Consider the following 82,500-nt stretch of genomic DNA (forward strand, 5'->3'; position numbering starts at 1 on the left):
GGCCGGACGGTTCACGCGCGAGATCGTCCCCGTCGGCGGCCGGACGGACGACCAGCGCCCGCGCGTGCTGCGGCCGCAGTCGCTGGCCCGGCTGCCCGCCGCGTTCGTGCCGGGGGGTACGGTGACGGCCGGCAACTCCTCCCCGGTGAGCGACGGCGCCGCCGCCGTCGCGGTCGTGCCCGAGCGGCTGCGCGCGGCGGCCGGGCTGCCCGGTCTGCGCCTGCTGGCCGGCGCCGTCGCCGGCTGCGACCCCGCGCTTCCCGGGTGGGGGCCGGTGCCCGCCGTACGGCGTGTGCTGCGGCGGACCGGAGCGGATCTGGAGAAGGTGGCGGCGGTGGAGATCGTGGAGGCGTTCGCGGCGCAGGTGCTCGCGGTCACCGACGCGCTCGGCCTCGATCCCCTCGGCGCGGACGCCGGCCGCGTGTGCGCGGACGGCGGCGCGCTCGCCCTCGGCCATCCCTGGGGTGCGAGCGGAGCGGTGGTGGTGACTCGCCTGTTCAGCCGGCTCCTCGGGGCGCCTTCCGGGACGCTGGGCCTGGCGGCGGTCGCGGTCGGCGGCGGTCTCGGGATCGCCGCCCTGTTCGAGGTGGTGTGAGTGATCCGGCTGGAGGACGTCCATGTGCGGCTCGGGCAGCGGGAGGTGCTGCGCGGCGTCACGGCCTCGCTGACCGAGCGCCGCGTGGGCGTGGTCGGGGCCAACGGCTCGGGCAAGAGCACGCTTGCCCGCCTCGTCAACGGCCTGGTCCTGCCGTCCTCGGGCACGGTGACGGTGTCCGGGCTCGACACCCGCCGCCACGCGGCCCGCATCAGGCGCGGCGTGGGGTTCCTGTTCACCGACCCGGACGCGCAGATCGTGATGCCCACGGTGGCCGAGGACGTGGCGTTCTCGCTGCGCCGCAAGGGGCTGGCGCGCGAGGAGGTCGAGCGCCGGGTGCGGGAGGTCCTGGAGAGGTACGGCCTGGGGGAGCACGCCGACCACCCCGCGCATCACCTGTCCGGCGGTCAGAAGCAACTGCTCGCCCTCTGCTCGGTCCTGGTGCTCGAACCGGAGATCCTGGTCATGGACGAGCCGACCACGCTGCTCGACCTTCGCCACTCCCGGCAGGTCGCCGCGCTGCTCCGGACGCTTCCGCAGCAGGTGGTCGTGGTCACCCACGATCTCCCGCTGCTGGAGGACTTCGACCGCGTGCTCGTGATCGACGAGGGGCGGATCGTCGCCGACGCCGAGCCCGCCGCCGCGATCGGCCACTACAGGAAGATGATGGCGTGAGCGGGCTCACCGGCGCCTACGTGCCCGGCGGTTCGCTCCTGCACCGGCTGCCCGCCGGGGCCAAGCTCGCCGGGCTCGCCGTGTCCTGCACTGCGCTCCTGCTGCTGCGCTCGCCCGCGGCGCTGACGGGCGCCGCGGCCGCCGTGGTGCTGCTGTACGCCGTCTCCGGGGTCGGGCTCGCCGCCGCCTGGGCGCAGGTGCGGCCCGTCCGCTGGTTCGCCGTGGCCCTGTTCGGCGTGCAATTGGTGTTCGCGGACCTGCCCACGGCGGCGTCCTCCACGCTCCGGGTCGTGCTCGCCGTCGCCCTGGCCGGGCTGGTCACCCTCACGACCCGCACCAGCGCCCTCATGGCCTGCCTGGAGCGCTGCCTCGCCCCCGCCAGGTTCGCCGGCCTCGATCCGTTCCGCCTGTCGCTGCTGCTGTCCCTCACGCTGCGCAGCGTGCCGGTGATCGCGGATCTGGTCACCCGGGTGCGGGAGGCGCAGCGCGCCAGAGGGGTCGAGCGGAGCCCGCGCGCCTTCGCCGTCCCGCTGGTCGTGGGCGCCCTGCGGCACGCCGACGCGCTGGGCGAGGCGCTCGCCGCGCGCGGCCTCGACGACTGACCCCGGGTCTGCGGCGAGTCAGAGCGGCGGCAGGGCGGGCGCCAGGCGGCGGGCCTCGGCGACCAGGTCGAGCAGATCCCCGACCAGGGCGGGCGGCGCGGCGACGAAGCTGCGGTCCTCGGGCCGGCCCTCGGCGGACGCCTCGAACGGGCCGCCGTCGAGCCCGCGGATCTCCACCCCCGCCTCCCGGGCGATCAGGGCCCCGGCGGGCAGGTCGAGCCCCTCCGCGCGGTAGCCGATCATGCCGTCGATGTCGCCGCGCGCGAGCATCGCCCAGCACAGCAGCGGAGCCCAGAGCTGGAGCACCCGCCGGGCGCGGGCGTCCATCGTCATCTTCAGCGACCGTGCCGCCGGGTCGCTCCGCGAGACCCCGTGGCCCTGCGTCCAGGCCAGCACCGGCCCGTGCCGGAGGTCGCGGCGCGGCGGCCCGGTCAGCGGCCCCGCCGGCCCGCGGGCCCCGGCCCCGCTGACGGCCGACCAGGTGCGGCCGGAGAGCGGCTCGTGGACCACCCCGAGCACCGGGCGGGCGTCCGCGCACAGTGCCAGGCCCACGACGTACGCGGGAAGGCCGATCGCCACGTTGTTCGTCCCGTCGAGGGGGTCGACCAGCCAGGTCCATCCGCCGTCCGCACGGTCGCCGCCGTGGACGCCCGACTCCTCGGCCACGATCCGGTGGGAGGGGAACTCGGCCCGGATGCGGTCGAGGATCAGCTTCTCCGCGGCCAGGTCGAGGTCGGTCACGACGTCGCCCGACCCGCCCTTGTGGTGGACGGCGACCGCTCCCGGCGCGCTCTCGCGCAGCACGGCCCCGGCGGCCAGGGCGGCCTCGACGGCTACCCGCCTGGCGTGTTCGAGGTCCACAGGCTCCTCCTGGCCAGCTCGGCGGCACGTGCGGTCTCGGCGACGTCGAGGCGTTCCCGCCTGACGTGGTGGAGGGGCGTGGCGAGCGGCCCGAGCGACAGGTCGCCCAGGCCCGGCCGGCCGCGGCCGAGCGCCACCGTGGCGGCCTCGCCGTCCTCGGGGATGACGCTGCTGTGGAAGGCGCCCGCGACCAGCGTGTAGGTGTCCCCGGCGCCGAACAGCTCGGCGCGTCCCGGGGCGTACGTCACGGTCCTCGGGGTGGGGCGGATCACGTCGCCCGACGGGGTGCTGACCACCTCGAAGACGCGGTGGGTGGGGGACCGGGTGGTGTCGGTCACCACGGCGTGGACGTTGCGCACCTGGCCGTACAGGACGTGGCTGACCAGGTCCCAGCTGTGGCAGTGGACCTGGGAGGTGGTGCTGCGGGCGCGCCGGGCGCCGGCGGTCCACACGTGCACGCACACCCCGAGGTCTCCCTCGCGGACCAGCGGCAGGCAGAGGAACCCCAGCGGATGCCGCACGCCCCGCACGCCCGTGCCGCGCGAGCCGCCCTCTGCGATCTCGCCGAGCACGCCGAGGGCCCACTCGCGGGCGCTCCCACCGGCGAGCACGTCGGACACGTCCCCGTACCTCATGGCGCGTACGGATCCTTGGCGCGCAGCGCCTTGCGGGTGACCTCGACCACGTCGCGGTCGGTGAACGACTTGGGCAGGGGGAGGTCGACGCGGTCGAACAGCCTGCGGACCTCCTCGACGGTCGGCTCGTCGCTCAGCGGCACCGACCGGTAGCGGTCGATCGCCACGCGGCGGGCCTGCTCGAAGCTCGTGCGCAGCTCGGTGCCGCAGCTCTCGTAGAAGAACGAGCCGCTGAAGGCGATGATGGCCCGGTTGGGGTCCTCGGACGTCATGATCAGGGAGCGGCCGGACATGTCCCAGCGGAAGGTCGTCATGACCGGCGAGAGCCCCACCGCGATGTCGAGCAGGCCGTACCGCTGGCGATACCAGAACGCGGCCAGGACGCTCGCGTACGACTCCTTCCTGGCCCGGTCGGTCGTCCACAGCTCACCGGTGCCGTCCGGGCGGTCCGACAGCGACCTGCGGTAGTGCGCGTAGCTCTCGCACACCGCCTCGTCCGTCGGGTCGATGATCTCCAGGCGTACCGTGAGGTGCCGCTTCTCGCGCCGCGCGGCGGCCACGCACTCGGGCAGCGTGACGGCGCGCATGTAGGTGCCGGTGCCGCCCTTGAACGTCCAGCGGTCGGTGCCCCTCCTGGCGTCCGCGTGCGCCTGCGCGATCTCGTGCTGGCTGCCCAGGATGCGGATGACCGCCATGTCCTCCAGGGCGCGACGGGTGCCGGCGACCAGGTCCTCCAGCTCGTCGAGGCGGTCCAGGCGCTCGGGCAGCCGCGCGAGGACGCCGGAGGTGGCGTGCATGGCCTCCTCGACGGGCTCCTGCCGGACCCGGTCGCGCAGCAGCGCGGTCGCGACCAGGGCCAGGACGACCAGCGTGGTGCCGCTGACCAGCTGCGACTTCACCTCGTCGGAGATCACGTCGTCCGGCAGCACGCCGAGCACGCCCACCGCCACGGCCAGCACGAGGGCGATGGCCCCGTCGACGTTCTTGGCCGCCCACGCGAGCGACTGGCCGACGGCACTCCGCAACCCCGCCATAGGTCAGCCCCGCCATCCCGTCAGTGTCGGCCCCCGACTCGATCGTAACGACAGGGTCATGGTCCGGCAAAGGGTTCGCCGACCAGGGCGCGGCGGCCGGGAAGCGATGAACGGAGCGGGCATCGGGGCCGGAATTGTCGGTCGCCGCGCGTAGGTTATGGAGGTGAACCGGAGCGGGCGCGCGTCTGTGCGGCCGCCCGCGCCGGTGGACGGGGCGAGTGAGGAGCTGAGCGGCCGATGACATCCATGACGGACCTGAAGCGGAAGGTCGCGCCCTTCCAGGTCGTCACCGACATGACGCCGTCCGGCGACCAGCCCACGGCGATCGCGGAGCTGGAGCGCCGGGTCAGGGCCGGGGAGAAGGACACGGTCCTGCTCGGCGCGACCGGCACCGGCAAGACCGCGACGGTGGCGTGGCTCATCGAGCGGGTGCAACGCCCGACGCTGGTGATGCAGCCGAACAAGACGCTCGCCGCCCAGTTCGCCAACGAACTGCGCGAGATGCTGCCGAACAACGCGGTCGAATACTTCGTGTCGTACTACGACTACTACCAGCCCGAGGCGTACGTCCCGCAGAGCGACACCTACATCGAGAAGGACTCCTCGATCAACGAGGAGGTCGAGCGGCTGCGCCACTCGGCGACCTGGTCGCTGGTGTCGCGCCGCGACGTGGTGGTGGTCGCCTCCGTCTCCTGCATCTACGGCCTGGGCACCCCGCAGGAGTACGTCGACCGGATGGTCGGGCTCAAGGTCGGCCAGCAGATCGAGCGCGACCAGTTGCTGCGGCGGCTGGTCGACATGCAGTACACCCGCAACGACCTGTCCTTCACCCGGGGCACGTTCCGGGTGCGCGGCGACACGGTCGAGGTCATCCCGGTCTACCAGGAGCTGGCCGTCCGCATCGAGATGTTCGGCGATGAGATCGAGAAGCTGGCGACGCTGCACCCGCTGACCGGCGAGGTCGTCGGCGAGGACGACGAGCTGCACATCTTCCCCGCCTCCCACTACGTGGCCGGTCCCGAGCGGATGGAGCGGGCCATCGCCGGCATCGAGGCGGAGCTCGCCGAGCGGCTCGCCGACCTGGAGCGGCAGGGCAAGCTGCTGGAGGCCCAGCGGCTGCGCATGCGCACCACCTACGACATCGAGATGATGCGCCAGGTCGGCACCTGCGCCGGGATCGAGAACTACTCGCGGCACATCGACGGCCGCGAGGCGGGCAGCCCGCCGCACACGCTGCTCGACTTCTTCCCCGACGACTTCCTGCTCGTGCTGGACGAGTCGCACCAGACCGTCCCCCAGATCGGCGCGATGTACGAGGGCGACGCCTCGCGCAAGCGGACGCTGGTCGACCACGGGTTCCGCCTGCCGTCGGCGATGGACAACCGCCCGCTCAAGTGGGAGGAGTTCCTGGAGCGCATCGGGCAGACCGTCTACCTGTCCGCCACGCCGGGGCCGTACGAGCTGGGCCGCAGCAAGGGCGAGGTGGTGGAGCAGGTCATCCGCCCCACCGGCCTGGTGGACCCCGAGGTGATCATCAAGCCCACCAAGGGCCAGATCGACGACCTCATGGAGGAGATCCGGGCCCGGGCGGAGCGGGACGAGCGGGTCCTGGTCACCACGCTGACCAAGAAGATGGCCGAGGACCTCACCGACTACCTGCTCGACAACGGCATCCGGGTCCGCTACCTGCACAGCGAGGTCGACACGCTGCGCCGCATCGAGCTGCTGCGCGAGCTGCGCATGGGCGAGTTCGATGTGCTCGTCGGCATCAACCTGCTGCGTGAGGGCCTCGACCTGCCCGAGGTGTCGCTGGTGTCGATCCTCGACGCCGACAAGGAGGGCTTCCTGCGCTCGGAGACCTCGCTCATCCAGACGATCGGCCGCGCGGCCCGCAACGTGTCCGGCCAGGTCCACATGTACGCCGACAAGATCACGCCCAGCATGGAGCGGGCGATCGAGGAGACCAACCGGCGCCGGGCCAAGCAGATCGCCTACAACGAGGCGCACGGCATCGACCCGCAGCCGCTGCGCAAGAAGATCGCCGACATCCTGGACAGCCTCGTCCGCGAGGACGCCGACACCGCGCAGCTTCTCGGCGGCGCCGGGCGGCAGCAGTCGCGCGGCAAGGCGCCGGTGCCGGGCCTCGCGTCCCGCGGCGCGGGTCAGCACGCGAAGGCCATCGCGGGGGAGATGCCGCGTGCCCAGCTGGAGTCGCTGATCGAGTCGCTGACCGAGCAGATGCACAACGCCGCCGCCGACCTGCAGTTCGAGGTGGCGGCCCGGTTGCGCGACGAGATCAAGGAGCTCAAGCGGGAGGTCCGCGACATGCGCGAGGCCGGCGTGAAGTGACGGCGCGGCGACCGTGCGACGACGGCGCGGTGACCGGTGACCTGTGCTACGCCGTAACGGCCGGGGACGATACTGACGGCCCGGGGCGAGCCGCACGGGCGGCATCGCCATGGGCGGCGCCCCCCTGCGGCAGAACCGCGCCGCAGGATTTCGAATTCGGCGGGTTCCGGTGAAATTGTGCGCGAGAACCGCTGGTGGGTGAAATGCGGAAATCGGTGTGATTTTCGCGGTATTACCCCTTCGGAAACGCCGATGGCTGTGCGGAAATGAGCGGGGTTCGGGCTTCGAGCGCGGTTGACCTGGTCTGATGTGGGGAAGGCATTCGTCGGCGCATGGATTCACGTTCACGCGTCAGGGGAGCCGCTTATTCGAGCGGCTCCCGCCGGGCGAATCCGTCTCTGGCAATCGGGGAAACAATGCGTACGACGACCATCGCGTTCAGCCCTTACGCTCGCCTCGTGCTCGCCGCCGGGTCGGTGACCGCGCTCCTCGCCGGTTGCGGCGAGGCTCCGGCCCGGTCGTTCGCCGCGGTGCCGGTGAGCCGGTCGGTCACGCTCGCCCCGGTCTCGCCCAGTCCGTCCGCGACGCCCACGCCGGCGCCGGTGCCCAGCCCGTCGGCGACGCCGACCGACCTCGCCGGGTGCCGGGACGGCGACTGCGAGGCGCGGGTGCGTGAGGGGGACGCCATCCCGATCGACCCGAGGCTGGGCGTGGACGAGATCACCGTGGTGGGCCTGCGGGGAGACGCCGTCAGGCTCGCCTTCACCGGCACCTCGACGGTCGTCGACGGCGTGAACATCAGCATCAGCCGGAGCTGTTACAACGACCGCTGCCGGGTCAGGGGAGCGGTGACGATCAGCACGAGCAGGCCGGGCCGCATCGGCGACGTCGACCTGCGGCTCGCACAGGTCGCGGGTGACGCCGCCGTGCTGGTGCTCAAGCCCGCCACCCGTCAAGGCGGCTGACCCGCGCTCCGGCCCGAGAGCCGGCCGGAGCCGGCCCCCGCGCGCGTCCTCACGCCGCTCACAAGGGCTCCGCGCCCGTGGAGCCGGGACTTCCGGCCGCGCTCGTCGGCCGCTACGCCCTCACCCGGTTCCCTCCCACACGGCTGATCGCACTGCGGCGGCACCACTTCTGACCAGGCAAAACGGTTCCCGGCCCGAATCCTGGATGTGTAGTATCCAGGTTATGCGGATGAGCGAGGGCGTCGAGTGGGCGATGCACTGTTGCCTGACGCTGGCATGGCTCGGCAACGAGGTGCCGGTTTCGACGGCGAAGCTCGCCGCCGGGTTCGAGCTGCCGCCCGCATACCTCAACAAGCAGCTTCAGGCGCTGGCCAAGGCGGGGATCATGACATCCACTCCGGGGGTGAGGGGCGGGTTCCGGCTGGCCCGGCCCTTGGAGGAGATCACGGTCATGGACGTCGTGACGGCGATCGAAGGACCTGCCGAGGCGTTCCAGTGCACGGAGATCCGACGGCGCGGGGCCGGGGCGGCGAGGCCGGAGTGGCAGTTCCGCACCCCGTGCGCGGTCTCGACCGCGATGCGCAAGGCCGAGATGGCATGGCGGCGGGCGCTGGCCGCGCAGACTCTGGCCGACGTGCGGGCGGCGGCGGACCGTCGTGCGCCGCAGGCGGGCGAGGCGATCCGGCGCTGGTACGCGCGGAACTGATCGTCCCGAAGCAGAAACCGTCCGCCGCTATGAGGGAGGGGAAACCGGATGTGAACCCGCACTCCATAAAAGCGCGCTCCACGATCGCCGCGGCAGGGCTCTTGCTGATTGCCCTGGTCGTGGGAGGCGTCGGCCTCGACCTGGCGATCCGCTACAGAATCCAGAACGACGTCTTCTTCTCGGCCGAGCAGGTCGCCGCACGGTGGAGCGCGGCGGCGCGCAATGGCGCCGTGCCCCGTCCGATCCCCACATTCACCGACATCACCCTCGTCCAGCTCGTGGATGCCCGCGGGAGGGTCGTCGACTCCAGCCTGCAGGCCGCGGGCATGGGGCCGCTCAGCACGCTGCGGCCTCCAGCCGACGATCGCCTTCAAGAGCGCACGGAGTGCTCCGCGCAGGACCGGTGTGTCATGCTCATGGCCAATCGGGTCTCTCCCGCGGCGGACTCGCCGGTCGTCTACGCCGGCACGGCACAGCCGTCCCTCCTGACCACGCACAATCTGGAGTACGTCATCGCCGCGGGCGGTGTCCTGATCTTGGTTTCGGTGGCCTGGATGACGTGGTGGGCCGTGGGCCGGACCCTTCGCCCGGTCGAGCGGGAGCGCCAGTTCGCCTCCACCACCTCCCACGAGCTCAGGACGCCGATCGCCGGCCTGCGGGCACGACTGGAGGAGGCTCTCCTCTATCCCGACGACGTCGACCCGCGCGACACCATCCAGGGAGCCTTGCGGGCCACCGGCCGGCTCGAGGCGATCGTCGACGACCTGTTGCTGCTGACCAGGCTGCGCGGCGCCGACGCGGCGGCGCCGGAGTCGATAGAGCTCGGCGCGCTGGTGACGGAGGAGGTGTCGGCCCTGGGCCCCGGGGTGCCGGTGCGCGTTCGGGTGGCTGGCGACGTGCGAGTCCGCGGCTCCCGGATCCAACTGGCCCGAGTGGTCGGCAACCTCTTGAGCAACGCGCGGCGGCATGCGGTCAGCGCCGTCACGGTAACGGTCGACTCCGTGGGCGGCCAGGCTCTCGTGGCGGTTACCGACGACGGGGCGGGCATCGCCCCTGCGGACCGCGAGCGGGTCTTCGAGCGTTTTGTTCGTCTGGACGAGGCGCGTCGCCGGGATTCCGGCGGCAGCGGACTCGGCCTCGCCATCTCCCGCGACATCGCCCGCGCCCACAAGGGCACCCTGCGGATCGAGGACTCGCCGGTAGGCGCCCGTTTCGTTCTGACGCTGCCGCTGGCGGGAACGGCGGGAGCCGCGGCGGAGCGGACCGCCGCGCCCCGGGAAACCGCCGTCAAGCTCAGGAGGAACACCTGGTTCGCGCGCCGGCCGCCCGCCAATACCGGCCCATGAGCGGCGCGCGGGGGCGTCCGCAGGAGGTGATCATGCGACCTGCGGTGGGCGAGCCGCTGCGGCGGTGCCCGTCCTGCGGCGGCCGGCAGTACGGCGGTGCCCCCGATTGCCCCCGGTGTGCGGAGCTGGTCGACGCCATCGTGGAAGAGGGCTGGCGGGACTTCCTCCTGAGCGTGTTCGGCGACCGTGTCGCGCCCGCCGACGAGCGGGCGATCGCCGAGATGGTGGCCGACGAGCCGGACCGGCATGACTGGCGCGTGGTCGACGCCGCACTCGACCGCCTGACCTGCGCGGAGTGCGGCGGCCCGCTGGGCCGTCGGGCGGGGTGCCCGCGCTGCGACGTGGCACACGGCATGCGTTACGCCGCCAGGGAGACCGACCGGCCCGGGGTGCCGCCGGGCAACGAGCACGCCATCCGGGTGAACGTCTCGGTGGTCCGGCGGCCCGAGGGCATCTCCGCCCCCGAGGTGCTCGCCAGACGGCTGCTTCTGCCCGCGTTGCTGACCGGCTTCCTCCCCACCAGAGAGCAGGCGCAGCGCCTTGGCGCGCTGGTGAAGCACGGCGCCCGCGCCGAGGACCTCGCCGCGGCGATCGACGGACTCGCCTCCGCGACAGGCTGACGGCGCCTCCGGGCACCGATCGGACGGCCGGCAGAGCGGCCACACCGAGCCGTCGGCCCGGTTGCCGCGCCCGGCTCATGCCGCGAGGTGTCGCAAGCCCGATTCGCGGTAGTAACCGGGGACACGGCGCCGGGGCCGTCCGTTGACGGAAAGGCGGGATCGTCCCGCGGCCGGAGGAGGTTGCTCATGTTCGCGGCGCTCACCGGACTCGGACTGTCGACCGCGGCCGGGCTCAACGCGTACATCCCGTTGCTGCTCGTCGGCGTGCTCGCGCGGCTCACCGACGCCGTGCGGCTGCCGGCCGAGTACGCCTGGCTGTCCGACACCTGGGTCCTCGCGATCGTCGCCGTGCTGCTGGTCGCCGAGTTCGTCCTCGACAAGGTGCCCGTGGTCGACCACGTCAACGACATGATCCAGACGGCGGTGCGGCCCGCGTCGGGCGGCGTGGTCTTCAGCGCCACGGCGGCCGCGGCGAAGATCGACAACTCGGCGTGGATGGCCGAGCACCCGGCGGTCGGCTGGCTGCTCGGAATCGCCGTCGCCCTCGCCGTACACGTGATCAAGGCCACGGCACGGCCGGTGGTGAACGCCACCACGGCGGGCGTGGGCGCGCCGGTCGTCAGCACGGTCGAGGACGTGGGCTCGCTCGGCATGAGCCTGATCGCGATCTTCCTGCCCGTCCTGGTGGTGGCGGCGCTGGCCGTGCTGGCGTTCGTGGCCTGGCGGCTCATCCGCAGAGTGCGGCGCTACCGGGCGGCCCGCCGCGCCCGGGTCGCAGCCCCGCCCGGGTGACCCCGAGAGGGTGGATCAGCCGATGAACGGGCTCAGGTCCAGGTCGATGTCCACGTCGAAGCCGACGTAGGTCGTGAGGCGCTTGCGGTGGATCCCGGTCGGCACGTACGCCTTCACGCTCGGCTCCAGCTCGAACGTGTACGCGACCGGCTCCTGGTCCTCCAGCTCGACGCGCCAGAGATATCTGATCCCGGCGTCGGAGTATTTGATCGGCTTGGTCGTGCGGTCCCGCTCCTCCGAGTCGGGAGACACCACTTCGACGACGAGGTGGACCTCCTCGGCACGGTAGGAGGTTCTCCGTAGATCGGAAAGCGCTTCCTTCTTGACGACGAGGACGTCGGGTTCCGGCCGCTGCCGCAGGCCGAGAGTTATCGACATCTCCCTGGCGACCGCGAGATGACTTGGCGGCCGAATGCCGCGGTCGCGGTCGACCAGCAGGTTGACCATCAACATATGAAAGTTCGTCTGGGGAGACCTCATGATGAGGGACCCATCGATCAACTCGACGTGCGCGGGGGCGTCAGGGGGAAGATGGTCGAGCATGCCGGCGGTCCATCCGCCCGGCGGACCGGGATAGAACCAGTCAGGGAAAGCCGCGGTCATCCGTGTCCTCCTCTCCCTCGGGTGATTACTCGACATGACAATCCTGCCACCAACCGTAGTCATGGGCGACTCGTTCCGGGAGAGGTCGTCGGCTCAGGCCGTACGTGACTCGTGCTCGGTCCGGGTGCGGGGGTCGGTGGGCAGGGGAGAGGTGCGGCGGGCGGCCGAGGGGCTGTGCCAGCCGAGGTCGGGGGAGTGGCGCCGGACGATCTTGGCGGGGACGCCGGCGATGACCGAGTGGTCGGGGAACTCCCCGCGCACCACGGCGCCGCCGGCGACCACCGACTGGCGGCCGATGCGCGTCCCCGGCAGGATGATCGCGCCCGTCCCGATCCAGGATCCCGAGCCGATGGAGACCGGCTTGTTGCGCGGCCACTGCCGCCCGATGGGCGTCTCGGGGTCGTCGTACACGTGGTTCTGGTCGGTGATGTAGACGTAGGGCCCGGTGAAGACGTCGTCCCCGATGTCGATGGACTGGTGGCCGACGATGTGGCTGCCCCTGCCGATCGAGCAGCCCCGGCCGATCCGCACGATCGAGTCGGGCCCGAGGTCGACGCCGGGGCCCATGCCTGCGGAGATCGACACCCGCTCGCCGACCAGCGTGTGCGGGCCGATCTCGATCCACTGCTCGCCGAAGATCGCGCCTTGGGGAAAGGAGATGCACGCCCCCTCGCCGAGGGCGCGGAACCGGTAGCCCGCCGGTGCGGCCGGGCTCACCGCCGCCGCCTCCCGCACGTAGGCCCAGCCCCGGTGGACCAGACGGCCGACGGCGCGCTTCACGAACGACATAACGCGACAAGTTACCGTTAGGTCGGCTTGTCCGCTATGGCGGGTTAGTGCACGTGGCAAGCCCAATGTTGCCCAGCGTTTGATATTCTGAGAGCCCGTGGGCATCGCGGCGTCCAAACCGGACGGCCGGATCGACATCGACCACGGGAGCTCTTCTTGCGCAGCGCCGCACAAACCAAGCATCTGTTCGTCACCGGCGGCGTCGCCTCCAGTCTCGGCAAGGGACTCACGGCCTCCAGCCTCGGTCGCCTCCTCAAGCTTCGCGGCCTCCGCGTCACCATGCAGAAGCTCGACCCCTACCTGAACGTCGACCCCGGCACGATGAACCCCTTCCAGCACGGCGAGGTGTTCGTCACCGACGACGGGGCCGAGACGGACCTCGACATCGGCCACTATGAGCGCTTCCTCGACACCGAGCTGCACGGCTCCGCCAACGTCACCACCGGCCAGGTCTACTCGAACGTGATCGCCAAGGAGCGGCGGGGCGAGTACCTGGGCGACACCGTCCAGGTCATCCCGCACATCACCAACGAGATCAAGGACCGCATCCGCGGCATGGCGGGCCCCGATGTCGACGTGGTCATCACCGAGGTCGGCGGCACCGTCGGCGACATCGAGTCGCTGCCGTTCCTGGAGGCCGTCCGGCAGGTCCGCCACGAGGTCGGCCGCGACAACGTCTTCTTCCTGCACGTCTCCCTGCTCCCGTACATCGGCCCGAGCGGGGAGCTGAAGACCAAGCCCACGCAGCACTCGGTCGCCGCGCTGCGCAGCATCGGCATCCAGCCCGACGCGATCGTCTGCCGCTCTGACCGGCCGATCACCACCTCGCTCAAGCGCAAGATCAGCCTGATGTGCGACGTGGACGAGGACGCCGTGGTCTCCGCCGTCGACGCGGCCTCGATCTACGACATCCCGAAGGTCCTGCACGCCGAGGGGCTCGACGCGTACGTGGTGCGCCGGCTCGGCCTGCCGTTCCGCGACGTGGACTGGACCGAGTGGGACCAGCTCCTGCGCCGGGTCCACCGCCCGGCCAAGGAGGTCACGATCGCGCTGGTCGGCAAGTACATCGACCTGCCCGACGCGTACCTGTCGGTCACCGAGGCGCTGCGCGCCGGCGGCTTCGCCAACGACGCGCGGGTCAACATCCGCTGGGTCAAGAGCGACGACTGCGAGACCCCCGAGGGCGCGGCCCGCGAGCTGGACGGCGTCGACGGCGTGCTGATCCCCGGCGGCTTCGGCGTGCGCGGCATCGAGGGCAAGGTCGGCGCCGTACGGCACGCGCGCGAACAGCGCGTTCCCCTGCTCGGCATCTGCCTCGGCATGCAGTGCATGGTCATCGACGCGGCCCGCAACCTGGCCGGGATCGAGGACGCCGACAGCACCGAGTTCGACCCCGAGACCATCAACCCGGTCATCTCCACGATGGCCGACCAGAAGGACGTCGTCGCCGGTGAACGCGACATGGGCGGCACCATGCGGCTCGGCCTCTACCCGGCCAGGCTCGTGGAGGGCTCGCTGGCCCGCCGCCTGTACGGCAAGGCCAAGGTGGAGGAGCGCCACCGGCACCGCTACGAGGTGAACAACTCCTACCGGGAGCGGCTGGAGAAGGTCGGCATGGTGTTCTCCGGCCTGTCGCCCGACGGCCGCCTCGTCGAGTACGCCGAGCTGGCCACCGACCAGCACCCGTTCTTCATCGGCACGCAGGCCCACCCCGAGTTCCGCTCCCGCCCGACCAGGTCGCACCCGCTGTTCAAGGGGCTGGTGCAGGCCGCGCTCGAGTACGCCGGCCGGCGGGAGAACGTGGCGAAGGCGGGGCGGGCCAAGTGACGGCCGAGAACACGGTGAAGGTGGAGGACGCCGAGGAGTCCTGGAAGGTCGTCGCCTCGGCCGAGCGCTTCGCCGGGCGGATCATCACGGTGCGCACCGACACCGTGGAGATGCCCGGCGGGGTGACCGCCGACCGCGACTACGTCGTCCACCCCGGCTCGGTCGCGGTGCTCGCCCTCGACGACGAGGACCGCGTGCTGCTGATCCGCCAGTACCGGCATCCGGCGCGGCGCCTGCTGTGGGAGCTGCCGGCCGGCATCCGCGACGTGCCCGGCGAGCCGCTGGTGGAGTGCGCGGCGCGCGAGCTCGCCGAGGAGGCCGCCTACCGGGCGCGCACGTGGCACACGCTGGTCGACCTGCGCACCTCCCCGGGCATGTCGGACGAGCGGATCCGGGTCTTCCTGGCGCGCGACGTGGAGCCGATCCCCGACGAGGAGAACACGTACGTGCGCCATCACGAGGAGACCGACATGCCGGCGGTCTGGATTCCCCTGGGCGCGGCGGTCGACAAGGTGCTGAGCGGAATGATCCACAATTCTCCTGCCGTCGCCGGTATCCTCGCCGCATACGCTGCTTCCGCCGACGGATTCAAGGGCCTTCGTCCCGCCGACGCGCCGGAGGCATGAGTCCGTAGGGAGACGTCCTGAGCGAGCCCGAGGCGGTGCTGTCCAGCTACCTCGCCCACCTGGCGGTGGAGCGGGGGCTGTCTGCCAACACGCTCGCCTCATACCGGCGTGACCTGCGCCGATACGTCCAGCATCTCCGGGCGCGCGGGCTCGAGACGTTCGCGCAGGTCGCCGAGTCGGACGTGGTCGCCTTCCTCGCCGCGCTGCGGGAGGGCGACGAGGACCACCCGGCGCTGGTCGCCAGCTCGGCCGCCCGCGCCGTGTCGGCCGTACGCGGGCTGCACCGATTCGCCCTGCGCGAGGGCGTGGCCGGCCACGACCCCGCGCACGAGGTGCGCCCGCCGCGCCAGCTCCGGCGGCTCCCCAAGGCGATCACCGTCGCGGAGGTCGAGCGGCTCATCGCCGCCTGCGGCCCGGAGGACTCGCCGCTCGCCCTGCGCAACCGCGCGCTGCTGGAGGTCCTGTACGGCACGGGCGCCCGGATCTCCGAGGCCGTCGGGCTGGCGGTGGATGACGTGCCCACGGGTCCGGTCCACGACGAGGAGCCCGACCAGGACCAGGTGCGGCTGCGGGGCAAGGGCGGGCGGGCCAGGATCGTGCCCCTCGGCCGCTTCGCCCGCCAGGCGCTCGACGCGTACCTGGTCAGGGCGAGGCCCCGGCTGGCGGCGCACGGCCGTGGGACGCCGGCGCTGTTCCTCAACGCGCGGGGCGGGCGGCTCACGCGGCAGGGCGCCTGGGAGGTGCTGCAGGCGGCGGCGGAACGAGCCGGACTTTCCGGTGTATCGCCGCACATGTTGCGCCATTCGTTTGCAACCCACCTCCTGGACGGGGGCGCCGACGTTAGGGTTGTCCAGGAGTTGCTCGGCCACGCCTCGGTGACCACCACGCAGGTGTACACCCTGGTGACGGTCGACAAGCTCCGGGAGGTCTACGCGGCGGCGCATCCCCGTGCGTTGCATTAGAAGGCGCATCTCACGGGCCTTGTGGCGCGCCGCCTTGCCGACCACGTGCCTACCCTTTAGATTCGATCAGGTTCGAGGGCCGTCAGGGAGGACCAACAGGTGACTGCGACCACAGAGGGGACGTGGGTGGGGGCTCCCGGCGCGATCGGGCCTACCGGCCGTCCCCGTCCGGTGTTCCCCGAGCCGACCCCGCCGGAGTCGCACGGGCCCGCGCGCATCGTCGCGATGGTGAACCAGAAGGGCGGCGTCGGCAAGACGACGACCACGATCAACCTGGGCGCCGCGCTCGCCGAGGTCGGTCAGCGGGTCCTGCTCGTCGACTTCGACCCGCAGGGCGCGCTGTCGGTCGGTCTGGGCATCGACCCCCGGCCGCTCGAGGCGACGGTCTACGACCTCATCATGGAGGAGCCCGACGTCACGGTCGAGGACGTGCTGCTCGACACCACCGTCGAGGGCATGCAGCTCCTGCCGAGCAACATCTTCCTGTCCGGCGCGGAGATCCGGCTCGTCAACGAGGTGGCCAGGGAGTACGCACTCCAGCGGGCGCTGGAGCCCCTGCTGCCGCACTACGACATCTGCCTGATCGACTGCCAGCCGTCCCTCGGCCTGCTGACGGTCAACGCGCTGACCTGCGCGCACAGCGTGATCATCCCGCTGGAGTGCGAGTTCTTCGCGCTGCGCGGCGTCGCGCTGCTCATGGAGTCGATCGGCAAGGTCCAGGAGCGGCTCAACAAGAGCCTGGAGATCGACGGCCTGCTCGCCACGATGTACGACCCCCGCACGCTGCACGCCCGCGAGGTGCTGCAGACGATCATGCAGGGCTTCGGCGACAAGGTGTTCCACACGGTCATCAACCGGACGGTTCGCTTCCCCGACGCCACCCTGGCGGGGGAGCCGATCACGCAGTTCGACCCCGGCTCGATGGGCGCCACCGCCTACCGTGAGCTGGCCCGCGAGCTGCTGGCCAGGTGGCCCGCCCGCGTCTGACAGCGATGTCGTCGTAGGTGCCGCGCGATCAGGCCGGTAGGGGACAATGGCAGGTGTGACGACCGGCCAGGAGACCGACCAGGGGACCGAGGAGAGCGCCCCGAGCGGCTTCCAGGTGCACCTGGACGTCTTCGAAGGGCCGTTCGACCTGCTGCTCGGGCTGATCTCCAAGCACAAGCTGGACATCACCGAGGTGTCCCTGCACAAGGTCACCGACGAGTTCATCGCGTACATCCGGTCGCGGGGCCCGGAGTGGGACCTCGACCAGACGAGCCACTTCCTGCTCGTCGCGGCGACCCTGCTCGATCTCAAGGCGGCCCGGCTGCTGCCCACCGGAGAGGTGGAGGACGAGGAGGACCTCGCCCTGCTGGAGGCCCGCGACCTGCTGTTCGCGCGGCTGCTGCAGTATCGGGCGTACAAGGAGGTCGCGAAGATCTTCTCCGGCCGGATGGCCGAGGAGGCGCTGCGCTTCCCGCGCGCCGTGCCGATGGAGAAGCGGTTCGCCGACCTGCTGCCGGAACTCGTGCTCGGCATCGGGCCCGAGCAGCTCGCCAAGATCGCGGCACGGGCCTTCACCCCCAAGGCCCCGCCGTCGGTGTCGGTCTCGCACATCTACCAACCGCTGGCCAGCGTCAGGGAGCAAGCCGCTATTCTTGTCGAGCGGCTGAGGCGGCTGCACACGGCGACCTTCCGGGCGCTGACCGCCGACTGCGCGGGGACGTTCGAGGTCGTCGCCCGCTTCCTGGCCGTCCTTGAGCTGTTCCGGGAGGCCGCGGTCTCCTTCGAACAGGTCGAACCCCTCGGCGACCTGTACGTCACCTGGACGGGAACCGCCGACGGCGACGTCACGGTGGGCGACGACTACGACGAGGGCCGGCGCGAGGAGCGGCCCGCCGAGGCGGGGCCGCAGGGGACGGAGTGAGGCGGGCCACCCGGCCGCGTCGAGGCCGCGCCGAACCGAGGACGCGAACGAACCGGGCGGCGGAGACGTGACCCGCAGGACGAGCGAGGAGCGATGGAAGCGAGCGACACCCCCGGTTCAGGCGACGACCTCGCCGGCTCCGCCGGCGATGTGACGGGGCGGGACGGCGGCGCGCTCGCGTCATCCGGCCCCGGATCACCGGATCCGGCCTCCGTGGCCCGGGAGTCCGAGGTGGAGCCGGTGGAGGGCCCCACGCTCACCGCGGCCCTCGAAGCGATCCTGATGGTGGTGGACGAGCCGGTCGCCGAGGTGACCCTCGCGCAGGTGCTCGAACGCCCGACGGCGGAGGTCGCCGCCGCGCTCCGCGCGCTGTCGGAGGAATACACGGCCTCCGGACGGGGTTTCGACCTGCGGGAGGTGGCCGGAGGCTGGCGCTTCTACACCAGGGCGGAGTGTGCCGCGCTGGTGGAGAGGTTCGTCAGGGACGGCCAGCAGGCGCGGCTGACGCAGGCCGCGCTGGAGACCCTCGCCGTGGTCGCCTACCGGCAGCCGGTCAGCCGGGCCCGGGTGGCGGCGGTGCGCGGCGTGAGCAGCGACGGCGTCATGCGGACGCTGGTCGCACGCGGCCTCGTGGAAGAGGCCGGAACCGACCCGGAGAGCCAGGCAGTGCTCTACCGGACGACGAGTTACTTCCTGGAGAGACTGGGGCTGCGGAGGCCTCGACGAGCTTCCCGAGCTCGCCCCGTTCCTCCCCGGACGACGTGGAAATTCTTGAGGAGCAGAAGTAGTGAACAACAGGCGTGGCACCCCGTCCGGTGAGGGACGCGGTCGGAGCCGGAGCACCGGTCAGCAGGGCGCGAGCCCGCGTGGATCCCGCGGCGGATCCGGCGGCTTCCGCCCCCAGGGCGACCGGCGCGGCGGTTCCCGCGTCCCTGGTTCCCGGTCCGGGTACGGTTTCGACTCCAGGTCCGACTTCCGGCCCGACAGGCCGGACTCCAGGCGGCCCCGCGACGAGGAGGCCCCGCGCGGCGACCGGTACGGCGAGCGCCGTACCGGCGACGCCCGCGACGACCGCTCCCGCGGCCGTTACGGCGACACCGGTCGTTACGGTGACACGGGTCGTTATGGCGACACCGGTCGCCGCGACGCGCGTTCCGGCGGCGAGCGGTATCGCGACGACGACCGGACCTCCTTCCGCGCGGAGCGGGGCGGTTCTCGCGGCAGGTACGGCAGGCCCGAGGGCGGCCGTACCGGCGACCGCGACGGCGGCCGTGGCTTCGACCGCGGTTCCGACCGCGGGTTCGACCGTGGCTCCGACCGCGGCGGCCGCGGCTACGAGCGTGACTTCGACCGTGATCGCGGTTCCGGCCGGGATCGCGGTGCCCGGGACGCCTCCTCCGCTGGCCGTCCCTCGTTCCGTACCGAGGGAACCGGCTCGCGCGGCAGGTACGGCAGGCCGGAGGGCGGCCGGGACCGGCAGCGTGACCGCGACGGCGGTTACGAGACGGCCCAGGAGACGAGGCGGGCGGCCTTCCGTGACGAGGAGCGCGGCGACCGCGACGGCCGGAGCCGGCGCGGCGACCGTGAGGAGCGGAGCGAGCGCGGCGACTTCCGCGCGGCGCGCGGCGGTGGCAGGGGCCGTACGAGCCGTGACGACGTGCAGACGATCGGCCGCCAGGGCGGCGGTCGCGGCCGGTTCGGCGGCGCCGGAGCGAGCGCGGGCTCGCGCGGCGCGGCGCGGCCCGCGGGAGGTTCCAGGGGTCCCGGCGCGCGCCCGGCGGGCAACCCGTTCAAGACGTCCAGGCAGCCGCTGCGCGACCCGGACTTCTACGACGAGGACTACACCGACGAGCGCGACACGACCGAGGTGCCGGGCGGTGAGCGTCTGCAGAAGGTGCTCGCCCAGGCCGGGGTGGCCAGCCGGCGGGCGTGCGAGGAGATGATCGGCGACGGCCGGGTGACGGTGGACGGGCAGACGGTGCGCCGCTTCGGCGCCCGCGTCGATCCCGCCAAGCAGGTCATCCGGGTCGACGGCAAGCGGATCCCGACGTCCTCGGACACCGTCTACTACGCGCTCAACAAGCCGATCGGCGTGGTGAGCACGATGGACGACCCCGAGGGCCGGCCGTGCCTGAACGACTACGTACAGGACCTCGCGCCCCGGCTGTTCCACGTGGGGCGTCTCGACACCGAGACCGAGGGCCTGCTGCTGCTGACCAACGACGGCGAGCTCGCCCACCGGCTGACCCACCCGAGCTACGGCGTGCAGAAGAAGTACTGGGCCAAGGTGCCCGGTCCCGTCCCGCGCGACCTGCACAAGGTGCTGCGCAAGGGCGTGGAGCTGGACGACGGCCTGGCCAAGGTGGACGAGTTCCGGGTCGTGCAGGAGCACGGCCAGCAGGCGCTGGTCGAGGTCGTCCTGCACGAGGGCCGCAAGCACATCGTCCGGCGGCTGCTGGAGACGGTCGGGCACCGGGTGATCGACCTGGCCCGCATCGAGTTCGGCCCGGTCAAGCTCGGCCGGCTCAAGCCGGGAACCGTACGGGCGCTCACCGTGCAGGAGATCGGTGAGCTGTACGCGGCGGTCGGCCTGTAGCCTTTCCGCGCGGCGAACGAAAGCCGCAAGCCGGGCATATTGCTGAAAGCCACGTAGATGGGCCGGGCTCGTCTCCGCGAGGAGACCATGCCCGGCCCAGCGAGAGGGGAACGACATGGTGCGGGCGATTCGCGGAGCCGTCCAGGTCGACGGCAACGATCGTGACGCGATACTCGCCGGGACGACCGAGCTGGTGACCGAGGTGATGGGGCGCAACAACCTCACGACCGACGACGTCATCAGCGTGATCTTCACGTGCACGCCCGACCTCACCGCAGAGTTCCCCGCGCTGGCCGCGCGCAAGCTCGGGTTCCACGACGTGCCCCTGCTGTGCGCGACCGAGATCGACGTGCCGGGCGCGCTTCCGCGCGTGGTGCGGCTGATGGCCCACGTGCAGACCGACCGTCCCCGGCAGGAGATCCAGCATGTGTACCTGCGCGGCGCCGCGGCGCTGCGCGTGGACATCGCCCAGTAGGCGACACCCGGAAGGACCACGCCGGGGCGGCACGGCCGGCGAACCATCACCATCCACCCCACGAGACATCCGTCGCGGGACAGCGCACCCGGGGACGGCGACGGCAGGAAGAGCACGATGACTCCCATCGAGGACGCCGAGATCGGCAGTGTGGTCGTTGTCGGGACGGGCCTCATCGGCACGTCGATCGCACTGGCGCTGCGGCAGCGGGACGTGCGGGTCTTCCTGGCCGACCGGGACGCGGGAGCCGTACGGCTCGCGCGTGAGCTGGGCGCGGGGGAGGACTGGACCGGCGAGCAGCGGGTGGATCTCGCGGTCATCGCCGTGCCGCCCCAGTTCGTCGCCCAGCAACTGCTCGACCTGCAAAAGCGTGACAGCGCCCGCTTCTACACCGACGTGGCGAGCGTGAAGGCGCTCCCGCTGGCCCAGGCCGCCCAGCTCGGCTGCGACCTGTCGGCGTACATCGCGGGGCACCCGCTCGCGGGCCGGGAGCGGTCGGGCCCGGCGGCGGCCCGCGCGGACCTGTTCCTCGGCCGTCCGTGGGCGTACTGCCCCACGGACGAGGCGTCCCCGCGGGCGGTGGCCGCGGTGGAGCGGCTGATCTCGCTGTGCGGCGGCAACGCCGTCCGGGTGGACGCGGACGAGCACGACCGCGCCGTCGCGGTGGTCTCCCACGCCCCGCACGTGACGGCCGCCGCGGTGGCGGCCCGGCTGGCGGAGGCGTCGGAGACGGCGCTCGGGCTGTCGGGGCAGGGCGTGCGCGACGTGACCCGCATCGCGGCCAGCGACCCCGCGCTGTGGACCGGCATCCTCGAGGGCAACGCGCTGCCCGTCGCCGAGGTGCTGGAGGCGCTCGTGGCCGACCTGAGCGCCGCCGCCCGGTCGCTGCGCGCGCTGGCGGGCGACGGCGCGGCGATGGAGCAGGTCACCGATCTCCTGTCGCGCGGCGTGCGGGGGACCGGCAGGATCCCCGGCAAGCACGGCGGCCCGGCGCGGACGTACGCGGTGGTCCAGGTGCTCATCGGCGACCGTCCCGGCGAGCTGGCCCGCCTGGTCCAGGCCGCGGGCGAGACGGGAGTCAACATCGAGGACATCCGCCTGGAGCACGCCACCGGGCTGGAGCTCGGCGCGGCCGAGCTTTACGTCCAGCCGGAGGCGGCGGGAGTGCTCACCGACGGCCTGCGCGAGCGCGGCTGGCAGGTGCCGGGCTGATCCGGTCTCCCGGTGCGGCCGGTGGTGTCCGGGTGACCGCCGGTTCCGGGGCGAGAGCGGGAGCGGTGTAGCGGCGCAGGTCGGGGATCGCCCAGGCGATCGCCGTCACGGCGGCCACGGTGAGCAGTCCGCCCGCGCAGATCACGATGCGCGGGCCGTACGCCGCGCCGGCAACACCATGCAGCAGGTTCGCGATCTGTGGCCCTCCGACCAGCACGACGGTGAGCGCGCCCTGGACACGCCCGCGTACGGCGTCGCCGGTGCGCGCCTGCGTGATCGTGGTGCGGAAGGTGCTCAGCACGAAGTTGACCGCGCCGCCGAGCGCGAGCGCCCCCAGCGCGATCCACAGCTCGGCGGCCAGGCCGGCGAGCACGACGGCGATCCCCCACGCGATGGCGACACCCGCCACGAGGGCGCCGTGGCGCCGGGCGCGGGTGAACGTGCCCGACAGCAGCCCGGCCGCGAAGACCCCGGCGGGGTAGGCCGCGTAGAGCAGCCCCGTCTCCGGGCCGCCCCCGGCCGTGCCGCCGAAGGCGTGGCGGGCCAGCGCGGACCAGCGAGCTGAGGCCGTTGGCCGCTGGCAACAGCTCGGCCGGGACGAGGCGGGGCACGGTGGCCCCCGTCGTCGTCATGACCGTCCCGTAGGTCAGCCCCTGGAAGGCCACCGCCACCAGCAGGACGGGGACGGAGCGGCCGCCCAGGACCGCCTGGATCCACAGGGCCGCGTACGTCAGGGCCAGGCCGAGATGGGCGGCCAGCAGCATCGTCCGCCGGTCCATGACGTCGGCGAGGGCGCCGCTCCACACCGCCGCCACGATCAGCGCGGCGAGCGACACCCCAGCGGCGGCTCCCACGGCCGCCGACGAGCCGGTGACCGTGAACAGCTGCGTCGGCACCGCGACCACGCTGAAGGACCCGCCCACGGCACAGACCACCGAGGCGGCCCACATCCGCCGGAACGCCGGGACGGCCAGCGGCCGGCAGTCGACGGCGAAGGACCGGGCGGAGGCCGGCCTGGAGGAACAGGTGGAAGAACGGGGCGGCCGCGCCGTCGCGGCACTCATCGCGCGACCCCGTCGTCGCCGGTGGCCGTACTTCCCTCCGCCGCCACCGCGTCGGCCACCGGGCCGGCCACCGGGTCAGCCGGAGCGTCGGCCACCACATCGGCGACCACACAGGCGACGTTGTCGGGGGCGCCGGCGGCGTACGCCAGGTCGATCAGCTCGTCGACGACCTGCCGCGGACCGCCGGGACCGGCGAGCGTCTGGCGCAGTACGCCGGCCGGCACGACACCCGGCAGCCCGTCCGAGCAGAGCAGGTAACGGTCACCGGGGACGGCCTCGTGCATCGACAGGTCGGGCAGGGAGGACCCGGCGCCGGTCAGCGCGCGCACCAGGAGCGAGCGCCGCGGGTGGGAGACGGCCTCCTCCGGGGTGAGCCGCCCCTCGTCGATCAACGACTGCACGTACGAGTGGTCGTGGGTGATCTGGAACAGCCCCCCGTCGCGGAACAGGTACGCCCGGCTGTCGCCGATGTGCACCAGCGCCAGCCGCGACCCGGACCACACGAGCGCGGTCAGCGTGGTGACCGCCTCCCCCGACGGTGTCGAGGCGGCGATGTCCCGGATCGCCCGCTCCGCGTCGCCGACGGCGTCGGCGAGCGCGCCGAGCAGGTCCTCGGCGGGCGCGGGCAGGGTCCGCAGGCGCGTGAGCGCGTCGACGGCCGCCGCTGCGGTGCGGTCGCCGCCCGGGCCGCGCATTCCGTCGGCCACCGCGAGCAACCGCTCGCCGGCGTACGCGACGTCCTCGTTGCTCGTTCGCACCGGCCCGGGCTCCGACCGGGCGGCGTAGCGGATCCCCAGCCTGGTCGTGGTGTCCTTCACGGCGCTGCCCCTTCCCGACAGGTGGTCGACGAGGAAGGCGGCGAGGCGGCCGCGGGCCTCGGTCTCGGCCGTGACGTGCCGCCAGTAGGCGGCCACCTCCTCGGCCGCGTCCGGCGAGGGCAGGTCGCACACCTGACGGACGCGCGCCAGCGGCATGCCGAGCCGCCGCAACCCGGCGATCAGGCGGGCCCGTTCCAGCTGGGCCGGGTCGTAGTAGCGGTATCCCGACTCGGCCGTCCACGGCGGCCGGCCGCAGCAGCCCGAGCTCGTCGTACAGCCGCAGCGCCTTGGGCGACAGCCGGGCGGCCCGGGCGAACGTCCCGATGGTCAGCAGCTCCCGCACCACTCCTCCTCGTCCCGGCCGCCACGGCCGGGTGCCGACGATGCTGGGGCTTCACCCAGGGGCAAGGTCAACACGCGCACGGTCAAGAGGCGGAGGATCAGCGGTCCTGCGCCTCATGCCCGAGCCGGGCCTGGATGCCGTCGAGGATGAGGTCCAGCCCTCGCTGGAACTGGCCGTCGAAGTCGTCGTCGGCGAGCTGGGCGTGCCGGGTCAGGGTGGGATACAGCTCCGCCCGCTGGTCGAGGTACTCCTGGGCCTGACGGCGTAGTTCGGTCTCCTCCGCGGAGTCGCGGACCGAGCCGCGCCAGGTGATCTCCGCCGCGGTGTACCCCTGGACGTAGTACGTCAGAGTGCCGACGGCGGCGAGCAGTTCGGGGCCGCGCAGCCCGGCCCGCGCGAGCGTGGCGTAGAACAGCTCGGAGCGGGCGAGGAAGTGCGGGCCCAGCAGGGGACGGACCGCCATCAGCGACGGCAGCCAGGAGTGGCGTTTCATCACGCGGCGACTCTGGTGGAGCTGCCGGGTCAGGACCTGGCGCCAGGGCGTGATGCCGGTGTCGTCGAGTTCGATCTCCGCGAAGACCTGGTCCATGGCCAGGTCGAGCACGTCCTCCTTGCCGCGGACGTACTCGTAGGCCGACATCACCCCCGCGTCGAGCCGGGCGGCGAGGCGGCGCATGGAAAAGCCCGTCACTCCCTCGGCGTCGAGCAGGGCGACGGCGGCCCGCGCGATGCGTTCGCGGGACAGCCGGGGCTTGCGCGGCTGTTCCTCCGTGAACCAGACGGCGGGCGGTCGCTGCCGGGACATCCGCTCCTCCTTCCGTACGACGTACGGCCAACCGTACAGCTAGCTTCGGCACCGCGGTCGTGTCATGGAAGGGAGAGATGTCGTATGACCCCCCAGGAGTGGCTGCGCGCGTACGCGTTGCTGGCACTGCGCGTCAACAGGCAGGTGACCGGGGACGGTGGGGCGACCATGCTCGTCTACCGCGGGCCGCAGGAGTGGAGCGAACAGGTCGAACGGGAGGATCCGCCTCCACCGGGACGGCTGGCCGACGACGCCGAGGCCCTGCTGGACCGGCCGCCGTTCGAACCGGGGCGGGTCCGGTATCTGACGGCGCAGGTGCGGGCGCTGCGCGCGGTCGCCCGGCGCCTCGGCGGGGAGGAACTGCCACTGCCGGAGTACGCCCGCCGGTGCCTGGGTGTCGAGGTGCCCTGGCTGCCGCCGGAGGTGTTCGAGGAGGCGCACGCCCAGCTCGACCGGGCCCTGCCCCGTGCCGGAGGAGGGCCCGGCTCGCTGGCCGAGCGGCTGCGGGCCTGGCAGGCGGCCCACACCCTGCCGGTGGAACGGCTCGGCCGGCTGCCCGCCCTCGTGGAACGGGCCGTGGCCGAGACGCGCCGGCGTACGAACGCGCTGGTGCCGCTGCCGGACGACGAGGTGGTGGAGTGCCGGCTGCAGCGCGGCGCGCATTACCTGGCGGCCGGTCACTACGCGGGCGGACTGCGCTCGACGATCTTCATCAACGCCGATCTGCCGTTCAACCTGGCCGACCTGCTGTACGTGGTGGCGCACGAGGGCCATCCCGGGCACATCGCCGAGTCCATGCTCAAGGAGCTGGTGCTGATCGAGGAGCAGGGCCGGCTCGACCAGTGGGTGAGGTTCATGCTCGGGCCGTCGTTCGTGATCAGCGAAGGGCTCGGGCTGCACGCGCAGGACATCGTCTTCGAGGATGACGAGGCCCAGGCATGGCTGACCGCCAACGTCCTGGCCGAGGAGGGAATCGACCCCGACGGCAGCGACTTCGCCGCCATCCACCGGGCCCGCACCGCGTTGTTCGGCGTCTGGGCCAACGCGGCGTTCCTGGTCGCCGAGGGGCGGCCGGACCACGAGGTCGCGGGCTACCTGTCGCGCTGGGCCCTGCTCTCCGACGCCGAGGCCGCCGCGGTGCTGGGCTCACTGCGCACGGCGGGGATGGGGATCTACACGCTCGGCTACTACCACGGATGGCGGCTGCTGAACTCCTGGCTCGACCACCCCGACCGCACCGTCCGCGTACGGCGCCTGCTCACCGAGCAGTTGCTGCCGGCGGATCTGGAGTCCTGAGGGCGCCCACCAGGCGCGCTCCCCGAGCAGCCGCATGGTGGCCGGCACCAGCAGGCAGCGCACGATCGTCGCGTCCACGGCGACCGCGATCACCAGGCCGACGCCGACCATCTTCATGATCGTCACGCTGGAGAAGGCGAAACCGGCGACGGACACGGCGACGAGGAGGGCGGCGCTGGTGACGACCCCGGCCGTCCGGGCCAGGCCGCGCGCCATCGCCTCCGCGGGATCGGCCCCGCGCTCGCGCTCCTCGCGTACGCGCGACAGGAGGAACATCTCGTAGTCCATCGCCAGCCCGAAGGCGATCGCGACGATCAGCACGGGGAAGTTCACGTCGACGGCTCCGACCGGCTCGAAGCCGAGCAGCCCGGCCAGGCGGCCGTCCTGGAAGATCAGCTTGATGGCGCCGAAGGACGCCGACAGCGACAACAGGTTCAGCAGCACCGACTTGATCGGCAGGATCACCGAGCCGAACGCCAGGAACATCAGGGCGATCGACACCACGGCCACGAACAGCACCATCCACGGCAGGCGGGAGACGACCATGTCCACGATGTCCACCCGCGAGGCGGGCATCCCGGTGAACGACGTGACGGCCCCGGCCGGAGGCGGCACGGCCCGCAGGTCCTCGACCATCCGCACGGCCTCGCGAGACATGGGGTCCATCGCGTAGCCGAGGGTGATCCTGGCGAGAGCGCCGGAGGTCCCGGTGACGGACGCGCCCTCCACACCGGGCACGGCGTCCAGACGGGCGGCGTAACCGTCCAGCGCGGCCCGGTCCAGGGCGCGTGGCGACTCGACGACGGCCGTCACGACCTTGGCGGGGTCGGCGGTGAAGCGCTCGTCCAGTTCCCGGGTCACGGCGCGCGCGTCGGCGCCCGCGGGCAGCACCCAGTCGCCGGGCCTGGCCCAGTTCACACCGAGGAACGGCAGGCCGAGCGCCACGAGCACCGCGACGGCGGCGAGCGCGCTCGCGAGGGGCCGCCGCATGACGGCGTGGGCCAGTCGATGCCACCGCTCGCCGGAGGCGGCGGGCCGGGCGCGGCCGGTTCGCCGCCCTATCACCGCCAGCAGCGCGGGCAGCACGGTGAGGGAGGTCAGCACGGCCAGGACGACCGTGGCGGCGCCCGCGTACGCCATCGACAGCAGGAACCGCGAGGGGAACACCGCGAGCCCCGCGAACGACAGCGCCACGACCGCGCCGGAGAACGCGATCGTCCGGCCCGCGGTGGCCGTCGTCCGCTCCACCGCCGTCTCGACGGACGCGCCCCTGCCGAGCTCCTCCCTGAACCGGGTGACCGCGAGCAGCGCGTAGTCGATCGCCAGGCCGAGGCCGAGCACCGTGACGACCTGGATGGCGAACGTCGAGACGTCGGCGACCAGCGTGACCAGGCGCAGGACCGCCATCGTGCCGAGCGCGGCGACCACGCCGACGGCCAGGGGAAGCGCGGCCGCCAGGAGGCTGCGGAAGACCACCGCCAGCAGGAGCAGCAGGATCGGAACCGAGATCGCCTCGGCCAGGCCGATGTCACGCCCGATCATGCTGTTGACCTGGTCGGTCATGGCCGTGATCCCGCCGAACCGCACGGTCAGGCCCTCGACGTCGAACCTGTCCCGGATGCCGCGCAGGGCCCGCACGCGCTCCTGGTCGTCGGGGGAGCGGAACTGCACGGTGACGTACGTCGCGTGCCGGTCCTCCGACACGAAGCCGGGTGAGCCGGTCGACCAGTACGACTCCAGCCGTACGACGTCCTGGCGGGGGACCGCGTCGAGGGCCCGGCGTACGGGGCAGGCGAAGGCGGGGTCGTCCACGGTGAGGCGGTCGCTTTCGTACAGCACGACGACGTCGGCCGTGTGGCGGCCCAGCGGTCCGGCGAGCAGACGGTCGGCGTGCGAGGACGGGCTGCCGGGGTCGTCGAAGCCCGCGCCGCCGCCGAGGCGGCCGAAGACGCCGACGCCCCAGACGCCCGCGACCACGGTGAACAGCAGCGCGCCCAGCAGGATCAGGCGACGGCGACGGACCGCTAAGCGGCCGAGAGCGCCGAACATGCGCTTCCCCCATTCCGATAGTAGAGAGTGTCACTATCCATAATTGATCGATAGCGACGCTATCCATATCTGCGGGTGGGAGCAAGCCCCGGGCCTATCCTTGGAGGGTGCGGCGAGGGAGAGGGACATGCGGATCGCGGAGCTGAGCAGGCGGACCGGGGTCCCGATCCCCACCATCAAGTACTACATGCGGGAGGGGCTGGTCCCGCCGGGAGAGCGGACCGGCCCCAACCAGGCGCGGTACGGCGAGGAGCACGTCAGGCGGCTGCGGCTGGCCCGGGCGCTGGTCGAGGTCGGCGGGCTGCCGGTGGCCTCGGCCCGTCAGGCGCTCGCGCTGATCTTCTCCTCCGGCATCTCCGAGTTCGACGTGCTCGGCAAGGCGCAGTACGCGCTGACCCCACCCAGGGAGCACGCCGAGGACGACGCCTGGGACGAGGCCGCCGCGCAGGTCGACGACCTGATCGCCCGGCGGGGCTGGCAGGTCAAGCCGGGCAACCCGGCCAGGCGGACGCTGGCGGACGCGCTGGCGACCCTGCGCCGCCTCGGTCAGGACGACTACCTGGACCTGCTGGAGACCTACGCCGAGACCGCCCGAGACCCTGGCGGACACGGAGGTGCGGGCGATCGGCCGGCGCGGCGACCTGCACGCCATGGCCGAGGCGATCGTGATCTGGACGGCTCTCGGCGACCCTGTGCTCGCCTCCCTGCGCCGCCTGGCCCAGGAGGCGCGGGCGGCCCGGGTGCTGGGCGGGACCGCCGAGGAGACCGCCTGAGAGCCGTCGCGCGGGAGGCCCCGTCCCGCCGCCGATGCATGCTTTCCGGCGGTATCCCGGTAGCCTCGGGGACGACGATTCGAAGGGGAGAAGGAGAGCCGGTGTCGGGTCTGGTCGTCGCCATGGACGGTCCCTCGGGATCGGGCAAGTCGAGTGCCTCGAAGGGCGTCGCGCGGGCGCTGGGCCTGCGATACCTCGACACGGGCGCCATGTACCGCGCGGTCACCTGGTGGATGCTCCAGCGGGGCGTGAACCTGGAGGACGCCGCCGAGATCGCCGCGAGGTCCGCCGAGCCCGCACTGGTGATGAGCACCGACCCCGACGCGCCGGGCGTCACCGTGGACGGCGTCGACGTCAACGGGCCGATCCGCGGCCCCGAGGTGACCGGCGCGGTGTCGGCCGTCAGCGCCGTGCCCGAGGTGCGCCGCCGGCTTGTGGCCCTGCAGCGGGAGATCATCGCCGAGTCCCTTCCCGGCGGGGGGATCGTGGTCGAGGGCCGCGACATCGGCACCGTGGTCGCGCCGGACGCGCCCGTCAAGATCTACCTCACGGCGAGCGCCGAGGCGCGCGCCCTGCGCCGTACGGCCGAACTGGACGGGACGACCGTGGAGGCGCAGCGGGCCGCGATGGCCCGGCGCGACACCCTCGACTCGACGCGCAAGGCCGATCCGCTGGCGATGGCCGCGGACGCGGTGGAACTGGACACGACGCCGCTGGACCTGGACGAGGTGATCGCCGAGGTGCTCCGGCTCGTCAAGGAGCGGGTCTGACGCCCGCACGCCCCGCCTGACCGCCTCCAGCGCCGCGTCTGCCGCGCCGTGTCTGCAGAGAAGGGGGTGGGCCACGCGGTGCGACGTACGTACGAGCCCGGCCCCGGAAGCGGTCCGCCGGGAGGCCTCACGGGAGGCCGGGGAGAACGGGAAGAGCAGCCGATGAGGCAGGGTATGGACGTGACGGGGGAGTACGACGAGGACGAGGGCGGCTGGATCGAGGCCGAGCTCGCCGAGCTTTCCGCCGAGGAGGCGGAGCGGGAGCCCGACTCGGGCCCGCTGCCGGTCGTCGCCGTGGTGGGGCGCCCCAACGTCGGCAAGTCGACACTGGTCAACCGCATCATCGGCCGTCGTGAGGCGGTCGTGGAGGACGTGCCGGGCGTGACCCGCGACCGGGTCACCTACGAGGCGACCTGGCGGGGCCGTCGGTTCACGCTGGTGGACACCGGCGGCTGGGACCCCGACGCGACCGGGATGGCCCTGCGCATCGCCGAGCAGGCGCAGATCGCGGCCGAGCTGGCCGACGTGATCCTCTTCGTGGTGGACGCCAGTGTCGGGGTCACCGACTCCGACGAGGCCGTCGGCGCGGTCCTGCGCCGCTCGGGCAAGCCGGTCGTGCTGGCCGCCAACAAGGTCGACAACCAGCAGATGGAGCTGGAGGCGACCGGGCTGTGGTCGCTCGGCCTGGGCGAGCCGCACCCCGTCTCGGCCCTGCACGGCCGCGCCAGCGGCGACCTGCTCGACGTGGTGCTCGACGCGCTGCCCGAGACGCCGCCGCAGACGTTCGGCGAGCGGCGGGGCCCGCGCCGGATCGCGCTGCTGGGCAAGCCCAACGTGGGCAAGTCGTCGCTGCTCAACAAGCTCGCCGGTGAGGAGCGGGTGCTCGTCGACCCGATGGCCGGCACACCCGCGACCCGGTGGACGAGCTGATCGAGCTGGGCGGCACGACGTACCGGTTCATCGACACGGCCGGCATCCGGCGGCGCGACCGCGAGCTGAAGGGCGCGGACTTCTACGCGGCGATGCGCACGCGGGCCGCGCTGGAGCGGGCGGAGGTCGCGGTCGTGCTGATCGACGCCTCCGAGGTGCTGACCGAGCAGGACCTGCGGATCATCGGCCTGGTCATCGAGTCGGGCCGGGCGATGGTGGTCGCGTTCAACAAGTGGGACCTGGTCGACGAGGACCGGCGGTACTACCTGGAGAAGGAGATCGACCGGCAGCTCGTCCGCACGCCCTGGGCGCTGCGGGTGAACATCTCGGCGAAGACCGGCCGCCACGTCGAGAAGCTGGCCCCGGCGATCGAACGGGCCCTGGAGTCGTGGGGCACGCGGGTGCCGACGGCCCGGCTCAACCAGTTCCTCACCGAGCTGGTGCAGGCCACTCCGCCGCCGGTGCGCGGGGGCCGGCAGCCCAAGATCCTGTTCGCCACCCAGGCGTCCACGGAGCCGCCGAAGTTCGTGCTGTTCACCTCGGCGTTCCTGGAGGAGACCTACCGCCGGTTCCTCGAGCGCCGCATCCGCGAGGAGTTCGGCTTCGCGGGCTCCCCGATCGAGGTGACGATGAAGATCCGCGAGAAGCGCAAGAAGAAGTAACCCCGGCCGGCCCTCGGCCGGCACGTCGCGAACGCCGTAGTCCGGGCGGCTCAGTCTCCGCCGCCGTCGCGGGAGGCGGCCGACAGCAGGGCGAGCGCCGCCTGGCGGGCCTGCTCGCCCGTGCCGGCCGTGCCGTGGTGCGCGGCGACGACGGTGGCGCCCTCGACCAGCATGAGCAACTGGCGTCCCAGGAGGGGCGGATCGGCGGCTCCGGCGCGCTCGGCGATGCCGGTCAGCAGGTCGAGGTAGCGGTCGAGGTGGCGCGCGGTGATGGCGCGCACGGGCTCGACGTGATGTTGAGCCGCCGCGTTCAGCATCGCGCAGCCGCGGAAGACCGGATCCTCGTACCACTCTCGCAGCGCGTCGAACACCGCGGCGAGCTGGTCGCGGGGGTCGTCCCCGGCCGCCGCGGCGGCCTCGGCCAGCCAGCGGGTCACGCGTTCGCTGCGGGCCCGGAGCATGGCCTCCACGAGCCCGTCCTTGGTGCCGAAGTGCCGATAGAGCGTCTCCTTCGACACCCCGATGAGGGCGCACAGCTCGGCGACGCCGACGCCGTCGAGCCCGCGTTCGTACAGTACGGCGGTGGCCGCCTCCAGGATGGCGGCGCGGGTGCGCTCCGGATCGATCGTCGAGCCCTTGGGAACCGGCATGCCTAAGATGGTACCGACCGGTTCGATCCGCTGCTACGCTTCGAGATCGTACCGATCGGTTCGATCTCCGGGAGTCCGTCATGTCCGACCCTCTCGCCATCGGCACGCCGGTCCGGCGGGAGACACGTCAGGCGGCGTGGCAGGCGGCGCGGCTGGCTCTCGGCACCGCGTCGGCTCTCGGGCTGGCGCGTTTCGCGTACGGGCTGCTCCTTCCGGCGATGCGGGACGAGCTGCACTGGTCCCTGGGCGAAGCCGGGGCGATGAGCGCCGCCAACGGGCTGGGCTACCTGCTCGGCGCGCTGGTGACCGCGGTCGTCGTACGCCGCCTGGGCACGGCGGCAACCTTCCGGTGGGGCATGGTCCTCACCGCGGTGGCGCTGGCGGCCACCGCGACGAGCGACGCCTATCCGGTGCTGCTGGCGGCGCGTGCCGCGGCCGGCGCGGCGGGCGCGCGTGTTCGTCACCGGCGGCGTCATCGCGTCGCGCCTCGCCGCCCGCGCCGCTCCGGGGCGCCCATCACCGTCTACTTCGCGGGCGCCGGGGTGGGCATCGTCGTCAGTGGCGCCGGCATCCCGACGCTGGGCGACCACCTGCACCTGGCCTGGGCCGGCCTGGGCGTGGCCGCCGGGCTGGCGGCGCTGCTGAGCTGGACCGCCGCCAGGGCCGGGGAGGACGCGCAGCCGGGGGAGGAGGCGCAGGCCGCCGGCGCCGGGCGGGTCCACGTGTGGCCGCTGTGGGGGGTCGCCCTGGCCTACCTGCTGTTCGCCGCCGGTTACATCACCTACATCACCTTCCTGTCCGCCTACCTGGCCGACCGGCACGCGCCGCTCGGGCAGGTGGTGCTCACTTGGACGGCGCTCGGCCTGGCCGTGGTGGCGGCGCCCGCGCTGTGGAGCCGCCCGACCGCGCAGTGGCCCGGCACCCGGGCCCTGGCCGTGCTGCTCGGCCTCCTGGGCGGCGGCGCGGCGCTGGCGATGGCGGCGTCCGCACCACCGGTCATCCTCGCCTCCGCGATCATTTACGGGGCGACGTTCATGGGCGTGCCCGCCGCCGTCACCGCGCTCATCAAGGCGAACACCCCGCCCGCCGACTGGACGGCCACCCTGGCGGCGTTCACCACGATCTTCGCGGCCGGGCAGACCGCGGGCCCGTGGCTCGCCGGGCTCGTCGCCGACCACACCTCGACCGCCGCGACCCTGGCGTGGACCGCGATCCTGTGCGCCGCCGCGGCGCTGATCGCGGCGTCCGCGAATCGCTCCCGCCGGGCCGGGACCGGTTCGGCCGACAAGACACCCGACGCGCAAGCGTCCACGAGACGGTGAGGCGCACCATGGCCACGTTCGCCCTGATCCCCGGCATGTGCCACGGCGGCTGGTGGGCGGGGTGCGCGACACACCGCGGGAGCTGCTGACGATCCTGCTCGAGACGGCCTGATCCCGGCCGGCGGCTACACCGACAAAAGGTTCAGCATCCAGGAAGAAGACCAAACTCCCGCAAAGGACCACGATCGGAGTCGCCCAGTAGCGGGCAACCAACTGCGATCCCGTCCACGCACGGCGTGGACGGCGACGCCCGATCGCCCTATGGGGAGCACATGCTGAACCGACGGAACTTTCTGGCGCTCGGCGGTCTCGTCGCGGGAGGGGCGGTCCTGAGCCCTCCGCTGCTGGCCCTGCGTGCGGGTGCGGCCGATCTCGGGGCACGGCGGACCGGGGCGGCCTCCACCGGACCGTTCCAGGTCCGCATGCCCGTGCCGCAGACGCTGCGGCCGGTGCGCTCGAGCGCCGCCGGCGACGCCTACCAGATCGACATCCGGCCCGCCGACGTGGAGATCTTGCCCGGTGTCACGACCCCCGCGCTGACGTACAACGGGTCCTTCGTCGGACCGACGATCCGGGCCAAGACCGGCCGCCCGGTCACCGTCACCTTCCGCAACTGGCTCGACATGCCGGCCAACGTGCACCTGCACGGCGGTCACACGCCCGCGAGCAGCGACGGCCACCCGATGGACGTCATCGAGCCGGGCCAGTCGCGCGTGTACGAGTACCCGAACGCGCAGCGGGGCGCGACGCTCTGGTACCACGACCACTCCCACCACATGGAGGCGGAGCACGTCTACCGGGGCCTGCACGGCTTCTACCTGATCGACGACGACGCGGAGAAGGGGCTGCGCCTGCCGTCCGGGGCGTTCGACGTGCCCATCCTGATCCGCAACGCCCAAATCGACGAGACCGGTGCGCTCGTCTTCGGCAACCCGGCGGAGCGCACCGTCCTCACCGCCAACGGCAAGGCGCAGCCGTACTTCCCGGTGTTCGCGCGCAAGTACCGCCTCCGGCTGCTCAACGGCTCGACGGAGGGATCGTTCACGCTCGGCCTCGACGGCGTGCAGTTCACCCAGATCTCCTCCGACGGCGGCCTGCTCCCGGAGCCGGTGCCCCGGACGCAGCTGACGCTGAGCGCCGGCGAGCGAACCGACGTGGTGGTGGACTTCTCCCGCCACACGGTCGGCACCCGCCTCGTCCTGTCCGATGCGACCGCGGGCCCCATCGTCCGGTTCGACGTGGTGGGGCAGGCCTCCGACCTCAGCCTGCTGCCCGACGAACTGCGCCCCCTGCCGGCCCTCGGCACCGCCACCGTCGAGCGCGAGGTGACGCTGAGCTTCGACATGTCGGGCTCCATGCCGGTGGGGCTCGTCAACGGCCAGCCGTACGACCCGAACCGGAACGACTTCCAGATCAAGCGGGGTTCGACCGAGATCTGGCGCGTCGTCAACGGGGACACCGCCTGGGGGTTCCCGCACAACTTCCACCTGCACCAGACGTCCTTCCGGGTGCTGGAGCGCGACGGCGGCGCGCCGACGCTCGACGACGCGGGGCTGAAGGACACGCTGCCCCTGGCGGCGGGCTCGGTCGTGCGCCTGCAGGCCACCTTCAACGACTACGTCGGCCGGTACGTGTACCACTGCCACTTCCTGGAGCACTCCTCCCTCGGCATGATGGGGCAGATGGAGATCGTTCCGTGACGCGGCCCGGGGGTAGGGAATACCCTACCCCCGGGACTGCCGCTCGCCGGATCGATCTGCGGCGGGCGGGTCAATAGCGTTGGGGACATGCGCCGACTTCTCTCCCGCCTCGGCGGCGACACGGTCTACATCCTCGTCGGGTTCCCCCTCGCGACGATCACGTTCTGCCTCACGGTGGCCGGCCTGTCGGCCGGCACCGGCCTGCTGGTGGTCTGGGTGGGCGTGCCCGTCCTCGCCCTCACCCTCCTCATCGCCCGGGGGATGGGCGACGTCGAGCGGCTCCGCATGCGCGGCGTGCTGGGCAGGGACGTGCCCCGGCCGCGGTATCCCACCTCGCCGCCCGGGGCCGGCCTGTTCCGCAGGACGGTCACCCCGCTCGCCGGGGGCCAGCCCTGGCTCGACGTGCTGCACGCGCTGCTGGCCTTCCCGGTCGCGATCGTCGCGTTCTGCGTGACCGTCACCTGGTGGGCGCTGGCTCTCGCCGGGCTGACCTATCCGCTGTACGGGTGGATCACCTCGAACATCCCCGGCAACACCGAGCTGCCCGAACTTCTCGGCCTCGGCCGGGGCTACCTGGTCGGCAGCGTCTTCTACGTCGCGATCGGGGTGATCGCCGCGATCACCCTCTACCCGGTCGTCCGCTCCTGCGCGCTCATCAAGGCATCGCTGGGCCGGGCGCTGCTGACGGCGTCGCCGAGCTGCAGGAGCGCATCGACGACCTCACCGAGGGCCGCCACGCCGCCGCCCACGCGGAGGCGAACGCGCTGCGCCGCCTGGAGCGCGACATCCACGACGGGCCCCAGCAGCGCCTGGTCCACCTGGCGATGGAGCTGTCGCGGGCCCAGCGGGAGCTGCAGAAGGACGCTACCGCCGCGCACGAGACGATCGGCAAGGCCATCAGCGCCACCCGGGAGACCCTGGACGAGCTGCGGGCGCTGTCGCGCGGCATCGCCCCGCCGATCCTCGCCGACCGCGGCCTCGCGCCGGCGCTGGCCGCCCTGGCCGGCCGCTGCACGGTGCCGGTGGAACTGGACGTCCAGACGGCCGAGCGGTATCCCGCGCTCATCGAGAACACCATCTACTTCGTCACCGCCGAGTCGCTCACCAACGTGGCCAAGCACAGCAGGGCGACGTCCTGCTCGGTCGGGCTGACCAGGATCGGCGACACGCTCATCCTCACGATCGGGGATGATGGGGTCGGCGGCGCACACGTCGCCAAGGGACACGGCCTGTCCGGCCTGGCCGACCGGCTGCGGGCCGTCGACGGCGAGCTGTCGGTGCGGTCGCCGGCGGGCGGGCCGACACTGATCACGGCGGAGGTTCCGTGCGCGTAGTGGTGGCCGACGACGCCGTTCTCATCCGGGAGGGGCTCGTCCGCCTGCTGGAGGAGTTCGGCTGCGAGGTCGTCGAGACCGTGGGCACGGGGGAGGATCTGGTCAAGGCCGTCGTCGCCCACCGGCCCGACGTGTCGGTGGTCGACGTGCGGATGCCGCCGACGTTCACCGACGAGGGCCTGCGCGCCGCCGTCGAGGCGCGGGAGAAGGCGCCGGGCGCACCCGTGCTGATCCTCTCGCAGTACGTCGAGGTGTCGTACGCGGACGACCTGCTGGCCGACGCCCGCGGCGCGGTCGGCTACCTGCTGAAGGACCGCGTGGTCGACGTCGAGGAGTTCATGGACGGCCTGCGGCGGGTCGCCGCAGGGGGGACGGTCTTCGACCCCCAGGTCGTCGCCCAGTTGATGGTGCGGCGGCGGCGCGACGACCCGCTGGCCTCGCTGACGCCGCGCGAGCGCGAGGTCCTGTCGCTGATGGCCGAGGGCAGGTCGAACCCCGCGATCGCCCGCCGCCTCGTCGTCACCGAGGGCGCGGTGGAAAAGCACATCCGCGGCATCTTCACCAAGCTCGGCCTGCACGCCGAGGACGGCGACCAGCACCGCCGCGTCCTCGCGGTGCTGGCCTACCTCCGCTCCTGACCGCACGCGTCAGGCCGGGTGGTTGCCGCCGCCCATCTCGTACGGCGTGGTGACGCCCTCGTAGGCGAGGTGGAACTCCATTCCCTGGGCGGCGTGCGCCAGGTCGTGGCAGTGGGACATCCACATGCCGGGGTTGTCCGCCACCAGGGCGACCTCCCAGACCTCGCCGGGGGCGACGTCGAAGGTGTCCATCGCCAGCCCGGTCGCGGGCACGCCGTTGCGGGACAGGATCCGCACGTGGTGGCCGTGCGGGTGCATCGGATGGGTGTCGGTGCCCCGGTTCACCACCCTGATCCTCACGGTCTGGCCCTGCCGCACGACGGGGGTGGGGATGTTCGGCCAGGCCTTGCCGTTCACCGTCTGGGCGAGCCTCGGCAGGCCGTCGGCCATGGCGAGGGTCTTGTCCAGCACCCAGGTGACCTCCTGGTCGAACCGGGCCGGCGGGGCGGTGGCCGCGCCGTACCGGGTGATGTCAACGATCGGCCCGGCCGCCGCCGGAGGCGTCGCCGGTCCGTTGACGAGGAGGGCGGGGCGGTCCCCGGCCGTCAGCAGCACCGGGCCGGAGGGCACGGTGAAGGTCAGGTCGTAACGGCCGCCCGCGGCGAGGTGCAGACGGTCGCCGTCCAGGTCGGTCGCCCCCGGCACGTCGCCGCCGTCCACCGCCGCGATCCGGTACGGCGCGCCGCCCAGCCCGAGGACCACGGGCCGGGTGTCGGTGTTCACCACGCGAAGCCGCGTCCGGGCGCCGGGCGGCAGCGCGAGGCGGGCGAGCCCGTCCACCCGCGCCGCGCCGTCCACCGACAGCGTGGGCCGGGTGCCGAACGTGTGCAGCGCGAGGACGTGGTCCTCGCTCTCCGGCAGAGGGGCGGCCGGATCGACGACCAGCAGGCCGAACAGCCCGCGCGGCACGGCGACGCTGGAGTTCTGGTGACTGTGATACCAGTACGTGCCGGCGTCTTCGGCCCGGAACCGGTAGACGTGGGTCTGCCCGGGCGCCACGGCGTTCTGGGTGACGCCGGGCACACCGTCCTCGCCGGACGGCACGTCGTACCCGTGCCAGTGGACGGTCACCGCCTGTCCGGGCAGCCGGTTGCGTAGGGTGACCTCCACCAGGTCGCCCTGCCGCACCCGCAGCACGGGCCCGGGCACCTGGCCGTTGAACGACCACGCGTCGATCGGGCCGGAGGCGAGCCGTACGGTGGCGGGCTGTGCGGTGAGCGTGAAGCGGCGGACCCGAGGCTTCGCCCGCGACGGCCCGCCGGCTGCCGCGGCGGACGGGCCGTGCAGCAGGTCGACGGAGATGCCCTGGGCAGGTGCGTGGTCGCCGAAGTGCGGGTGACCGCCCGACCAGCCGCCGCCCACGGTCAGGGCGACGGCGAGCGCGAGCACGCCGGTCCCGGCGGCCTGCCAGCGGTCGCCCGGCGTGCGGACCGCGCCGAGCAGCCGCCATGACACGACGGACGCCGCGGCGAACAGCGCGAGCACCGCCGCCGCTCCGCCGCCCGTGACCGGATAGGAGATCACGACTCCGCAGGCGACCCCGGCGACCGCGCCGTACGCGGTGACCAGCAGGGGGAACGCGACGAGCCGGGGGGACAGGACGGGAGCGCCGCCTCCGGACGGCGCGCGCAGCAGCCGGGGCAGGCTGACGGCCGCCGAGGCGAGCGCGGGAAGGACGACCAGGGGCAGGGCCAACGTGACCTTCTCCGCCACGAACCACCAGCCCGCCCGGGCGAGGCCGAGCGTGACGGGGATCCTCAGCGCCGTCACGACGATCGCCGCGGCGCACAGGGCCGCGGCGATCAGGCGGGTCCGCCGTCCGGCCGCGGCGGGCTGCCGCAGACCGGCCAGGGCGACCCCGGCGGTCCGCGGCCCAGGCGGCCGCGACCAGGACGAACAGGATCTGATCGAGAGCGATCAGCCGTGCGGTGCTCACGCCGCGACGCGCGCCCCGGAGGGGGCCGCGACCGGCGCGCCCTTGACCAGGGCACGGGCCCGGCGCACGACGACGACGGCCACGGCGAGGATCGCCACGCCGTCGAGGGCGTGGAAGCCCATGACGACCAGGCTGGCCGTGGTCGTCGCGGTCTCCGTCGCGCCCGCGATCTCCGCCAGCGGGAAGATGACGAACAACTGCACCGCGACCAGCACGAACGGCAGGATCGACAGACCCGCCACCTTGCCGCCCGCGCGGGCGATCAGGGCCACGACCGTGGTCAGCAGCGAGACGAGCGGGATCACCATCGTGCCGTTCATGGCGTGGTAGTTGATGGCGGCGTTCGGGTCGCCCGGCGCCGGGTGCGGGGTCTCGAACGCACCGAACGTGGCGAGGTAGAACTGGGCGAGCACGGCGACGAGCTGCAGAACGGCGAACCCGAAGAACACCTTGCGCATATGGGGCCTCCTCAGTCGGGAAGGGACGAGCCCCGGGGGTTCTGCGGGGCGACGGCGGGAGCCGGAACGGTACGCCGCAATGGTGGACCGCCCGGTGTCCCGGGCACCCGGGACACCCGTCCCTGTCCGCCGGGAAGTTCGCCGCGCGGGAAGTCCCCGAGACCCGGGCCGCCCCTCGGGCCGGTGTCAGCGGGTCCAGGGCGGCACGAGCCGGTCGGTCCCCTTGGGGGCCAGGTCGCAGGCGTCCGCCGCGGTCACCCCGCCGGGGTTGTAGACCTCGCAGCCGGCCGGTGCGACCACGATCGCGGTGAAGCCCGACTCGGCGCCGGCGTGCATCCGGCGGCCCACGTCCGCGGGCATGACGACGGTGTCCCCGGCCTCGACGCCGACGGTCTCGCCGTCGAGTTCGACGGTCGCGCCGCCGGTGAGGAAGGTCCACACCTGCTCGCCGTCGGCGGCGTGGTAGGGGCCGCTGTTGCCGGCCGGCATGTCCACCCGCCACACGGCCTGGGTGGCGCCTCCCTGGGTGGGCGAGGCGAGGGTGGTCATGACGCCGTTGGGCGTGGTGCTCCTGCGGCTGTCGACGGAACGGATGACGGGCATGTCGTGACTCCTTGGTGTGAGAGAGCGGGCGGAGGTCAGGCGATCCAGGGCGGCACGCCGTGCACGGTGCCGTCGGGCAGGACGGCCCGGGCCCCGGCGGGGGCGGTGACGACGGCGGTGAAGCCCTCACCGGCGCCCGCGGTGACGCGGCGCGGGGTCGAGGGCGGCATGACCACGGTGTCGCCGGGCGCGACCGTGAACGTCTCCCCGCCGAGCTCGACGGTGGCGGTCCCGCCGAGGAACGTCCACACCTGCTCGGCGTCGAAGTCGTGCAGCGGTCCGCTCGTCGCGGGGGTCGCCTCGACGCGCCACACGGCCCGGGCGGCGCGCCCAGGGTGGGCGAGGCGAAGGTGGTCATGACCCCGGCCGGGGTCTCGGATCTGCGGCATTGGGCATGACGGATGACAGGCATCGCCGGCGTCTCCTAAGATAGACAATGTCGTTGTCGGTAATAGTGAACCTGGTTGTCTATCTTGTCAATCGACCCGCCCGGCTTCGAGCTGCCCCTGCGGCTCTTCCTGGGGTTTCGCGTCCTCATCGACGAACTGCACGCCGAGCTCGCCCGTCAGGGGCATCCGCACGCCCGGCCCATGCACGGGTTCGTCATGCAGGCGATCGGCACGGAGGGCACGACCGCCGTGGAGCTGGGCCGCACGCTGGGCGTCAGCAAACAGGCGGCGGGCAAGACGATCGAGACGCTCGAGCGCATTGGCTACGTGGAGCGCGCCCGCGACCCCCGCGACACGCGCCGCAAGATCGTACGGCTCACGCCGTCGGGGGTGGACATGCTGGTGCGCTCGGCCCGGATCTTCGACGACCTGCGGGCCCGCTGGGCCGCCGTGATCGGCGACGAGCGGCTCAGGGCACTGGAGGCCGACCTGCGGAAGGTGACGCCGCAGGACGTCTTCCGCCTCGACGTGCCCGGATGGTTCGGCGCCTGACCCGGCAGGGGCGCGGGGTCAGGCGCGGCGGCGGGGCAGGGCCAGAGAGGCGGCCGCGCCGAGCACGCACAGCCCGCACGTGATCAGGAAGATCTCGGTGTACTCCGCGTGCAGCGCCGCCTGGACCTTCGCCGTGTAGTCCGCGAGCCTTCGGGCGTACTCGGCCGCGTCCACCCCGAACGGCAGCGGCGTGTCCAGGTGCGCGGTGAGCGACTGGAACCGGTGGAAGCCCCAGGCCGACAGCGCGGCCACGCCCAGCAGCATGCCCATCATCCTGGCCACCACGACCGCCGCCGACGCCACGCCGTGCTGCGCCGCCGGGACCACGCGCAGCACCGCGGACGAGACGGGGGCGATCACCACTCCGAGGCCGAGGCCGGCCACCACGAGGTCGACGTCCATCCGCACGCCGGCCGAGGCCAGGTCGAGCGGCCACCGGGAGATCATCCAGTAGCCCGCGGCGGCCACCGCCATCCCCGCGAGCGCCACCGGGCGCTCGCCGAACCGCCGCACCAGGATCCCGCCGAGAAACGCCGCGACCGCCAGCGCGGCGAGGAACCGGGTGAGCACCAGGGCGCCGCCCACCGCGTCCTTGCCGAGCAGCGTCTGCGCCGCGAGCTGCACGTCGACCAGCGTGACCAGCAGCGCCGCCCCGGCGAGCAGGCTCACCGCCAAAGTGGCGAGCAGCGGTGTCCTCGGCACGCCCGCCAGGTCGAGCAGGCGGACCGGCGAGCGGATCTCCCACAGCACGAACAGCACGGCCGCGACCGCCCCGGCGGCCACGCACGGCAGCCCCCACGGGGGCAGCACGGCCGTGTCGGGGGAGGGGTTGTAGAGCCCGGCGACCAGCAGGCCGAGCGCCAGCGCGAGCAGGACGCCGCCGCCCGCGTCCACCTTCCCCGTGTGCACCCCGCCGGAGGGCCGGCCGTACGGCTCGCGCCCGCCGGGGACGCCGCCTGCACGGCGACGGCGGCCAGCAGCGCGAGCGGGAGGTTGACCCAGAAGATGCCGCGCCATCCGGCGAGCGCGGCCAGGCCCGCGCCGTACAGTGGGCCGAGCACGCTGCCGAGCTCCTGCGCCGCGCCGACCGCGCCGAGCGCCATCGGCCGGGCGCGTTCGTCCCACAGGTCGCCGACGAGGGCCATGGTGATCGGCAGCAGCGCGCCGCCCGCCACGCCCTGGAGCGTACGGCCCGCGACCAGCGCCGGGACGCTCGCCGCCAGGGCGGTGACGAGGGAACCGGCGGCGAACCCGGCCAGGCACGCGTGGATCAGCGGGCGCCTGCCGTACCGGTCGGACAGGCGGCCGAGCAGCGGCATCGCCGCGACGTAGCCGAGCAGGAACCCGGTCACGACCGGGGTCGCGCGCTCCAGGTGGTTCAGCGGCACGCCGACGTCGGCGGCGACGTCCACGAGCACGGTGACGACGACGTACGCGTCGAGCGCGGCGAGCAGCACCGCGGCCCCGCCGACGCCCAGCGCGAGACGCCGGCGCCGCGTGGCGGGCCCGCCCGTCCCGCTCGCCCGCGTCTGCCCGGCCGCGCCGGTGGCGTCGGTGGCGTCGGTCACGACGCGGGCGGGGCGATGGTCACGGGGGCGTCGTAGTCCCCCAGGGTCACGGCCACGGAACCGCCGGTCAGCGGCAGGTCGAGCTTGAGCAGGCGGCTGGTGGCCTTGTCGATCCAGAGCGTGCCGGTCACCCCCTGCTGCACGCCGGGGACCAGCGTGGCCAGCACCTGCTGCGACAGCGCGGCCGTCACCCGGTAGGCGGCGGCGTCGCCGACCTTCTCCTCCGCCTGCGTCTGCACGTCCTTCGCGGTGGACAGCAGGTCGGGTACGCCGGTCAGCACGGCGGAGGGGTTGTAAAGGGCCATGAGCTGCTGCCGGGTCATGGTCTGGAAGCCGCCGGTGGGTCCCTTGAAGTAGACCTTGTCGCCGACGAGCACGAACTCGATCTCCTGCAGTCCCGCGATCTCGATCTGCAGGGTGCCCTTGGCGTCGCCCTCCCGGGTGAGGCTGCCCTCGGCGTGCCGGACCGGTACGGCGGGCTTGTCCTTGGTCTCGATCGTGAAGGCGACCGTCTTGACCGTCCGCATGGCCTCGGCCGAGCGCTTCAGCAACGCGGGACCGTCCGGCAGGGCCGTGTCGCTCTTCGCGCTGCAGGCGGTCACGAGCAGCAAACCGGCCACGACGAGCCCGAGGATTGTTCGCACAGCCGGATCGTAGCGAGCGGGCGGGGCCGGCACGCGCTCCCTTGGGAATCGGTTTGGCGCGGCCCGCCACGGGAAGTCGGGACCGGTGCTCATCCCCCGCCGTCCCGCAGCCCCCTCACCGGGTGCCGCGGACCGCCTGGAGATGGTCGACGATCGGTGTGTAGATCTGTTCCAGGGCGGACACCTGCTCGGGGGTCATCAGGTCGATGAAGTGCCGGCGGACGCTCGCCACGTGATCCGGCGCCACCCGCTGGATCGTCTCCCAGCCGTGGTCGGTCAGCACGGCGAACGTGCCGCGCCGGTCGTCCTCGCAGTCCTGCCGGGTCACCAGGCCGGCGGCCTCCATCCGCGAGATCTGGTGGGACAGCCGGCTGCGCGACTGGATCGTGGCGTCGGCCAGCTCGCTCATGCGCATGCGGCGGCCGGGGCTCTCCGAGAGGTTCACGAGGATCTCGTAGTCGTTCAGCGACAGCCCGGTGCCCTGCAGCTCCCGGTCGAGCTGGTGGAAGAGCAGGCGGTGGGCGGCCAGATGGGCCCGCCAGGCGCGCTGCTCCTGCGGGGTGAGCCAATCGGGGGCTTCCATGACCACCAGCATAAGATCAATTCGACGGATGGAGCGGAATGCCTGACAGCGAGAACGGTGAGAGCCTCGGCACCGTCGTGGTCGCGGGCGCGGCCAACCTCGCCATCGCGCTGGCCAAGCTCGTGGCCGGCCTGCTCAGCTCCTCCTCGGCGATGCTGTCGGAGGCCGCGCACTCGGCGGCCGACACCGCCACCGAGGTCGTGCTGTTCGCCGCGATCCGGCACGGCGAGCGCCCCGCTGACCCCCGCCATCCGCTGGGCCACGGGCGTGCCGCCTACCTGTGGGCGATCGTGGCGGCCTGCTTCACGCTGGTCGTGGGGGCCGGGTTCTCGCTGACGCACGGCTGGCACACGATCACCGCGGGGGAGGACCTGGGCGACATCGGGGTGTCGTACCTCGTGCTCGCGGTGTCCTTCGCGATCGAGTCGGTCTCCCTGTGGCGGGCGCTGCGGCAGCTTCGCGGCGAGGCCCGCCGCTGGCGGGTGAGCCCCGGGCGGCTGCTGCACCGCACCTCCGACACCATGCTCAAGGCCGTCGTGCTGGAGGACTTGGCCGCGCTGATCGGCATCGCGACGGCCGGCGTCGGCCTGCTGCTTTCGCAGCTCACCGGCTCGGCCGTATGGGACGGCGTCGCGTCGATCGTCATCGGGCTGCTGCTGCTCGGCGTGGCGCTGACCCTGATCAGGACCAACGCCTCGCTGCTCATCGGCCAGGCGGCGCCGCGCGGGTTGCAGGAGGAGATCCGCGGCGAGCTGGCCGCCCAGCCGGAGGTCGAGGCCGTCGTCGAGCTGGTCACCGTCATGATGGGGCCCGGCCAGGTCATGGTCGCGGCGAAGGTCGACTTCCGCGACGAGACGTCCGGGGAGCGGCTGGAGCTCGCCTCCGACCAGGTGGAGCGCCGGCTCACCGAGCGCTTCCCGGAGATCCGGCAGGTCTTCCTCGACCCCACCCCGGGCCGGTCAACCGCCAAGGAGGCGTAGCTTGGCGGGCTCGTCGGTGACCGCGGACGCGATCACGGTGCCGGCCGTCCACTCGACGAAGTGACGGCCCTGCCATTCCAGCGGGATCGACAGCCCGTCCACCAGCGGCAGGGCCGACAGGTCCACCTCGCGCAGCCGGTCGAGCGTGAGCTCTCCCCGCTTGACCAGGGCCTCCTTGCGTACCCACTGCCGGATCAGCCCGCGGTTGTCGTCACCGACCAGCTTCGCCTCCGCGGGGGTCAGCGCGAGCTCCACCAGCCTCTCGTCGCCGGGCCGTTCGTGGCGTGCTCGGCGTCCACGCCCACCCGGCCGAAACCGGCGACCGCGCAGACGTAGCCCGAGGTGTGCGCCAGGCTGATCGACACCTCGGGGGCCTCGGCCAGCCAGGGCCGCCCGTGGGCCTGCCCGCACCCCTCGCATCGCTGCACCACGGTCAGCATGCAGGCGCGGGTGCCGAGCAGTTCCGCGGCGCAGTGCCGTACGAGCAGGTGGGCGGCGACGAAGTCGAGGCGGTCCCGCTTGCGGGTGAAACGCCCCGCGCGCTCGCGCTCGGCCTCGGTCAGTGTGCCGGCGACCATGTCCAGCACGTCGTCGGTGTGGCCGGCCACGGCCAGTGGGGGGCGCACGAGCCCACTGTAGGGGAGCGATGTGACGATCACGTGAACTGGGGTCCAGGACGCCGCGGCCGCTTCGGCCTGCACTGCTTCCCCACGTTCTACCAGGGCCTATACCTCGCGTATATCGGCCTGTCCGATCCTCGACCCGAGCCGATCCCGGCTTGGTCCCCGATCGTCGGTGGGTGCGTCGTGACGCACCGCCAGGGAGAGGAAGCAATGACGACATCGAGAAGACGTGTCGGCGCCGCCGCCGCGGTGACCGTGATGGCGGCGGCGGCCTCGGTGGTCTTCGTCGCCCACCCGGCCGGCGCGGTCACCTGCTCCGTCACTCCGGCGCCGGGGGTCGGCGCCGTCTCGGTCCGGTCCCAGAAGAGCACCACGTCCGGCTACGTCATCACGACCCTGTACGCGGGCCAGTACCTCCCGTCGCTGTGCCAGAGCGAGAGCGGTGGCTACTACAGCTCTTGCGGCGGGTCCAGCTACTGGATCTACATCCCGGGTGAGCTGACCTATCCGAGATGGGTCGCGGCCGCATGTGTGCGGCTCGTGAAGGATCGGGTCGGCACGTGACCTTCGCCCTGACCACGCCATCCGTGGGTCCGGCGTAAGCGCGCCCGGCACATCGGGATGCGACGACGAGTGAGTGACCCGGGCCGTTCGCGTCCTCAACGGCAGTCGCACCTGGCGGCAACTGCAGGCGGGCGACACGTTCGGCTTCGTCGCGCACAGCGCGCTACTCCTGGCGTCAGCAACCCGCAGGAACGCAATGGACTTACTCGTCCGGGTTCCGGTCCGGGGCGGTATGGCCCGGACCGGAAGCCCGGAGCGGGGACGGTCACCCGGCCAGGGCGGCCATCCACGACTCGATCTCGTCGGCACGGCGGGGCAGCGCGGCCGACATCAGACGGGCGCCGTCGGCCGTGACGACGAGGTCGTCCTCGATGCGGACGCCGATCCCGCGCAGCTCCGGCGGCAGCGTCAGGTCGTCGGGCTGGAGGTAGAGCCCCGGCTCCACGGTCAGCACCTGGCCCTCCTCCAGCACGCCGTCGAGGTAGGTCTCCGCCCGCGCCCGGGCGCAGTCGTGCACGTCCAGGCCCAGCATGTGGCCGCTGCTGCACAGGGTGTAGCGCCGGTGCAGGCCCGCGTCGGCCTGCGCCCGGGTCAGCAGGCCCCACTCGCGCAGCCCGTCGGAGATCACCCGCATGGCGGTCTCGTGGAACTCGCGGAAGCGCACCCCGGGCCGCAGCACGGCGATGGCGGCCGTCTGCGCCTCGTAGACCAGGTCGTACACCTGCCGCTGGATCGGGCTGAACCGGCCGGACAGCGGCAGCGTGCGGGTGACGTCGGCCGTGTAGAGGTTGTCGCCCTCGACCCCGGCGTCCAGCAGCAGCATCTCGGCGGGGTCGAGCCGTCCGTCGTTGCGGATCCAGTGCAGCACGCAGGCGTGCGCCCCGGAGGCCACGATCGACTGGTAGCCCACGGCGTTGCCCTCCAGACGCGAGCGCAGGCCGAAGACACCCTCGACGTACCGCTCGCCGCGTGGGTGCGCGAGGGCTGCGGGCAGCGCGCGCACGACGTCCTCGAACCCGCGCGCGGTCGCGTCCACCGCCTGCTGCAGCTCCGCGATCTCCCACTCGTCCTTGACCAGCCGCAGCTCCGACAGGACCGCGGCCAGTTCGGCGTCGCGGTCGTCGCCGGCGGGGGAGACGAGGCCGTCGACCGAGGCGTCCACCCCGCGGAGCACGCGCGCCGGTCCGCTCAGCGCCGCCGGCAGCGTGTCGATGTGCGCGCACTCGATCTGGTACGCCGCCTCGGCCTCCGCGAGGTCGAAACGGCGGCCCACCCAGAACTCGCCGTACCGCCGGTCGCGGTAGAACTCCTGCGACTCGGCGCGGGACGGGCGGGGATGCAGGAACAGCCGCGCGTCGCCCGACGGCTCGATCACCAGGACGTCGTCGGGCTGCTGGCCGCCGGTCAGGTAGGCGAACGCGCTGTGCGTACGGAACCGGTGGTCGTCGTCGTTGCTGCGGGCCTGCAGCGTGCCCGAGGGGATGACGAGCCGCTCGCCGGGCAGGCGTTCGGCGAGCCGTGCCCGCCGCTTGGCCGCGTACGCGGCGACCGGCAGCGGCGCCACGTCCTCGCGCGTGTCGGCCCAGCCGCCGCGCATGAACTCCGCGAGCGCGTCTGAGATCGGGAGATCGTGGCTCCCGGTGTTGAGCTTCTCGGCCATCCTCTGCCCCCAGGGTGCGGTGATATTTCGCCATCGTAGGGGTGGGGGCCCTTGACGAGGTAGGACGACCGCTGTTGCCTGGGGAAACAGGATTCGCCGCTCCGGGCCGGCCGGCGGGAGCGGAAGCGGGGACATGTCCCCCGGGTGCCCCTGAGAGGCGGTGTCGATGCTCATCGGGACGATCTTGCAGAGTAAGGGAACAGGTGTGGCGACCGTTCCTCCGCACGCCACGGTGTCCGAGCTTCTCGCCCGGCTGGCGGAGCTCAACATCGGCGCGGTGGTGGTCTCCGAGGATGGCCTGTCCATCGCGGGCATCGTGTCGGAACGCGACGTCGTGCGGCGGCTCAACGAGCACGGCGCGGCGCTGCTCGCCATGCCCGTCTCGTCGATCATGACCGCGGAGGTGCGAACCTGCGGCCCGGACGCCAACGTCGAGGACCTGCGCCGCACCATGACCAACCACCGGATCAGGCACGTGCCCGTGGTCCGCGACGGCCGGCTGGCCGGCATCGTCAGCATCGGCGACGTCGTCAAGACCTCGATCCAGGAACTGGAGAGCGAAAAGGAGGCCCTGGTCGACTACATCAACGGCTGACGCTCGGCCCCGCCGGCGTGGGGCGCGGTCACCCGCCTCGCCCCGCGTCCCGGGGGCGGCGATTTAGACTCGCCTGCGTGAAGCTGAAGCTGGATCTCCACGACATCTACAACAAGGGCAGCGAGATCGACAAGGCGCTGCACGGCATCATCCAGGAGGCCGTACGCAAGAAGGCGACCCAGGTGGAGATCATCCCGGGCAAGGGGTCCGGCCAGCTCAAGAAGAAGGTGCTGCGCTTCCTGGAACAGAAGGAGATCAAGGCGCTGTACCACCGGATCGACAAGGATTCCAAGAACCACGGCCGCCTGTTCGTCTACTTCCAGTGGAAGTAAGGACACATCGCGTCTACCAGAGTAAACGTCATATTGATCTTCCCGAGGGCGCAACCAGGGCACTCGACCCGGTCTGCTCTTAAGTGAAGAACGTGTCCATGGCCTTTCGCGCCCGGTCCGCTGCGTTCGGCATGAGGTGGGTGTACGTCCGGAGCGTGAAGCTAGGGTCGGCGTGACCGAGGTATTCAGCGACCGTGCGAATGTCGACCCCGGCACTGAGCCACGCCGATGCCGCAGTGTGCGCAGCACACGCATCCGTGTCCGCGGTGAGACTTCCGGCGCGCTCCCTTCGCCGGCGGCGGCACGATGCCGGCACGCTCAAGGCGGCCCGAAGCCGGGCCGCGCGCGCCGCCGTCACGGCAACGCCGCCGCCTCCCGCTGGCGCTCCCGGCGGCCGGCTAGAAGCACCGCCGGACGGCTGGCGCGGACGAGTGGAGCGGGCCGCCGCGCGACAGTACAGGTCTGATCACGGGCGGCGGGGTCGGGCTGGAACAACCGCCAGTGCCGCGCGGCGCATGGTGGCGCCTCCGGCGGGGGGCGCTCTGGCTCCGGGATGGCCTCGAACATAGGTGCGGTTGTGGGGTGGCTGGTGTGGGAGCCATCCCGCCCGCCATCGACCCCAGGCAAGCCCAGCAGCCCGCCTCCTCCAGCGCAAGCCCGGCTGTGACCGTTGGCATCCAATGCCCGTGGAAGGTGCCCAGGCGGAGGGACACGTCAAGCCGGGCTTGCGCCTCCGTCGTCGGCCCGCTGCCGCTCCGCGGTGGGGTCGACGGCAGACGGGATGGGGCAGGTGCGGCTCTGCGTCAAGGGCCCGTCATGGCCTACGAAGGAAGCGGCCAGTTATAGATGGCCAAGGGGCGAAGCCGCGACGGGCCGATGGGACTGATTTGAGGGGATTATGTCGCACACCGAGACTTATCCCCCGTTTCCGCGCATGTGACTGTTCCTGCCCGGAAATCCCTGCCACCCAAATCCGGTCAGGCAGAAAATTCACCCTTGCCGGGCCGATGGTTGCCCCTCACAATCCCATGTGTATCCGGGAGAAGGGGTGGGTTGTGCGGGCATTCAATCGTGTCATGGGCGGGAAGCCGGCGCAGGCGTCTGCGGCCCTAGCGATGATCACTGCTCTGATCGCGGTTCCTACCGGTTCTGCCAAGGCAACCGAGTCGGACTGCGATTCCTTCATAACAAGCCAGTTCAAAATTATCGGTTCGGGCGCGTCCTTCCAGGCCTACGGAAGGAGCGTGAACCTGCTGAACGACGATACCTTCAATCACAGCTTCACCTACATCTCCTCCGGGTATCAGTTTGGCGACCTCGTCTGGGTAGACCGCAGCCTCAATCCGATGTCCTCCAACGTCCCCACATATTTCAGCGACGACTCCTACGTCACCTCGCGGGCGGCTGGAAGCAGTGTGGTCCAACTGAGGACATGGCGTCGCTACAGGTCGTCAACTGGAACACCACCACTCAGGAACACTTCGCGGCGCGGGCGTGCTTCCGCCCCTGGGACGGCAGGCCGAGTGTCTGCGGAAAGTGGTACGTCGATCGGACGTAGGGTCATCGAAGTCTCGTCGCGCGCCGGCTCTGCCGCAACGCTGCGTGGATGTGCTCAAGAAGCATCAGAAGCACCAAGAGCGGGAGCGCGATGACGTCGGGGAGCGCTGGCAGGAACGCGGCCTGGAGCTCGCGTCGAGCATGGGGGCCCGCTGGACGCGCCCAACGTCAGGCCCGTCATAGCGGCGCGACGGCCATGGACCGCAGCCACGGCATGTGATCCACAAGCCGTGGTCACACAGAAGCCCTCTGGAGACCAGCGCAACAAACCTTCCGGCCCATGTCGCCAGGATGGTGCTCAGAGTTCCGCTTCAACGTCAGTCCCATCGGGGGCGGCGGAGGGGTCTGTACGGACCGGACACCTCATTCAGGCAGTTCGCAAAGCGTGAGGTCCGGCGCGCCCAGGCTCCCGGAGATGCACTGGGGGCACTTCACTCACCAGCAGGGGCCCGGCAGGCGGGCTCCTCGCCAGGCTCGGCACCGTCGCAAGAGTCGGCCGGATCGCCGGAGCGAGCGCAGGCCTGCAGCGATGAGATAAGCCCGTGCCCGTAGATCATCAGCGAGTCCACCCGGCGCCACCCTTCGCATCGGGGATCACAACCGCCCTTGTCGATCGTAATCACATCGACACGATCTGTCATCGGCACGTGTGTTCGCATCGTTCGCTCTGCACAGACACGTCCCTCTCGCGGAACCGCCGGTTAGGGGGTGGTGCGGGATGTGCGGCCACGCGCTGGCAAGTCACAAAGTTTGACAGCGCCGCAGGACCCGGGAATGTAGGGCATCCCTCATGCGGCGGTTCGTGGCTGTGTCTAGATGCTTGTCCTCGCGATCAGTGAGGGCACAACGAGGGCACATGACGTCAAGATCAGCCGTGAAACACTGAGAACCACCGAGACAACCATTGCAGGTCATCAAGGTGGTTCTCAGGGTTACTGCAGGCCAGAACGGCGCTCAATCACTTCCAGTGGAAGTAAGGGCGGCTCACGAGCTTCACGTCAGGTGGACCGCCGGTGTGTCGGTGGGACGGCCTGGGCTGTATGTGCTGGGGCTGGTCGTGCTGCCCCGTAGCGCGAGTCCACGTACGTCCGCGGCGTCGAGGCCGGCCACCGCGCGAGGTGGCGGCCACCTCGCGCGGTAGCCGGCCGTACGACGGTGCTGAGCTCAACCGGCGAAATGGCCCGCCACGCCTGACCCTCCGGACGGCGCGGGCAGGTCGAGGTGCTCGCGCAACGTCGTCCCGGTGTACTCGGTACGGTAGGCGCCTCTCTCCTGCAGTTCCGGAACCAGCTTGTTCACGATGTCCTCCAGCGAGGAGGGGAGCAGGTGCGGGCTGATGTTGAACCCGTCCACCGCGCGCGTACGCACGTACCGCACCCATTCGTCGGCGACCTGCGACGCGGTGCCGACGAAGGCGCGCTCGCGCGGTGTGACCCGGCGCACGAGCTGCAGGATCGACAGGTTCTCCGCTGCGGCCTGCTCCCGCCACCGGGCGATGGTGGCGAGCTTGCCGGTGCGCCGCTCGATGGGGAGCGTGCCGCGGGAGGGGTCCAGCTCGGCCTGGCTCGGCTCGATGTCGGGCAGCGGGCCGTGCGGGTCGTAGTCCGACAGGTCGGTGTCCCAGTACTGCTCCAGGAACGCGATCGCCCGGGGCGGCGAGAGTTGCTCCGCATGCACCCACTCGGCGCGCTCCCTGGCCTCCTCCGGAGTGTCGCCGAGGATCACCGAGGCGCCGGGGAGGATGCGCAGCGAGTCCGGCGAGCGGCCGTAGCGGGCCAGCCGGGCGCGCAGATCGGCGGCGTAGGCGACGGCCTTGTCGTAGTCGGTGTTGGCCGAGAACACCACGTCGGCGTGGCGGGCCGCCAGTTCACGGCCGCCGTCGGAGTCGCCCGCCTGGAACAGCACCGGCCGTCCCTGGGGGCTGGCCGGAACGGTGGCGCGGGCGCGCAGCCGTACCAGGTCGGTGCCGCGTTCCACCTCGCGGATCGCTCCGGGCCGTGCCCAGGACGACTCCTCTCCTGATTCTGCGATCGCGTCCGGCGCCCAGGACGCCCACAGTTCCTTGGCCGCGTCCACGAACTGCGTGGCCCGTTCGTAGCGCCGCTCATGGGGGAGCCAGCCGCCGTGGCGGAAGTTCGCGCCCGTCCAGGCGTTGTCGGTGGTGACGATGTTCCAGCCGGCCCGCCCTCCGGACAGGAGGTCCAGGCTCGCCAGGCGGCGGGCGAGGTCCGCGGGGAAGTTGTAGGTCGTGTTCTGGGTGGCGACCAGGCCGATCCGCTCGGTCACCGCGGCGAGGGCGGAGAGCTGGGTGATCGCGTCGGGACGGCCGGCGACGTCCAGGTCGTGCACGCGGCCGCGGTTCTCCCGTACGCGCAGCCCTTCGCCGAGGAAGAAGGCGTCGAAGAGCCCGCGCTCCAGGAGCTGCGCGACGTGGACGAAGGTCTCGATCGCGGTGTGGGACGCGGCGTCCGGGTCCGTCCAGACGAGCTGTGGGCCGACCCCGGGATAGAACACGCCGAGGTGCACCTGGGCGTGCGGGTCGTAGGGGGCGCCGGTCGGGCTGGGGGAGGTCATGGCGTCGTCCCTTCAGGCGGTCGCGCTCGCGACGGCGGCGAAGCGGTTGGCGGGACGGGGCAGGCCCAGCGTCGTACGGAGCGTGGCTCCGGGCGCGGGCGGCGCGTGCAGACCCGCCGCGGCGAGCGCGGGCAGCACTTCCCCGGCGAGCACCGGCAGGTCGGTGGCGAGGACGGCGGGGTGCAGGCGAACCCCGTCGACGGCCGGGGGGGGAGGGAACGCAGCAGCTCCACGAGCCCGGCGGCCGGTCCGGCGTAGCGCAGGCGTCCCGAGTCCGGCCACGGCGTCGCCGCGTCCAGGGCGGCGAGTCGCTTCGCCGCCGGCTCGGCGGCGTCGAGAACGACCTCGATCTCGGCGAACGCGAGCGCCGCGCCCGCGTCCCTGGCCTGCTGCGCCCGACGGGCGAGCGCGCCGGCGTCGGCCTCGCTCACGAGCACCACGTCGGCCGAGGCGTCGAGCTCCAGGCCGGCCGGGGCGAGCACGACGACCTGTCCCTGCGGTGGGCGCGGCGTGATGAGCGGTCCCGAGACGCTGAAGCTCGTCCCGGTGTAGTTGACGTGATGCACGCGGTCGGAGTCGAGGTAGCGGCCGGTGGCCGCATCCTTGATCACCGCGTCGTCCTCCCAGGAGTCCCACAGCAGGCGCGCCACCTCGACGACGTCGGCCGCCTCACGCCGCGCGTCCTCTTCCGTGAGCGCCTGCGCCCCGATGGTGGCGAGGGCGTCGTCGCCGGCGGCCGCGCCGACCACCCAGGCCGCCCGGCCCTTGCTGGCGTGGTCCAGGCTCGCCAGCTGCGTGGCCAGGTGGAACGGCTCCGTCGTGGTCGCGTGCAGCGTGGGGGCGAGCCCGATCCCGCTGGTCAGAAGGGCGGCGAACCCGGCCCGGGTGCCTGCCTCCAGCCGCCCGGCGTCGTCCGGCGCAGGGCCCGCCGGGAGCGGGGTGTCGGCGAAGGTGGCGAGCGCGAAACCCGCCGCCTCCGCTTCGGTGACGACCCGCCGCAGCGCGGCGGCCGTCAGCGTGTGCGCGGGCGGATGGCCGCTGTGGCGCCAGGCGGCCGGATGGGCGCCGTCTCCGTCCAGATCGATGGCGAGCAACAGGCGACGGTCGGTCATGGTCGGCTCATCGTCCTTTCTCCGTACGGTCTTCCTCCGCGGCCCTTCCCTCCGGCAATTAGCCGCTTTATTGGTAGGAATACTCTGAAAGGTCGATCTGTTCCCGCACAGGCGATCTTTTTCGGAACCGTTCCCGGGTGCCCGGGACTCAGCCCACGACCGGGGGAGCCGCACCGCCTGACCCTGTCGCGGGCCGCCAGCCGAGCTCGGGCCCCAGCCTCGTGGCGATGTCGGTGAGGATCTGCACGTAGTCCTCGTGGTCGAAGGTGAACGGCAGCGCGAACGCGACCTCGTCGATCTCCCGGAAGGCGGCGTGCGCGTACAGTCGCTCGGCGATCTCGGCGGAGCTGCCGACGAGGTCGGGCGCGAACATCATGCGGGCCGGTCCCTGCGGCGTGGCGGTGCGGGGCGCGCGCTTGTCGGCGTACTCCTTGTACTTAATCCGCTGCTCCGGCGTGGCCGTGTCCGTGGGGATGACGACCAGGCCCTGGGAGACGCGGGCCCTCCTGCCGTCGGGGTGGCGGGCGCGGAACTCCCGTACGTGGGAGAGCTGGATCTCGGCGAAGTTCTCCGACTCCTCCGCCTTGACGACGCTGCTGGTCAGGAAGTTCATGCCGTGTTCGCCCGCCCATCGGGCCGAGCGGAGGCTGCCGCCGCCGTACCACATGCGGGCGCCCAGGCCGGGCGAGTGGGGCTGGACCCGGTCGGAGAAGACCTCGAATCCCTCGGTGCCGCTGAAGTCGGTGGCCGGCTCGCCGCGTACGAAGGACAGCAGCCGGCGCACCCGTTCGTGACTGAAGTCCTCCAGGTCGGCGGTGCCGGGGTGGAGCGCGTCCTTGACCCGGTCGTAATGCAGCGGCGGCCCGACGCTGACGCCCGGGTTGAGCCGGCCCCCGGACAGGATGTCCACCGTGGCCAGGTCCTCGGCGAGCCGCAGCGGGTTCTCCCAGCCGAGGGGGATGACCGCCGTCCCCAGTTCGATGCGGGTGGTGCGCTGGGAGGCCGCCGCCAGGACGGCGACCGGGGAGGAGATGCCGTACTGCAGGTGGCGGTGCCGCACCCACGCGCTGTCGAAGCCGAGCCGCTCGCCCAGCTCGATGATCCGCAGCGTCGACTCGTGTCCCGGGCGCGGGTCGTCCCCGTCGAACAGCCCGATGGTCAGGAAACCCAGCTTGCGCAGTGGTTGCGTGGGCAGCGGCACGGCGGTTCCTCCTTCTCCTCGGTTGAAGCCAACCAGGAATGACGGGAAATAATTGCCGGGGCTCAGCGGGTCCGCAGCACCAGTTCGCCGATCTCGGGAAGTACGGCGTCCGCGACCGAGATCTTCTTGTCGATCAGCCCGTTGGCGTGGAAGAGGTCGGCGGCGTGCTGCTGCTCGGCGACGAACTCCTCGCTGACCGGGTGCAGCCCCCAGGGGCGGGTGCGCAGCGCGTGCTCCCAGGCGTCGAGGTCCCCGTCGAACAGCGCGGCCGCCTCACGCGGGTGCTCCGCGGTCCAGCGGTCGGCCTCCTGGAGCGCGGTGACGATCCTGGCCAGCTCGTCGGGCCGCTCCCGGGCGAAGTCGCGGCGGGTGAACCAGAGCGAGCGGTGGCTGAACAGGCCGTCGGTCTCCACGAGCGTCCTCGTCCGCGACTCGACCGGCGTCAGGTACGGATAGGAGCCCACCCAGGCGTCCACGTCGCCGTTCACCAGCAGTTCGGCGGCGTTGCCGTAGGCGTCCACAGGGACGATGTCGCCCCACCCGAGCCCGGCGCGCTCCAGGGCCAGCAGCAGCAGCGTGGTCTGCCACGAGCCGTGCCCGAGCGCCACCCGCTTGCCCTTCAGCTCCGCCACGGAGCCGATCGGCGAGTCGTCCCGCACCACCAGGCGGCCGTTCTCGACACGTGGCTCCGAGATCGCCACGTACACGATGTCGTGTCCTTTGGCCTGGGCGGTGACCGGGGGAGTGGAGCCGGTGCCGATGAAGTCGTACCCGCCGTCGAACAGATGGTCGCCGTGCGCGGACGGGAGCGCCCTGGTAGGATCGACCGGCGCGCCCCGGCCCAGCGCGTTCAGGTCCACCCACTCCGCGCCGGGCAGCAGGTCGCGGTGGCGGGCCACCCACAAGGTGTTGTTCTGCGGGAAGAAGCCGACTCGGGTGGTCATGAGGTGCGTCCTTTCAGTAGCGGCAGTACATGGCGGCCCACGCGGCGGGCCTCTTCGAGATGGGGAATTCCGGCCAGGATGAACGCGTCCACGCCGAGGTCCAGGAGCTGGTCGAGGCGTTCGGCGACCTGGTGGTAGTCGCCGACCAGGCCGAAGGCGGGGCCGTCGCGCAGCTGGCTGAACCCGCCCCACACGTTGGGGGCGACCTCCAGGCTGCGGGGATCGTCACCGGCCCCGGTGAGGAAGGAGCGGCTGCGCCGCACACCGACGGAGTCGCCCCCGCCGGAGTCGTCGCCGCGCGGCCTGGCCTCCCAGCCCTGCCGGATCTCCTCCCACGCCTCCTCCTCGCTTTCACGGGCCAGCACGTCCACGCGTACGGCGAACCGGGGCGGCGTGGCGCTGTGCGCGCGTACGGCGTCGAACTTCTCCGCCAGCGCGTCGAACGGCTCCAGCCACGACAGGTAGTAGTCGGCGTGCCGGCCTGCGGCGTCGATGGCGGCGGGGGAGGAGCCGGAGAAGAAGATCTCCGGGAACGGCTGCCCGGCCAGCTCCTCCGGCAGCCCCGCGTCCTCCACCTGGTAGAAGCGGCCGTGATGGGTGTGCCCGCCCTGCCAGACGCCCTTGAGCACGTCCAGGAACTCCGAGGTCCGCGCGTAGCGGTCGTCGTGGTCCACCTTGTCGCCCCACCAGAGCTGGGCGGGACCACCGCCGCCGGAGATGACGTTGTAGACGATCCGGCCGCCGGTCGCCCGTTGCAGCGTGGCCGTCATCCGTGCCGCCTGCACCGGGTGCAGGAACCCGGGCTGGAAGGCCACCATGAAGCGGTACGACGTGGTCTCGCGGGCCAGCGTCGCGGCGGCGGCCCACGGGTCGTCGGTGTGCGGGAAGTTCGGCAGCAGCCCGCCGACGAAGCCGGACTCCTCGGCCGCCCGCGCGACCTCGGCCATGTAGTCGGCGTGCGTGTAGCCGTCGTCCCGGCCGTCCCGGATGCCTGGCGCGGTGCCGTTGGGAGCGAATCCGCCCCGGCTGCGTACCCTGCGGCGCAGCGACGGCTGGTCGCCCTCCATGTGGATGCGCCAGTAGATGTCAACCGGCAACGGTGCGCTCCTTCACGTGCTCGCCGAGGCGGTAGACGTCCTCGGTCTGGACGAAGAACTCGGTGACGCCCCGCCCGGCGTACTCCTCCACGCGGTCCAGCGAGGCCAGGTGGACGCCGTAGCGCAGGCCCGGCAGCTCGGGGACGAGGGAGTCCAGGTCGTCGCCCTCGGCGAAGACGTGCACGTCCGCGTGCCGCCGCGACAGAGCGAGGGCCTCGGGAGAGGTGCCGGAAAGGTGCACCTCGGGGAAGGGCGGCGCCGACAGCGGCGGGCCGAAGCCCCCCGCGGCGACCTCGTAGAAGTCGCCCCGGAATTCGAACGGGCCGCCGTGCCAGACGCCCTTGGCGACGGTCAGGAATTCGCCGGCACGGGCATAGCGGTCGGGGCCGGTCAGGAAGTCGCCCTGCGCCCTGGCCGTGGCCGGGTCCAGGTCCACCGCGAGCCGCCAGCCCAGCCGACCGGCGGCGAAGCGCTGCAGCGAGGCCGAGAGCTTGGCCGCGTAGACGGGGGTGGCGGCCGCGGTGTGGAACCCGGCGACCACGCGCAGGTGCCGGGTACGCCGCAAGACGTTCGCGGCGACGCTCAGGGACTCCTGCCCGCCGGGGTCGAACGGCACCAGCGCCCCCGCCAGCCCTGCCAGGTCCGCGGCCACGGCGGTCCGTCCGGCCGGATCGGTCAGGGCGGGCCGTACGTCGGTGACGAACGCGGGCAGCTCCGGCGCGGCGGTGCTCCTGGTGGGGAGGACGATGTGGAAGCGGGACGGCGCGGGGGCCGCCGCCGCGCGGGGGCCGTCCCGGGGTGGGTCGTGCCGCGGCGGGTCATCATGCCACCGCCGCCACGGGTGCCTCTTCGAGCACGGCGTCGATGCGCGGAAGCGGCTCCTCGACCGGCGGCTCGATCAGGGAACCGGCCGAAGGACTGCCGGAGATGAACAGGACGGTCATGTCAGATCTTTCCTAGGAGTTCGGCGGAAACGGGCGGCGTCCTGACCGGGCGTGCCGGCTGCCCCGTCTCTTCGAGGAACGTGGGCGGCGGCACGTGGTAGGGCGGCTGCGCCGTCGCGGGCAGCGGCGCGGCCCTCGCTCGCGGGCGGCGAACTCCTGCCGGACCGCCGCCAGCGTCTCGGGCTGCTCCACCAGCGTGACGGCCGCCGAGGCCAGGTAACGGGCGGCGGCCAGCAGCCCGGCGTGCGCGATCGCGGTGCCGGTCGAGGCCGTGGCCGCCCACGAGTGCAGCGGCACGCCGATCGGAACCACCGCCGCGGTCAGGCTGAGGTGCGGCGCCGTCCAGCTCACCTCCGACGTGTCGCTGGACGGCCCGCCCAGGTCCGGCTCGGCGGGCGGACGCAGGGGCAGGACCACTGTCGCCAGGCCGGCGCCCGGTCTGCCGATCGCCTCCTGCAGCCGCACCGCGAACTCGTGGTCGGCGTCGGTGAACGCGGGCGGCCCGAGCTCACTCATCGTGTGGTGCAGGAGCTCCGCGCCCGCCCGGTTGCCGAGCCCCTCTCTGATCGCCGTCACCAGCCGGTGTTCGAGCCGGGTCTGGCTGGCGACGGCGGCGGCCGCGGCGCAGGCCACGACCTTGTCATAGAGGGTCCTGGCCCGCTCGTGGGTGGCCTCGCGGACGTAGACCCACAACGTCTGCAGGTCGGGGGTGACGTTGGGGGCGCCGCCGCCGCCGATGGCGTAGCCGATCCGGCCCGACGGCGAGACGTTGCCCGCGCGCAGCCGCTCGATCATGCCGGTCAGCAGGAGCACCCCGTCCAGGCCGCTCCGGGTGCCCAGCGGGTTCGAGCCGTGGCCGGGCGAGCCGAGAAAGGAGAACGTGGCCGAGTACAGCGCGCTGGTGACCTCCCAGCCCGTCCCGGTGACGGGAGCGGGATGCCAGTCGAGGAAGGCGTCGAGGCCGTCGTACGCGCCGTCGCGCACCGCGTACGCCTTGCCGACGAGCTGCTCCTCGCCCGTGGAGGCGAACACCCTGATCGTCGCCCGGCCGCGCAGGGCCCTGGCGGCGGCGATGGCCGCGCCGGTGGACGCCGCCGCCAGGGCGTTGTGGCCGCACCCGTGGCCGTGACCGTACGCGGGGGCGTACTCGTCGCCCTCGAACACGGTGGGCTCGTGGCGAGGGACGCCCGCGCGCTGGGACAGGCCGGGCAGCGCGTCGTACTCGACGTTGAAGCCGAGCACGGGGCCGCTGTCACCGGAGGTGGCGACGAAGGCGGCCGGCAGCCCGGCGGTGCCCCACGAGATCGTGAAGCCGTGCGAGCGCAGCAACTCGGCGGTGGCCAGCGCGGAGCGCCACTCGCGCAGCGACGGCTCCGCGTAGGCCCAGATCCGGTCCGCGAGCCCGGTCAGCACGGGCGCGTTCTCGTCGATCCACGCGGTCGCCGCGGTGCCCGGCGCCCGCCGCGCAGGCTGGGCCGGTGTGGTCACGGTCCCCGGTGCGCGGGGTGCGGGCGGGGTCGGCGCGGTCACCGTGCCACCTCCTCGCGCGGCGTGCCCGCGTGGCTGTCGACGCCGAGGTCGGCGAGCAGGCGGCGGCGCAGCTCGACGAAGACGGGATCCGTCCTGTCGCGCGGTCGGTCGATGCCGACCTGCAGGTCCGTGACGAACCTGCCCTCGCGCAGCACCGCGATCCGGTCGGCGAGCAGGATCGCCTCCTCGACGTCGTGCGTGACCAGCACCACGGCCGGGCGGTGCCGGGCGCACAACTCGGCGATCAGGTCCTGCATGTGCAGCCGGGTGAGCGCGTCGAGCGCGGCGAACGGCTCGTCCAGCAGGAGCAGCTCCGGCTCGCGTACCAGGGCCCTGGCCAGTGCCACCCGCTGGGCCTCGCCGCCGGAGAGCGTCGCGGGCCAGGCGTCGGCGTGCCGGCTCAGGCCCACCTCCGCCAGAGCCGCGAGCCCCTTGGCGCGGGCGGAGCGGCCCTGTCCGATGACGACGTTCGCGAGCGCGCGCTTGGAGGGGATGAGCCGCGGCTCCTGGAAGACGACCGTGCGCACCGGGGGCACGAGCACGGTTCCGCCGGTGGCGCGTCCAGACCGGCGAGGATGCGCAGCAGCGTCGTCTTCCCCGTGCCGCTCGCGCCGAGCAGCGCGAGGAACTCGCCGCGGCGCACGTCCAGGTCCACCCCGTCGAGCACGGCGCGCTCGCCGAAGACCTTGCGCAGCCCTCTGGTCCGTACGGCGAGGCCTGCCGATTCTGCGCTCACCTCTGGGCTCATCGGATGCTCACCGCCCTGCGCCAGGGCATCGTCACCCGTTCGATCAGCCGCAGCGCCAGGTCGGCCAGCAACCCGATCACCGCGTACAGCAGCACGCACAGCGCCAGGATGTCGGTACGCAGGTAGTCGGTGGCCCGGGCCATCAGGTAGCCGAGCCCGGCCGTCACGTTGATCTCCTCGGCCGCGATCAGCGCGATCACGCTGAGCGTGGTGGCCAGGCGCAGCCCGGCGAAGACCGACGGCAGCGCCCCCGGCAGCACGACCTCGCGCGCGATCGCGAGCCGGCCGAGGCCGAACGAGCGAGCCGCCTCGACGACCTTGCGGTCCACGTTGCGCACGCCGCTGGAGACGTTGACGTACATGGGGAAGGTGCAGGCCACGCCGATCAGGAGGATCTTGGAGGCCTCCTCGATCCCGAACCAGACGACGAACAGCGAGGTCAGCGCCAGGAAGGGGATGGCGCGCAGCGCCTGCATCGAGGAGTCCACGAGCTCCTCGCCGAGCCGGGTGAAACCGGAGACCACGCCGAGCAGCAGGCCGGTGGAGGCGCCCAGCACCAGGCCGAGGCCGGCCCGGGTGACGGAGACGCGCAGCGCCTCCGGGAGCTGGCCGTCGGCCCACAGCTCGCCGAAGGTCTTGAGGACGTCTTGGGGGCCGGCGAGCACGTCCTCGGTGAGGACGCCGGAGGCGGTGGCCGCGTACCAGGCCGCCAGCAGCAGAAGGGGGCCGACGGCCCGCAGCGCGAACGTGAGCGCGGGCGCGCGTCCCGCGGCACGGGGCGGGTTCGGGGCGACGAGCCCCTGCACTGCGGTGCTCATTGCTTGGCGTTCCCGAGCTTCGTCACGTCCACAACGTGCTGGGAGACGTCCAGCGGCGCGGTGAGCACCTTCTGGTCGAGGAAGAACTTCGCGACCTCCTGATATTTCGCGATCTCGGTGGCGGTGACCGCCTGGGCGGGCTTGCCCTTCTTCTGGATGTCGACCACCAGGTCCTTCTGCTCGCCCTGCACGGCCTGCGGGCCCGCCTGGGTGAAGACGTTCAGGTACGCCGCCGGGTCGGCGATCTCCTTCGCGCTGCCCTCCTTGATGAACTCGAACAGGGCCTTGACCACCTCGGGATGCTCCTCGAGCAGCTTGTTGGCGGCCACGTAGATCACGTAGTTGTCCGACTTGATGGCCTCGCCGTCGGCCAGGATCCGTGCGTCCAGCTCGGTGACGGCGGGGACGAGGAAGGTGGAGAACGTCGACCAGGCGTCCACCTTGCCCGAGCCGAAGACCGGTGCGGTCTGCGGCGGGCTCAGGTAGACGCGCTTGACCTTGTCCACCGGCACGTTGAACGTCTGCAGCGCCTTGAGCAGCAGGTATTCGCTGGTGCCGCCGTGCCCGACCGCCACGGTGTGCCCGGCCAGGTCCGCGACCGACTTGATCGGCGAGTCGTTCTTGACCACGATCCCCTCGCCGGCGAGATCGGGCGGCACCGTGGCGAAGATCTTGAAGCTGGGCTTGACGGCCAGCGCGGTGACGCCGGAGGTGATCGAACCGGTTGCGATGTCGAGCGAACCGGCGTTGATGGCCTGGGCGGCGGGGGCGAAGACGGAGAAGTCGCCGGCCCACTTGACCTTGGCGTTGACCTTGGCCAGGGCGGCGTCCAGGCTGCCGTCCTTTTTCGCGGCGGCCAGGAAACCGCTGTTGCCCGGGTCCGAGATCCGGACGACCACCTGCTCCTGGCCTGTGGTGGCGCCGGTGCCGCCGCCACAGGCCGCGGCCAGGAGGACGAGAGGGACGGCGAGCAGCAGCTTACGCATGGGTGACTCCTTGCAGCGGGGTGTGGTCGGCCCAGGCCGCGACGTCCACGGGCGCTTCGAGGAAGCGGTGGCCGCGCAGGAAGTGCTCCTGCTCGGCCAGCAGATCGAGGCGTTCGGGCGACAGGTCCAGGTGAAGCGAGGCGCCGGGGACGTAGGCGGCGGCCACGCCGGTCGCGCCCGCGCCGGTCTCGGCGCCGAGAATCCTGGCGACCTCCTCCGGGTGATCGGCGGCCCAGTCGGCCGCCCGCAGCAGCACGCCGAGGAAGCGGGTGACCACATCGGGGTGCTCGTCGAGCAGGCGCTGGTGCACGGTGATCGGCCGCGGGGTGCCGTTGTTCACCCGCGCCCGCCGGTCCGGCACGGCGTCGAGGTCGATGCCGACCTCCGCGCCATGGCGCAGGGCGGCTTCGACGGCGAGTGCGCCCTTGACGTAGACCGCGTCCACCTTGCCGGAGGCCAGCGCGACCAGCTCGGCCTCCCATTGGCCGCCGCCGGGTTCGGCCACGACATCCACCGGCTCGGCGTCGCCGAGGCCGAGCCCGGCCAGCCCCAGCGCCCCGTGGAAGCCACGCAGGGCCATGGCCCGCCAGAAGTCGATGGCGATGCGGTGCCGGGGCACGGCCAGGCGCAGGCCCTTGAGTTGCGCGGGGTGCTCCAGGGCGCTGCCGGCGCGGACCAGGATGGCCTGCCGCTCCTCGATCCAGGTGAGCCCGATCAGCCGGGTGGCCTCGCCGCGCGAGCGGGCCCAGAGCGCGGGCACGTTGCCGCCTTCGCGGAACAGACCGGTCAGGGCGTGGGTGTAGTGCGTCTCGCGAGGGACGCCGGGGCCGTCGTCCTGGAGGGACCGGACTTCGATCCCCTCGGCGGCGAACTCTCCGGCCAGCCAGCCCTGGTGCACCGCGATGCCCGTCGCGGTGGGCACGGGACAGCGGGTGAACCAGATGGTGTCGAGTGCGGCTGTCGTCATGGAAGGGATTTTGCTAGTAAATTGGTAGGGAATGCAAAGATTGTCCCGCGATGCGGGAAGCGTTCTCGGCGGGACCGGCTCTCACCTGGTCTCGGCTCTCCCTACTCGGAAGACAGGGTTTCCCGTATGGCAGCAGAAGGCGGCGTGCAGTCCGTACGCAGGGCGGTCGGCATGCTCGACTGCTTCGGCGGCGGGCACGCCTCGCTCAGCCTGTCCGACCTCTCGCGCAGGATGGGACTGTCCACCTCGACCACGCACCGCCTGGCCAGGACGCTGACCGCCGCGGGCTTCCTGGAGCAGGAGGCGCGCACGGGCCGCTACCGGCTCGGACCGTCGATCACCGAGCTGGGGCAGCTCTCCTTCCACCGGCGCGGCTTGCACCGCATCGCGCCCGAACTGGCCGAGCTGGCCCGGATCACCTCCGCCACCGTGGACCTGGCCGTCCGCAACGACAGGCACGCGGTCATCCTGAGCGGCGGCTCGCTCAACCCCGACAGCGGCATCGGCCTGCGCCGCCCGTTGCACTCCACGGCGTTGGGCAAGGTCCTGCTGGCCTGGGACCCGGAGGGCAGGGCGGACCTGGAGGCGCTCGGCCCCCTGCGGGCGCTGACCGGCCGCACCATCGTGGACCACGGCGAGCTGCGCGCCGAGCTGGACCGCGTGCGCGAGGCCGGGTACGCGCTCAACGACGGGGAGTCGGGCGACGGCATCCGCACGGTCGCGGTGCCGGTGCTCGACCGGCAGGGCCACGTGCGTTACGCGCTGGCCGTGCGCTCCACGCCGCTGGTCATGAGCGACGCGCGGATCGACTGGTTCGTCACGCACGCGCGGGCCTGCGCCCGCGCGCTGGAAGTGCTGCTGATTCCGCCTGGCGAGCGCCGGTCGCGCACCTCCGAGTGAGGCGGTTCACCGCCCCGCTGTAAGTAAGCCATGCAACGTGCTGAGCGCCGTTTTGCCGTTGGCAGGTGCGGCCGGTGCGAGCATCGCGAGAGATAGAAGCGATCACCACAGCCGGGGGAGAAATGCTGCGAAAACTGATCCTGATAGCGGGCGTGGCCGTGGCGGCATCACCAGCCGCCATGGCCAAGGCCTGGGCGGACGATTCGCCGGCGGTTCCAGCGGCACGGGCGGCCATCGCCAGCCCGGCAGCCGGGCAAGCGCCCGGTGCGTGCGATCCCGGATCGCCGTGTGCGGCAGTCAACTGTGGTCCGGGCCGCGTCTGCGTGCCCTCGCCCAAGCAGTGCTTCACCACACCGTGCCCGCAGTACGACTGCGTGCCCGCGTCCTCGGTCCCCCGCTCGGATCACCGGCCTCCCCACCCCGGCTCACACCCGGGCCGGTGGTGGCCTCGTGATCCGGAGCAGCGGCCGGCCCATCCGCGCCACCGGCAGACGGCGGACAGCTCAGAGAGCCCGCCTGTCAGCACTCCTGGTGCCCCGGCACGGAACGTCGGACTGGTTGTCGATCTCCAGCTGTGAACCTGTCAGGCTGGCTGCTTTTCGTGCCGCTCGAACGAGCCTGCGCAACCTGGCCATCGGCCTGGCTCGCCTGATCGGCGGGATCCTGCCGCCCGTTCGGCCGGCGGGCTGTCGTCGCGTACGTCGAGCCCACTCTGCAATCCAGGTGAGCGAAGTCCCGACGGGTTAGGCGCCCCTCAGTGTGACCGGAAACCGACGCGGGCTGGACGGCTCACGCGGGGCGGCGAGATTCCACTGTCTGCCACGCGGTTTCGTCCAGCGCCGACGTCGTGTCCGTGCGGTGCTCAGAGCCAGAAGGTGTCGTGGTGGAGGTAGAACTCCGCCTTTTCCTCTTCGCTCATGTCCGCGAGCGTGAGCAGTCCCTCGAAGTAGCCCTCTCGTGGCGCGCCCGGCGCGAAATGCAACAGCATCGACGCCGGCTCTCCCGATTCGTTGCGGAACGCGTGTACGCCACCCTCGGGGACGTGCACGAAGTCGCCGGGGCTGGTGTCGATCCAGCGCCGTCCGTCGTAGATCCGCACCGTGCCGGAGAGGATGTAGAACGATTCGGAGATCGACCGGTGAAAGTGCGCCGCCGGGCCGCTGGGCTCCGGTCCCATGTCCCAGCGGTAGAGCCCGAACTGTCCATTGGTCGTCGCACCGGTCGCCAGATAGTGCACCGTGGTTCCGCTCGGGTAGTCGAGCTCGGGCGCGGCGTCCGGGCGCCGATACGACGCCGTCAGCTCGCCCGTGTCACCGTGATAGGTCGGCGGTGGATACGTCAATGATCGTCCTCTCCTCGGATTCGAGTCGCTCGCCCGGTCGTGGACCCGGCTGTTCGACCTTGGCACGGCGACACGAGCTGATGAAGGTCAGCCGTCGTCACTCCGGGTGCGGAGTACTTCGTACGTCTCCCTGCATCGCTCGGTGTCGCCGGGTGCGCACAGCAGCACGCGCAGATCGAAATCGAGAGTACGCCGCCGGCCCGCCGAGATGTAGGTGATGCGTACACCCTCGGCTCCCGCGGAGGCGTCGCCGGTCTTCGCGTACTGCAGGGCGAGCTCGGTGTGGAGAGGGCTCTCCTCGCAGACGGTGGTGACGGCGGGGACGGTCATGGAGCGGGAGCCACGCGGGACGACCACACGCCGGCTTCCTGTTCCGGCAGCACACGGTCGAGGGTGATCGACGGCCGCATCATCGGATAGGTGCGGCCGATGTTCCACGTACGCCGGAACGACGGACTGTCGAGGACCACCACACGCTGCCGTCGAGGAGCGGGATGTCGGCGGGGCACCCGGCGGTGCGGATCGACTCGCCCGTCCCGTCGCGCAGGTCGAACCGCGCCACGATCGGCCCGGCCTCGGGCTCGAGAGGCCCGTCCGTGGCCGCCTCGACCCAGGAGGGGTGGGGGATGGTCAGCGGCACGTGCCCGTTCAGGACGTGCGCCAGCAGCGTGGAGAGCTGGAAGTTGTCCCCGATCCCGCCGATCGTCATCGCGTACGCCCGCCCGGTCGGCCGGTGCAGGACGATCAGCGGCTCGTCGTCGAGCACGGCGAGGAGCCTCGGCAGGCACCACAGGTCGGGGCGGTCGTCCTCCGTGGCGGCGACCGCCGCGGCGAGTCGCGGGCGCCGGGAGAGATCCGCGCGGATGGCCGCAGACCGCTGGAGCACGGTGGTCGCGGCCGCGCTCCAGTCCTCGGCGATCGACCAGCCCACGACCAGGTCGAGGGCGCGAGCGAAAGGCAGGCGGCGACCGAGCCCGAGCCGTCCGGGCAGGCCGAAGGGGCCGGAGAGCACGCGCGCCGCGCCGAGGACCACCTGGTCCTCCGGACCGGGTTCCGGGAGGCGCCGGTCGGTGACCGCGCGCCAGGCCCGCGCGAACTCGGCGGAGCGCTCCAGCGCGTCGCACAGTCCTTCGACCACGGGGTCGATCAGCGGGGCGGGATCGGCTCCGTTCTCGACCATCGCGCCGCCCATCACGGCCAGCCGCGCGCCGAGCCCGGGAGGCAGCCGGTCGAACAGGCCGCACAGGCGGACGAGGACGGCGTCCGCGGTGGCCGGGTCCGAGTCCTCCGTCCTCTCCCACAGGTCCTGCAGGGTCGCCAGGAAGCCAGGGGCGTCCTGAGCGTCCGCGGCACGGTAGAGGTCGTCGCACCGTTCATTGATCACTTGGTCGAGCACCGCACGATGCTAGGACAGGGCGGAGCCCAGCGGTTGGCGAATACCGACATGTCGGAGAGCGGGCAGCACGCCATCGCCCAGCTCCTCCACGCGGCCGCCCCGGCCGTGGGCCGGGGCGATCGGAGGGGTCAGCGCTCGTCGACGACCCGGCCGTTCAGGGCGGTGGCGTCCTTGGTCAGGGACATGGTCAGCGGCGCCTCCGGGAAGGTGGGCAGGGCGGCGAGGGCGGCGCCCAACTGCTCGCCGGACTCCCAGTGCCAGGTGTCGGTGTAGGTGCCGTCCTCGAGCTGGATCAGCACGGTGCGGGTGAGGCCGGGATGCCCCTCCCTGATGGTCGCGATCAGCGAGCTCCGGCGGGCCAGGAACTCCTCCAGGTCGGTCTCGGCGACGGAGTAGCGGTGCGAGCGGACAGCGGTCATGTCGGTGTCTCCTTCTGTACGTGAGGGTCGGGGAGGGGGCTTACCAGCTGCCGGCGATCTGCCGGACCGGGGCGTTCAGGCGGTTGAAGAGGTTGGTGACGGCGGTCATCAGCAGGATCGAGGCCAGCTGCTTCTCGTCGAAGTGGTCGGCGGCGTTGTCCCAGACCTCGTCGGAGACGGCGTCGGCGCGGTCGGCCAGCCGGGTCGACGCCTCCGCCAGCCCCAGCGCGGCCCGCTCGGCGTCGGTGTAGTACGGAGCCTCGCGCCAGGCGCTGACCAGGCCGATGCGCTCGTCGCTCTCGCCGAGCTTGCGCAGGCTCTTCAGGCCGCTGTCGACGCAGGGGCTGCAGCCGTTGATCTGGCTGACCCGCAGGTGGACCAGCTCCAGGAGCTCCGGGGGAAGCCCCTGGGACTGAGCGGCCTTCATCAGCTCCATGATCGGCTTCATCGCGGCGGGGATGATCGCGGCGGGGTTCTTCATCCGGGCTTCCATCGTGGTGCCTCCGTATCGGTTCTGTCGGATCCGTCTCGGTTCGTGTGAGATCAGAGTGGCCGCCCGGATTGATACATTCGCTATGCGCGCACGATGCGAGGGTGATGGGGGGACGATGCTGCGCTTCACCCTTCTCGGCCCCGTCCAGATGGTCGTCGACGGCGCGCCCCTGACAGGCATCGCCCCACGTCACCGGGCTGTCCTGGCCTACCTCCTGCTCAACGCCGGCCGAGTGATCGGCATCGAGCGGCTGATCGACGCGATGTGGGGTTACGACCGGCCCGACACCGCCCGGTCGCAGATCCACGCCTCGATCACCGCGATCCGCAAGGTGCTGCGCGGCGCGGGAGCCGTACGGCTCCTGGAGACGCGCGCCGGCGGCTACGTCGCGCAGCCGGAGCCCGGGCAGGTCGACGCGCACGAGTTCACCGAGCTGGTGGCCGCAGGCGAGCTGCGCAGGGCCCTGGACCTGTGGAGCGGCGAGGCGCTGGAGGACGTGCACGCGCATTACGTCACCGGCGTGCGGGAGCTCTGGAACGACCGGCGGCTGTCGGCGTACGAGCGCCTGGTGGAGGGCGAGCTCGCCGCCGGCCGGCACGCCGACCTGCTCGACGAGCTCGCCGCACAGGTGACCGCCAGCCCGCTGCGCGAGAAGCTCAACGGCCATCTCGTCCTGGCCCTGCACCGGGCGGGACGGCAGCCCGACGCCCTGGCCGCCGCGCGCGCCTACCGTACGGCTCTCGCGGACGAGCAGGGCCTCGACCCCGGACACGCCTTCACCGAACTGGAGCGGGCGGTCCTGGCGGACGATCCGGCCCTGCGCCTGGCCGGCCCGGCGCCGGTGGTGCCCGCCCCGCCGGCCCGCTCCACCTTCCTGCCCTACGACATCCCCGATTTCTCCGGACGGGCCGCCGAACTGGAGCGGCTCGCGGACGAGCGCCACCACGCGCCCGGCGGGCCGGCGGTCGTCACGATCGACGGCATGGCGGGGATCGGCAAGACCGCTCTCGCCGTCCACGTGGCCCACCGGCTGGCCGATCGCTATCCGGACGGCCGGCTCTTCATCGACCTCCAGGCCCACACCGCGGGCCGGGAGCCGGTCGACGCCGCCGCGGCGCTGGAGACCCTCCTCCGCCAGCTCGGGGTGCCCGCCGGCCGCATCCCGGTCACCCCGGCCGAGCGGAGCGCGCTCTGGCGCGCCGAGCTGGCCGGTCGCCGCGTGCTCGCCGTACTGGACAACGCCCTCGACGCCGAGCACGTGCGCCCTCTGCTGCCGGGGCGCTCCGACACCCTCGTCCTGGTCACCAGCAGGCGGCGGCTCGTCGACCTGGACGGAGCCAGGGCGCTGTCGGTCGGCGTGCTGGGCGAGGCGGAGGCGGCTGAGCTGTTCGAGCGGATCGTGGGCGAACGCGCTCACCGGGAGCCGGACGCCGTACGCGAGGTGCTGCGGCTGTGCGGGCACCTCCCGCTCGCCATCCGGATCTCCGCCGCCCGCCTCCAGCACCGCCCGCGCTGGACCGTGTCCTACCTGGCCGGCCGGCTGCGGGACCATCGCCGGCTCCTGGACGGGGTGTCGGCGGCCTTCGCCCTCTCCTACGAGCAACTCCACGAGGACGAGCAGCGCATGTTCCGCCTGCTCGGGCTGGTGCCCGGGCGCGACATCGACGCCTGCGGAGCCGCCGCGCTGGCCGGGATCTCGGAGGACGAGGCCGAGGAGCTGCTCGAAGGCCTCCTCGACGCCCACATGCTCCTGCAGCTCGAACCGGGCCGCTACACCTTCCACGACCTGCTCCGCGAGCACGCCCGCTCGCTGGCCGAGGACGACGGCGCCGTCATGCGGCTGCTCACCTACTACCTGCACCGCTCCCGCGCGGCGATGGACCGGCTCTTCCCGTACACGGTCGGCCAGCGGGAGGGCATCCCCCAGCCGTCCGCCCCGATCGCACCCGTCCGCGACGCCGCGGAGGCGGTCACCTGGCTCGACGCCGAGCGCTCCAACATCATCGCGACCGCCGTCCACGGGCCCGAGATCTGCCTGGGGATGCTCGCCCTGGCGATGCGCCCCTACCTCGACCGGCACGCGCACCACGACGACGCGCTCACGCTGCACGCCCTGGCCCTGCGGCGCAGCCGTACGCTCGGCGACCGCGTGGTCCAGGCGCGCGCGCTCACCGACCTGGCGCGGACCTACTGGCGGCTCGGCGAGTACGAGCGGGCGGAGGAGCACGCTCACCAGGCCCTCGACCACTGGGCCCTCGACACGCGCGAGAACGCCGGCGAACGGGCCCGGGCGCTGCTCACCCTGGGGAACGTGGCCCTGCGCCGCGGCCGGGACGCCCAGGCGGAGCAGTACCTCAAGCAGGCGCTCGACCTCACCCGGATCGGGGCCGACACCTGGGGCGAGGCCAACGTGCTCGGCATCCTCGCCCTCCTCCTCGACCGGGCCGGCCGTCCCGAGGAGGCCCGGCGCCACCTCGACCTGGCGCTGGCGCTCCACCGCAAGGTGGGCGACCCGGCCGGAGAGGCGGTGATCCTCGACCACCTCGGCGTCGTCCTCCGGCGCCAGGGCGAGCTCGCCCAGGCGCGCGCCCGCCACGAGCAGGCCGCGGCCGTCTACCGCGCGCTGGGCAACACCGCCGACGAGGCGGCCGCGCTCAACGGGCTGGCCGAGGCGGCGGACGACCCGGCTCGGGCGGTCGAGGAGCACACGGCCGCGCTCGCGCTCGCCGACCTGACGCGCAACCGGCCGGAGCAGGCGCGCGCCCACGACGGGCTGGCACGCGCCCACCTCGCGCTCGGGAACGCCGAGCAGGCGGGTGAGCACGGGCGGCTGGCTCTCGGCCTCTACGGGGAGCTCGGCGTTCCGGAGGCCGAGAAGGTCCGCGACCTCCTGGAGGGCGCCGGAGCGTCCGCCGCGCCGCCTGCTGGCGCGGCGCGGCGGTAGGCCGTCAGCTCCCGAGCACCGCGCCGAGAGCGGTCAGCGCCTCGGCGGCGTCGTCGCCGGTGGCGCGCAGGGTCACGGCCTGCCCGCTCGTGGCGCCCAGGCCCATCAGCGACAGCACGCTGCGCACGTCGACCGAGCGGGAGCCGTACGAGAGGGTGACGGCCGAGGTGAAGGCGGCCGCGGTCTGGGCGAGCGCGCCGGCGGGGCGGGCGTGCAGGTCCTCGGTCAGGACGATCGTGCGCTCGCCGGCGCCGGCCTCGTCGGCCGCGGGTTCAGGGATTGCCGTGGGGTCAGAGCTTACGGACATGCCACGCCTCCTCGGCCGCCGCCAGCACACCGTCGAGCGAGGCTCCGCCGCCCGCCGCGACGACCGCGGAGATGGCGCCCTCCACGAACGGCACGTCGGCGATCACGACGGCACCCGGGGTCTGCAGCAGCCTGGCGGTGAGCACCGAGCTGCCGAGGTCGGGGATCAGCACGACGCCGTCCCCCCGGTCCACCTCCGCGATGGCGGCGGTCACCCGGTCGGGGCTGGTGCCGAGGCCGCCGTCCTCGGTGCCTCCCGCCGCCGCCAGCGGCACCTGCGCGCCGCCGATCTGCCTGGCCAGAGCGGCCACCTCCGCGGCCAGGCCGCTGCTGTGTGAAATGAGTACGATGCCAACCATTCGTTATTCCTGAAGATCGTTCGGCATAATCGAAAAGTGATCCAGTCGGTGGAGCGCGCCGCGCTCATCCTGAAGGTCCTCGGGTCAGGCACCCCCCGGCTCGGGGTCACCGAGATCGCCGAGCGGGTCGGCCTCGCCAAGCCGACTGTGCACGGGCTGCTGCGTACGCTCGCCGCGTGCGAGCTGGTCGTGCAGGACCCCGACACCGGCAAGTACGCGCTCGGGCCCGCCGTGCTGCAACTCGGCAACGCCTATCTGGAGGGTTCGGAACTGCGGGCCAGGAGCCTGCTGTGGGCCGACTCCCTGGCCCAGCGCGTCAACGAGGCCGTCTGGGTCGGCACGCTGTCGGGGAGCCGGGTGATCGTGCTGCACCACGTGTTCCGGCCCGACGACGTCGTGCAGATCCTGGAGGTCGGCGCGGCGATCCCGTGGCACGCCTGCGCGCTCGGCCACGCCATCGCCGCCCACGACCCGCGCGGGGAGGAACTGCTGTCGGACGACCTCGCCCCGCTGACCGGGCTCACCAGGACCGGCCGCGACGACCTGGAGCGGGCGCTCGCGGAGGTGCGCCGCCGGGGGGTACGCGGTCGAGGACCAGGAGGCGGCGCTGGGGGGACGCGGGCGTCGCCGCGCCCGTCTTCTCCCCGGGACGGCTCGGTGGCCGGCGCCGTCGCCGTGGTCGGGCCGGTCGAGCGGGTGCTGGATCCGGCGCGGCGGGAGGAGATCGCGCTGGCCGTGCGCGAGACCGCGCGGGGCGGTCTCGCGCGACCTCGCGCGCCCCGCTCGGCCGTGCCTGGGGGCTCGGCCGCCTGAGCGGGTCCCGGCCCGGTGTGGCCCGCCCGCGCAGCGCTCGGCCGTGCCCGGGGGTTCGGCCGCCTGAGCGGTCCCGGCTCCTCGCGGCCCGGCCGCGGTTCACGGTCATCGGGAGGCGGCGGCCTTCAGCGCGCCGAACAGCAGAGCCGTCGAGGCGGCCCCGGGATCCTCGTGCCCGACGCTGCGCGGCCCGAGGTAGCTGGCCCGCCCCTTGCGCGCCTGCAACGGGACCGTCGCCCTGGCGCCCTGCTCGGCCGCGGCGGCCGCCGCCTCCAGGGCCTCCTCCGGCTTCAGCCCGTCCCGTACGGCCTGGGCCAGCGCCTTCGCGGCCGGGGCGAGAGCGTCGACCATCGTCTTGTCCCCCTCCGCCGCCGCGCCGAGGCGCTGGACGCCGGACAGGGCCGCGTTGAGGCCCGTGCTCAGCTCGGCCGGCGAGATCTCGGCGGCCTCGCCGAACGCCTTGCCCATCTCGCGGAAGGCGGTGCCGTACAGGGGGCCGGAGGCGCCGCCGACCTTGCGGATGAGGGTGGAGCCGACGAGGACGAGGAGCGCGCCCGGGGTCTGCGGGGACGCGTCGGCGAGCGCTTCCTGCGCGGCGGTGAAGCCGCGGTCGAGATTGGCGCCGTGGTCGGCGTCGCCGATCGCGGCGTCCAGTTGGGTGAGGTGGTCGCGCTGCGCCCGCACGGCGGCGGCGATCTCCTCGATCCAGGCGGCGAAGAACTGGGTGTTCACGAGGGGACTCCAGAGGTTCGGATGGCGGTCAGCGGCCCCAGCGCAGCGCCGGTGTCTCCACCGGCGCGTCCCAGAGCCGGGTGAGCTCGCCGGTCAGCGAGCACGTCGTCACCGAGAAGCCTTGCATGTCGAGGCTGGTCACGTAGTTGCCGACCAGGCTGCGCACGGCCGTCGCGCCCTTGTCCCGCAGGTACGCCTCCACCTCGGCGAAGACGATGTACAACTCGATGAGCGGCGTCCCGCCCATGCCGTTGACCATGACGAGCGTCTCGCCGGACAGCGGCAGATCGGCGTCGATCGCGTCCATGGCGACACGGACGATCTCGCGGGCCTCGCGCAGCGGCGCCCGGGTCCTGCCGGGCTCGCCGTGGATGCCGATGCCGAGCTCGATCTCCGTGTCGCTCAGCTCGAAGGTGGGCTTGCCCGCGGCAGGGACCGTGCAGGGCGTGAGCGCCACCCCGAACGAGCGGCTGCGCTCGTTGACCTCCCGGGCGACCCGCGCGACCTCGGCCAGGGGCGCGCCGGTCTCGGCCAGCGCGCCGGCGATCTTCTCGACGAACAGGGTGGCGCCGGTGCCCCGGCGGCCCGCCGTGAACAGGGAGTCCTGCACCGCCACGTCGTCGTTGACGAGCACGGTCGCCACCTCGACGCCCTCGTCGCCGCTGAGCTCGGCGGCCATCTCGAAGTTCAGCACGTCGCCCGTGTAGTTCTTCACGATGTGCAGCACGCCCGCGCCGCCGTCCACGCCCTTGGTCGCCTCGATGAGCTGGTCGGGGACGGGGGAGGTGAACACCTCGCCGGGACAGGCCGCGTCGAGCATGCCGTGGCCGACGAACCCGCCGTGCAGCGGTTCGTGACCCGAGCCGCCGCCGGAGACCAGGCCGACCTTGCCCGGCCGGGGGGCGTCGGCGCGGAAGACGACCTTGTTCTCGATGTCGACGCGGAGCGAGGGGTGCGCCGCGGCGATGCCGCGCAGCGCGTCGGTGACGACGGAATCGACACTGTTGATGAGCTTCTTCATGACGGGGTCCCTACTGCCGTGGTCGTGCTCTCCAGCTTCGTCCTTCCTCGCGAGGCCGCAAGCGCCGTGTAGGCGAGCGCCCCGATCAGCCCGCCCGCGAACTCCCCGACGAAGTAGGCCGGCAGCTGGTCCCAGCTCACCGCGCCGCCCCAGGCCGCGTCCACGAGGAACGGCCTGCGTAGCGGGCCGGGTTGATCGCGGCCCCGGTAACCGGGCCCACGATGACGATGATCGCGAAGACGATCGAGCCGATCGCCATCGGCGCCCAGCCGGGGGTCGCCCGCCGGTCGAGCACCCCGAAGACGACGAAGACCAGGATGAACGTGCCGATCGCCTCGATCAGCGTGCCGCGGGCGAAGCCGACCTCGGGGGCGTACGCGGTCACGCCGCCTCCGGCGGCCCTGGCGGCGTCCGCGCCGAGCGTCGCGAAGATCCCGAGCGCGCCGGCGAGGGCCCCGGCGACCTGCGCCGCGACGTAGCCCGGCACCTCGCGCCAGGGGAAGCGGCCGGTCGCGGCGAGGGCGACCGTGACCGCCGGGTTGATGTGGGCGCCGGAGATGTGCCCGACGGCGTACACCGTGCCCACGATGACCAGCATGAACGCGAAGCTGATCATGCCGAGCTGGGCCATGGAGAAGGGGGTGTGGGAGCCGGCGGCGATGACGCCGGTGGCCGCGGCGGAGCCGGCGCCGACGTACACGAGGAAGGCGGTGCCGAGTAGTTCCGACAGGAGCTTCTGGAACGTGGAGGGGGGTGAGTCGTTCATGAGACCGTCCAGAGTGTGAACGTCGTTCGATAATGTCGAACGCGGTTTCATAGAAGTTAAATCTGGAGGCCACCCACGTCAAGGGCCGCCGTGGTGCAGGGCCGTGAAGGCTCAGCGGGTGAGGGAGCGCAGCGCCCGCGCGACCCGGCGGTAGCCGCCTCGAGCCCGGATCGCGAGATGCGCGCCGAGGGCGACGGCCGGACAGCACAGCACGACCGCCAGCAGCAGGGCGGTGCCGTAGTCGTCGGGCCGCCCGGCGCTCCAGCCCCGGAACGGCAGGTAGATCGCGGCGAAGGTCAGCGGCGCCGCGACGATCGAGCTCAGTCCCCGCATACGGGAGTACGCGGCGATGGCGGCCAGTGCGACGCACCCGCCCACCACGAGGAGCGCGCCCAGGACCGTGAACGGCAGCCCGTAGATGCCCGGCGGGCCCTTCACCGCCATGTAGAGGCCCACCCAGGTGAGGAACCCGGCGGCCGAGAAGCCGAGCGGCGACCTCCGCAAGCACCCGGCGAACGCCAGCGCGGCCAGCAGCACGGTCAGCGCGGTGAGGTAGGCCGTCCCCGTCTCCGCCTCGATGCGCTCGCCCGCGTTGACGACAGGTGCGGCCGACTGCTCGGACAGGTCGTCGTATCCCCGGAAGCCGAGCCGGTGCCATCGTCCGGTGACGTCGCGCAGCGCCACGCCGTCGCGGCCGTTCGCCACGGCAACGAGGTGCCCCCGGGGCGTCGGCAGGACCGCCACGGCCGTGGACTCCGCGGTGTCGGAGCGGAGAGGGCTGCTCTCGTATCGGCGGTACAGGTAGTGCTGCCGGCCCGGTGAGACCTCCCAGGCCGTCGCCCAGGTGCGTCCTCCGTCGTCGGACTGCTCGACCTTGAGCAGAGGCGGGGCCACTCGGTAACAGCGCCTCGGCTCGCCGGGGACACAGGCTGTCGTCCGCGACGATCTTTCGGACGGCGGGCTGGTCCAGCGATGCTACGACCGGCCCTGGTCGCTCGTGGCAAGCCCGTCCACGCCGTAGCCGAGATACACGACGATCACGGCGTCGTGCGCCTCCACGTGCACGGCGGACGGAAAGGTCGGAGCCGCAGCGGTTGCGGTGACCGCGAAAACCGCCGCGGGCAGGGCGACCAGCAGCCGGGCGCGGCGCGCGGAACGGCCGGGACGGGAGGATGGCCGCACGGCGTGCCGCCGGACGATCCAGGCGAGACCGAGGGCGGGAAGGGCGAGCAGGTCGGCCGGGTCCGCGACGACGCCGGCGGAGGAGCTGACCAGCGCCCAGGCGTCGGCGGCCACGCGCGCTCCGATCGGCGTGGTCTTCACGAGGGCGAAGACCGCGCCGGTCAGCGCGATCGCCGCCAGGGCGGCCCGCCTGTCCGCCTCCCCGCGCTCCACTGCGGCGCTCCCCGAGGTGCCGCCCGGAGCGCGAGCGACGGTGCGCCGTACGGGGAGGGTCGCGGCGAACGCCAGCAGCGGCGGGGCGACCAGCATGCCCGCGACGTCGCTCAGCTTGCCGGTGACCACGCCCGGCCACAGGCGCTTGAGCAGATGGTCGTTGACGAGGAGCACGGCGATCGCGGCGAGTGTCGCCGGATGGCCGAGCCACGCTGCGGCGGTTCCAGTGCCCCGAGAGCTCACCGCCACCTCGTCTCCTCCGTCTGGCGTAGCCTACGTGGTTTGGACGATCTATACGCCGGGCCTATATGGAGACGGCATATGGCGTTCCGGGGGGAGGGTGTAGGAGTATCGCAGGGGCCTGAATCATGGGGAGGCGTTGATGTCGGTGTTGCGGGATTTGGTGGACGGCATCCGGAGCGGGGGGATCGAGGTGCTCGACCTCACCGCGCCGCTGAGCGACAAGACACCGATCCTGTTGCTGCCCGAGCCGTTCGGGCAGACGGTGCCGTTCTCGATGCAGGAGATCAGCCGGTACGACGACCGCGGCCCGGCCTGGTACTGGAACAACTTCACCACCGGCGAGCACACCGGCACGCACTTCGACGCGCCCGTCCACTGGGTCACCGGCCGCGACGGCGAGGACGTCGCGCAGGTGGCCCCCGCCAAGCTGATCGCACCCGCCGTGGTGCTCGACTTCAGCGCGCAGTCGGCCGCCGACCCCGACTTCCTGCTGGAGGTCGACCACGTCAAGGCGTGGGAGGCCGAGCACGGGCCGCTGCCCGACGGCGGCTGGTTGCTGTACCGCACCGGCTGGGACGTGCGCGCCCACGACCAGGCGGAGTTCCTCAACGCCGACGAGACGGGGCCGCACACGCCGGGCATGTCGATCGACTGCGCCCGTTACCTCGCCGAGGAGACGCCGATCACGGGCATCGGGGTGGAGACCGTCGGCACCGACGCCGGCGCGGCCCACTCCTTCGACCCCGCCTTCCCGTGCCACTCCTTCCTGCTCGGCGCGGGCAAGTACGGACTGACCCAGTTGCGCAACCTCGACCGGCTGCCGCCGACCGGCGCGGTGGTGGTCGCCGGCCCGCTGCCCATCGTCGGCGGCTCGGGCAGCCCGGTCCGCGTGCTCGCGCTGGTGGAGCGGTGAACGTCGCGGAGGCCGTCGGCGCGGCCCTCGCCGCCCTCGGCGTACGGGCGGCCTTCGGCGTCGTCGGCAGCGGCAACTTCCACGTCACCAACGCCCTCGTCGAGCACGGCGTGCGGTACGTCGCGGCGCGGCACGAGGGCGGGGCCGCCACGATGGCCGACGCCTACGCCAGGATGAGCGGCACGGTCGCCGTGCTCACCGTCCACCAGGGGCCCGGCCTGACCAACGCGCTGACCGGCGTCACCGAGGCGGCCAAGAGTCGCACCCCGCTGCTGGTGCTCGCGCCGGAGGTGACCTCGCCCACCTCCAACTTCCGTATCGACCAGACCGCGCTCGCCGAGGCCGTGGGCGCGCACTGCGCCAGGGTCGGCTCGGCCGCCACGGTCGTGGACGACACCGTGATGGCCTTCCTCGCCGCCCTGCTCGGGCGCCGGACGGTGGTGCTCAACCTGCCCCTGGACGTGCAGGCCGAGACGCTGCCCGACGAGGCCGCCGAGGCCGTACGCGAACTGCTGGCCGGCCGGGGCGGCGCGCACCGCGACGTGGCGAGCCGCGTGCCGGCGGCGTGGGGGCTGACGTTCCCCATCGAGTCCGGGGACGACGAGGAGCCGGAGGGGCTCGCGGCGGAGCCGTCCGACGAGCTGACGCGGTTCGCGCGGATGCTGGCGGAGGCGGAGCGGCCGGTCTTCGTGGCCGGACGGGGAGCCCGCGGCGCGCGGCGGGAACTGGAGGCGCTCGGCGAGCGGGTGGGGGCGCTGTTCGCCACCTCGGCGGTCGCCAAGGGCCACTTCCACGGCAGTCCGTGGGACCTCGACGTGAGCGGCGGTTTCGCCACCCCGCTCGCGGCCGAGCTGATCCGCGGTGCCGACCTCGTCGTCGGCTGGGGCTGCTCGTTCACCATGTGGACCACCCGGCACGGCGCCCTGATCGGGCCGGAGGCCAGGGTCGTCCAGGTGGACCTCGACCCCGACGCGCTCGGCGTGCATCGCGAGATCGACCTCGGCGTGGTCGGCGACGTACGCGAGACCGCGCGGGCGGTCGCCGCCCTGCTCGGCGAACCCGCGGCGCAGGGCGAGACGGGGACGCGCGGCTACCGCACTCCGGAGGTCGCCGAGCGCATCGCCCGCGAGGGGCGCTGGCGCGACGTGCCGTACGAGGACCTGAGCGCCGGAGGGCGCATCGACCCCCGCACGCTGACCATCGGGCTCGACGACCTGCTCCCGCAGGAGCGGCTGGTGGCCGTGGACTCGGGGAACTTCATGGGATATCCGTCGATGTTCCTCACGATCCCGGACGGCGGCGCGTTCTGCTTCACCCAGGCATACCAGTCGATCGGGCTCGGCCTGGCCACCGCGATCGGCGCGGCCGTCGCGCGGCCCGACCGGCTCGCGGTCGCCGCCCTCGGCGACGGCGGGGCCCTGATGGGCGTCGCCGAACTGGAGACGGTCGTGCGGCTCGGCCTGCCGATGGTGGTCGTGGTCTACGACGACGACGGATACGGCGCGGAGGTCCACCACTTCGGTCCGCACGGCTTCCCGCTCGGCACGGTCACCTTCCCGCCCGCCGACATCGCGCGGATCGCCCGGGGCTTCGGCTTCGAGGCGGTGACCGTACGGCGGGAGGAGGACCTGTCGGGGGTGGCCGAGTGGCTGAAGGGGCCGCGCGACAAACCCCTGCTCGTCCACGCGAAGGTCACCGCCGACCGCCCGTCGTGGTGGCTGGAGGAGGCATTCCGGGGTCACTGACGCGGAGCGGCGGACGCCGAGAAGAGGACCTTCGGCCCGGTAAAAGTTACGGATGAGTAGGTTACGGTTTCAGGCATGGCTGAGATCGTGTACCCGCCGGTCCTGCGGACCGCGCTGACCGCCTTCAAACTGCTCGACCTGAGGTTCCGCATGGAGGGCACGGAGCGGATACCCCGCAGCGGCGGCGCGGTCCTGGTGAGCAACCACGTCAGCTATCTCGACTTCATCTTCGCCGGCTTCGCCGCCTATCCCGCCGGGCGGCTGGTCCGGTTCATGGCGAAGAAGGAGGTCTTCGACCACCCCGTGTCGGGCCCGCTGATGCGTGGCATGCACCACATCCCGGTGGACCGGTCGGCCGGGGCGGGAGCCTACGACGCCGCCGTACGGGCCCTCAAGGACGGCGAGATCATCGGCAACTTCGCCGAGGCGACGATCAGCAGGTCGTTCACGGTCAAGGAGATCAAGAGCGGCCCGATCCGGATGGCGGCCGAGGCCGGGGTGCCCGTGATCCCGGTCGCCCTCTGGGGCGGCCAGCGGCTGTGGACCAAGGGCCGGCCCCGCAGGCTGCTGCAGCGGCATGTCCCGATCACGATCCTGGTCGGCGAGCCGATGCGGCCCGGTCCGGACGACGACATCGCCGCGCTCACCGGCGACCTGCGGCGGCGGATGACCGACCTGCTCGACGAGGCCCAGCGGACCTACCCCGACCAGCGGCGGGGCGTGTGGTGGCAGCCGCCCACCTCGGCGGCACCGCGCCCACCCCGGAGGAGGCCGCCGCGCTCGACGCCGCCGCCCGGCCACGCCGCGAGTAGGGCAGCACACGTCTGTCCGGTTCCGCAACACGGCCGTTACGCCGAAGGGTTGACCGGCGGTCAAGGGACGGGGATAACTGAGCCCGGGGGGACCCGCAACCCGTACCTTGGAGCCGTGGATGAGCATCGTGCCCCGCCCCCCGCTGGTCGGACGCGCCACTGAGCTGCGGACTCTCATCGACGCGGTGACCCGCCCGCCGGCGGTCGTGCTGGTGGAGGGCGAGGCGGGCATCGGCAAGACACGGCTCGTCCGCGCCGCGCTCGACCGCCTGCCGACCGGCGACCGCGCCGTGCTCCTCGGCTACTGCCACCAGATCCGCGAACCCTTCCCGTACGGGCCGGTCTTCGAGGCGCTGCGGGACATCAGGGGACGGCTCCCGGCGGCGCACCGGCTCAACCCGGTCACCGGCGCGCTCCGCGGCCACCTGCCCGAACTGGCCGGGGCGCTGCGCCGTCGCCGCAGCCCCTGGACGACCCGCGGGCCGAGCGCCACCGGGTGTTCCGCGCGATACGCGCCCTGCTGGCGGCCGTCGGACCGGCCGTGCTCGTCGTCGAGGACCTGCACTGGGCCGACGACGGCACGCTCGACCTGCTGCGCTTCCTGGCCGGGCAGCCGCCGCAGGGGCTCGCGGTGGTCGCGACGTGCCGCCGGGACGGCGTCGCCGGTCCGCCGCTCGGCCGGGCCTACCGGCACCAGCCGGACACGGCCAGCGTGGTCGTACGGCTGGCGCCGCTGGACGCGTCGGGCGTGGCCAGCCTGGCCGGTGCGCTGCTGGAGCGCTCCGACCTGTCTCCCGGGTTCGTCACACGGCTGCACGAGCGCACGGCGGGCATCCCGTTCGTGGTGGAGGAGCTGGTCCGATCCCTGCCCGCCTCGCCGCCCGGCGCGGACGACCCGGACGCGCTCGACCGTGCCGTCGACCGTGCCGGCGTCCCGCTGCTGCTGCGCGAGGCGATGGCCGAGCGGATGTCCTGCCTGTCCCCGGCGGCGGCGAGAGCGGTCCGGGCGGCGGCCGTGCTGCGGCTCCCCGCGGCGGAGCAACTGATCACCGCGGTCGGCGGCGACACGGCCGCGCCGAATACGGCCGGGCCGGGCTCCATCGGATCGGGCTCCGCCGGCCTGGCTGAGGCGCTGCGCGCCGGGGGTCCTGCACGAGCACCCCGGCGGCCGGTACGGCTTCCGCCACGCGCTGGCCCAGCAGGCCGTCTACGACGCCATCCCGGGCCCCGAACGCCGGTCGGCGCACGTCCGGGCGATGGCCGCGCTGGCCGCGACGGACGCGCCGCCGCTGGTGCAGCTCGCCTTCCACGCCCGGCAGGCCGGGGACACCGACGCCTGGGTGCGCCACGGGACCGCCGCCGCCCAGCAGGCCGCCGCGCTGGGGGACACCGCCCTGGCCGTCGAGGTGGTCGAGGGCATGCTCGACGACCCCGACCTGCCGGTGCGGGACCGGGGCCCGCTGGTGCTGATGCTGAGCCGCTTCGCGGCGACGGGCCTGTCGCACCAGCGGGTGGTGCGGCTGCTGCGCCAGGTGCTGCGGGGCGACTTCCTGTCGAGGGACGTGCGCGGCGAGGTGCGGCTCAACCTCGGCGTCGTCCTGTCCAACCAGGCGGGCGACGCCGCCGCGGGGCGGCCGGAGATCATGGCCGCCCTCGCCGAGCTGGACGACCGGCCGACGCTCGCCGCGCGCGGCTGGGCCAGCATGGCGATGCCCGAATGGGGCGCCGAGTCGCTGGCGGAGCACGCGGAGTGGATGGCCCGCGCCGAGGCGCTCGTGGCCACCGCCGACAACCCGGAGCTGTCTGCCGCGGTGCTGGCCAACCGGGCCTCCTTCGAGATGACGACCGGCTCTCCCGGCGCGTTCGACGTCGCCGCCCGGCTTCCGGTCGACGACCCGCGCACGGGGGTCCGGCGGGAGGTCGCCCGGGCGTACTGCAACCTCCACGACTCGGCGACCACCGTGGGGCTCTACGCGGCGGCCGAGCGGTTCGCCCGGGAAGGACGGCGGCTCGCCCTGGAGACCGGCGCGCAGTATCCCGCCTTCCTCCTCGACGCCTCCGCGATCCGCAGGGAGTGGCTCACCGGGCGGTGGGAAGGGCTGCGCGACCGGGCGGCGTCCCTGGGGGAGTCGGCCACGGAGACACCGCTGATCGCGGTGGACCTGTGGCTGGTGCTCGGGCTGCTCGCCCTGGCGACGGGCGAATGGGAGGAGGCGGTCAGCCAGTTCCACCGCGCCGGGCTGGACGCGCCGGAGGCCCGCAACGTGCCGGTCGTGACGGCCGCCGCCGGGGGGCTCGTCGACCTGCACCTCGCCCGGGGAGCGATGGACGAGGCCGTCGCGGAGGCCGGGCGGGCGGTCGCCCTGCTGCGCCGCAAGGGCGTGTGGGTGTGGGGCGCGAGCCTCGTCCCGTCGGCCGTCGCCGCGTTCGCCAGGGCAGGGCGCATGGAGACGGCGGAGGAGCTGGTGGACGAGTACGCCGCCGGGATCGCGGGCCGGGTGGCGCCCGCCGCGCACGCCGCGCTCGACGCCGCCCGCGGCGCGCTCGCCGCCGCAGGACGCGGCACGCCGACGCCGCCGCCCTCTTCGCCCGGGCCCGGGAGG

General features: G+C 72.7%; 81 protein-coding genes and 11 pseudogenes. 41 read left to right on the forward strand and 51 right to left on the reverse strand.

Translation table 11 applies throughout. The features are described 5' to 3' along the window. From B1L11_RS19260 to B1L11_RS19270, 3 genes and pseudogenes are all read left to right on the forward strand, one after another. A pseudogene (locus B1L11_RS19260) lies at nucleotides 1-595 on the forward strand (acetyl-CoA C-acyltransferase); the annotation flags it as partial. Further along, nucleotides 596-1,270 carry an energy-coupling factor ABC transporter ATP-binding protein gene (locus B1L11_RS19265; protein WP_079315775.1) on the forward strand — a complete coding sequence of 225 codons (675 nt, stop codon included), beginning with the start codon at nucleotides 596-598 and terminating at the stop codon, nucleotides 1,268-1,270. Further along, nucleotides 1,267-1,872, forward strand: a complete 606-nt coding sequence (locus tag B1L11_RS19270; protein WP_079315776.1) for an energy-coupling factor transporter transmembrane protein EcfT — start codon at nucleotides 1,267-1,269, stop codon at nucleotides 1,870-1,872. The genes B1L11_RS19265 and B1L11_RS19270 overlap by 4 nt, the downstream gene beginning before the upstream one ends. A gap of 18 nt (nucleotides 1,873-1,890) precedes the next feature. On the opposite strand, the gene B1L11_RS19275 is transcribed toward B1L11_RS19270, so the two are convergent. The 3 genes from B1L11_RS19275 to B1L11_RS19285 are packed head-to-tail and all read right to left on the reverse strand — an operon-like array spanning nucleotide 1,891 to nucleotide 4,402. After that, nucleotides 1,891-2,733 carry an inositol monophosphatase gene (locus B1L11_RS19275; RefSeq protein ID WP_079315777.1) on the reverse strand — a complete coding sequence of 281 codons (843 nt, stop codon included), beginning with the start codon at nucleotides 2,731-2,733 and terminating at the stop codon, nucleotides 1,891-1,893. Beyond that, nucleotides 2,706-3,368, reverse strand: coding sequence for a hypothetical protein (locus B1L11_RS19280; protein ID WP_079315778.1), 663 nt, complete (start codon nucleotides 3,366-3,368; stop codon nucleotides 2,706-2,708). Before B1L11_RS19280 ends, B1L11_RS19275 begins: the two co-directional genes overlap by 28 nt. Beyond that, entirely contained in the window at nucleotides 3,365-4,402 is a 1,038-nt protein-coding gene (locus B1L11_RS19285; protein WP_079315779.1) for a hypothetical protein, read from the reverse strand. The genes B1L11_RS19280 and B1L11_RS19285 overlap by 4 nt, the downstream gene beginning before the upstream one ends. Nucleotides 4,403-4,639: 237 nt before the next feature. On the opposite strand from B1L11_RS19285, the gene uvrB reads away from it, so the two are divergent. The 6 genes from uvrB (at nucleotide 4,640) to B1L11_RS19315 (ending at nucleotide 11,180) form a co-directional block, all read left to right on the forward strand. Then, the gene (gene uvrB / locus B1L11_RS19290; RefSeq protein WP_079315780.1) at nucleotides 4,640-6,751 is read left to right on the forward strand and encodes an excinuclease ABC subunit UvrB; all 2,112 of its coding nucleotides are present in this window, start codon (nucleotides 4,640-4,642) and stop codon (nucleotides 6,749-6,751) included. A gap of 416 nt (nucleotides 6,752-7,167) precedes the next feature. Beyond that, nucleotides 7,168-7,716 carry a hypothetical protein gene (locus B1L11_RS19295; RefSeq protein WP_079315781.1) on the forward strand — a complete coding sequence of 183 codons (549 nt, stop codon included), beginning with the start codon at nucleotides 7,168-7,170 and terminating at the stop codon, nucleotides 7,714-7,716. 229 nt (nucleotides 7,717-7,945) lie between these two features. Further along, entirely contained in the window at nucleotides 7,946-8,422 is a 477-nt protein-coding gene (locus B1L11_RS19300) for an Rrf2 family transcriptional regulator (RefSeq protein WP_218671193.1), read from the forward strand. A 50-nt stretch (nucleotides 8,423-8,472) separates the two neighbouring features. Continuing rightward, nucleotides 8,473-9,768: a HAMP domain-containing sensor histidine kinase gene (locus B1L11_RS19305; protein ID WP_256862696.1), complete on the forward strand. Its 1,296-nt coding sequence runs from the start codon at nucleotides 8,473-8,475 to the stop codon at nucleotides 9,766-9,768. 32 nt (nucleotides 9,769-9,800) lie between these two features. Then, nucleotides 9,801-10,388: a hypothetical protein gene (locus B1L11_RS19310; protein WP_218671194.1), complete on the forward strand. Its 588-nt coding sequence runs from the start codon at nucleotides 9,801-9,803 to the stop codon at nucleotides 10,386-10,388. A gap of 186 nt (nucleotides 10,389-10,574) precedes the next feature. Next, nucleotides 10,575-11,180 carry a DUF4126 domain-containing protein gene (locus tag B1L11_RS19315; protein ID WP_079315784.1) on the forward strand — a complete coding sequence of 202 codons (606 nt, stop codon included), beginning with the start codon at nucleotides 10,575-10,577 and terminating at the stop codon, nucleotides 11,178-11,180. A 15-nt stretch (nucleotides 11,181-11,195) separates the two neighbouring features. Here B1L11_RS19315 and B1L11_RS19320 read toward each other — a convergent pair whose 3' ends face one another. Both B1L11_RS19320 and B1L11_RS19325 read right to left on the reverse strand, forming a co-directional pair. Next, entirely contained in the window at nucleotides 11,196-11,783 is a 588-nt protein-coding gene (locus tag B1L11_RS19320) for a Uma2 family endonuclease (protein ID WP_079315785.1), read from the reverse strand. Between the two features lie 93 nt (nucleotides 11,784-11,876). Next, entirely contained in the window at nucleotides 11,877-12,572 is a 696-nt protein-coding gene (locus B1L11_RS19325) for an acyltransferase (protein ID WP_079315786.1), read from the reverse strand. Between the two features lie 156 nt (nucleotides 12,573-12,728). On the opposite strand from B1L11_RS19325, the gene B1L11_RS19330 reads away from it, so the two are divergent. The 9 genes from B1L11_RS19330 (at nucleotide 12,729) to B1L11_RS19370 (ending at nucleotide 22,179) form a co-directional block, all read left to right on the forward strand. Next, nucleotides 12,729-14,399 carry a CTP synthase gene (locus B1L11_RS19330; protein WP_079315787.1) on the forward strand — a complete coding sequence of 557 codons (1,671 nt, stop codon included), beginning with the start codon at nucleotides 12,729-12,731 and terminating at the stop codon, nucleotides 14,397-14,399. Then, entirely contained in the window at nucleotides 14,396-15,025 is a 630-nt protein-coding gene (locus B1L11_RS19335; RefSeq protein ID WP_179155221.1) for an NUDIX domain-containing protein, read from the forward strand. Before B1L11_RS19330 ends, B1L11_RS19335 begins: the two co-directional genes overlap by 4 nt. Before the next feature lie 35 nt (nucleotides 15,026-15,060). Then, complete coding sequence (locus tag B1L11_RS19340; RefSeq protein ID WP_256862697.1) at nucleotides 15,061-15,987, forward strand: site-specific tyrosine recombinase XerD; 927 nt, start codon at nucleotides 15,061-15,063, stop codon at nucleotides 15,985-15,987. Nucleotides 15,988-16,086: 99 nt separating this feature from the next. Then, nucleotides 16,087-16,974, forward strand: coding sequence for a ParA family protein (locus B1L11_RS19345; RefSeq protein WP_079315789.1), 888 nt, complete (start codon nucleotides 16,087-16,089; stop codon nucleotides 16,972-16,974). A 46-nt stretch (nucleotides 16,975-17,020) separates the two neighbouring features. Next, entirely contained in the window at nucleotides 17,021-17,896 is an 876-nt protein-coding gene (locus B1L11_RS19350) for a ScpA family protein (RefSeq protein ID WP_079315790.1), read from the forward strand. Between the two features lie 93 nt (nucleotides 17,897-17,989). Continuing rightward, nucleotides 17,990-18,715, forward strand: a complete 726-nt coding sequence (gene scpB, locus B1L11_RS19355; protein WP_372974699.1) for an SMC-Scp complex subunit ScpB — start codon at nucleotides 17,990-17,992, stop codon at nucleotides 18,713-18,715. Then, nucleotides 18,684-20,492 (forward strand): pseudouridine synthase, encoded by a 1,809-nt coding sequence (locus B1L11_RS19360; RefSeq protein ID WP_079315791.1) that lies wholly within the window; start codon nucleotides 18,684-18,686, stop codon nucleotides 20,490-20,492. The genes scpB and B1L11_RS19360 overlap by 32 nt, the downstream gene beginning before the upstream one ends. 115 nt (nucleotides 20,493-20,607) lie before the next feature. Next, on the forward strand, nucleotides 20,608-20,967 hold the full coding sequence (gene aroH / locus B1L11_RS19365) for a chorismate mutase (protein ID WP_079315792.1): 360 nt from the start codon (nucleotides 20,608-20,610) through the stop codon (nucleotides 20,965-20,967). A 117-nt stretch (nucleotides 20,968-21,084) separates the two neighbouring features. Beyond that, nucleotides 21,085-22,179 carry a prephenate dehydrogenase gene (locus B1L11_RS19370; RefSeq protein WP_079315793.1) on the forward strand — a complete coding sequence of 365 codons (1,095 nt, stop codon included), beginning with the start codon at nucleotides 21,085-21,087 and terminating at the stop codon, nucleotides 22,177-22,179. Here the strand turns inward: B1L11_RS19370 and B1L11_RS51255 are convergent. From B1L11_RS51255 to B1L11_RS19385, 5 genes and pseudogenes are all read right to left on the reverse strand, one after another. Further along, nucleotides 22,136-22,588, reverse strand: coding sequence for a hypothetical protein (locus B1L11_RS51255; protein WP_372974700.1), 453 nt, complete (start codon nucleotides 22,586-22,588; stop codon nucleotides 22,136-22,138). The two genes, B1L11_RS19370 and B1L11_RS51255, sit on opposite strands and share 44 nt — an antisense overlap. Nucleotides 22,589-22,745: 157 nt before the next feature. Continuing rightward, nucleotides 22,746-23,243: pseudogene (locus B1L11_RS54960) on the reverse strand (MFS transporter); the annotation flags it as partial. Continuing rightward, complete coding sequence (locus tag B1L11_RS19380; protein WP_218671195.1) at nucleotides 23,240-24,217, reverse strand: PP2C family serine/threonine-protein phosphatase; 978 nt, start codon at nucleotides 24,215-24,217, stop codon at nucleotides 23,240-23,242. The gene B1L11_RS19380 and the pseudogene B1L11_RS54960, both read right to left, overlap by 4 nt. Next, nucleotides 24,197-24,283, reverse strand: a pseudogene (locus B1L11_RS54965) (MerR family transcriptional regulator); the annotation flags it as partial. The pseudogene B1L11_RS54965 and the gene B1L11_RS19380, both read right to left, overlap by 21 nt. Nucleotides 24,284-24,501: 218 nt before the next feature. Continuing rightward, entirely contained in the window at nucleotides 24,502-25,209 is a 708-nt protein-coding gene (locus tag B1L11_RS19385; protein WP_079315795.1) for a TetR/AcrR family transcriptional regulator, read from the reverse strand. Between the two features lie 84 nt (nucleotides 25,210-25,293). On the opposite strand from B1L11_RS19385, the gene B1L11_RS51265 reads away from it, so the two are divergent. After that, complete coding sequence (locus B1L11_RS51265; protein WP_256862698.1) at nucleotides 25,294-26,505, forward strand: DUF885 domain-containing protein; 1,212 nt, start codon at nucleotides 25,294-25,296, stop codon at nucleotides 26,503-26,505. Between the two features lie 9 nt (nucleotides 26,506-26,514). On the opposite strand, the pseudogene B1L11_RS19390 reads toward B1L11_RS51265, so the two are convergent. Continuing rightward, nucleotides 26,515-28,554 (reverse strand): annotated as a pseudogene (locus tag B1L11_RS19390) (MMPL family transporter); the annotation flags it as partial. A gap of 127 nt (nucleotides 28,555-28,681) precedes the next feature. Here B1L11_RS19390 and B1L11_RS51270 point away from each other — a divergent pair. The 3 genes and pseudogenes from B1L11_RS51270 to der form a co-directional block, all read left to right on the forward strand. Beyond that, a pseudogene (locus tag B1L11_RS51270) lies at nucleotides 28,682-28,873 on the forward strand (MerR family transcriptional regulator); the annotation flags it as partial. 576 nt (nucleotides 28,874-29,449) lie between these two features. Next, nucleotides 29,450-30,097: a (d)CMP kinase gene (cmk, locus tag B1L11_RS51275; protein ID WP_256862709.1), complete on the forward strand. Its 648-nt coding sequence runs from the start codon at nucleotides 29,450-29,452 to the stop codon at nucleotides 30,095-30,097. Between the two features lie 162 nt (nucleotides 30,098-30,259). After that, nucleotides 30,260-31,689 (forward strand): annotated as a pseudogene (gene der, locus B1L11_RS19400) (ribosome biogenesis GTPase Der). Between the two features lie 50 nt (nucleotides 31,690-31,739). On the opposite strand, the gene B1L11_RS19405 reads toward der, so the two are convergent. Further along, nucleotides 31,740-32,339 (reverse strand): TetR/AcrR family transcriptional regulator, encoded by a 600-nt coding sequence (locus B1L11_RS19405; protein WP_079315798.1) that lies wholly within the window; start codon nucleotides 32,337-32,339, stop codon nucleotides 31,740-31,742. Between the two features lie 80 nt (nucleotides 32,340-32,419). Between B1L11_RS19405 and B1L11_RS19410 the strand changes: the two genes are divergently transcribed. From B1L11_RS19410 to B1L11_RS19425, 5 genes and pseudogenes are all read left to right on the forward strand, one after another. Continuing rightward, on the forward strand, nucleotides 32,420-33,661 hold the full coding sequence (locus B1L11_RS19410) for a YbfB/YjiJ family MFS transporter (protein ID WP_079315799.1): 1,242 nt from the start codon (nucleotides 32,420-32,422) through the stop codon (nucleotides 33,659-33,661). Nucleotides 33,662-33,933: 272 nt separating this feature from the next. Then, nucleotides 33,934-35,361 (forward strand): multicopper oxidase family protein, encoded by a 1,428-nt coding sequence (locus B1L11_RS19415; protein ID WP_079315800.1) that lies wholly within the window; start codon nucleotides 33,934-33,936, stop codon nucleotides 35,359-35,361. Between the two features lie 87 nt (nucleotides 35,362-35,448). Next, a pseudogene (locus B1L11_RS51280) lies at nucleotides 35,449-35,985 on the forward strand (sensor domain-containing protein); the annotation flags it as partial. A gap of 200 nt (nucleotides 35,986-36,185) precedes the next feature. After that, nucleotides 36,186-36,695: a sensor histidine kinase gene (locus tag B1L11_RS51285; protein ID WP_256862699.1), complete on the forward strand. Its 510-nt coding sequence runs from the start codon at nucleotides 36,186-36,188 to the stop codon at nucleotides 36,693-36,695. Then, the gene (locus B1L11_RS19425; RefSeq protein WP_079315801.1) at nucleotides 36,686-37,333 is read left to right on the forward strand and encodes a response regulator transcription factor; all 648 of its coding nucleotides are present in this window, start codon (nucleotides 36,686-36,688) and stop codon (nucleotides 37,331-37,333) included. Before B1L11_RS51285 ends, B1L11_RS19425 begins: the two co-directional genes overlap by 10 nt. A gap of 9 nt (nucleotides 37,334-37,342) precedes the next feature. Here the strand turns inward: B1L11_RS19425 and B1L11_RS19430 are convergent, their stop codons facing one another. From B1L11_RS19430 to B1L11_RS19445, 4 genes are all read right to left on the reverse strand, one after another. Beyond that, on the reverse strand, nucleotides 37,343-39,103 hold the full coding sequence (locus B1L11_RS19430; RefSeq protein ID WP_079315802.1) for a multicopper oxidase family protein: 1,761 nt from the start codon (nucleotides 39,101-39,103) through the stop codon (nucleotides 37,343-37,345). A gap of 162 nt (nucleotides 39,104-39,265) precedes the next feature. Next, nucleotides 39,266-39,727, reverse strand: coding sequence for a DUF6220 domain-containing protein (locus tag B1L11_RS19435; RefSeq protein WP_079315803.1), 462 nt, complete (start codon nucleotides 39,725-39,727; stop codon nucleotides 39,266-39,268). A 186-nt stretch (nucleotides 39,728-39,913) separates the two neighbouring features. After that, nucleotides 39,914-40,330, reverse strand: coding sequence for a cupin domain-containing protein (locus tag B1L11_RS19440; RefSeq protein WP_079315804.1), 417 nt, complete (start codon nucleotides 40,328-40,330; stop codon nucleotides 39,914-39,916). A 35-nt stretch (nucleotides 40,331-40,365) separates the two neighbouring features. Then, nucleotides 40,366-40,719: a cupin domain-containing protein gene (locus B1L11_RS19445; protein WP_256862700.1), complete on the reverse strand. Its 354-nt coding sequence runs from the start codon at nucleotides 40,717-40,719 to the stop codon at nucleotides 40,366-40,368. A gap of 75 nt (nucleotides 40,720-40,794) precedes the next feature. Here B1L11_RS19445 and B1L11_RS19450 point away from each other — a divergent pair, with 75 nt between their 5' ends. After that, nucleotides 40,795-41,271 carry a MarR family winged helix-turn-helix transcriptional regulator gene (locus B1L11_RS19450; protein WP_256862701.1) on the forward strand — a complete coding sequence of 159 codons (477 nt, stop codon included), beginning with the start codon at nucleotides 40,795-40,797 and terminating at the stop codon, nucleotides 41,269-41,271. 18 nt (nucleotides 41,272-41,289) lie between these two features. On the opposite strand, the gene B1L11_RS51290 is transcribed toward B1L11_RS19450, so the two are convergent. From B1L11_RS51290 to B1L11_RS19465, 4 genes are all read right to left on the reverse strand, one after another. Continuing rightward, the gene (locus tag B1L11_RS51290) at nucleotides 41,290-42,030 is read right to left on the reverse strand and encodes a hypothetical protein (protein WP_256862702.1); all 741 of its coding nucleotides are present in this window, start codon (nucleotides 42,028-42,030) and stop codon (nucleotides 41,290-41,292) included. Next, nucleotides 41,937-42,839, reverse strand: a complete 903-nt coding sequence (locus tag B1L11_RS51295) for an MFS transporter (protein WP_256862703.1) — start codon at nucleotides 42,837-42,839, stop codon at nucleotides 41,937-41,939. The genes B1L11_RS51290 and B1L11_RS51295 overlap by 94 nt, the downstream gene beginning before the upstream one ends. Beyond that, on the reverse strand, nucleotides 42,836-43,483 hold the full coding sequence (locus B1L11_RS19460) for an LppX_LprAFG lipoprotein (RefSeq protein WP_079315805.1): 648 nt from the start codon (nucleotides 43,481-43,483) through the stop codon (nucleotides 42,836-42,838). The genes B1L11_RS51295 and B1L11_RS19460 overlap by 4 nt, the downstream gene beginning before the upstream one ends. A 115-nt stretch (nucleotides 43,484-43,598) precedes the next feature. Then, nucleotides 43,599-44,066, reverse strand: coding sequence for a MarR family winged helix-turn-helix transcriptional regulator (locus B1L11_RS19465; protein WP_079315836.1), 468 nt, complete (start codon nucleotides 44,064-44,066; stop codon nucleotides 43,599-43,601). Between the two features lie 38 nt (nucleotides 44,067-44,104). On the opposite strand from B1L11_RS19465, the gene B1L11_RS19470 reads away from it, so the two are divergent. Continuing rightward, the gene (locus B1L11_RS19470) at nucleotides 44,105-45,046 is read left to right on the forward strand and encodes a cation diffusion facilitator family transporter (RefSeq protein WP_079315806.1); all 942 of its coding nucleotides are present in this window, start codon (nucleotides 44,105-44,107) and stop codon (nucleotides 45,044-45,046) included. Here the strand turns inward: B1L11_RS19470 and B1L11_RS51300 are convergent. Beyond that, entirely contained in the window at nucleotides 45,026-45,301 is a 276-nt protein-coding gene (locus B1L11_RS51300; protein WP_256862704.1) for a hypothetical protein, read from the reverse strand. The genes B1L11_RS19470 and B1L11_RS51300 overlap by 21 nt on opposite strands. Then, complete coding sequence (locus B1L11_RS51305; RefSeq protein ID WP_256862705.1) at nucleotides 45,286-45,672, reverse strand: 4'-phosphopantetheinyl transferase superfamily protein; 387 nt, start codon at nucleotides 45,670-45,672, stop codon at nucleotides 45,286-45,288. Before B1L11_RS51305 ends, B1L11_RS51300 begins: the two co-directional genes overlap by 16 nt. A gap of 207 nt (nucleotides 45,673-45,879) precedes the next feature. Here B1L11_RS51305 and B1L11_RS19480 point away from each other — a divergent pair, with 207 nt between their 5' ends. Then, nucleotides 45,880-46,233, forward strand: coding sequence for a hypothetical protein (locus B1L11_RS19480; protein WP_079315807.1), 354 nt, complete (start codon nucleotides 45,880-45,882; stop codon nucleotides 46,231-46,233). Nucleotides 46,234-46,498: 265 nt separating this feature from the next. On the opposite strand, the gene B1L11_RS19485 is transcribed toward B1L11_RS19480, so the two are convergent. Further along, entirely contained in the window at nucleotides 46,499-47,893 is a 1,395-nt protein-coding gene (locus B1L11_RS19485; protein WP_079315808.1) for an aminopeptidase P family protein, read from the reverse strand. 166 nt (nucleotides 47,894-48,059) lie between these two features. On the opposite strand from B1L11_RS19485, the gene B1L11_RS19490 reads away from it, so the two are divergent. After that, nucleotides 48,060-48,488, forward strand: a complete 429-nt coding sequence (locus B1L11_RS19490) for a CBS domain-containing protein (RefSeq protein WP_079315837.1) — start codon at nucleotides 48,060-48,062, stop codon at nucleotides 48,486-48,488. Between the two features lie 77 nt (nucleotides 48,489-48,565). Beyond that, on the forward strand, nucleotides 48,566-48,820 hold the full coding sequence (locus tag B1L11_RS19495) for a Smr/MutS family protein (protein WP_030509549.1): 255 nt from the start codon (nucleotides 48,566-48,568) through the stop codon (nucleotides 48,818-48,820). A gap of 79 nt (nucleotides 48,821-48,899) precedes the next feature. On the opposite strand, the gene B1L11_RS54970 is transcribed toward B1L11_RS19495, so the two are convergent. From B1L11_RS54970 to B1L11_RS19555, 14 genes and pseudogenes are all read right to left on the reverse strand, one after another. Further along, complete coding sequence (locus B1L11_RS54970) at nucleotides 48,900-49,178, reverse strand: tyrosine-type recombinase/integrase (protein ID WP_218671197.1); 279 nt, start codon at nucleotides 49,176-49,178, stop codon at nucleotides 48,900-48,902. Between the two features lie 2,363 nt (nucleotides 49,179-51,541). After that, complete coding sequence (locus tag B1L11_RS19505) at nucleotides 51,542-52,951, reverse strand: NtaA/DmoA family FMN-dependent monooxygenase (protein ID WP_079315810.1); 1,410 nt, start codon at nucleotides 52,949-52,951, stop codon at nucleotides 51,542-51,544. Then, complete coding sequence (locus B1L11_RS19510; RefSeq protein WP_218671198.1) at nucleotides 52,948-54,063, reverse strand: LLM class flavin-dependent oxidoreductase; 1,116 nt, start codon at nucleotides 54,061-54,063, stop codon at nucleotides 52,948-52,950. The genes B1L11_RS19505 and B1L11_RS19510 overlap by 4 nt, the downstream gene beginning before the upstream one ends. 148 nt (nucleotides 54,064-54,211) lie before the next feature. Next, the gene (locus tag B1L11_RS19515) at nucleotides 54,212-55,264 is read right to left on the reverse strand and encodes an LLM class flavin-dependent oxidoreductase (protein WP_079315811.1); all 1,053 of its coding nucleotides are present in this window, start codon (nucleotides 55,262-55,264) and stop codon (nucleotides 54,212-54,214) included. Between the two features lie 62 nt (nucleotides 55,265-55,326). Continuing rightward, the gene (locus tag B1L11_RS19520) at nucleotides 55,327-56,208 is read right to left on the reverse strand and encodes an ABC transporter substrate-binding protein (RefSeq protein WP_079315812.1); all 882 of its coding nucleotides are present in this window, start codon (nucleotides 56,206-56,208) and stop codon (nucleotides 55,327-55,329) included. Further along, nucleotides 56,205-57,305, reverse strand: a complete 1,101-nt coding sequence (locus tag B1L11_RS19525) for an LLM class flavin-dependent oxidoreductase (protein ID WP_079315813.1) — start codon at nucleotides 57,303-57,305, stop codon at nucleotides 56,205-56,207. The genes B1L11_RS19520 and B1L11_RS19525 overlap by 4 nt, the downstream gene beginning before the upstream one ends. Further along, complete coding sequence (locus B1L11_RS19530; RefSeq protein ID WP_079315814.1) at nucleotides 57,295-58,053, reverse strand: LLM class flavin-dependent oxidoreductase; 759 nt, start codon at nucleotides 58,051-58,053, stop codon at nucleotides 57,295-57,297. Before B1L11_RS19530 ends, B1L11_RS19525 begins: the two co-directional genes overlap by 11 nt. 73 nt (nucleotides 58,054-58,126) lie before the next feature. After that, nucleotides 58,127-58,249, reverse strand: a complete 123-nt coding sequence (locus tag B1L11_RS51310) for a hypothetical protein (protein WP_256862706.1) — start codon at nucleotides 58,247-58,249, stop codon at nucleotides 58,127-58,129. 12 nt (nucleotides 58,250-58,261) lie between these two features. Continuing rightward, complete coding sequence (locus B1L11_RS19535) at nucleotides 58,262-59,779, reverse strand: hypothetical protein (RefSeq protein ID WP_079315815.1); 1,518 nt, start codon at nucleotides 59,777-59,779, stop codon at nucleotides 58,262-58,264. Next, a complete protein-coding gene (locus B1L11_RS19540; RefSeq protein WP_306291680.1) occupies nucleotides 59,776-60,321 on the reverse strand; it encodes an ABC transporter ATP-binding protein in 546 nt (181 codons plus the stop codon). Before B1L11_RS19540 ends, B1L11_RS19535 begins: the two co-directional genes overlap by 4 nt. A 62-nt stretch (nucleotides 60,322-60,383) precedes the next feature. Further along, a pseudogene (locus B1L11_RS54975) lies at nucleotides 60,384-60,527 on the reverse strand (sulfonate ABC transporter ATP-binding protein); the annotation flags it as partial. Next, nucleotides 60,524-61,345, reverse strand: a complete 822-nt coding sequence (locus B1L11_RS19545) for an ABC transporter permease subunit (RefSeq protein ID WP_079315816.1) — start codon at nucleotides 61,343-61,345, stop codon at nucleotides 60,524-60,526. The pseudogene B1L11_RS54975 and the gene B1L11_RS19545, both read right to left, overlap by 4 nt. Next, nucleotides 61,342-62,331, reverse strand: coding sequence for an ABC transporter substrate-binding protein (locus B1L11_RS19550; RefSeq protein ID WP_079315817.1), 990 nt, complete (start codon nucleotides 62,329-62,331; stop codon nucleotides 61,342-61,344). The genes B1L11_RS19545 and B1L11_RS19550 overlap by 4 nt, the downstream gene beginning before the upstream one ends. Continuing rightward, on the reverse strand, nucleotides 62,324-63,298 hold the full coding sequence (locus tag B1L11_RS19555) for an ABC transporter substrate-binding protein (RefSeq protein WP_079315818.1): 975 nt from the start codon (nucleotides 63,296-63,298) through the stop codon (nucleotides 62,324-62,326). Before B1L11_RS19555 ends, B1L11_RS19550 begins: the two co-directional genes overlap by 8 nt. A gap of 126 nt (nucleotides 63,299-63,424) precedes the next feature. On the opposite strand from B1L11_RS19555, the gene B1L11_RS19560 reads away from it, so the two are divergent. Then, nucleotides 63,425-64,198: an IclR family transcriptional regulator gene (locus B1L11_RS19560; protein ID WP_079315819.1), complete on the forward strand. Its 774-nt coding sequence runs from the start codon at nucleotides 63,425-63,427 to the stop codon at nucleotides 64,196-64,198. A gap of 862 nt (nucleotides 64,199-65,060) precedes the next feature. Here B1L11_RS19560 and B1L11_RS19565 read toward each other — a convergent pair. From B1L11_RS19565 to B1L11_RS19585, 5 genes are all read right to left on the reverse strand, one after another. Beyond that, nucleotides 65,061-65,540, reverse strand: a complete 480-nt coding sequence (locus tag B1L11_RS19565) for a cupin domain-containing protein (RefSeq protein WP_079315820.1) — start codon at nucleotides 65,538-65,540, stop codon at nucleotides 65,061-65,063. Between the two features lie 87 nt (nucleotides 65,541-65,627). Further along, nucleotides 65,628-65,897, reverse strand: coding sequence for a hypothetical protein (locus B1L11_RS19570; protein WP_143737383.1), 270 nt, complete (start codon nucleotides 65,895-65,897; stop codon nucleotides 65,628-65,630). A gap of 52 nt (nucleotides 65,898-65,949) precedes the next feature. Further along, nucleotides 65,950-66,936, reverse strand: a complete 987-nt coding sequence (locus B1L11_RS19575; RefSeq protein WP_143737385.1) for a hypothetical protein — start codon at nucleotides 66,934-66,936, stop codon at nucleotides 65,950-65,952. A gap of 128 nt (nucleotides 66,937-67,064) precedes the next feature. After that, the gene (locus tag B1L11_RS19580) at nucleotides 67,065-67,355 is read right to left on the reverse strand and encodes a hypothetical protein (RefSeq protein WP_079315823.1); all 291 of its coding nucleotides are present in this window, start codon (nucleotides 67,353-67,355) and stop codon (nucleotides 67,065-67,067) included. A 40-nt stretch (nucleotides 67,356-67,395) separates the two neighbouring features. Then, a complete protein-coding gene (locus tag B1L11_RS19585; RefSeq protein ID WP_079315824.1) occupies nucleotides 67,396-67,848 on the reverse strand; it encodes a carboxymuconolactone decarboxylase family protein in 453 nt (150 codons plus the stop codon). Nucleotides 67,849-67,963: 115 nt separating this feature from the next. On the opposite strand from B1L11_RS19585, the gene B1L11_RS19590 reads away from it, so the two are divergent. Beyond that, a complete protein-coding gene (locus tag B1L11_RS19590) occupies nucleotides 67,964-70,792 on the forward strand; it encodes a tetratricopeptide repeat protein (RefSeq protein ID WP_218671199.1) in 2,829 nt (942 codons plus the stop codon). A 4-nt stretch (nucleotides 70,793-70,796) separates the two neighbouring features. On the opposite strand, the gene B1L11_RS19595 is transcribed toward B1L11_RS19590, so the two are convergent. Both B1L11_RS19595 and dhaM read right to left on the reverse strand, forming a co-directional pair. Then, nucleotides 70,797-71,099 (reverse strand): HPr family phosphocarrier protein, encoded by a 303-nt coding sequence (locus B1L11_RS19595; RefSeq protein WP_079315825.1) that lies wholly within the window; start codon nucleotides 71,097-71,099, stop codon nucleotides 70,797-70,799. Next, on the reverse strand, nucleotides 71,083-71,457 hold the full coding sequence (gene dhaM, locus B1L11_RS19600; RefSeq protein ID WP_079315826.1) for a dihydroxyacetone kinase phosphoryl donor subunit DhaM: 375 nt from the start codon (nucleotides 71,455-71,457) through the stop codon (nucleotides 71,083-71,085). Before dhaM ends, B1L11_RS19595 begins: the two co-directional genes overlap by 17 nt. 36 nt (nucleotides 71,458-71,493) lie before the next feature. Between dhaM and B1L11_RS19605 the strand changes: the two genes are divergently transcribed. Then, nucleotides 71,494-72,270, forward strand: coding sequence for an IclR family transcriptional regulator (locus B1L11_RS19605; RefSeq protein ID WP_218671200.1), 777 nt, complete (start codon nucleotides 71,494-71,496; stop codon nucleotides 72,268-72,270). Nucleotides 72,271-72,375: 105 nt separating this feature from the next. Here B1L11_RS19605 and dhaL read toward each other — a convergent pair whose 3' ends face one another. From dhaL to B1L11_RS19630, 6 genes are all read right to left on the reverse strand, one after another. Continuing rightward, nucleotides 72,376-73,002 carry a dihydroxyacetone kinase subunit DhaL gene (dhaL, locus tag B1L11_RS19610; RefSeq protein ID WP_079315827.1) on the reverse strand — a complete coding sequence of 209 codons (627 nt, stop codon included), beginning with the start codon at nucleotides 73,000-73,002 and terminating at the stop codon, nucleotides 72,376-72,378. Nucleotides 73,003-73,030: 28 nt separating this feature from the next. Further along, nucleotides 73,031-74,023 (reverse strand): dihydroxyacetone kinase subunit DhaK, encoded by a 993-nt coding sequence (gene dhaK / locus B1L11_RS19615; protein ID WP_079315828.1) that lies wholly within the window; start codon nucleotides 74,021-74,023, stop codon nucleotides 73,031-73,033. Then, nucleotides 74,020-74,163 (reverse strand): hypothetical protein, encoded by a 144-nt coding sequence (locus tag B1L11_RS48410; protein WP_218671201.1) that lies wholly within the window; start codon nucleotides 74,161-74,163, stop codon nucleotides 74,020-74,022. Before B1L11_RS48410 ends, dhaK begins: the two co-directional genes overlap by 4 nt. Beyond that, complete coding sequence (locus tag B1L11_RS19620; RefSeq protein ID WP_218671202.1) at nucleotides 74,160-74,789, reverse strand: MIP/aquaporin family protein; 630 nt, start codon at nucleotides 74,787-74,789, stop codon at nucleotides 74,160-74,162. The genes B1L11_RS48410 and B1L11_RS19620 overlap by 4 nt, the downstream gene beginning before the upstream one ends. Before the next feature lie 111 nt (nucleotides 74,790-74,900). Then, on the reverse strand, nucleotides 74,901-75,683 hold the full coding sequence (locus B1L11_RS19625) for a hypothetical protein (RefSeq protein ID WP_079315829.1): 783 nt from the start codon (nucleotides 75,681-75,683) through the stop codon (nucleotides 74,901-74,903). An 81-nt stretch (nucleotides 75,684-75,764) separates the two neighbouring features. After that, nucleotides 75,765-76,433, reverse strand: a complete 669-nt coding sequence (locus tag B1L11_RS19630) for a hypothetical protein (protein WP_079315830.1) — start codon at nucleotides 76,431-76,433, stop codon at nucleotides 75,765-75,767. Between the two features lie 133 nt (nucleotides 76,434-76,566). On the opposite strand from B1L11_RS19630, the gene B1L11_RS19635 reads away from it, so the two are divergent. From B1L11_RS19635 to B1L11_RS54980, 5 genes and pseudogenes are all read left to right on the forward strand, one after another. Further along, complete coding sequence (locus tag B1L11_RS19635) at nucleotides 76,567-77,340, forward strand: cyclase family protein (RefSeq protein WP_079315831.1); 774 nt, start codon at nucleotides 76,567-76,569, stop codon at nucleotides 77,338-77,340. Next, the gene (locus B1L11_RS19640; RefSeq protein WP_079315832.1) at nucleotides 77,337-79,085 is read left to right on the forward strand and encodes a thiamine pyrophosphate-binding protein; all 1,749 of its coding nucleotides are present in this window, start codon (nucleotides 77,337-77,339) and stop codon (nucleotides 79,083-79,085) included. The genes B1L11_RS19635 and B1L11_RS19640 overlap by 4 nt, the downstream gene beginning before the upstream one ends. 75 nt (nucleotides 79,086-79,160) lie before the next feature. After that, nucleotides 79,161-80,060, forward strand: coding sequence for a 1-acyl-sn-glycerol-3-phosphate acyltransferase (locus B1L11_RS19645; RefSeq protein ID WP_256862707.1), 900 nt, complete (start codon nucleotides 79,161-79,163; stop codon nucleotides 80,058-80,060). Further along, nucleotides 80,017-80,229, forward strand: a pseudogene (locus B1L11_RS51315) (AAA family ATPase); the annotation flags it as partial. The gene B1L11_RS19645 and the pseudogene B1L11_RS51315, both read left to right, overlap by 44 nt. A gap of 164 nt (nucleotides 80,230-80,393) precedes the next feature. Beyond that, nucleotides 80,394-80,462, forward strand: a pseudogene (locus B1L11_RS54980) (hypothetical protein); the annotation flags it as partial. Between the two features lie 119 nt (nucleotides 80,463-80,581). Here the strand turns inward: B1L11_RS54980 and B1L11_RS51325 are convergent. Further along, a complete protein-coding gene (locus B1L11_RS51325) occupies nucleotides 80,582-80,998 on the reverse strand; it encodes a hypothetical protein (protein WP_256862711.1) in 417 nt (138 codons plus the stop codon). 155 nt (nucleotides 80,999-81,153) lie between these two features. On the opposite strand from B1L11_RS51325, the pseudogene B1L11_RS51330 reads away from it, so the two are divergent. Beyond that, nucleotides 81,154-82,500: pseudogene (locus B1L11_RS51330) on the forward strand (LuxR family transcriptional regulator); the annotation flags it as partial.

Source organism: Microbispora sp. GKU 823 (assembly GCF_002027145.1).
In the GTDB taxonomy this organism is placed as follows: Bacteria; Actinomycetota; Actinomycetes; order Streptosporangiales; family Streptosporangiaceae; genus Microbispora; species Microbispora siamensis.

Bases quoted from the DNA above. Each gene is read 5' to 3' on its own strand.
- B1L11_RS51325 (WP_256862711.1), bottom strand. From the start codon at position 80,998: ATGGAGCCCGGCCCGGCCGTATTCGGCGCGGCCGTGTCGCCGCCGACC.
- B1L11_RS19415 (WP_079315800.1), top strand. From the start codon at position 33,934: ATGCTGAACCGACGGAACTTTCTGGCGCTCGGCGGTCTCGTCGCGGGA.
- B1L11_RS19480 (WP_079315807.1), top strand. From the start codon at position 45,880: ATGACGACATCGAGAAGACGTGTCGGCGCCGCCGCCGCGGTGACCGTG.
- B1L11_RS51285 (WP_256862699.1), top strand. From the start codon at position 36,186: ATGGAGCTGTCGCGGGCCCAGCGGGAGCTGCAGAAGGACGCTACCGCC.
- B1L11_RS19635 (WP_079315831.1), top strand. From the start codon at position 76,567: ATGTCGGTGTTGCGGGATTTGGTGGACGGCATCCGGAGCGGGGGGATC.
- B1L11_RS19590 (WP_218671199.1), top strand. From the start codon at position 67,964: ATGCTGCGCTTCACCCTTCTCGGCCCCGTCCAGATGGTCGTCGACGGC.
- B1L11_RS19560 (WP_079315819.1), top strand. From the start codon at position 63,425: ATGGCAGCAGAAGGCGGCGTGCAGTCCGTACGCAGGGCGGTCGGCATG.
- B1L11_RS19595 (WP_079315825.1), bottom strand. From the start codon at position 71,099: ATGTCCGTAAGCTCTGACCCCACGGCAATCCCTGAACCCGCGGCCGAC.
- B1L11_RS19380 (WP_218671195.1), bottom strand. From the start codon at position 24,217: ATGCCGCTGGCGCGCGTCCGTCAGGTGTGCGACCTGCCCTCGCCGGAC.
- B1L11_RS19445 (WP_256862700.1), bottom strand. From the start codon at position 40,719: ATGCCGCAGATCCGAGACCCCGGCCGGGGTCATGACCACCTTCGCCTC.
- B1L11_RS19350 (WP_079315790.1), top strand. From the start codon at position 17,021: ATGGCAGGTGTGACGACCGGCCAGGAGACCGACCAGGGGACCGAGGAG.
- B1L11_RS51310 (WP_256862706.1), bottom strand. From the start codon at position 58,249: ATGACCGTCCTGTTCATCTCCGGCAGTCCTTCGGCCGGTTCCCTGATC.
- B1L11_RS19465 (WP_079315836.1), bottom strand. From the start codon at position 44,066: ATGGAAGCCCCCGATTGGCTCACCCCGCAGGAGCAGCGCGCCTGGCGG.
- B1L11_RS19490 (WP_079315837.1), top strand. From the start codon at position 48,060: ATGCTCATCGGGACGATCTTGCAGAGTAAGGGAACAGGTGTGGCGACC.
- B1L11_RS19315 (WP_079315784.1), top strand. From the start codon at position 10,575: ATGTTCGCGGCGCTCACCGGACTCGGACTGTCGACCGCGGCCGGGCTC.
- B1L11_RS19555 (WP_079315818.1), bottom strand. From the start codon at position 63,298: ATGACGACAGCCGCACTCGACACCATCTGGTTCACCCGCTGTCCCGTG.
- B1L11_RS19505 (WP_079315810.1), bottom strand. From the start codon at position 52,951: ATGACCTCCCCCAGCCCGACCGGCGCCCCCTACGACCCGCACGCCCAG.
- B1L11_RS19585 (WP_079315824.1), bottom strand. From the start codon at position 67,848: ATGGAAGCCCGGATGAAGAACCCCGCCGCGATCATCCCCGCCGCGATG.
- dhaK (WP_079315828.1), bottom strand. From the start codon at position 74,023: ATGAAGAAGCTCATCAACAGTGTCGATTCCGTCGTCACCGACGCGCTG.
- dhaM (WP_079315826.1), bottom strand. From the start codon at position 71,457: ATGGTTGGCATCGTACTCATTTCACACAGCAGCGGCCTGGCCGCGGAG.
- B1L11_RS19280 (WP_079315778.1), bottom strand. From the start codon at position 3,368: ATGAGGTACGGGGACGTGTCCGACGTGCTCGCCGGTGGGAGCGCCCGC.
- B1L11_RS19405 (WP_079315798.1), bottom strand. From the start codon at position 32,339: ATGCCGGTTCCCAAGGGCTCGACGATCGATCCGGAGCGCACCCGCGCC.
- B1L11_RS19300 (WP_218671193.1), top strand. From the start codon at position 7,946: ATGAGCGAGGGCGTCGAGTGGGCGATGCACTGTTGCCTGACGCTGGCA.
- B1L11_RS19645 (WP_256862707.1), top strand. From the start codon at position 79,161: ATGGCTGAGATCGTGTACCCGCCGGTCCTGCGGACCGCGCTGACCGCC.
- B1L11_RS19295 (WP_079315781.1), top strand. From the start codon at position 7,168: ATGCGTACGACGACCATCGCGTTCAGCCCTTACGCTCGCCTCGTGCTC.
- B1L11_RS19435 (WP_079315803.1), bottom strand. From the start codon at position 39,727: ATGCGCAAGGTGTTCTTCGGGTTCGCCGTTCTGCAGCTCGTCGCCGTG.
- B1L11_RS19440 (WP_079315804.1), bottom strand. From the start codon at position 40,330: ATGCCCGTCATCCGTTCCGTCGACAGCCGCAGGAGCACCACGCCCAAC.
- B1L11_RS51265 (WP_256862698.1), top strand. From the start codon at position 25,294: ATGACCCCCCAGGAGTGGCTGCGCGCGTACGCGTTGCTGGCACTGCGC.
- B1L11_RS19470 (WP_079315806.1), top strand. From the start codon at position 44,105: ATGCCTGACAGCGAGAACGGTGAGAGCCTCGGCACCGTCGTGGTCGCG.
- B1L11_RS19545 (WP_079315816.1), bottom strand. From the start codon at position 61,345: ATGAGCACCGCAGTGCAGGGGCTCGTCGCCCCGAACCCGCCCCGTGCC.
- scpB (WP_372974699.1), top strand. From the start codon at position 17,990: ATGGAAGCGAGCGACACCCCCGGTTCAGGCGACGACCTCGCCGGCTCC.
- B1L11_RS19620 (WP_218671202.1), bottom strand. From the start codon at position 74,789: ATGAACGACTCACCCCCCTCCACGTTCCAGAAGCTCCTGTCGGAACTA.
- B1L11_RS19550 (WP_079315817.1), bottom strand. From the start codon at position 62,331: ATGCGTAAGCTGCTGCTCGCCGTCCCTCTCGTCCTCCTGGCCGCGGCC.
- B1L11_RS19485 (WP_079315808.1), bottom strand. From the start codon at position 47,893: ATGGCCGAGAAGCTCAACACCGGGAGCCACGATCTCCCGATCTCAGAC.
- B1L11_RS19410 (WP_079315799.1), top strand. From the start codon at position 32,420: ATGTCCGACCCTCTCGCCATCGGCACGCCGGTCCGGCGGGAGACACGT.
- B1L11_RS19520 (WP_079315812.1), bottom strand. From the start codon at position 56,208: ATGACCACCCGAGTCGGCTTCTTCCCGCAGAACAACACCTTGTGGGTG.
- B1L11_RS19370 (WP_079315793.1), top strand. From the start codon at position 21,085: ATGACTCCCATCGAGGACGCCGAGATCGGCAGTGTGGTCGTTGTCGGG.
- B1L11_RS19580 (WP_079315823.1), bottom strand. From the start codon at position 67,355: ATGACCGCTGTCCGCTCGCACCGCTACTCCGTCGCCGAGACCGACCTG.
- B1L11_RS19510 (WP_218671198.1), bottom strand. From the start codon at position 54,063: ATGACCGACCGTCGCCTGTTGCTCGCCATCGATCTGGACGGAGACGGC.
- B1L11_RS19310 (WP_218671194.1), top strand. From the start codon at position 9,801: ATGCGACCTGCGGTGGGCGAGCCGCTGCGGCGGTGCCCGTCCTGCGGC.
- uvrB (WP_079315780.1), top strand. From the start codon at position 4,640: ATGACATCCATGACGGACCTGAAGCGGAAGGTCGCGCCCTTCCAGGTC.
- B1L11_RS19320 (WP_079315785.1), bottom strand. From the start codon at position 11,783: ATGACCGCGGCTTTCCCTGACTGGTTCTATCCCGGTCCGCCGGGCGGA.
- B1L11_RS19285 (WP_079315779.1), bottom strand. From the start codon at position 4,402: ATGGCGGGGTTGCGGAGTGCCGTCGGCCAGTCGCTCGCGTGGGCGGCC.
- aroH (WP_079315792.1), top strand. From the start codon at position 20,608: ATGGTGCGGGCGATTCGCGGAGCCGTCCAGGTCGACGGCAACGATCGT.
- B1L11_RS19385 (WP_079315795.1), bottom strand. From the start codon at position 25,209: ATGTCCCGGCAGCGACCGCCCGCCGTCTGGTTCACGGAGGAACAGCCG.
- cmk (WP_256862709.1), top strand. From the start codon at position 29,450: ATGGACGGTCCCTCGGGATCGGGCAAGTCGAGTGCCTCGAAGGGCGTC.
- B1L11_RS19325 (WP_079315786.1), bottom strand. From the start codon at position 12,572: ATGTCGTTCGTGAAGCGCGCCGTCGGCCGTCTGGTCCACCGGGGCTGG.